The following is a 112534-nucleotide window of genomic DNA, read 5'->3' as shown; positions in this document are numbered from 1 at the left end:
CACGGCCGGCATCCGGCGGCGGGACCGCGAGCTGAAGGGCGCGGACTTCTACGCGGCGATGCGCACGCGGGCCGCGCTGGAGCGGGCGGAGGTCGCGGTCGTGCTGATCGACGCCTCCGAGGTGCTGACCGAGCAGGACCTGCGAATCCTCGGCCTGGTCATCGAGTCGGGCCGGGCCATGGTGGTCGCGTTCAACAAGTGGGACCTGGTCGACGAGGACCGGCGGTACTACCTGGAGAAGGAGATCGACCGGCAGCTCGTCCGCACGCCCTGGGCGCTGCGGGTGAACATCTCGGCGAAGACCGGCCGCCACGTCGAGAAGCTGGCCCCGGCCATCGAACGGGCCCTGGACTCGTGGGGCACGCGGGTGCCGACGGCCCGGCTCAACCAGTTCCTCACCGAGCTGCTGCAGGCCACTCCGCCGCCGGTGCGCGGCGGCCGGCAGCCGAAGATCCTGTTCGCCACCCAGGCGTCCACGGAGCCGCCGAAGTTCGTGCTGTTCACCTCGGCGTTCCTGGAGGAGACCTACCGCCGGTTCCTCGAGCGCCGCATCCGCGAGGAGTTCGGCTTCGCGGGCTCTCCGATCGAGGTGACGATGAAGATCCGCGAGAAGCGCAAGAAGAAGTAACCCGCGGCCGGCCCGGGGCGTCAGTCTCCGCCGCCGGTCCGGGCGGCGGCCGACAGCAGGGCGAGCGCCGCCTGGCGGGCCTGCTCGCCCGTGCCGGCCGTGCCGTGGTGCGCGGCGACGACGGTGGCGCCTTCGACCAGCATGAGCAACTGGCGTCCCAGGAGGGGCGGATCGGCGGCTCCGGCGCGCTCGGCGATGCCGGTCAGCAGGTCGAGGTATCGGTCGAGGTGGCGCGTGGTGACGGCGCGCACGGCCTCGACGTGATGCTGGGTCGCCGCGTTCACCATCGCGCAGCCGCGGAAGGCCGGGTCCTCGTACCACTCGCCCAGCGTGTCGAACACCGCGGCGAGCTGGTCGTGAGGGTCGTCCCCGGCCGCCGCGGCGGCCTCGGCCAGCCAGCGGCTCACCCGTTCGCTGCGGGCCCGGAGCATGGCCTCCACGAGGCCGTCCTTCGTGCCGAAGTGCCGATAGAGCGTCTCCTTCGACACCCCGACGAGGGCGCACAGCTCGGCGACGCCGACGCCGTCGAGCCCGCGCTCGTACAGCACGGTGGTGGCCGCCTCCAGGATGGCGGCGCGGGTGCGCTCCGGGTCGATCGTCGAGCCCTTGGGAACCGGCATACCCAGATGGTACCGATCGGTTCGATGCACTGCTACGCTCCGAGATCGTACCGATCGGTTCGATCTCTGGGAGTCCGTCATGTCCGACCTCCTCGCCATCGGCACCCCGGCCCGGCGCGGGACGTGGCCGGCGGCGCGGCTGGCTCTCGGCACCGCGTCGGCGCTCGGGCTGGCGCGTTTCGCGTACGGGCTGCTCCTTCCGGCGATGCGGGACGAACTGCACTGGTCCCTGGCCGAAGCAGGGGCGATGAGCGCCGCGAACGGGCTGGGCTATCTGCTCGGCGCGCTGGTGACCGCGGTCGTCGTACGCCGCCTGGGCACGGCGGTCACCTTCCGGTGGGGCATGGTCCTCACCGCGCTGGCGCTGGCGGTCACCGCGACGAGCGACGCCTATTCGGTGCTGCTGGCGGCGAGAGCCGCCGCCGGGGTGGCGGGCGCCGCGGTGTTCGTCACCGGCGGCGTCATCGCGTCGCGCCTCGCCGCCCGCGCCGCCTCCGGGACGCCCATCACCGTGTACTTCGCGGGCGCCGGGCTGGGCATCGTGGTCGCCGGCGCCGGCATCCCGCCGCTGGGCGACCACCTTCACCTGGCCTGGGCCGGCCTGGGCGTGGCCGCCGGGCTGGCGGCGCTGCTGAGCTGGACCGCCGCCCGGGCCGACGAGGAGGCGCAGGTGGGGGAGGAGGCGCAGGCGGGAGAGGAGGCGCAGGCGGGGGGAGAGGCGCAGGCCGCCACCGCCGGGCGGGTCCACGTGCGGCCACTGTGGGGGATCGCCCTGGCCTACCTGCTGTTCGCCGCCGGTTACATCACCTACATCACCTTCCTGTCCGCCTACCTGGCCGACCGGCACGCGCCGCTCGGGCAGGTGGTGCTCACCTGGACGGCGCTCGGCCTGGCCGTGGTGGCGGCGCCCGCGCTGTGGAGCCGTCCGACCGCGGAGTGGCCCGGCACCCGGGCCCTGGCCGTGCTGCTCGGTCTCCTGGGCGGTGGCGCGGCGCTGGCGATGGCGGCGCCCGCGCCGCCGGTCATCCTCGCCTCCGCGATCCTCTATGGGGCGACGTTCATGGGCGTGCCCGCCGCCGTCACCGCTCTCATCAAGGCGAACACCCCGCCCGCCGACTGGACGGCCACCCTGGCGGCGTTCACCACGATCTTCGCGGGCGGGCAGACCGCGGGCCCGTGGCTCGCCGGACTCGTCGCCGACCACACCTCGACCGCCGCCGCCCTGGCGTGGACCGCGATCCTGTGCGCCGCCGCGGCTGTGATCGCGGCGTTCGCGAATCCCTCCCGCCGGGCCGGAGCGGGTTCGGCCGAGAAGACACCCGACGCTGAAGCGTCCACGAGATGGTGAGGTCCAGCATGACCACGTTTGTCCTGATCCCCGGCATGTGCCACGGCGGCTGGTGTTTCCGCGAGCTGTGCGAGGGGCTGCGCCACCACGGGCACCGGGCCGTCGCGCCGACGTTGACCGGGCTCGCCGAACGCGCCCACCTGCTGGACGGCGCGGTGAACCTCGACACGCACATCCGGGACGTCACCGGGGTGCTGGAGGCCGAGGACGTCCGGGACGCCGTGCTGGTCGGCCACAGCTACGGGGGAATGGTGATCACCGGCGTCGCCGACCGCCTGCCCGGCCGGGTGGCCGGTCTGGTCTATCTGGACGCCGTCGTGCCGGGGGACGGCGACTCCTGCTGGAGCCTGGTCTCCGACCGGGAACGGCAGTGGTACGCCGACGTGGTGGAGACCGGCTACGCGACGCGACCGCTGCCGTTCTTCGACCCCCGGGCCACCCCCCACCCGATCGCCTCGCTGCTCCAGCCGCTCCGGCTGACCGGCGACCCCACGCGCATCGGGCGCCGAACTTACGTGTACGCGGCGGGCTGGCAGGGCGAGTCTCCCTTCACCCCGACGTACGAGCGGCTGCGCGAGGACCCCGCGTGGACGACGTACGCGCTGGACGGCGGGCACAACCTCATGCGCGACGCCCCGGAGGACCTGCTCAAGATCCTGGTCGAGGCCGCCGGAGCCCGTTGGTAGGGACTGCCCTACCCCCGGGACTGCCGCCCGCCGGATCGATCTGCGGCGGGCGGGTCAATAGCGTTGGGGACATGCGCCGATTCTTCTCCCGCCTCGGCGGCGACACGGTCTATATCCTCGTGGGGTTCCCCCTCGCGATCATCACGTTCTGCCTCACGGTGGCCGGCCTGTCGGCCGGTACCGGCCTGCTGGTGGTCTGGCTGGGCGTGCCCGTCCTCGCTCTCACCCTCCTCATCGCCCGGGGGATGGGCGACGTCGAACGGCTCCGCATGCGTGCGGTGCTGGGCAGGGACGTGCCCCGGCCGCGATATCCCACATCGCCGCCGGGGGCGGGCGTGTTCCGGAAGACCGTCACCCCGCTCGCCGGGGGCCAGCCCTGGCTCGACGTGCTGCACGCGCTGCTGGCCTTCCCGGTCGCGATCGTCGCGTTCTGCGTGACCGTCACCTGGTGGGCGCTGGCAATCGCCGGGCTGACCTATCCGCTGTACGGCTGGATCACCTCGAACATCCCCGGCAACACCGAGCTGCCCGAGCTCCTCGGCCTCGGCCAGGGTTACGTGATCAACAGTGTCTTCTACTGTGCGATCGGGGTGGTCGCCGCGATCACCCTCTATCCGGTCGTCCGCTCCTGCGCCTTGATCAAGGCGTCGCTGGGCCGGGCGCTGCTGACCGGCGTCGCCGAGCTGCAGGAGCGCATCGACGACCTCACCGAGGGCCGTCACGCCGCCGCCCACGCGGAGGCGAACGCGCTGCGCCGCCTGGAGCGCGACATCCACGACGGACCCCAGCAGCGCCTGGTCCATCTGGCGATGGAGCTGTCGCGGGCCCAGCGGGAACTGCGGAAGGACGCCACGGCCGCGCACGACACGATCGGCAAGGCCATCAGCGCCACCCGGGAGACCCTGGACGAGCTGCGGGCGCTGTCGCGCGGCATCGCCCCGCCGATCCTGGCCGACCGCGGCCTCGCGCCGGCGCTCGCCGCCCTGGCGGGCCGCTGCACGGTGCCCGTTGAGCTGGACGTCCAGACGGTCGAGCGGTATCCCGCGCTCATCGAGAACACGATTTACTTCGTGACCGCCGAGTCGCTCACCAACGTGGCCAAGCACAGCAGGGCGACGTCCTGCTCGGTCGGGCTGACCAGGATCGGCGACACGCTCATCCTCACGATCGGGGATGATGGGGTCGGCGGCGCACACGTCGCCAAGGGACACGGCCTGTCCGGCCTGGCCGACCGGCTGCGGGCCGTCGACGGCGAGTTGTCGGTGCGGTCGCCGGCGGGCGGGCCGACACTGATCACGGCGGAGGTTCCGTGCGCGTAGTGGTGGCCGACGACGCCGTCCTCATCCGGGAGGGGCTCGTCCGCCTGCTGGAGGAGTTCGGCTGCGAGGTCGTCGAGACCGTGGGCACGGGGGATGACCTGGTCAAGGCCGTCGTCGCCCACCGGCCCGACGTGTCGGTGGTCGACGTGCGGATGCCGCCGACGTTCACCGACGAGGGCCTGCGCGCCGCCGTCGAGGCGCGGGAGAAGGTGCCGGGCACGCCCGTGCTGATCCTTTCGCAGTACGTCGAGGTGTCGTACGCGGACGACCTGCTGGCCGACGCTCGCGGGGCGGTCGGCTACCTGCTGAAGGACCGCGTGGTCGACGTCGAGGAGTTCATGGACGGCCTGCGGCGGGTCGCCGCGGGGGGGACGGTCTTCGACCCCCAGGTCGTCGCCCAGCTGATGGTGCGGCGGCGGCGGGACGACCCGCTGGCGTCGCTGACGCCGCGTGAACGCGAGGTCCTGTCGCTGATGGCCGAGGGCAGGTCGAACCCCGCGATCGCCCGCCGCCTCGTCGTCACCGAGGGCGCGGTGGAAAAGCACATCCGCGGCATCTTCACCAAGCTCGGCCTGTACGCCGAGGACGGCGACCAGCACCGCCGCGTCCTCGCGGTGCTGGCCTACCTCCGCTCCTGACCGCACGGCCGTGCGGTGGTCACGCCGCCACGTGCGCGCCGGCGGACGCCGCGACCGGCACGCCCTTGACCAGGGCGCGGGCCCGCCGCACGACAACGACGGCCACGGCGAGGATCGCCACGCCGTCGAGGGCGTGGAAGCCCATGACGACCAGGCCGGCCGTGGTCGTCGCGGTGTCCGTCGTGCCGGCGAGCTCCGCCAGCGGGAAGATCACGAACAGCTGCACCGCCGCCAGCACGAACGGCAGGATCGACAGGCCCGCGACCTTGCCGCCCGCGCGGGCGGCCAGGGCCGTGATCGCGGTCAGTAGCGAGACGAGCGGGATCACCAGCGAGCCGTTCGTGACGTGGTGGTTGATGGCGGCGTCCGGATCGCCCGGCGCCGGGTGCGGGGCCTCGAACGCGCCGAACGTGGCGAGGTAGAACTGGGCGAGCACGACGACGAGCTGCAGAACGGCGAAGCCGAAGAACGCCTTACGCATACGGGGCCTCCTCAGTCGGAAAGGGGTGAGCCCCGGGGGTTCTGCGGGGCGGTGGCGAGAGCCGGAACGGTACGCCGCAATGGTGGACCGTCCGTGTCCCGGGCACCCGGGACATCCGCCCCCGCCCACCGGGAAGTTCGCCCACAGGAAGCCCGCGAGACCCGATCCGCCCTGTCAGGGGTGTCCGGCCTGCCGCTCCGCCAGAGGCGGCCTGTGGGTCCGCCGGTCGAACCCGCGCCCGCAGACGCGCGGGCGCGGGCCCGTCAGCGGACCCAGGGCGGCACGAGCCGGTCGGTCCCCTTGGGCGCGAGGTCGCAGGCGTCCGCGGCGGTCATTCCGCCGGGGTTGTAGACCTCGCAGCCGGCCGGCGCCGCCACGATGGCGCTGAAGCCGGACTCCGCGCCGGCGTGCACCCGGCGGCTCACGTCGGCGGGCATGACGACGGTGTCTCCGGCCTCGACGGCGACGGTCTCGCCGTCGAGTTCGACGGTCGCGCCGCCGGTGAGGAAGGTCCACACCTGCTCGCCGTCGCTGGCGTGGTGGGGACCGCTGTTTCCGGCCGGCATGTCCACCCGCCAGACGGCCTGGGTGGCGCCTCCCTGGGTGGGCGAGGCGAGGGTGGTCATGACGCCGTTGGGAGTGGTGTTCCTGCGGCTGTCGGCGGAACGGATGACAGGCATGCGTGACTCCTGGGTGAGAGGGCGGGCCGGGTGCCGGACGGGTCGCCGGGCCGGTCCGCGGGGGAAGGGTGAGAGAAGGTGGAGGGGCAGAGGTCAGGCGATCCAGGGCGGCACGCCGTGTACGGTGCCGTCGGGCAGGACGGCCCTGGCCCCGCCGGGGGCGGTGACGACGGCGGTGAAGCCCTCATCGGCGCCCGCCGTGACGCGCCGCGGGGTCGAGGGCGGCATGACCACGGTGTCGCCGGGTGCGACCGTGAACGTCTCGCCGCCGAGTTCGACGGTGGCGGTGCCGCCGAGGAACGTCCACACCTGCTCGGCGTCGAAGTCGTGCAGCGGCCCGCTCGTCGCGGGGGTCGCCTCGACGCGCCACACGGCCCGTGTGGCGCCGCCCAGGGTGGGCGAGGCGAAGGTGGTCATGACCCCGGCCGGAGTCTCGGATCTGCGGCATTGGGCATGGCGGATGACAGACATCGCCGGCGTCTCCTAAGATAGACAACGTCGTTGTCGGTAATAGTGAACCAGGTTGTCTATCCGTGTCAATCGACCCGCCCGGCTTCGAGCTGCCCCTGCGGCTCTTCCTCGGGTTTCGCGTTCTCATCGACGAACTGCACGCCGAGCTCGCCCGTCAGGGGCATCCGCACGCCCGTCCCATGCACGGATTCGTCATGCAGGCGATCGGCATAGAGGGCACGACCGCGGTGGAGCTGGGCCGCACGTTGGGCGTCAGCAAGCAGGCGGCGGGCAAGACCATCGAGACGCTCGAGCGCCTCGGCTACGTGGAGCGCGCCCGCGACCCCCGCGACACGCGCCGCAAGATCGTACGGCTCACGCCGTGGGGGGTGGACGTCCTGGCGCGCTCGGCCCGGATCTTCGACGACCTGCGGGCGCGCTGGGCCGCCGTCATCGGGGACGAGCGGCTCAGGGACCTGGAGGCCGACCTGCGGAAGGTGACGCCGCAGGACGTCTTCCGCCTCGACGTGCCCGGCTGGTTCGGCGCCTGACCCGGCAGGGGGGCGGGATCAGGCGCGGCGGCGGGGCAGGGCCAGGGACGCGGCCGCGCCGAGCACGCACAGACCGCACGTGATCAGGAAGATCTCGGTGTACTCCGCGTGCAGCGCCGCCTGGACCTTCGCCGTGTAGTCCGCGAGCCTGCGGGCGTACTCGGCCGCGTCCACCCCGAACGGCAGCGGCGTGTCCAGGTGCGCGGTGAGCGACTGGAACCGGTGGAAGCCCCAGGCCGACAGCGCGGCCACGCCCAGCAGCATGCCCATCATCCTGGCGACCACGACCGCCGCCGACGCCACGCCGTGCTGTGCCGCCGGGACCAGGCGCAGCACCGCCGACGAGGCCGGGGCGATCACCACCCCGAGGCCGAGGCCGGCCACCACGAGGTCGACGTCCATCCGCACGCCGGCCGAAGCCAGGTCGAGCGGCCACCGGGAGATAAGCCAGTAGCCCGCGGCGGCCACCGCCATCCCCGCCACGGCCACCGGGCGCTCGCCGAACCGCCGCACCAGGATCCCACCGAGGAACGCCGCGACCGCCAGCGCGGCGAGGAACCGGGTGAGCACCAGAGCGCCGCCCACCGCGTCCTTGCCGAGCAGCGTCTGCGCGGCGAGTTGCACGTCGACCAGCGTGACCAGCAGCGCCGCCCCGGCCAGCAGGCTCACCGCCAGCGTGGCGAGCAGCGGTGTCCTGGGCACGCCCGTCAGGTCGAGCAGGCGGACCGGGGAGCGGATCTCCCACAGCACGAACAGCACCGCCGCGACCGCCCCGGCCGCCACGCACGGCAGTCCCCAGGGCGGCAGCACGGCCGTGTCGGGGGAGGGGTTGTAGAGCCCGGCGACCAGCAGGCCGAGCGCCAGCGCGAGCAGGACGCCGCCGCCCGCGTCCACCTTCCCCGCGTCCGCCTTCTCCCCGTTCGCCCTGCCCGTGCTCGCCCCGCCGGAGGGCCGGCCGTACGGCTCGCGCCCGCCGGGGACGGCCGCCTGCACGGCGACGGCGGCCAGGAGCGCGAGCGGGAGGTTGACCCAGAAGATGCCGCGCCATCCGGCGAGCGCGGCCAGGCCCGCGCCGTACAGCGGGCCGAGCACGCTGCCGAGCTCCTGCGCGGCGCCGACCGCCCCGAGCGCCACCGGCCGGGTGCGCTCGTCCCACAGGTCGCCGATGAGGGCCATGGTGATCGGCAGCAGCGCGCCGCCCGCGACGCCCTGGAGCGTACGCCCCGCGACCAGGGCGGGGATACTCCCCGCCAGGGCGGTGACGAGGGAACCGGCGGCGAACCCGGCCAGGCAGGCGTGGATCAGCGCGCGCCTGCCATACCGGTCGGACAGGCGGCCGAGCAGCGGCATCGCCGCGACGTAGCCGAGCAGGAACCCGGTCACGACCGGGGTCGCCCGCTCCAGGTGGTTCAGCGGCACGCCGACGTCGACGGCGACGTCCACGAGCACGGTGACCACGACGTACGCGTCGAGCGCGGCGAGCAGCACGGCGGCGCCGCCGACGCCCAGGGCGAGACGCCGGTGCCGCGTTGCGGGCCGGTCGACCCCGGTCGACCGCGTCTGCCCGGCCGCGTCGGTGGCGTCGGTGGCGTCGGTCATGACGCGGGCGGGGCGATGGTCACGGGGGCGTCGTAGTCCCCGAGGGTCACGGCCACGGAGCCGCCGGTGAGCGGCAGGTCGAGTTTGAGCAGGCGGCTGGTGGCCTTGTCGATCCAGAGCGTGCCGGTGACCCCCTGCTGCACGCCGGGGACCAGCTTGGCCAGCACCTCCTGCGACAGCGCGGCCGTCACCCGGTAGGCGGCGGCGTCGCCGACCTTCTCCTCCGCCTGCGTCTGGACGTCCTTCGCGGTGGACAGCAGGTCGGGTACGCCGGTCAGCACGGCGGAGGGGTTGTAAAGGGCCATGAGCTGCTGCCGGGTCATCGTCTGGAAGCCGCCGGTGGGTCCCTTGAAGTAGACCTTGTCGCCGACGAGCACGAACTCGATCTCCTGCAGTCCCGCGATCTCGATCTGCAGGGTGCCCTTGGCGTCGCCCTCCCGGGTGAGGCTGCCCTCGGCGTGCCGGACCGGTACGGCGGGCTTGTCCTTGGTCTCGATCGTGAAGGCGACCGTCTTGACCGTCCGCATGGCCTCGGCCGAGCGCTTCAGCAACGCCGGACCGTCCGGCAGGGCCGTCTCGCTCTTCGCGCTGCAGGCGGTCACGAGCAGCAGGCCGGCCACGACGAGCCCGAGGATTGTTCGCACAGCCGGATCGTAGCGAGCGGGCGGGGCCGGCACGCGCTCCCCAGGGAATCGGTTTGGCGCGGCCTGTCGCGGGAAGTCGGGGCCGGTGCTCACCCCCCGCCGTCCCGCAGCCTCCTCACCGGGTGCCGCGGAGCGCCTGGAGACGATCGACGATCGGTGTGTAGATCTGCTCCAGAGCGGAGACCTGCTCGGGGGTCATCAGGTCGATGAAGTGCCGGCGGACGCTCGCCACGTGGTCCGGCGCCACCCGCTGGATCGTCTCCCAGCCCTGGTCGGTCAGCACGGCGAACGTGCCGCGCCGGTCGTCCTCGCAGTCCTGCCGGGTCACCAGGCCGGCGGCCTCCATCCGGGAGATCTGGTGGGACAGCCGGCTGCGCGACTGGATCGTGGCGTCGGCCAGCTCGCTCATGCGCATGCGGCGGCCGGGACTCTCCGAGAGGTTCACGAGGATCTCGTAGTCGTTCAGCGACAGCCCAATGGCCTGCAGCTCCCGGTCGAGCTGGTGGAAGAGCAGGCGGTGGGCGGCCAGATGGGCGCGCCAGGCGCGCTGCTCCTGCGGGGTGAGCCAGTGAGGGGCTTCCATGACGACCAGCATAAGATCACTTGAAGGAACGGAGCGGAATGCCTGACAGCGAGAACGGTGAGAGCCTCGGCACCGTGGTGGTCGCGGGCGCGGCCAACCTCGCCATCGCGCTGGCCAAGCTGGTTGCCGGCCTGATGAGCTCCTCCTCGGCGATGCTGTCGGAGGCCGCGCACTCGGCGGCCGACACGGCCACCGAGGTCGTGTTGTTCGCCGCGATCCGGCACGGCGAGCGCCCCGCCGACTCCCGCCATCCGCTCGGGCACGGACGGGCCGCCTACCTGTGGGCGATCGTGGCGGCCTGCTTCACGCTGGTCGTGGGGGCCGGGTTCTCGCTGACGCACGGCTGGCACACGATCACCGCGGGGGAGAGCCTGGGCGACATCCGCGTGTCGTATCTCGTGCTCGCGGTGTCCTTCGCGATCGAGTCGGTCTCCCTCTGGAAGGCCCTGCGGCAGCTTCGCGGCGAGGCCCGCCGCTGGCAGGTGAGCCCCGGGCGGCTGCTGCGGCGCACCTCCGACACCGTGCTCAAGGCCGTCGTGCTGGAGGACTCCGCCGCGCTGATCGGCATCGCGACGGCCGGCGTCGGCCTGCTGCTGTCGCAGCTCACCGGCTCGGCCGTGTGGGACGGCGTCGCGTCGATCGTCATCGGGCTGCTGCTGCTCGGCGTGGCGCTGACCCTGATCAGGACCAACGCCTCGCTGCTCATCGGCCAGGCGGCGCCGCGCGGGTTGCAGGAGGAGATCCGCGGCGAGCTGGCCGCCCATCCGGAGGTCGAGGCCGTCGTCGAGCTGGTCACGGTCATGATGGGCCCCGGCCAGGTCATGGTCGCGGCCAAGGTCGACTTCCGCGACGAGACCTCCGGGCAGCGGCTCGAGCTCGCCTCCGACCAGGTGGAGCGACGGCTCACCGAGCGGTTCCCGGAGATCCGGCAGGTCTTCCTCGACCCCACCCCGGGGCGGTCAGCCGCCAAGAAGGCGTAGTTTGGCGGGTTCGTCGGTGACCGCGGAGGCGATCACGGTGCCGGCCGTCCACTCGACGAAGTGACGGCCCCGCCATTCCAGCGGGATCGACAGCCCGTCCTCCAGCGGCAGGGCCGACAGGTCCGCCTCGCGCAGCCGGTCGAGCGTGAGCTCTCCCCGTTTGACCAGTGCCTCCTTGCGCACCCACTGCCTGATCAGCGCGCGGTTGTCGTCGCCGACCAGCTTCGCCTCCGCGGGGGTCAGCGCGAGCTCCACCAGCCTCTCGTCGGCCGGGCCGTTCGTGGCGTGCTCGGCGTCCACGCCCACCCGGCCGAACCCGGCGACCGCGCAGACGTAGCCCGAGGTGTGCGCGAGGCTGATCGACACCTCGGGGGCCTCGGCCAGCCAGGGCCGCCCGTGGGCCTGCCCGCAGCCCTCGCAGCGCTGCACCACGGTCAGCATGCAGGCGCGGGTGCCGAGCAGCTCCGCGGCGCAGTGCCGTACGAGCAGGTGGGCGGCGACGAAGTCGAGGCGGTCCCGCTTGCGGGTGAAACGCCCGGCGCGCTCGCGCTCGGCCTCGGTCAGTGTGCCGGCGACCATGTCCAGCACGCCGTCGGTGTGGCCGGCCACGGCCAGTGGGGGGCGCACGAGGCCACTGTAGGGGAGCGATGTGACGATCACGTGAACTGGGGTCCAGGACGTCACGGCCGGCGTTCCCGCGACCCACGGTTCCCCTGGTCTCGCCCCGGATAACGGCATGCGCGTCGATCGGCGCTTGTAGCATCACGCCCAGGGGCCGATTCCGAAGTCAGCGAACTTCCACCAGGGACGGGACGTTGAACACACAGCCCGAACGCTCCGCCGAGGTTCTGGTCCGTGATGTCGTACGGACGGTCGTGGCCGACTGCGCGCCGGAGGAAGCGGTCGTGGTCGAGGGGCTGCTGCGCTACAGCGACGCCGAGGTGCTGGCCCGGCTGCGCCGGCGCGGGCACGGGCGTGACCCGCTCGGCTTCGGACTTGCCGACGTCGTTCCGCTGGTGGCCCCGCTGCTGTGGTTGACGCTGGAAAGCGTCCGCCAGAAGCTGGCCGACGCAGCCGTCGACAGGGCGGCGCGCGGCTCGGCGTCACTGTGGCGGCGCATGCGGCGCCGCAAGGCGAAGCCCGGAACCATCCCTCCCCTCACGCGCGAGCAGCAGGCGATGGTCAGGCAGATGGTCCTCGACGCGGCCGCCGAGGCCGGGCTGTCGCCGATCCTGGCCAAGCGGATCGCCGACGGCGTCGTCGCCGGCCTGGCGCTGGCCGAGCCGGGCGAGTCCCACGGAGAAGCCGATGTGAGGGAGACGCCGTGACCACGGTCGAGCCTGTCCGGGCCAGGCTCGACGAACGGATACTCGGCGCCGGCACGAACTCCCGCTTCGCTCTGCTGCTGCTCCTGCTCGTGGCAGCCAGCGGTTACATGCTGGTGTCGACACTGACCGTGCTCCGCCTTGGCGGCTACCAAGGGTGTGCGCTGGCGGCCGGCGTCGACTGGGACTCCGCCCACGCGCTGGCGACGGCGACCCGTCTGACGGGGCAGGCGCTGGCGTTTCTCCCCTGCGTGGCCCGGCACGCGCCACCTCCGCCGTTGTGGCAGATCCTGGCCGCGCCCGCGGTGGTCGTCGCCGCGGCGGCGGCGGCCACAGTCCTGCTGCCGCTGTGGAAGCAGCGCCCCGGCCGCTGCATCCGTCTGAACCTCGTCCCCGGCGGCTCCGAGATCGCCGCGCGCGTCGAGGAACTGGCCGCGGGCCGCGTCGCGCGGGTGCCGGAACTGTTCTTCGCGCCGGCCGTGACCACCAGGAGCGCCACGGTGTTCGGGACCAACGGCCGCCCCCGGCTGCTTCTGCACGGCGGACTGGTCGCCTGCCGCACCACCGACCCGCGGACGTTCGACGCCGTCGTCCTGCACGAGCTCGGCCACGTCGCCAACCGGGATCTCACGATCACCTACGCCACCGTCGCCCTGTGGCGGACGTTCATCGTGCTGGTGATCATCCCGTACCTGCTGTGGTGGTCGGGACTGTGGCTGCTCGGCATCGCGGCCGGCGTCGGCCCGACGCTCACTGCCGTGATCACGCGCTATCTGGCCGTTCCCGTGGTCATCGCCATCGTGATGCACTTCGCCCGTGCGGACGTGCTGCGCAGCAGGGAGCTGTACGCCGACCTGACGGCCAGGCGGTGGGGCGCGCCGCTGGAGCACGTCTGGGCCGCGCGGCCCACGCCGGCCGGGCGCCGGGGTCCGCACCGGTGGGCGAGCGTCCTGCTGGACCAGGTGCGCACCCATCCGAGGTGGGAGATCCGCCGCGACGCCCTCGACGACCCGGCGCCGCTCTTCGCGGTGAGTTCGCTGTTGATGTTCCTGTCCGGCACCAGCGCCACGCTGATGAACTTCCACCTGATGGGGCACGTGGCGCCGCACGTCGCCGACCTGAGCGACTGGCTCGGGCAGGGCCTCGCCGCCGTCCCGGCCGCCGTGGTCGCGGCGGCCGCCACAGCGGTGCTGTGGCGGGCGGTGGTCCGCGCCGCCGTGCTGGGCCGACCGGCGCCCACCGGGGTGCGGGCCGGGGTGTGGCTGGGCCTGGGGTTGGCCACCGGATCGCTGGTCAGCGGCCAGGTCATCGGGAACCTGTGGCCGCCCGGCAGATGGTGGGTGCTGGCGCTGGTCGTAGGTGTCGCGGTCGCCTTGACGTGCTGGACCTGTCAGTGTGCTCGCCTGGCCGCCGCGTCCTGGCCGGGCCGTTCGCTGCGATGGCCGCTGACTCTGTGCCTGATCGCAGGCTGGCTGATCCTCGCGGCGTGGTTCGCCTGGTGGAACTACTACGGCGCGATGTACGCCAGCGGATTCTGGTACGACCCGGCGGGCCTGCGACGGACCATCGTCAACTGGTTCCCCGGTATGGGCACCGCCCACCCGGACACGACCGCCGTCATGGCCCCGACGATCACCGTGCTGCGATACGCGGCGTACCAGCCGCTCACGCCTGTCGCCGCCGTCGCGGCCTGGGGCACGCCCTTCGTCCTGTGGGCCGCGGGCGCCGCCGTACGCGGCCCCGGCTGGCTGCGCTCACCGGGCGACGCCGGCGGAGGCCGCGCGGCGGCGGATGCCACTGCTCCTGTGACATGGCGGGCGCCCGCGCTGCGGCAGGCCACCGCGCCCGCGCTGCTGGGAGCGGTCATCGCGACCGCCGGCGTCGCCGCCGTCCAGGCATGGCTGCACACCCTGCACGCGGCGCCGGGACAACGCGGCGGCATGTACGCCTTCAGTTACGCGATCTGGTCACTGTGGGCGATCGCCGCCGGCGCGCTCGTCGCCGCCCTGGTCGCGGCGGCCTCGGCCCGGTTCCGCCTGCCGGCCGCGCTCGTCGCCGCGGGGATCGGCGCGCTGCTCGGCCTGGGCGCCGCGACCGCGCTCATCTCCGTCGACGGATGCATCCAACCGCTGAACGTCCTCAACGACACCTGCTCCTGGCGTCCCGCCTGGCGGCAGTTGCAGGGCGGCAACACGTTCGGCCTCGTCGCGCACAGCACGCTGCTCATGGCCCCGGTCATCGCGGTGGCGGCCACGGCATCGGCGGCCCTGTTCCGTCTCGCCCGGCGGGCGATCCACGCGAAGGACGGCACCCCGGCGGTCCAGGCGGTCGCGACCACCGCGCGCCCCGGGGCCGGAGCACGGTACGCCGGAGCGGTGCTGACAGTGGCCGGCATGCCCGGTGTGGCCCTCGCGACCGCGGCCGTGCTGATGGCGGGCGACGCCGAAGCGCAGTTCGCGACAAAGGCGCAGGTGGTGACAGCCGACATGCAGACCGCCTTTCAGCAGACGGCGGGTCTGCCGGTCCTGCCGGTGTCGCGGGACATGCGACGGCGGCAGGTTCACGCCTGGTATCGGCTCGGTGGCCGATATCTCCTCGACCACGCCACTCGCAACGGCCGGTGGATCGTGACGCTGATCCATTCGGCGGTGCGCGACCGCCGGCTGGAGATCACCGCTGATCTCATGGCCAAGGTGCGGCCGGCGTGCCGGAACATGATGAACGTGGCCTCCTGGGAACCCGTCTACTTCCAGGTCCCCGACCCGGCCGCGCAGGCGTCCTGGCACCAGTTCGGACTGGACGTCCGGAGCGCGGGTCCGGCGTGCCTGCAGGCCGCCGACCGCACAGACGCCGACGCGTTCGGCACGTCCATGATCGGACTCCTGGCCGCGGCGGAGAAGGCCATCGACACCTCGATCCGGATCGAGGCGATCATCGACGACCCATCCGACCCCGTCTACAAGGGCGAGCCGGAAGAGCCGCCTCAGCCCCGTCTCTGAGCCGCGGCCGGCAACCCGCGGGACCGCGCACCGCCGGCCGGGTGATCGCCTGCCTGCGGCACCGGAAGGGGACGGTCACCCGGTCAGGGCGGCCATCCACGCCTCGATCTCGTCGGCGCGGCGGGGCAGCGCGGCCGACATCAGGCGGGCGCCGTCGGCCGTGACGACGAGGTCGTCCTCGATGCGGACGCCGATCCCGCGCAGCTCCGGCGGCAGCGTCAGGTCGTCGGGCTGGAGGTAGAGCCCCGGTTCGACGGTCAGCACCTGGCCCTCCTCAAGCACGCCGTCGAGGTAGGTCTCCGCCCGCGCCCGGGCGCAGTCGTGCACGTCGAGGCCCAGCATGTGGCCGCTGCTGCACAGGGTGTAGCGCCGGTGCAGGCCCGCGTCGGCCTGCGCCCGGGTCAGCAGGCCCCACTCGCGCAGCCCATCGGAGATCACCCGCATGGCGGTCTCGTGGAACTCGCGGAAGCGCACCCCCGGCCGCAGCACGGCGATGGCGGCCGTTTGCGCCTCGTAGACCAGGTCGTACACCTGTCGCTGCACCGGGCTGAACCGGCCCGACAGCGGCAGCGTGCGGGTGACGTCGGCCGTGTAGAGGTTGTCGCCCTCGACTCCGGCGTCCAGCAGCAGCATCTCGGCGGGGTCGAGCCGTCCGTCGTTGCGGATCCAGTGCAGGACGCACGCGTGCGCCCCGGAGGCCACGATCGACTGGTAGCCCACGGCGTTGCCCTCGAGCCGCGAGCGCAGGCCGAAGACGCCCTCGACGTACCGCTCGCCGCGCGGGTGCGCGAGGGCCGCGGGCAGCGCGCGCACGACGTCCTCGAACCCGCGCGCGGTCGCGTCCACCGCCTGCTGCAACTCCGCGATCTCCCACTCGTCCTTGACCAGCCGCAACTCCGACAGGACCGCGGCCAGTTCGGCGTCGCGGTCGTCGCCGGCGGGGGAGACGAGCGCGTCGACCGAGGCGTCCACCCCGCGCAGCACGCGCGCCGGTCCGCTCAGCGCGGCCGGCAGCGTGTCGATGTGCGCGCACTCGATCTGGTAGGCCGCCTCGGCCTCCGCGAGGTCGAAACGGCGGCCCACCCAGAACTCGCCGTACCGCCGGTCGCGGTAGAACTCCTGCGACTCGGCACGGGGCGGGCGGGGATGCAGGAACAGGCGGGCGTCGCCGGACGGCTCGATCACCAGGACGTCGTCGGGCTGCCGGCCGCCGGTCAGGTAGGCGAACGCGCTGTGCGTGCGGAACCGGTGGTCGTCGTCGTTGCTGCGGGCCTGCAGCGTGCCCGAGGGGATGACGAGCCGCTCGCCGGGCAGCCGTTCGGCGAGCCGCGCCCGCCGCTTGGCGGCGTACGCGGCGACCGGCAACGGCGCCACGTCCTCGTGCGTGTCGGCCCAGCCGCCGCGCATGAAGTCCGCGAGCGCGTCTGAGATCGGGAGATCGTGGCTCCCGGTGTTGAGCTTCTCGGCCATCCTCAGCCCCCAGCGTGCGGTGATATTTCGCCATCGTAGGGGTGGGGGCCCTTGACGAGGTAGGACGACCGCTGTTGCCTGGGGAAACAGGATTCGCCGCTCCGGCCGGCCGGCGGGAGCGGAAGCGGGGACATGTCCCCCGGGTGCCCCTGAGAGGCGGTGTCGATGCTCATCGGGACGATCTTGCAGAGTAAGGGAACAGGTGTGGCGACCGTTCCTCCGCACGCCACGGTGTCCGAGCTTCTCGCTCGGCTGGCCGAGCTCAACATCGGCGCGGTCGTGGTCTCCGAGGACGGGTTGTCCATCGCGGGCATCGTGTCGGAACGCGACGTCGTGCGGCGGCTCAACGAGCACGGCGTCGCGCTGCTCACCATGCCCGTATCGTCGATCATGACTGTGGAGGTGCGCACCTGCGGCCCGGACGCCAACGTCGACGACCTGCGCCGCACCATGACCAACCACCGGATCAGGCACGTGCCCGTGGTCCGCGACGGCCGGCTGGCCGGCATCGTCAGCATCGGCGACGTCGTCAAGAGCTCGATCCAGGAACTGGAGAGCGAACGGGAGGCCCTGGTCGACTACATCAACGGCTGACGCGAGGCCCCGCCGGCGTGGGGCGCGGTCACCCGCCTCGCCCCGCGTCCCGCGGCGAGCGGCGATTTAGACTCGCTTGCGTGAAGCTGAAGCTGGACCTCCACGACATCTACAACAAGGGCAGCGAGATCGACAAGGCGCTGCACGGCATCATCCAGGAGGCCGTACGCAAGAAGGCGACCCAGGTGGAGATCATCCCGGGCAAGGGGTCCGGCCAGCTCAAGAAGAAGGTGCTGCGCTTCCTGGAGCAGAAGGAGATCAAGGCGCTCTACCACCGGATCGACAAGGACTCCAAGAACCACGGCCGTCTGTTCGTCTACTTCCAGTGGAAGTAGAGGCACGCTCGCGTCCACCAGGGTAAACGTCACCTCGGTCTTCCCGAGGGCACAACCAGGGCACTCGACCCGGTTTGCCCTTGAGTGAAGAACGCGTCCATGGCCTTGCGCGCCCGGTCCGCTGCGTTCGGCATCAGGTGGGTGTACGTCCGGAGCGTGAAGCCGGGGTCGGCGTGACCGAGGTATTCGGCGACCGTGCGAATGTCGCCCCCGGCACCAAGGCGGGCCTAACCGGGCCGCACGCGCCGCCGTCACGGCACACCGCCGCCTCCCGCTGGCGCTCCGGCGGCCGGCCAAAAGGGCCGGACACCTCCATCGTCGACCTGCTGCCGCTCCGCAGTGGGTCGAGCGTACGAGGTGACCGAAGTGGGACGTGGAGTGCGCCGGGCGGCCGATTCACGCGTTCCCGGCTTCTGCCGCGGCCTGGTAGTCGTTGACCGCTTGACCCGGTATCCGGAACCAGCGGCGAACGCGAATGACAGGCAGTTGCCCGGAGTACACAAGTCGATAGATGGTCGCCTTTGACACCCGCATCGCAGCGGCCGTCTCGGAGACGGTGAGGAGCACTTGCGCCGATGGTGTCACCGGCGGACCTGATCTCGGCGCTAGCTCGGCCGGATAATATTCCGGACGCCCAACGATCCCTCCTCTCCTGACTCCCTGCAGCACGCCGACAAGCCCACCGACGGCTACGTATCCAGTCAGCAATCCGAGCCAACTCCACCAGGCATGCTGCTGATAAAGCCAGAGAGTCCCATAGCCGCCGGCCAGGGCGACTAATCCGCCGATCGCGAAAGATACCCAGTCACGATCAGGGTTCAAAAGGACACCGATCTCCCATTCAATGTGCTGCATCAGAAGGTGCTTGCCCGGGGAGCCATCAGGGAGATCCTTGGCGATACCGACGTCGTCCCGTAGATTCCTCCGCAGAGCCCCCTGCTCCCGAAGCAAACCCAGAGCGGCCGCAGCTAGCGTCGTAATAGGAGGGGCAAGCTGAAGTGCCCATTGCCACGACATAGAAGGCACCGTAGCGCGAAGACTCCGCTAGTAGGGCGATTGTGCGCGTCAGGGGACACCCGGGGAATTCATGGCTCAGAGTCGAGGCGACCACGATGAGCAGGGGAGTGCCGAAAGTCCCCTTACCATCTGGGGGCGACACGTGTGGGGACCACTTGGGGACCGTTCTCTATACACACAGCCAACGACCAGCATGCGAGCGAACTTCGCTACTACCCCTGGAGATGCCGGTGAGCTGCTAAAACGCCTACTCCAACGTCCAGGGGTCAAAGGGGGCTTCCACGATCGCTGTTGAGAAAGAACGGGAAGGCCCCGAGAGCGTGACCGCGCGGATGCTCGGAGGTCGCTCAGGTATTCGTGGAAGTAGTGGTGCCGGTTCTGGTCGAGGTTGAGCGGAGGTCCACTACGGCGGTCGATCACTTCCAGTGGAGGTAGGGGCCTCTCGCGTCGGCTATCTGTCTTTCGGCAAGCCGTGCAACTTGCTGAGAGCCGTTTTGCCGTCAGCAGGCGCGGCCGGTGCGAGCATCGCGAGAGGCAGAAGCGATCACCACAGCTGGGGGAAGAATGCTTCAAAAACTGATCGTGACAGTGGTCGTGACCGTAGCGGCATCACCAGCCGCCACGGCCAATGCCTGGGCAGGCGAGGTGTCGGCGGTTCCACCGGCACGGGCGGTCATCGCCACTCCGCCGGCAGGGCAGGCGCCCGGTGAGTGTGGTCCCGGATCGCCGTGTGCGGCAGTCGACTGTGGTCCGGGCCGCGTCTGCGTGCCCTCTCCCAAGCAGTGCTTCACCACACCGTGCCCGCAGTACGACTGCGTGCCCGCGTCCTCCATTCCCCGCTCGGATCGCCGGCCGCCTTACGCCGGCTCACACCCGGGCCGGTGGTGGCCCCGTGACCCCGAGCAGCGACCGGCCTACCGGCACCACCGGCAAACGGCGGACCGCTCAGAGAACTCGCCTGCCGGCACTCCTGGTGACCCGGCGCGGAACATCGGACTCGCAATCGACCTTCAGCTGTGAACCTGGCTCGTCGAGCCCGCTCTGCTACAACACGTAGCCGGCGATCATGTGGCTGAGGCGGATGACGTCGGAGTTGCCCTTGAATTCGAAGCGGACTTTGCCCAGGCCACTGAACCAGAGTTCCAGCTCGGCGTCGAGGTCGAAGGTCCCGGCGGTCTCGACTGACCATGCCTGGATCTTGCTGTAGGGCAGGGAGGAGAAGTCGCGCTTCTTGCCGGTGAGCCCCTGGACGTTGACCGCGATGATGCGCTTGTCGGTGAAGACCACGAAGTCCCGGACCGTTTTGTAGGAGGAGACGATCTGCTCGCCCTGGAGCAGGAGAGGAGCCACGGCCGGGCCGACCTCTTGCGGGTGGCACGGATTCAGCTTGAAGAGGGAGCCGTTGTTGAAGTCGATCATCTTACGAGGTTAGCTGCGGAAAAGGCGGTCTGCCGGTCACGATGGGACGTATCGGCCGGTGAGGAGGACGCGTGATCAGGTTCCGCTTCGTGCTGACACCCTTGGGCAGGGTTGTTCCATGGGGTCATGAGGATCGGACACTGCACTGGTTCGGACTGACCGATGGCTGGTATTGGATCGAGCTGGCCGATCACGAGTTGTTGCGCTACACGCCGGACACACCTGGGCAGCGCCCCTATGTCGACTACTACCTGGCTCGCCTGTGGGAAGACGTCATCGAGATGACATCGGCCGTCCTCGAACCGGTGCCGGCCGATCTCCTCGATTTCGTCGCCGGAGATCCCGACGCCTGGGGGCCCGTGAACGGTGACGCGGCGTCGACCGCCGCGGTTTGGTACGACGAACACACCGTGGATCTCGGCTACATCCGGTGCCCGCCCCGCATCAGGGCGTGGCGTACCGTCGGCGACGATCTCGACGTGGTGACGGTGACGTGGCGGCATGACGACGACGGCGATATCCGGTTCACAGCCCCCCCATCCGGCCAGGTCGTCATTCCATCTGACTCGTTCCTCGCCGCCGTCCGGCGATTCGACCATGAACTCATGACCGCCATGGGGCGGAGAATCAGGGCGTTGGAACGGACCGGGCCACCGGATGGCATTCAACTCGATCTGGAGCGATTACGCGCCGAGCACACCGCTCGAATGACATGGCTTGCGAGAGGCCTGCAGAATGTGCCGGAAACCGACTGGACGGCCGTCCGCGCCGGAGCAATAGAGCTTCGCCGTGGTTGACAGCGCTCACGAATTGATGCTCAGGCACGCCCCATGGCGAATACGTGTAGGACATCGGAGCCGCTGCCTTCGGGCAGGCCGGCCGACGGTGCGTGACGCCATGGCCCTGGCGGCGCCGGAACTCAAGCCGCTGATCGGACCGACGCGTGATCACGCCCACGTCGCGTGAGGAGATGACAGGATCACGGGTGGACGTCTCGACCCTTCAACAGGCGCTGGACACCGTGTTCGATCAGGCGCTGGTCTATCACGCGTACACGGACTACATGCGCGACTACGAGATGATCCTCTACCTCACGGCCGATCCCGTGACCGGAGTCGCGCCCATCTACCTCCGATACCTCTTCCGCTACTGCGTCGAGGTGCGCACATGCACCTCCGTGCGCAGGGATGTCTGGCGGGAATCCCTCGACGATCGGTTACTGGGCGACCCGGGCACCATCGACCAGGACGGATACGTCTGGGGCGTGAAGTCGACGCTGCGCCAGGTGGGTGAGTTCACCTGGCCGGGACTCTCGAACGGACCGCGGCGGTGGCCACCGCCGCGGTCGCGCCGACGACGTCGTGTCAGCCCGGTTCTCAGAGCCAGAAGGTGTCGTGGTGGAGGTAGAACTCCGCCTTCTCCTCTTCGCTCATGTCCGCGAGCGTGAGCAGCCCCTCGAAGTAGCCCTCTCGTGGCGCGCCGGGAGCGAAGTGCAGCAGCATCGACGCCGGCTCTCCCGACTCGTTCCGGAACGCGTGTACGCCGCCCTCCGGGACGTGCACGAAGTCACCGGGGCCGGTGTCGATCCAGCGCCGCCCGTCGTAGATCCGCACGCTGCCGGAGAGGATGTAGAACGACTCGGAGATCGACCGGTGGAAATGCGCCGCCGGGCCGCTGGGCTCCGGTCCCATGTCCCAGCGGTAGAGCCCGAACTGTCCATTGGTCGTCGCACCGGTCGCCAGGTAGTGCACCGTGGTTCCGCTCGGGTAGTCGAGCTCGGGCGTGGCATCCGGGCGCCGGTACGACGCCGTCGGCTCGCCCGTGTCACCGTGGTAGGCCGGCGGTGGATACGTCAATGGTCGTCCTCTCCTCGGATTCGAGTCGCTCGTCGGGTCGTGGACCGAGCCGTTCGACCTGGGCCCGGCGACACGAGCTGGTGAAGGTCAATCGTCGTCGCTCGTGGTGCGGGGTTCTTCGTACGCCTCCCTGCATCGCTCGGTGTCGCCGGGTGCGCACAGCAGCACTCGCAGACTGAAGTCGACAGTACGCTGACGGCCCGCCGAGGTGTAGGCGATGCGTACGCCGTCTGCCCCTGCGGTGGCGTCGCCGGTCTTCGCGTACTGCAGGGCGAGCTCGGTGTGGAGGGCGTTCTCCTCGCAGACAACGGTGACCGCGGGACTGCGGGCGGGGAAGCCGAGCTCGGTCAGCGGCTTCTCGGCGTTGCCGAGCATGGGGCCCGTGTGCGGCCGGGACGAGAACGCCTGCACCACGATGTCGTTGTACGGCTTGATCGGCTCGACCCTGGTGATCGTGACAGAACCGGGCCGGTCCAGGCACATGTTCCAGCCGCCCAGGGAGTAGGGCCGGTGGGCGACCGTGTCGTGCAGCATGACCTCCGCGTCGGGCCCGTCCCTGCCGGAGCCCCCGTTGACGATCAGGCGTGGGTCGAAAGCCCCGCAGCCCGAGGTCATGGCGGAAACCACGACCATCGGCAGGATCAGGCGGGTGAGGACACGCATGACGAGACTCGATACCCCCGGGCTCCCGCGGCACGCGCGCCGGGAGGGCGGTCATGGAGCGGGAGCCACCCGGGACGACCACATGCGGGCTTCCTCCTCGGACAGCACGCGGTCGAGGCTGATCGACGGCCGCATCATCGGATAGGTACGGCCGAGGTTCCACGTACGCCGGAACGACGGACTGTCGAGGACCACCACTCGATGCCCGTCGAGGAGCGGGATGTCGGCGGGGCGTCCGCTGTCGGGAATCCGCTCGCCCGCGCCGTCGAGCAGGTCGAACCGGGCCACGATCCGCCCCGCCTGCGATTGCGGGGGCCCGTCCACGGCCGCCGCGACCCAGGAGGGATGGGGGATGGTCACGGGCACGTGGTCACGCAGGATGTGCGCCAGCAGGGTGCAGAGCTGGAAGTTGTCCCCGATCCCGCGGATCGTGATCGCGTGCGCGCGTCCGGTCGGGCGGTGCAGGACGATCAGCGGCTCGTCGTCGAGTACGGCCAGGAGCCTCGGCAGGCACCACAGGTCGGGGCGGTCGTCCTCCACGGCGGCGACCGTCGCGGCGAGTCGCGGGCGCCGGGAGAGATCCGCGCGGATGGCCGCCGACTGCTGGAGCACGGTGGTCGCGGCCAAGCTCCAGTCCTCGGCGATCGACCAGCCCACCGCCAGGTCGAGGGCGCGAGCGAAAGGAAGGCGGCGGCCGAGCCCGAGCCGTCTGGGCAGGCCCAGGGGGCCGGAGAGCACGCGCGCCGCGCCGAGGACCGCCCGGTTCTCCAGGCCGGGTTCCGGGAGGCGCCTGTCGGTGACCGCGCGCCAGGCCCGGGCGAACTCGGCGGAGCGCTCCAGCGCGTCGCACAGTCCCGCGACCACGGGGTCGATCAGTGGGGTGGGATCGGCTCCGTTCTCGACCATCGCGCCGCCCATCACGGCGAGCCGCGCGCCGAGCCCGGGAGTCAGCCGGTCGAACAGGCCGCACAGGCGGACGAGGACGGCGTCCGCGGTGGCCGGGTCCGAGTCCTCTGTCCTCTCCCACAGGTCCTGTAGGGTCGCCAGGAAACCGGGGGCGTCCTGAGCCTCCGCGGCACGGTAGAGGTCGTCGCACCGTTGATCGATCATCCGGTCGAGCACCGCACGATGCTAGGACAGGGCGGAGCTCAGCGGTTGGCGAACACCGACATGTCGGAGATCGCGGGTTCCTCGCGGACGGCATCGACGCGTGGAGCGCTTCCAGCGCGAGGTTCGTCTCGGCGACCCGCGAGACGGCAGGCGAGGCACCGGCCGTGGCTCGTCATCGCGTCCTTCACCCGCCAGTCCCACTGCTCGGGGGGACGGGGGCCGCTGGGCTTGCCCCAGCCCGCCAGGTGCAGGACCCAGGTGGCCAGACCGCCCAGGACGATGACGCCGATGCCGAGCCAGACGCCGACGGACGAGGCGGCGCACATCGCCACGCCCACCGTGGTGCAGCCGCACAGCACGACGACGCAGCCGGTCCAGCCCGCGACCGTGTGTCCGAGATCGACGTCGTCGTGCATGCCGCTCATGATTCTCCTCGGTGGTGAGATAATTACCTCACGAACTAAACATCTTAGATTCTAAGGAGATTGAGGATGGACGGCAAGCCGCGCCCGGAGGCGACGCCCGAGCAGGCTCTCGCCGGCATGGATCAGTTGATCGCGCTCAGCCTGGTCGGGCAGCACGACATCGCCCAGCGGCTCGGGCTGAACGTCACCGACGTCACCTGCCTCGGCTTCATCCTGGCGGCGGGGGACGACCCGATCAGCGCGGGCGCGCTCGCCGAGCAGGCCGGCCTGACCACGGGTGCGGTGACCGGCGTGCTGAACCGGCTGGAGAAGGCCGGGTACGCGCACCGGCAGCCGGACCCCGAGGACCGCCGCCGCGTGCGCGTCGTCGCCGATCCGGCCGCGGCCGCCACCGCCGCGGCCGTCTACGAACCCTTCTACCGGCGGTTGAACGAGCTGTTCGCCGACTACACGCCCGCGGAGGTCGCCGTGCTGTCCGACTGGTTCACCCGCGCGGGCGACCTGATGCGGACCTACCTGGAGGAGATCCGGCGCGACCAGCTCGCCGCCATGCCCCGCGCCCGGCGCACGCGGAGCCGTTGAGGCCGCCGCGCCCTGCCCGCGTCAGTGCTCGTCGACGACCCGGCCGTTCAGAGCGGTGGCGTCCTTGGTCAGGGCCATGGTCAGCGGCGCCTCCGGGAAGGTGGGCAGGGCGGCGAGCGCGGCGCCCATCTGCTCGCCGCTCTCCCAATGCCAGGTGTCGGTGTAGGTGCCGTCCTCGAGCTGGACCAGCACGGTGCGGGTGAGGCCGGGGTGCCCCTCCCTGATGGTCGCGATCAGCGAGCTCCTGCGGGCCAGGAACTCCTCCAGGTCGGCCTCGGGGACGGAGTAGCGGTGCGAGCGTACGGCGGACATGTCGGTGTCTCCTTCTGTGCGTGAGGGGCGGGGGAGGGGGCTCACCAGCTGCCGGCGATCTGCCGGACCGGGGCGTTCAGGCGGTTGAAGAGGTTGGTGACGGCGGTCATCAGCAGGATCGAGGCCAGCTGCTTCTCGTCGAAGTGGTCGGCGGCGTTGTCCCAGACTTCGTCGGAGACGGCGTCGGCGCGGTCGGCCAGCCGGGTCGAAGCCTCCGCCAGCTCCAGTGCGGCGCGCTCGGCGTCGGTGTAGTAGGGGGTCTCGCGCCAGGCGGAGACCAGGCCGATGCGCTCGTCGCTCTCGCCGAGCTTGCGCAGACTCTTCAGGCCGGCGTCGACACAGTAGCTGCACCCGTTGATCTGGCTGACCCGCAGGTGGATCATCTCCATGAGCTCCTGGGGAAGACCCTGCGACTGGGCGGCCTTCATCAGCTCCATGATCGGCTTCATCGCCGCAGGGATGATCGTGGCGGGGTTCTTCATCCGGGCTTCCATCGTGTTCCCTCCATATCGGTTCCGGCGAGATCCGTCTCGGTTCGTGTGAGATCAGAGTGGCGGCCCGGATTGATACATTCGCTATGCGCGCACGATGTGATCGTGATGGGGGGACGATGCTGCGCTTCACCCTTCTCGGTCCCGTCCAGATGGTCGTCGACGGCGCGCCCCTGACCGGCATCGCCCCACGTCATCGGGCTGTCCTGGCCTACCTGTTGCTCAACGCCGGCCGGGTGATCGGCATCGAGCGGCTGATCGACGCGATGTGGGGCTACGACCGCCCCGACACCGCCCGGTCGCAGATCCACGCCTCGATCACCGCGATCCGCAAGGTCCTGCGCGGTGCTGGAGCCGTAGGGCTCCTGGAGACGCGTGCCGGCGGCTACATCGCGCGGCCGGAGCCCGGACAGGTCGACGCGCAGGAGTTCACCGAGCTCGTGGCCGCCGGCGAGCTGCGCAAGGCCCTGGACCTGTGGAGCGGCGAGGCGCTGGAGGACGTGCACGCGCACTACGTCACCGGCGTCAGGGAGCTCTGGAACGACCGGCGGCTGTCGGCGTACGAGCGCCTGGTGGAGGGCGAGCTCGCCGCGGGGCGACACGGCGATCTGCTCGACGAGCTCGCCGCCCAGGTGGCCGCCGACCCGCTGCGCGAGAAGCTCAACGGCCATCTCGTCCTGGCCCTGCACCGGGCGGGACGGCAGCCCGACGCCCTGGCCGCCGCGCGCGCCTACCGTACGGCTCTCGCGGACGAACAGGGCCTCGACCCCGGACACGCCTTCACCGAACTGGAGCGGGCGGTCCTGGCGGACGATCCGGCCCTACGCCAGGCCGGCCCGGCACCGGTGGTTCCCGCCCCGCCCTCCCGCTCCACCTTCCTGCCCTACGACATCCCCGATTTCTCCGGACGGACCGCCGAACTGGAGCGGCTCGCGGACGGGCATCACCACGAGCACGACGGGCCGGCGGTCGTCACGATCGACGGCATGGCCGGGATCGGCAAGACCGCTCTCGCCGTCCACGTGGCCCACCGGCTGGCCGCCCGCTATCCGGACGGCCGGCTCTTCATCGACCTGCGGGCCCACACGGCGGGCCGGGAGCCGATCGACGCCGCCGCGGCGCTGGAGACACTCCTCCGCCAGCTCGGGGTGCCCGCCGACCGCATCCCGGTCACCCCGGTCGAGCGGAGCGCCCTCTGGCGCACCGAGCTGGCCGATCGCCGGGTGCTCGCCGTACTGGACAACGCTCTCGACGCCGAGCACGTGCGCCCCCTGCTGCCGGGACGCTCCGGCACCCTCGTCCTGGTCACCAGCAGGCGGCGGCTCGTCGACCTGGATGGCGCCCAGGCGTTGTCGGTCGACGTGCTGGGCGAGGCGGACGCCGCCGAGCTGTTCGAGCGGATCGTGGGCGAACGCGCTCAACAGGAGCCGGACGCCGTCCGCGAGGTGCTGCGGCTGTGCGGGCACCTCCCGCTCGCCATCCGGATCTCCGCCGCCCGCCTCCAGCATCGCCCGCGCTGGACCGTGTCCTATCTGGCCGGGCGGCTGCGGGACCATCGCCGGCTCCTGGACGGGGTGTCGGCGGCCTTCGCCCTCTCCTACGAGCAACTCCACGAGGACGAGCAGCTCATGTTCCGCCTGCTCGGGCTGGTGCCGGGGCGCGACATCGACGTCTGCGGCGCGGCCGCGCTGGCCGGGATCTGCGAGGACGAGGCCGAGGAGCTGCTCGAAGGCCTCCTCGACGCCCACATGCTCCTGCAGCTCGAACCGGGCCGCTACACCTTCCACGACCTGCTCCGCGAGCACGCCCGCTCGCTCGCCGAGGACGACGGCGCCGTCATGCGGCTGCTCACCTACTATCTGCACCGCTCCCGCGCGGCGATGGACCGGCTCTTCCCGTACACGGTCGGCCAGCGGGAGGGCATTCCCCAGCCGGCCACCCCGATCGCGCCCATCCGCGACGCCGCGGAGGCCATCGCCTGGCTCGACGCCGAACGCTCCAACATCATCGCGACCGCCGTCCACGGACCCGAGATCTGCCTCGGCATGCTGGCCCTGGCGATGCGCCCCTACCTCGACCGGCACGCGCATCACGACGACGCGCTCACGCTGCACACCCTGGCGCTGCGGCGCAGCCGCGCGCTCGGCGATCCCGAGGTCCAGGCGCGAGCGCTCACCGACCTGGCGCGGACCCACTGGCGGCTCGGCGAGTACGAGCAGGCGGAGGAGCACGCCCACCAGGCCCTCGACGCGTGCGAGGAGGCCGGCGAACGGGCCCGGGCACTGCTCACCCTGGGCAACGTGGCTCTGCGCCACGGACGGGACACCCAGGCGGAGCACTACCTCAAGCAGGCGCTCGACCTCACCCGCATCGGCGCCGACACCTGGGGCGAGGCCAACGTGCTCGGCATCCTCGCCCTCCTCCTCGACCGGGCCGGCCGTCCTGAGGAGGCCCGGCGCCATCTCGACCTGGCGCTGGCACTCCACCGCAAGGTGGGCGACCCGGCGGGAGAGGCGGTGATCCTCGACCACCTCGGCGTCGTCCTCCGGCGCCAGGGCGAGCTCGCCCAGGCACGCATCCGCCACGAGCAGGCCGCGGCGGTCTACCGCACCCTCGGCAACACCGCCGACGAGGCGGCCGCGCTCAACGGGCTGGCCGAGGCGGCGGGCGACCCGGCTCGGGCGGTCGAGGAGCACACGGCCGCGCTCGCGCTCGCCGACCTCGCGCGCAACCGGCCGGAGCGGGCGCGTGCCCACGACGGGCTGGCGCGCGCCCACCTCGCGCTCGGACACGCGGAGCAGGCGTGTGCGCATGGGCGGCTGGCTCTCGGCCTCTACGGCGAGCTCGGTGTTCCGGAGGCCGAGAAGGTCCGCGACTTCCTGGAGAGCGCCGGAAAGTCCGAGAGGCAGGACCACTCCGCGCCCGTGGGGTCATGACCGCTCCGCCGCAGGACGGCTCCGGCCGCACCGGCCCGGACTCCCGCGCGTCCGTCAGCCGCCGAGCACCGCGCTGAGAGCCGTCAGCGCCTCGGCGGCGTCGTCGCCGGTGGCGCGCAGTGTCACGGTCTGCCCGCTCGTGGCGCCCAGGCCCATCAGCGACAGCACGCTGCGCACGTCGACCGAGCGGGAGCCGTACGAGAGGGTGACGGCCGAGGCGAAGGCGGCGGCGGTCTGGGCGAGCGCGCTCGCGGGGCGGGCGTGCAGGTCCTCGGTCAGGACGATCGCGCGCTCGCCCGCGCCGGCCTCGGGCTCAGAGTCTGCCGTGAGCCCGGGGGTTGCCGTGGGCTCAGAGCTTACGGACATGCCACGCCTCCTCGGCCGCCGCCAGCACACCGTCCAGCGAGGCCCCGCCGCCCGCCGCGACGACCGCGGAGATGGCGCCCTCCACGAACGGCACGTCGGCGATCACGACGTCACCCGGGGTCTGCAGCAGCCTGGCGGTGAGCACCGAGCTGCCGAGGTCGGGGATCAGCACGACGCCGTCCCCCCGGTCCACCTCCTCGATGGCGGCGGTCACCCGGTCGGGGCTGGTGCCGAGACCGCCGTCCTCGGTGCCTCCCGCCGCCGCCAGCGGCACCTGCGCGCCGCCGATCTGCCTGGCCAGCGCGGCCACCTCCGCGGCCAGGCCGCTGCTGTGTGAAATGAGTACGATGCCAACCATTCGTTATTCCTGAAGATCGTTCGGCATAATCGAAAAGTGATCCAGTCGGTGGAGCGCGCCGCGCTCATCCTGAAGGTCCTCGGGTCAGGCACCCCCCGGCTCGGGGTCACCGAGATCGCCGAGCGGGTCGGCCTGGCCAAGCCGACCGTGCACGGGCTGCTGCGCACGCTCGCCGCCTGCGAGCTGGTCGTGCAGGACTCCGACACCGGGAAGTACGCGCTCGGGCCCGCCGTGCTGCAACTCGGAAACGCCTATCTGGAGGGGTCGGAACTGCGGGCCAGGAGCCTGCTGTGGGCCGACTCCCTGGCCCAGCGCGTCAACGAGGCCGTCTGGATCGGCACCTTGTCGGGGAGCCGGGTGATCGTGCTCCATCACGTGTTCCGGCCCGACGACGTCGTGCAGATCCTGGAGGTGGGCGCGGCGATCCCGTGGCACGCCTGCGCGCTCGGCCACGCCATCGCCGCCCACGACCCGCGCGGGGGCGAGCTGCTGTCGGACGACCTCGCCCCGCTGACCGGGCTCACCAGGACCGGCCGCGACGACCTGGAACGGGCGCTCGCGGAGGTGCGCCGCCGGGGGTACGCGGTCGAGGACCAGGAGGCGGCGCTGGGGGACGCGGGCGTCGCCGCGCCCGTATTCTCCCGGGACGGCTCGGTGGCCGGCGCCGTCGCCGTGGTCGGGCCGGTCGAGCGGGTGCTGGACCCGGCACGGCGCGAGGACATCGCGCTGGCCGTGCGCGAGACCGCGCGGGCGCTCTCGCGCGACCTCGGCGCGCCCCGCTCCGCCGTGCCCGGCGGCCCGGCCGCCTGACCGGTCCCGGCTCCGCGCGGCCCGGCCGCGGCTCGCGGTCATCGGGAGGCGGCCGCCTTCAGCGCGCCGAACAGCAGGGCCGTCGAGGCGGCGCCGGGATCCTCGTGCCCGACGCTGCGCGGCCCCAGGTAGCTGGCCCGCCCCTTGCGCGCCTGCAACGGGACCGTCGCCCTGGCGCCCTGCTCGGCCGCGGCGGCCGCCGCCTCCAGCGCCTCCTCCGGCTTCAGCCCGTCCCGTACGGCCTGGGCCAGCGCCTGTGCGGCCGGGGCGAGGGCGTCGACCATGGTCTTGTCGCCCTCCGCCGCGGCGCCGAGGCGCTGGACGCCGGACAGGGCCGCGTTCAGGCCCGTGCTCAGCTCGGCCGGCGAGATCTCGGCGGCCTCGCCGAACGCCTTGCCCATCTCGCGGAAGGCGGTGCCGTACAGGGGGCCCGAGGCGCCGCCGACCTTGCGGATGAGCGTGGAGCCGACGAGGACGAGGAGCGCGCCCGGGGTCTGCGGGGAGGCGCCGGCCAGCGCCTCCCGCGCGGCGGTGAACCCGCGGTCGAGGTTGGCGCCGTGGTCGGCGTCGCCGATCGCGGCGTCCAGTTGGGTGAGGTGGTCGCGCTGCGCCCGCACGGCGGCGGCGATCTCCTCGATCCAGGCGGCGAAGAACTGGGTGTTCACGAGGGGACTCCAGAGGTTCGGATGGCGGTCAGCGGCCCCAGCGCAGCGCGGGTGTCTCCACCGGCGCGTCCCAGAGCCGGGTGAGCTCGCCGGTCAGCGAGCACGTCGTCACCGAGAAGCCTTGCATGTCGAGGCTGGTCACGTAGTTGCCGACCAGGCTGCGCACGGCCGTCGCGCCCTTCTCCCGCAGGTATGCCTCCACCTCGGCGAAGACGATGTACAGCTCGATGAGCGGTGTTCCGCCCATGCCGTTGACCATGACGAGCGTCTCGCCGGACAGCGGCAGGTCGGCGTCGATCGCGTCCATGGCGGTGCGGACGATCTCGCGGGCCTCGCGCATCGGGGCCCGGGTCCGCCCGGGCTCGCCGTGGATGCCGATGCCGAGCTCGATCTCCGTGTCGCCCAGCTCGAAGGTGGGCTTGCCCGCGGCCGGGACCGTGCAGGGCGTCAGCGCCACCCCGAACGAGCGGCTGCGCTCGTTGACCTCCCGGGCGACCCGCGCCACCTCGGCCAGGGGCGCTCCGGTCTCGGCCAGCGCGCCGGCGATCTTCTCGACGAACAGCGTGGCCCCGGTGCCCCGGCGGCCCGCGGTGAACAGGGAGTCCTGCACCGCCACGTCGTCGTTGACGAGCACGGTCGCCACCTCGACGCCCTCGTCGCCGCTGAGCTCGGCGGCCATCTGGAAGTTCAGCACGTCGCCCGTGTAGTTCTTCACGATGTGCAGCACGCCTGCGCCGCCGTCCACGCCCTTGGTCGCCTCGATGAGCTGGTCGGGGACGGGGGAGGTGAAGACCTCTCCGGGACAGGCCGCGTCGAGCATGCCGTGGCCGACGAACCCGCCGTGCAGCGGCTCGTGTCCTGAACCGCCGCCGGAGACCAGGCCGACCTTGCCCGGCCGGGGGGCGCCGGCGCGGAAGACGACCTTGTTCTCGAGGTCGACGCGGAGCGAGGGGTGCGCCGCGGCGATGCCGCGCAGCGCGTCGGTGACGACGGAATCGACACTGTTGATGAGCTTTTTCATGATGCGGTCCCTACTGCCGTGGTCGTGCTCTCCAGCTTCGTCCTTCCTCGCGAGGCCGCAAGCGCCGTGTAGGCGAGTGCCCCGAGCAGCCCGCCCGCGAACTCCCCGATGAAGTAGGCCGGCAGCTGGCCCCAGCTCACCGCGCCGCCCCAGGCGGCGTTCACGAGGAACGGGCCCGCGTAGCGGGCCGGATTGATCGCGGCCCCGGTCACCGGGCCCACGATCACGATGATCGCGAAGACGATCGAGCCGATCGCCATAGGCGCCCATCCGGCGGCGGCCCGCCGGTCGAGCACGCCGAAGACGACGAAGACCAGGATGAACGTGCCGATCGCCTCGATCAGCGTGCCGCGGGCGAAGCCGACCTCGGCGGCGTACGCGGTCACGCCGCCGCCGGCGGCCCCGGCGGCGGCCGGGCCGAGCGTCGCGAAGATCCCGAGTGCGCCGGCGACCGCCCCGGCGACCTGCGCCGCGACGTAGCCCGGCACCTCACGCCAGGGGAAGCGGCCGGTCGCGGCGAGGGCGACCGTGACCGCCGGGTTGATGTGGGCGCCGGAGATGTGCCCGATGGCGTAGACGGTGCCCACGATGACCAGCATGAACGCGAAGCTGATCATCCCGAGCTGGGCCATGGAGAAGGGCGCGTGGGAGCCGGTGGCGATGACCCCGGTGGCCGCGGCGGAGCCGGCGCCGACGTACACGAGGAAGGCGGTGCCGAGCAGTTCTGACAGGAGCTTCTGGAACGAGGAGGGGGGTGAGTCGTTCATGAGACCGTCCAGAGTTTGAACATCGTTCGATAATGTCGAACGCGGTTTCATAGAAGTTAAATCTGGAGGCCACCCGCGTCAAGGGCCGCGGGGCTGTGGAGGCTCAGCGGGTGAGGGAGCGCGGCGCCCGTGCGACCCGGCGGTAGCCGCCTCGGGCCCGGATCGCGAGATGCGCGCCGAGGGCGACGGCCGGACAGCACAGCACGACCGCCAGCAGCACGGCGGTGCCGTAGTCGTCGGGCTGCCCGGCGCTCCAGCCCCGGAACGGCAGGTAGATCGCGGCGAAGGTCAGCGGCGCCGCGACGATCGAGCTCAGTCCCCGCATACGGGAGTACGCGGCGATGGCGGCCAGTGCGACGCACCCGCCCACTACGAGGAGCGCGCCCAGGACCGTGAGCGGCAGCCCGTAGATGCCCGGCGGGCCCTTCACCGTCATGTAGAGGCCCACCCAGGTGAGGAACCCGGCGGCCGAGAAGCCGAGCGGCGACCTCCGCAGGCACCCGGCGAACGCCAGCGCGGCCAGCAGCACGGTCAGCGCGGTGAGGTAGGCCGTCCCCGTCTCCGCCTCGATGCGCTCGCCCGCGTTGAAGAGGGGTGCGGCCGACTGCTCGGACAGGTCGTCGTATCCCCGGAAGCCGAGCCGGTGCCATCGTCCGCTGACGTCGCGCAGCGCCACGCCGTCGCGGCCGTTCGCCACGGCGACGAGGTGTCCCCGGGGCGCCGGCAGGACCGCCACGGCCGTGGACGCCGCGGTGTCGGAGCGAAGAGGGCTGCTCTCGTATCGGCTCCGGTACAGGTAGTGCTGCCGGCCCGGTGAGACCTCCCAGGCCGTCGCCCAGGTGCGCCCTCCGTCGTCGGACTGCTCGACCTTGAGCAGAGGCGGGGCCACTCGGTAACAGCGCCTCGGCTCGCCGGGCACACAGGCTGTCGTCCGCGACGATCTCTCGGACGGCGGGCTGGTCCAGCGATGCCACGACCGGCCCTGGTCGCTCGTGGCAAGCCCGTCCAGGCCGTGGCCGAGGTACACGACGATCACGGCGTCGTGCGCCTCCACGTGCACGGCGGACGGAAAGGTCGGAGCCGCAGCGGTCGCGGTGACCGCGAAAACCGCCGCGGGCAGGGCGACCAGCAGCCGGGCGCGGCGTGCGGAACGGCCGGGGCGGGAGGATGGCCGCACGGCGTGCCGCCGGACGATCCAGGCGAGGCCGAGGGCGGGAAGGACGAGCAAATCGGTCGGGTCCGCGACGACGCCGGCGGAGGGGGTGAACAACGCCCAGGCGTCGGCGGCCACGCGCGCTCCGATCGGCGTGGTCTTCACGAGGGCGAAGACCGCGCCGGTCAGCGCGATCGCCGTCAGGGCGGCCCGCCTGTCCGCCTCCCCGCACTCCACTGCGGCGCTCCGCGAGGCGCCGCCACCAGCGCGAGCGACGGCGCGCCGTACGGCGAGGGTCGCGGCGAACGCCAGCAGCGGCGGGGCGACCAGCATCCCCGCGACGTCGCTCAGCTTGCCGGTGACCATGCCCGGCCATAGGCGCTTGAGCAGGTGGTCGTTGACGAGGAGCACGGCGATCGCGGCGAGTGTCACGGGATGGCCGAGCCAGGCCACGGCGGTTCCAGTGCCCCGAGAGCTCACCGCCACCTCGTCTCCTCCGTCTGGCTTCGCCTACGTGGTTTGGACGATCATCGTCGTCGTACGGTTCACCCGCGTCCGATATGGCGTTCCGGGGGGCGGGTGTAGGAGGATCACAGGGGCCTGACTGTTGGGGAGGCGTTGATGTCGGTGTTGCGGGATCTGGTGGACGGCATCCGGGGCGGGGGGATCGAGGTGCTCGACCTCACCGCGCCGCTGAGCGACACGACGCCGATCCTGCTGCTGCCCGAGCCGTTCGGGCAGACGGTGCCGTTCTCGATGCAGGAGATCAGCCGGTACGACGACCGCGGCCCGGCCTGGTACTGGAACAACTTCACCACGGGCGAGCACACCGGCACGCACTTCGACGCGCCCGTCCACTGGGTGACCGGGCGCGACGGCGAGGACGTGTCGCAGGTGGCTCCCGCCAAGCTGATCGCCCCCGCCGTGGTGCTCGACTTCAGCGCACAGTCGGCCGCCGACCCCGACTTCCTGCTGGAGGTCGACCACGTCAAGGCGTGGGAGGCCGAGCACGGGCCGCTGCCCGACGGCGGCTGGTTGCTCTACCGCACCGGCTGGGACGCGCGCGCCCACGACCAGGCGGAGTTCCTGAACGCCGACGAGACGGGGCCGCACACGCCGGGCATGTCGCCCGCCTGCGCCCGCTACCTCGCCGAGGAGACGCCGATCACCGGCATCGGGACGGAGACCGTCGGCACCGACGCGGGCGCGGCCCACTCCTTCGACCCCGCCTTCCCCTGCCACTCCTACCTTCTGGGCGCCGGGAAGTACGGCCTGACCCAGTTGCGCAACCTCGACCGGCTGCCGACGACCGGCGCGGTGGTGATCGCGGGCCCGCTGCCGATCGTCGGCGGCTCGGGCAGCCCGGTCCGCGTGCTCGCGCTGGTGGAGCGGTGAACGTCGCGGAGGCCGTCGGCGCGGCCCTCGCCGCCCTCGGCGTACGGGCGGCCTTCGGCGTCGTCGGCAGCGGCAACTTCCACGTCACCAACGCCCTCGTCGAGCACGGCGTGCGGTACGTCGCGGCGCGGCACGAGGGCGGGGCCGCCACGATGGCCGACGCCTACGCCCGGATGAGCGGCACGGTCGCCGTGCTCACCGTCCATCAGGGGCCCGGCCTGACCAACGCGCTGACCGGCGTCACCGAGGCGGCCAAGAGCCGCACCCCGCTGCTCGTGCTCGCCCCGGAGGTGACCTCGCCCACCTCCAACTTCCGCATCGACCAGACCGCGCTCGCCGAGGCCGTGGGCGCACACTGCGCCAGGGTCGGGTCGGCCGCCACGGTCGTGGACGACACCGTGATGGCCTTCCTCGCCGCCCTGCTCGGGCGCCGTACGGTGGTGCTCAACCTGCCCCTGGACGTGCAGGCCGAGACGCTGCCCGACGAGGCCGCCGAGGCCGTACGCGAACTGCTGGCCGGCCGGGGCGGCGCGCACCGCGACGTGGCGAGCCGGGTGCCGGCGGCGTGGGGGCTGACGTTCCCCATCGAGTCAGAGGACGACGAGGAGCCGGAGGGGCTCACGGCGGAGCCGTCCGACGAGCTGACGCGGTTCGCGCGGATGCTGGCGGAGGCGGAGCGGCCGGTCTTCGTGGCCGGACGGGGAGCCCGCGGCGCGCGGCGGGAGCTGGAGGCCCTCGGCGAGCGGGTGGGGGCGCTGTTCGCCACCTCGGCGGTCGCCAAGGGCCACTTCCACGGCAGCCCCTGGGACCTCGACGTGAGCGGCGGCTTCGCCACCCCGCTCGCGGCCGAGCTGATCCGCGGCGCCGACCTCGTCGTCGGCTGGGGCTGCTCGTTCACCATGTGGACCACCCGGCACGGCGCGCTGATCGGGCCGGAGACCAGGGTCGTCCAGGTGGACCTCGACCCCGACGCGCTCGGCGTGCACCGCGAGATCGGCCTCGGCGTGGTCGGCGACGTACGCGAGACCGCGCGGGCGGTCGCCGCCCTGCTCGGCGAACCGGGGGCGGGGAGCGAGACGGGGACGCGCGGCTACCGTGCTCCGGAGATCGCCGAGCGCATCGCCCGCGAGGGGCGCTGGCGCGACGTGCCGTACGAGGACCTGAGCGCGGAGGGGCGGATCGACCCCCGCACGCTGACGATCGGGCTCGACGACCTGCTCCCGCAGGAGCGGCTGGTGGCCGTCGACTCGGGGAACTTCATGGGATATCCGTCGATGTTCCTCACGGTCCCTGACGGCGGCGCGTTCTGCTTCACCCAGGCGTACCAGTCGATCGGGCTCGGCCTGGCCACCGCGATCGGCGCGGCCGTCGCGCGGCCCGACCGGCTCGCCGTCGCCGCCCTCGGCGACGGCGGGGCCCTGATGGGCGTCGCCGAACTGGAGACGGTCGTACGGCTCGGCCTGCCGATGGTGGTCGTGGTCTACGACGACGACGGGTACGGCGCGGAGGTCCACCATTTCGGCCCGCACGGGTTCCCGCTCGGCGCGGTCACCTTCCCGCCCGCCGACATCGCGGGGATCGCGCGGGGCTTCGGCTTCGAGGCGGTGACCGTACGGCGGGAGGAGGACCTGTCGGGGGTCGCCGAGTGGCTGAAGGGGCCGCGCGACAAACCCCTGCTCGTCCACGCCAAGGTCACCGCCGACCGCCCGTCGTGGTGGCTGGAGGAGGCCTTCCGCGGCCACTGACCGCGGTCGCACTCGAGTCCGGCGGTACGACGGCCCGGTTCGTGTTCGGTAAGGCTGTGGTCAGTCTTCATCAAACGGGCGGGAGTGACACACGTGCGGGTGCTGCCTCGGGGTACCAAGCCCCAAAGCGGCCGAGACAGGGTTACATCGGTCGCGAGCCGCGCAGGGCCTCGCCCCTGACCGGCGGCACATCCGGCTGCCCGCGGACCGCGTGAGGCGCGTGGCGAGCGCCCGTCCGCACACGACCTCCCCGCCGAGCCGGGGCGACGAAGGGCAGGCCGAGCCGAGAGAAAGGTACGCCGAAATGTCTTCGAGCGCAGAGCAGACCTTCGTCACGCGCGGCGGCCAGGCCGCGCCGATCGCCGACGAGACCTCGGTGCGCGACCTCTGGTCGCGGCTCAGCGTCTCACTGGAGCGCGACCACGCGCTGCGGGCGCGCTTCGCGACGGACCCCATGGCGGTCCTGTCGGAGCAGGGCCTGTCCCGGGATCTCCAGGAGGAGACGACCGACGACACGGACGGAAGCAAGACCAGGTCAGGATACGGCTGCACCTACCGTCGCTGTCCTGACTAGGACACGCGCGGCGAGAGGTCGCCGATGGACAGGTCATCGCCCGCCGAGCGGTTCCACGCTCGGTACGCGCTGGCTCTCCAGGCGTTCGCCGCCGGACTGCCGGGGGACTGGTCGACCCGGGTCCACCGGGACGGCCCGGTCTCCTGGCGGACGTGCGAGCCCCCGAAGCGGCTGCCGCGCCAGGGGTGGAAGCTCCACGTCTCCGCCTCGGCGGCGGACGCCCTGGACCTGCTGGACGTCGTGCTCCCCGCGCTGGTCGGCGCCGGAGCGGCGTTCAAGCTGCCGGAGGACGTGCCGTCGATCCTCCGGATCAACGCCGGGCTCGCCGGCCGCGCGCAGGTCGGGAAGATCATCACGGTGTATCCGGCGTCCGATGACGCGCTGGCCGAGCTGATCGACCGCCTCGACGCGATGTGGCGTCCCGCGCGGGCGCCCGCCGTACCGTCCGACCTGCCGGTCGGCTCGATCAGCGAGGCCCTGTTCATCCGGTACGGCGAGTTCGAGCCGGGGGAGGTGGTGGTCGACTCCGACGGAGTCCCCCGTGCGGCGCTCCGCGCGCCCGACGGAACCCTGCATCCGGACAGGCGTGACATCCGGGGCCGCCAGCCGGACTGGGCCATCCCTCCCGTGCCGCCGGCCGACCGGCCCGTGACCACCGGCCCCGACGGCCCGATCGAGATCGACGGCGTCGCCTATCTTCCGCTGAAGCTGCTGGGGGCGGACGCCCGCGGGTTCGTGGCCCTGTGCGTACGGCCCGCCGACCAGCGGCTCGTGGTCGTCCGGCACAGACGGCGGGGTGTCGAGGGCGACGAATTCGGCGACGACGTGGTGACCAGGCTGGAGAACGAGAGGCGGGTGCTCGACCGGCTGCGTGGCTCGGGCCTCGTCCCCGAACCGCTTGCGTACGACCCGTCGGCCGGCTGTCTCGTCGTCTCCGACGAGGGAGGCGGCAGGCCGGAACGGCTTCCCGCTCAGGAGCGTCTCGATCTCATGCCGGCACTCGCCGCGGCCGTGGCCCGGTTGCACGCGAGGGGCGTCGTACACCGGGACCTGAAACTGTCCAACGTGCGGGTGGGGCCGCGCGGCCTACGCCTCGTCGATCTCGAACTGGCGGCGCCGGTCGGGACGAGGCGCCCGGTGCCGTGCGGCACCGACGGGCACATGCCGCCGGAAGGTCTCCACGCGGCGGCGGCACCGCCGTACGACGTCTACGGCCTCGGCTCCTGCCTGGCCCACGCCGTCCTGGGGCACTGCCCCGGTCTCCTGCCGGAGCCGGGCAACGCGGGCCGTCAGATCGGCCTGCTCCTGTGGCACGGGCAGCGGGCGGCCGCCGCCGTCGTGCGCGCGTGCCATCACCCCGATCCCGCGCGGCGGCCGGCCGCGGACCGGATCGCCGAACGGCTGAGAGAGGTCCTGCCCGCCATGCGTGCCGAGCGCGCGGCCGGCCCCGGCGCCTACGGCTCACCGGACCCGCGCTGGGCACGCCGTGCCGCCATGAGTGCCGGCCTGGCCGCCCGGCGCTTCACGGCGTCCCGTCGCGACGCCCACCGCCGGCCCGACGACTGCGTGGAATACGAGTGTGAGGGCCTGCACTCGGGCGCCGCCGGGGTCGTCGTCGCGCTGGCGACGCTGGACACCGCCCTGGGAACCCGGCAGTTCACCGGCGACGTCGCGGACGCGGCCACATGGCTCGCCGAGCGTCCGCCGTCCCCCGTGCACGGGCTTTTCACCGGCGACGCCGGTGTGGCGGTGGCGCTGGCCCTGGCAGGGGCACGGCTGGGCCGGACGGACCTGGTCGTCGCCGCGCGACGGCGCTTCGAGCACGCGGCGGCGAGCCAGGCCTGCGGCTACGACCTGTTCTCCGGAGCGGCGGGGATCGTGTTCGCGGGCTGTCTGCTCGACGCCGCCTTGGGCGCCGAATGGGCTCGTGAGCTGGCCGGACGACAGGTCGAAAGGATCGTCGAAGCCGCCCGGCAGGCAGGCGGACTGACCGGCTGGCCGTCCGACCCGGATCCGTCCGGTCCGGTGTATCTCGGTGCCGCCCACGGCACGGCCGGCGTGGCGGCGGCCCTCGCGACCTGGGGCAGGTCCACGGGCCGTACGGGCGTGGCGGCGTTCGCCGACGACGCTTTGCGCGGCATCGCCACCCACGGGCTGACGGAGGACGGGTCCACCATCCTCGCCACGACGGCCGGCGAGCATCGTGTGGCGGAGCACTGGTGCCACGGGGTGACGGGCTTCCTGTGGTGCCTGCTGCACGCGCGCACGCGGGACGCCGAGGTCCGGGAGGCGGCCGTCGCCGCGTTCGACCAGGCCACTCCGTTCCTGGACAACCCGACCATGTGCCACGGGCTGTCGGGCGTGCTGGAGACGTGGCGGATGCTGCAGGCCCTGCCCGGGCATCGCGACCGGGCACGCCGCCGCGTCGCCCACCTGACCGGAACGCTCCGGCTGCTGCGGCACTCCCAGGACGGCGACACGGTGTGGTCGTCAGACAGGCCGTCGGTCGTCACCCCCGACCTGTGGGTGGGATTTCTGGGCCCGGCCGTCCAACTGGCCCTCGCCGCCGCCGGATCGGCCGACTCGCTGCTCTCCCCGCGTTGGGTGCGGCGCTGCGCCCGGCCCGCGCGCTGAGGACTCCGGACGGCGGCCGGAAGTTACGGACGGGTAGGTTACGGTTTCAGCATGGCTGAGATCGTGTACCCGCCGGTCCTGCGGACCGCGCTGACCGCCTTCAAACTGCTCGACCTGAGGATCCGCATGGAGGGCACGGAGCGGATACCCCGTAGCGGCGGCGCGGTCCTGGTGAGCAACCACGTCAGCTACCTCGACTTCATCTTCGCCGGGTTCGCCGCCTATCCCGCCGGGCGGCTGGTCCGGTTCATGGCGAAGAAGGAGGTTTTCGACCATCCCGTGTCGGGCCCGCTGATGCGCGGCATGCACCACATCCCGGTGGACCGGTCGGCCGGGGCGGGAGCCTACGACGCCGCCGTACGGGCCCTCAAGGACGGTGAGATCATCGGCAACTTCGCCGAGGCGACGATCAGCAGGTCGTTCACGGTCAAGGAGATCAAGAGCGGCCCGATCCGGATGGCGGTCGATGCCGGGGTGCCCGTGATCCCGGCCGCTCTGTGGGGCGGCCAGCGGCTGTGGACCAAGGGCCGGCCGCGCAAGCTGCTGCAGCGGCACGTCCCGATCACGATCCTGGTCGGCGAGCCGATGCTTCCGGGCCCGGACGACGACATCGCCACGCTGACCGGCGACCTTCGGCGGCGGATGGCGGACCTGCTCGACGAGGCCCAGCGGACCTACCCCGACCAGCGGCGGGGCGTGTGGTGGCAGCCGGCCCACCTCGGCGGCACCGCGCCCACTCCGGAGGAGGCGGCCGCGCTGGACGCCGCCTCCCGGCCCCGCCGCGAGTAGGGCTCAGGACGTCTGTCCGGTTCCGCAACACGGCCGTTACGCCGGAGGGTTGACCGGCGGTCAAGGGGCGGGGATAACTGAGCCGTAGCTGAGCCTGGGGGGACTCGCAACCCGTACCTTGGAGCCGTGGATGAGCATCGTGCCCCCGCCCCCGCTGGTCGGACGCGCCACTGAGCTGCGGACTCTCATCGACGCGGTGACCCGCCCGCCGGCGGTCGCGTTGGTGGAGGGCGAGGCGGGCATCGGCAAGACCCGGCTCGTCCGCGCCGCGCTCGACCGCCTGCCGTCCGGCGACCGGGCCGTCCTCCTCGGCTACTGCCACCAGATCCGCGAGCCCTTCCCGTACGGGCCGGTCTTCGAGGCGCTGCGGGACATCAGGGGACGGCTTCCGGCGGCACACCGGCTCAACCCGGTCACCGGCGCGCTCCGCGCCCACCTTCCCGAACTGGCCGGCGCGCTGCCGCCGTCGCCGCAGCCCCTGGACGACCCGCGGGCCGAACGCCATCGGGTCTTCCGCGCGATACGCGCCCTGCTGGCGGCCGTCGGACCGGCCGTGCTCGTCGTCGAGGACCTGCACTGGGCCGACGACGGCACGCTCGATCTGCTGCGCTTCCTGACGGGGCAGCCGCCGCAGGGGCTGGCGGTGGTCGCGACGTGCCGCCGGGACGGCGTCGCCGGTCCGCCGCTCGGCCGGGCCTACCGGCACCAGCCGGACACGGCCAACGTGGTCGTGCGGCTGGCGCCGCTGGACGCGTCCGGCGTGGCCAGCCTGGCCGGTGCGCTGCTGGAGCGGTCCGACCTGTCTCCCGGGTTCGTCACGCGGCTGCACGAGCGCACGGCGGGCATCCCGTTCGTGGTGGAGGAGCTGGTCCGATCCCTGCCCGCCTCGCTGCCCGGCGCGGACGGCCAGGACGCGCTCGACCGTGCCGTCGACCGTGCCGGCGCACCGCTGCTGCTGCGCGAGGCGATGGCCGAGCGGATGGCCGGTCTGTCCCCGGCGGCGGCCGGAGCGGTCAGGGCGGCGGCGGTGCTGCGGCTTCCCGCGGGTGAGGAGCTGATCACCGCGGTCGGCGGCGATCCGGCCACGTCGAGTTCCGCCGGGCAGGGCGCCGCCGCAGAACCGGGTTTCGCCGGGCTGGGCTCCGTCGCTTTGGGCTCCGTCGCTTTGGGCTCCGTCGGTTTGGGCTCCGTCGGGCTGGCTGAGGCGCTGCGTGCCGGGGTCCTGCACGAGCACCCCGGCGGCCGGTACGGCTTCCGCCACGCGCTGGCCCAGCAGGCCGTCTACGACGTCATCCCCGGGCCCGAACGCCGGTCGGCGCACGTCCGGGCGATGGCCGCGCTCGCCGCGACGGACGCGCCGCCGCTGGTGCAGCTGGCCTTCCACGCCCGGCAGGCCGGGGACACCGACGCCTGGGTGCGCCACGGGACCGCCGCCGCCCAGCAGGCCGCCGCGCTGGGCGACACCGCCCTGGCCGTGGAGGTGGTCGAGGGCATGCTCGACGACCCCGACCTGCCGGTGCGCGACCGGGGCCCGCTGGTGCTGATGCTGAGCCGCTTCGCGGCGACGGGCCTGTCGCACCAGCGGGTGGTGCGGCTGCTGCGCCAGGTGCTGCGGGGCGACTTCCTCTCCAGGGACGTGCGGGGCGAGGTGCGGCTCAACCTCGGCGTCGTCCTGTCCAACCAGGCGGGCGACGCCGCCGCGGGGCGGCCGGAGATCATGGCCGCCCTCGCCGAGCTGAACGACCGGCCGACGCTGGCCGCCCGCGGCTGGGCCAGCATGGCGATGCCCGAGTGGGGCGCCGAGTCGCTGGCGGAGCACGCGGAGTGGATGGCCCGCGCCGAGGCGCTCGTCGCCACCGCCGACAACCCGGAGCTGTCGGCCGCGGTCCTGGCCAACCGGGCCTCCTTCGAGATGACGACCGGCTCTCCCGGCGCGTTCGACGTCGCCGCGAGGCTTCCGGCCGAGGACCCGCGCACGGGGGTCCGGCGGGAGGTCGCCCGGGCGTACTGCAACCTCCACGATTCCGCGACGACCGTGGGGCTCTACGCGGCGGCCGAGCGGTTCGCCCGGGAAGGGCGGCGGCTCGCCCTGGAGACCGGCGCGCAGTATCCGGCCTTTCTCCTCGACGCCTCCGCGATCCGCAGGGAGTGGCTCACCGGACGGTGGGACGGGCTGCGCGACCGGGCGGCGTCCCTGGGGGAGTCGGCCACGGAGACGCCGCTGATCGCGGTGGACCTGTGGCTGGTGCTCGGGCTGCTCGCCCTGGCGACGGGCGAATGGGAGGAGGCGGTCAGGCAGTTCCACCGCGCGGGGCTGGACGCGCCGGAGGCCCGCAACGTCCCGGTCGTGACGGCCGCCGCCGGGGGGCTCGTCGATCTGCACCTCGCCCGGGGAGCGGGGGACGAGGCCGTCGCGGAGGCCGAGCGGGCGGTCGCCCGGCTGCGCCGCAAGGGCGTGTGGGTGTGGGGCGCGGGCCTGGTCCCGTCGGCCGTCGCCGCGTTCGCCAGGGCCGGGCGCGTGGAGAAGGCGGCGGAGCTGGTGGACGAGTACGCCGCCGGGATCGCGGGCCGGGTGGCGCCCGCCGCGCACGCCGCGCTCGACGCCGCCCGCGGCGCGCTCGCCGCCGCCGAACCGCGGCACGCCGACGCCGCCGCCTTCTTCGCGCGGGCCCGCGAGGCGTACGCCGCCCTGCCCCAGCCCTACGCGGCGGCGCGGTCGGCCGAGGGCGAGGCGCGGTCCCGGCTCGCGCTCGGAGACGGCGTCGCGGCGGCGGGCTACCGGGAGGCCGCGGAGTCGTACGCCCGGCTCGGCGCCACGCACGACGCCGCCCGGTGCAGGCGGGTGCTGCGCGACATCGGAGTGGACGTCCCGCTCCCGCGCGGCGGGCGGCGGGGCGCCGGCACGCTGTCGCAGCGGGAGCGGGAGGTCGCCCGGCTCGTCGCGCTCGGCCGGACCAACCGCGAGATCGCCGACGTGCTCTTCCTGTCCACGCGCACGGTCGAGACCCACGTCGCCACCGTGCTGCGCAAGCTCGGCGTACGGTCGCGGACCCAGATCGCACCGCCCGCCTGACCGGCCCCGGGACGCGGAGACCCCCGGGACCGTGCGGTCCCGGGGGCTGCGCCGCCGTCACTCAGAGCGTGATGCTCCACGAGTCGAGGTAGCCGGTGTCGTAGTAGTACTGGTCGCGGACCTCAAGGGTCCAGGTGCCCGCGGCCGTCTGGGTGACCGGGACGGAGTAGGTCCTGGTGCCGAAGGAGGAGCAACTGGAGCCGCCGCTGGACTTGACCGTGTACCAGGTGCCGTTCGGGCCCTGGAGCCTGATCCGCAGGTCCTCGGCGCAGGTGTGCGAGATCGTGATGCTCAGCTGCACCGGGGAGGCCGCCGTCCCCGTGGCGGTCGAGGTGATCGGGCTGGTGATCGTGGTCAGGTCGTTGATCGTGTAGTCGGTGCCGTTGGTGAACGTGCGCCCGCCCGAGGTGCCCGACACCGTCAGCGTGTACGACGCGGTGTGGCTGCCCGAGGAGCCGCTGCCGGCGACGGTGACGGTGTACGTCCCCGAGGGCGTGGACGCGCTGGTGGAGATGGTCAGGGTGGAGGAGCCGCCCGAGGTCACCGAGGAGGGGCTGAAGCTCGCGCTCGCCCCGGACGGGAGCCCGGAGGCGCTGAGGCTCACCGTCTGCGCGCTACCCGAGGTGGTCGACGTCGCGACCGTGGCGGTGGCCGACTGGCCGGGCGTCACCGTGCTCCCGGTGGGGCTGAGCGACAGCGAGAAGTCGTTGCCCGACGAGCTGCAGCTCGCCTCGCCCGACTGCGCCGGCACGCCGACCGCGTTCCAGGCCGCCTTGGTGGCCGCGCACTCGGCGCTGCTCGCGCCGTACAACTCGACCGCCGCCGCCAGCGACGCGGTCCTGACGTTGACGTACTTCCAGGTCGAGGTCTTACGCTGCAGCGCGCCCATGTAGATCTTGCCGGCCTTCTGGATGCCGACGCCGCTCACCGAGGAGGGACCGCCCGAGCAGATCGGGCTGTCCGGCTTGCCACCGCCCGGCGAGGAGCCCTCGGCGAGCAGGTAGAACCAGTGGTTGAGCGGGCCGGCCGCGGAGTGGACCTCGGTGCTCGGGATCGAGGAGGAATAGCAGTTGGGGTCGCCGGCGAGGGACGGGTTGTACATGTAGCGGATCGGCCCGTCGCCGACGAGGTTGACCTCCTCGCCCACCTGGTAGTCCGGCGGGTCGTTCGGGTTGTTGGCGTACGCCTCGGTGAGCGCGCCGAAGATGTCGCCGTTGCCCTCGTTGATGCCGCCGTTCTCGTTGCCGGAGCCGGCGCCGCCGGGGGTTGTCTGGAAGATGGCGTGACCGAACTCGTGCGCCACGACGTCGATCGGCGTGGCCTGGCGGGCGTTGTCCTGCGAGTGGCCGAAGTTGGTGTAGCTGCCGTTCCAGTACGCGTTGACGTCGGCCAGGCCCACGCGCGCGGGGAAGCCGCCGCCGCTGCCGTTGATGCCGTTGCGGCCGAGCCAGTCGCGCAGCATGTCCCATTCGCGCTGCACGCTGTAGAGCGCGTCGACGCAGGCGGTCTCCAGGTTGGTCCCGCCGCCGTTGCCCCAGGAGTCGTCGGTGCCGGTGTAGGCCGAGCCGTTCTGCCCGCCGCACTTGATGCCGCTGCGGGTGGAGTCGGTCATCGAGTACGAGGTGCCGGAGCCGCTCGTGTTGATGGTGACCGTGCCGTAGTAGTAGCCGTTGCCCGTGCCCGCCTTCACCTGGTCGTAGGAGTCGGCGATCTCACCGGTGGTCGCGTCGACGAAGACGTGCTGGATGCTCGGCCTGCCGTCGGCGATGCCGGAGACCAGCGCCTCCCACGCCAGGCGCGGCTTGCCGCCCCAGGCCAGGACCACCAGGCGCGGGGCCGCGGTGTCGTCGACCCGCGACAACACGGTCTTCGCCGTCGAGGTGGCGGTCTCCGCGGTGACCGTCGGCGAGGTCGGCACGCCCAGGGGAAGGGCGCCGGACGCCGCCTCGGTGTCGCGTACGCGCCCGTTCGCGTCCGTGACCACGACCGCGTCGCCGCCCACGATGGGCAGCCCCTTGTACGCGCGCTCGTAGGTGACGTAGTACATGCCGCCGCCCGGCGTGACGGCGGTGCGCCGGTAGGTCTCGTTGGGGGACACGCGCAGGTCGTCCAGGCCGCTCGCGACGGCCTGGTCGGCGGAGGCCGCGGCCCGCTGCGCCGGGTCGTCGGCGAGGGACCTGACCGCGCTCTCGCTGCCGGGCGGGGGCTTGGCCGCGGCGACGGTGGGGGGTACCACCACGCTCGTCACGGCCAGCGCGCCGGCCGCCGCGAGCAGTGCTGTGCGCCTCATGGGCGTCTTCCTTTCTCTGCCTCCCACATGGCGTCCGCCTTGTGGGCGGGCGCCGGCGGTCGCGCCTCCGGGAGACCAGCCCGGGCGGCGGACACAGTGGGATTTGGGGGGTGATGAGAGAAATGGATGTTGCTTTCCGCTGTGGCGGGCACGAGCGGAGACGTCTCTCCCATGGCGGAGACGGCTGGGAGAAAAGAGGGGAGTTCTACGTCACGGGACTCCTCGTTTCGCCGACCCGGCCGGGGAAACCGGCCCGTGCGCGACGTTAGAACCATGGTCCGGACGCGAACATCCGTAGCGATATCCGTACATCTACGGAAAAGCGACGGCCTTAGTGCGTAGGGCGTAAGAAGACGGCCACCACGTGGGGGAGGGGAGACGAGGCGAAGGGGCGAGGAGCGCTAGGTTCGACGCCATGGAAAGGATGACCGAGGCGGAGTGGCGCGAGTTCGCCATGAGCGGCACCAGGACCGGCAAACTCGCCATCACCAGGGCCGACGGGCGGCCGCACGTGACGCCGATCTGGTTCGCCCTCGACGGGGACGACGTGGTGTTCACCACCCACGAGAGCGGAGTGAAGGCCAAGGCGCTGCGCCGCGATCCCCGGGCGACCCTGTGCGTCGACGACCAGGCCCCGCCGTACTCGTATGTGATGGTCGAAGGAGAGGCGACCCTGTCGGACGACCTCGCCGAGGTGCGCCACTGGGCGACGGTGCTCGGCGGCCGCTACATGGGGGAGGACCGGGCCGAGGAGTACGGCCGGCGCAACGGCGTCGCGGGGGAGTTCCTCGTGCGGCTGCGCGTCGGCAAGGTCGTCGCCTTCAAGGACGTCGCCGGCTGACCGCCCGCGACGACGGCGTGCGCCATAGGGGATTGCCGACCGCCCCGCCGCGATCGTGCGCGGCGGGGGCGGGGCAGTGAGCGGGACCCGGCCGCGCGTCGGCGGCGGTCAGCGGCGCACCGGCCGGATGCGCCTACTCGTCCTTCTCGGACGTGTCGCCCTTGCCGGGTTCGGCCATGCGGCGGTGCATGGCGGCCTTGGCCGTGTCCGGGGTGAGCCGGCCCGCCACGCTCTGGACCTTGTTCATGAGGGACCCGGCGACGACCTTGTCGTCGCCCTTCATCAGCGCGTCGAAGCCCTGCCGGGCGACCTCGGCCGGGTCGTCCTTCTTGCCCGAGCCCACCCGCGTGTCCTCCATGCCGGCCCGCTCGAAGAACTCGGTGTCCGTCGGGCCCGGCAGGAGCGAGGTGACGGTGACTCCGGAGTCCTTCAGCTCGCCCCGCAGGGCCTCGGCGAACGAGTGGAGGAACGCCTTGCTCGCGGCGTACGCGGCCTCGAAAGGCCCGGGCGTGAGCGCGGCGACCGACGACGTGAAAAGGATCTTCCCCTTGCCGCAGGCGGTCATGGCGGCGACGGCGCGCTTGGCCAGGTGCACCGAGGACGTGACATTGAGCTCGACGAGCTTCAGCTCGGCCTCCAGGGAGGTCTCGCGAAAGGCGCCGCCCACCCCGACGCCCGCGTTGACCGCCACGGCGTCGACGGGCCGCCCGGCCGCGACGGTCGCGGTCCACAGCCGCTCGACCTCGTCGTAGTGGGTGAGGTCGGCGCGTACCGGTATGACCTGCCCGCCGTACTCCTTCAGCGACTCGGCGGCGGTGTCGAGCTCCGCGTCCTCCGCCGTGACCACCACGTCGAAGCCGTGCTGGGCGAACTGCCTGGCGAGCTCATACCCGATGCCGCTGGAGGCGCCGGTCACGAGGGCCAGCGGCCGTTCCTTCGTCGTCATCTCTCCTCCTTCTCGTCGTGTCGTCCGTCCGCCCCGCGCATGGCGCGGACCGCGAGCGCCAGCGTGGCGCCGTACGCCACGTGCGCCGCGGCCATGACGACCGGGCGGCCGCGCTCGGGGTCGCGCGAGGCGGGCGGCAGGATGTTCAGTGCGGGCACCCAGCCCTCATAGGCGCCGAGCCAGATCAGCAGGGCGTAGCCCACCCCGAGGGGGACGCCGGCCCCGCGCCCGCGGGTGAGCAGCGCGAACGCCGCGCCGCAGCCGGCGCCGAACCCCAGGTGCGCGGCGGCGCCGAGGACGCTCTCGCCGGGTTTGGGCCGGTGCCGCCGGCCCGGCAGAGCCGCCCTCACGATGTGCCTGGGCGGCTGGCCCGGCATCAGGCCGCTCTTCTGCCCGGCGAGCATCACCGCGCTCATCGTGAGGGTGGACAGCGCTCCGGCGGCCGCGCCGCGTACGAGTTGGCGGATCAAGGATCTCCTCCAGGAGGCTTCTACAGACGCCGGGAGAGCTTCTCGGCGAGTCCCGCGGGGTCGGCGACCGTCACGGTCAGGCCGGGGTGACGCAGCAGCCCGAGCGGCTCGCCGCCCCGGATCGGCTCATGGAACCGCACGCACAGCCCTTTGCGGGCGTTGGTGGCGAACGTGAGGCCGCGGTCGGCGAGCGACACGTGGACCCCGATCGCCCGGAACGGGGAGTAGGGGCCGGTCGTCTCGACGCCGGAGACGTTGGCCAGCGGGGTCTCGATCACCCAGGGCCCGAAGCGGACCCGCAGCGTGCCGGGGCCGACCAGGGCCCCGGCGGTGTCCGGGCGGATGCCCAGGACGGACAGCAGGGGGGCGAATCGGGGGTCGAAGTCGAACGCGAAGCGTTCCGGCTTGCCCGCGGTGGTGTCGTCGGTCATCGCTACCCCTCCCGGCACCTCGGTCGTCGATGGCCCGGCCGGCGGGTCTGGGCGCGGAGGTGCGGCGCCTCGCCCCCGGTCGCGGCGGCTCCGTCTCCGGCGACGTCCCGCCGGGACAGAGCGCGTAAATGCCGCCATACCCCCTCGGTCGGGATCAAACAGGGCCTTCGCGCCGCGAAGCCCCGGCCGGGGGATGACCGGGGCTCCGGCGACCGCCTGCCGTACGGCGGCGGACGGACGTCAGTCCGTGCTGATGGCGCCCACGAGGTCGCCCACCGGACGGTCGGGCAGGGCGCGGGCCACGTCGGCCAGCGCGACGATCCCCACCAGCTTGTGGCCGTCGATGACGGGCAGGCGGCGGACCTTGTGCGTGGCCATCGTGCTCAGGATCTCGGCCGCGTCGTCGTCGGCGCCGATCGTGACGGCCTCGCCCTGGGCGAGCTCACCGGCCTGGCACGACTTGGGGTCCTTGCCCTGGGCCAGCACCTTCACGACGATGTCGCGGTCGGTCAGCACGCCCTTGAGCCGGTCGTCGGCGCCGCAGATCGGCAGCGAGCCCACGCCGAGGCGCGCCATCTTCTGCGCGGCGTCGAGGACGGTCTCGTCCGCGTTCACACACTCGGCCCGGGGGGTCATGATGTCGCGAGCGGTCGTCATGCCTTCTCCTTTCTTTCGCGTGCGGTACGCGCGGCCGGGGGATCGGCCGCGGGAAGGGACCAGGTTCACACCCTGGCGCCCACGCCCGCCGCCTACCCCCGGCGGCGCGGAGTACACGGTTCCCCCGAACTCACCTGATCGCGCCGCGCGACGCTTCTTCCGGCGGAAGACCCGCCCCCGATGGGACGGGGGACGGCGACTGGTGATTTCCCCGATGCCGTGACCGGTCCTGATCGCGAGACTCCTGTCATCCCCCACGGCAAGGAGATCTCATGCGTAGGATCGTCGGCCCCCTCATCGGCATCCTGGCCCTCCTCGGCTTCTTCGCCCCCGCCGCCCCCGCGCAGGCGGCCACGCACAACCCCGTCGTCTTCGTCCACGGTTACACGGGAAACAGCACCAACTTCGCCACCCTGCAGGCGTACCTGGTGGCCAACGGCTGGTCCGCCGGCCGGCTGTACGGCTACAACTACAACTGGGCCGGGTCGAACGTGATCAGCGCCCAGGGCCTGGCCGCTTTCGTCAACCAGATCAAGGCCAGCACGGGAGCGTCCAAGGTCGACATCGTCAACCACTCGATGGGCGGCCTGGTGACGCGGTACTACCTGCAGAAGCTCGGTGGAGCGGCCAACGTCGACCACGTCGCCTCGCTGGCCGGCGCCAACCACGGCACGACCTACGCCAGTGCCTGCACCATCAACATCTCGTGCATCGAGATGCTGCCCGGCTCGGCGTACATCGTCTCGCTGAGCGGCGACGAGACGCCCGGGTCGGCGAAGTACGGCACCTGGGTGTCGCCCTGTGACGGCATCATCATCCCCTACACCAGCACCCGGCTGTCCGGGGCGGACAACCACACCCTCGCCTGCGTCGACCACCTGTCGATCCTGAGCAACATCCAGGCGATGTCCGGCATCCGCGACCTGCTCAACAGCTGATCGCCCCCGTTCCCGGCCGGGCGGCCCGGTGGCCGCCCGGCCGCGCGTCCCCCGGTTGTAACGGCCCTGCCACGATGGCGGGGAAATCGCCGTTCTCGTGCCGTTTCGGAGGCACCCTGGGGTCAGGCAGGAACGGGGAGCCGGAAAGCGGGGGCGGGATGGCGTGGGCAGCCCGGGCGGCCGCTGTCGTCATGGCCGTGGTGTCTCCGGTGCTCGTGGCCGCGGCGATGCTGATCTCCGCGGGGATTCCGGCGGAGTGGCGGCTGCCGGTGATGAACACGCCGCTGTCGGCGGCGGGGGTGACCTTCCCGGCGGTCGGCGCGTTCCTCGTCGCGCACCGGCCCCGGTTCAGGCCGGCATGGCTGATGTGCGCGGGCGGGCTCGGCGGCGCCGTCTACGATTTCTGCCAGGCGACGATGCTGGCGTCCGCGGCGCGCGGGGATCTCACGTCGGCGGGGTTCCTGAGGTTGGCGGCGTATGCCGGCTGGGCGGTGAGCGGGCTCCTGCTGGAGATGCTGCTGCCGCTGTACTCCCCGGACGGCAGGCTGCCCTCGCCGCGCTGGCGGGCGGTGGTGCTGCTGGGTGCGGCGTCCATCGCGACCGAGACGGCGCGCCAGTTCGTGCGGCCGGACCCACCGGCCGAGGGCTACCCGTTCCCCGCCGTCATCCCCAACCCGCTGCAGATCCCCGCCCTGACGCCGTACATCCCGGCGGCGGGGGCGCTGGCCTGGACGGGGATCCTGGTCACGCTGCCGCTGGCGGCGCTTTCGCTGCTGCTGCGCCTGCGCCGGGCCGACCCGGTGGGCAGGCGGCAGATCGGCTGGCCGCTGTTCGCGTTCGCCGGGTACATCGCGTTCATGCTCGTGGGCATAGCCGCGCCGGAGCTGACCTGGCTGTCGATCGTGTGGGCGGCGCTCATCCCCGTCCTGATGGTGTTCTCGGTGATGCGATACCGGTTGTACGGCATCGACACCGTCATCAGCCGGACCTTCGTCGCCGCGGGGCTGCTGGCCGTGGTCGGCGGGGTCTACTTCGGCGCGGCCGCGCTGTCGAGCCTGATGGTGTCCGGGTACGACCAGGTCGCCGGGCTCGCGTCCGCCCTGCTCACAGGCGCGTTCTTCCAGCCGCTGCGCCGGGTGCTGCAGCGTGCCGTCGACCGCCTGCTCTACGGCCCGGTGGGCGACCCGCGCGTGCTCGCCGAGCGGCTGGTCCAGGAGGTGCGCCGGGGTGATCCCGCGCAGGCGCTCGCGCCGGTGATCGGCGTACTGCGCGAGGGCCTGGCGGTGCAGGGGATCGCGGTGGAGGTGACCGGCGGCGAGCCGGGGCACCAGGTGGTGAGCACGGTCAGCGGGCAGGTCGGCGACTCCCCGCGTGAGGTGCCGTTGATCTGGCACGGCGAGCGGGTGGGGCGGCTGCTGGTCGGCCCGCCCGCCCCGCGACGCTTCCCCGCCGCACACGACGAACGGGTGCTGGACACGCTGGTCCCGTACGCGGCCGACGTGGCCCACGCGGTGCGGATGGCGGCCGACCTGCAGCGTTCCCGGGAGCGCATCCTGGCCGCCCGGGAGGAGGAGCGGCGGCGGCTGCGCCGCGACCTGCACGACGGCCTCGGCCAGACGCTCGGCGAGCCGGCCATGACCGTCACCATGGCCCGCCTCAGCCTGAAGACCTCCCCCAAGGCGGCGGACGGGCTGCTGCGCGACTTGCGCTCCGGCATGGACGCGGTGACGGGCGACCTCCGGCAGCTCGTGTACGGCCTGCGCCCGCCCGTCCTGGACGATCTGGGCCTGGCCGCCGCCGTAGAGGCGCTGGCCGGGCCGGATGATCCAGAAGGCCCCGCCACGGCGGTGAGCGCCGAGGGCGACCTGGCCGACCTGCCCGCCGCCGTCGAGGTGGCCGTCTACCGGATCGCGCAGGAGGCGCTGACCAACGTCCGGCGCCACGCGCGGGCCACCCGTGTCCGGGTCGAGCTGCGCCGCGAGCCCGAGGTCCTGCGCCTGCTGATCGAAGACGACGGCGTGGGCCTGCCGCCGGAGCGCCGCTCGGGCGTCGGCCTGACCTCCATGCGCGAGCGCACGGCGGAGCTGGGCGGGACCTGCCTCGTCACCGGCGAGCCGGGGTCGGGCACCACGGTGGAGGTCACGCTCCCCGTCCCCGCGGCCGGCGCGGCGTCTGGACACGAGCCGGTGGCGCTCTCACCGACGCACCAGGCCGGCTGAGCCATACGCCACCTTCGTCCCTGTGGTTCACTGTGGATCATGCGAGGGACACGGGTGCGGGACGCGCGGGCCGCGGCGGCCCGATGGGTCGACCGCGAGGCCGCCTCCGCCGCGAACTTCGCCGGGGCCTATCTGACCGGGTCGGCGGCCTGGGCCGATCCCGACGCGATGCTGCCGCCCACGTCGGATGTCGACGTGGCGGTCGTGGTCACCGATCCCGTCCCGCCGCCCAAGCTCGGCAAGGTCCCCTGGGAAGGCGTGCTCGTCGAGGTCACGTACGTGTCCTGGGACGGGCTCGCCTCGGCGCACGACGTGCTGGCCTCCTGCCACCTGGCCGGCGCCTTCCGCACCGACACCGTGATCGCCGACCCCACCGGCCGGCTGGCCCGGCTCCAGGCCGCCGTCGCGGCGGGCTTCGCCGAACGGCGCTGGGTCCGTCTGCGGTGCGAGGACGCCGAACGCCGCATCACCGGCGGGCTGGCGGCGCTCGATCCCCGCAAACCGTTCCACGACCAGGTCACCGCCTGGCTGTTCCCGGCCGGCATCACGACCCATGTGCTCCTCGCCGCCGGGCTGCGCAACCCCACCGTACGGCTGCGCTACCCGGCCGTCCGCGAACTCCTGCGCGCGTACGGCCGGACGGACGTCTACGAGGAACTGCTCGGCCTGCTCGGCTGCGCGCACCTGACCCGCGAGCGGGTCACCGCCCACCTCGCCACGATGACGAGGGCCTTCGACGCGGCGGCGGCCGCGGCCCGCACGCCGTTCCCCTTCTCCGCCGACGTCACCGCGGCGGCCCGGCCGGTGGCGGTGGACGGCAGCGCCGACCTCGTCGAGCGGGGACTGCACCGCGAGGCCGTCTTCTGGATCGCCGCGACGTACGCCCGGTGCCTGAAGATCCTCGCCGCGGACGCGCCGGGGGAGACGGGCCACCTCGCCGGGTTCGCGGACCTGGCGGCCGACCTGGGCGCCGGGTCGCCGGACGACCTGCGGCACAGGGCGAGCGAGGTGAGCGCGTACCTGCCCCGCCTGCGCGCGGTCGCCGAGGAGATCATCGACGCGAACCCCGAGATCCGGAACGGGTCAGCTCCCGGCGGGTGAGGGGCTCGGCGAGACGGCCGGCGAGGAGCTGGGCGAAAGGGCCGGCGACGGGCTCGGCGACGCGCCCGGCCAGGGGGAGTAGGTGCTCCTCCACGCTCCGGGCGGCAGGACCGGGACGTCGACCCGGGCCGCCCCCGCGTTCTGGAACCGGAACGTCACGGGGATCGTGCCACCGCTGCCCAGCGGGCGGGTGAGGCCGGCGAGCAGCACCTGGGGGAGGGCCGTCCCGCCGACGTACTTCCCGCCGGGGACCTCCAGGCCGCCGGCGGGCAGGCGGGCCTCCCGGAACACGCCCCCGGTGTCCACCGACACCAGACGGTCGGTGCGGCCGCTCTCGTTGAGCAGCATTATGTACATCGGCATGTCGGTCCCCGGCGGGGCGGGCTGCTGCGAGCCGATGATGAAGGCGTTGCGGAGCAGCAGACCGGGCAGGTTCACGTTCGCCCCCTCGTTCTGGGGCATCGTCTGGGTGTAGTAGTCCTGCTTGATGTCGCCGCAGGCGGCGGTGACGGCCGCGGCCGCGACGCATAGAGCCGCCAGGATCCCGCGCATGTCGACCTCGGCTCGCTCGGAGGCGTCTTTCGAGGCTGGGTACCCCCTATGTCGGTTGTTTAGCACCGGAAAATTATGCGAGCCTCGGGACGAGGAGGAATCCCCGAGAAAGTGAAGGAAACGCATGCAGCTGATCTCCCCGGAGAAGGCCGGGTTCGCGCCGGACCTGCCCCTCCGGCTGGACGCCCTCGTACGGCGGGGCGGCGCTCCGGCCCTGCACGGCGTCGTGGTGGCCCGGCACGGCCGCGTCGTCCTCGAGTGGTACGGCGGCGGCGAAGACTACGTGCTGAACACTCCGCTCGGCCACGTGGACTTCGGGCCGGACACGCTCCACGACCTGCGCTCGGTCACCAAGAGCCTGGTGGCGCTGCTGTACGGCCTGGCGCTGGAGTCCGGCCAGGCGCCGGACCCCGGCGAGACGATCCTGTCGGTCTTCCCCGAGTACGCCGACCTGGCGGCCGATCCCCGCCGGGCCGGGCTGACGATCGGCCACGCGCTGACGATGACGATGGGCCTGGAGTGGGACGAGAGCGCGCCCTACACCAGCCCGGCGAACAGCGAGATCGCGATGGAGCTGGCGCCGGACCGCTGCCGCTACGTGCTGGAGTGCCCGTTCGTGGAGGAGCCGGGCGAGCGGTGGCGCTACAGCGGCGGTGCCGCGGCCCTCGTCGGCGCGATCGTGGAGAAGGGCACGGGCCTGCGCCTTCAGGAGTTCGCCCGCACCGCGCTGTTCGAGCCGCTCGGCGCCGGGGCCTTCGAATGGTCGGTCGGCTCCGACGGGAGCGCTCTGGCCGCCTCCGGCCTGCGTCTGACGCCGCGCGGCCTCGCCCGGATCGGGCAGGCGGTGCTGGAGCGGGAGGTCGCCCCCGGCTGGATCGGGGAGATGCTGCGCCCGCGTGTGCCCGCCTGGGAGGGCGTCTCCTACGGGTACATGTGGTACGCGGGCCCGGACGGCCGGGCGTCGGCCATGGGCAACGGCGGCCAACGGCTTTTCCTGCTGCCCGATCTCGGCCTCGTCGTGGCCGTCACCGCCGGCGACTACAACGGGGCGGGCCAGGACACGGCGCCGAGGGCGGTCCTGGAGGACGTCGTCCTGCCCGCGATCACGTGAGGAGACGCCGCATGATTTTCATCACCGCCAGGTTCCGGGTGCTGCCGCAGTACGCCGACCAGTGGCCGGAGATCACCCGTGAGTTCACCGAGGCGACCCGCGCCGAGCCGGGCTGCCTGTGGTTCGACTGGTCGCGCGGCCTCGACGACCCGGCCGAGTACGTCCTCGTCGAGGCGTTCCGGGACGACGAGGCCGGTGCGGCACACGTCGGGTCGGAGCACTTCCGGACGGCCCGGCGGACGCTGCCGCCCCACCTCGCCGAGACCCCGAGAATCGTCAACGTCACGGTCCCGCAGGACGACTGGTCCCTCCTCGGCGAGATGGCCGTCCCCGCCGAGGACTGAGACGGACTCAGACGCGCGGGCCAGGGCGTCCAGGACGCTGTCGGAGACTCCGGACAGGTCGCCGCGTTCCACGCGGGAGTAGTACTCCACGCTGATCCCGGCCAGCTGGGCGACCTCGGCGCGGCGCAGACCGGGGACCCGGCGGGTGCTGTAGGAGGGCAGCCCGGCCTGCTGCGGGCCTATCCTGGCCCGGCGGGAGGTCAGGAACTCACGGATCTCGGTGCGGCTGTCCACGTCTTCAGGCTAGGTAACCTTCCCCATTGCAGGGATGCCCTGCCAGTACACCTTTCACCGGTGCCTTCCTCCCCCTCCGGCCGGCGCTTTGGATGGGTGGCGGCCACCTCGCCCAGCCAAGTGAGCACAGCCCACTGAGCACCGGCCCAGTGAGCATTTGGGGGGGCGGGCCCTTACCTGAGGAGCAATCATCATGCGTGTTCATGCCTACGCCGCGCCGGCCGCCGCCGAGCCGCTGGCCCCCACGATCATCGAACGGCGTGACGTCGGCCCCAACGACGTGCTCATCGAGGTCGAGTACGCCGGCATCTGCCACTCCGACATCCACACCGTCAACGGCGACTGGGGACCCCAGCCCTATCCGTTGGTCCCCGGCCACGAGATCGTCGGCATCGTCACCGAGGTCGGCGCCGCCGTCACCCGGCACCAGGTGGGTGACCGGGTCGGAGTGGGCTGCATGGTCAACGCCTGCGGTGAGTGCGCCAACTGCCGCAACGGCGACGAGCAGTACTGCCTGGACGGGATGGTGCCCACCTATGGCGGCGTGGACCGGGACGGCACCGTCACCCAAGGCGGCTACTCCACCCACGTCGTCGTCGACGCCGGCTTCGTCCTGTCGGTGCCCGAGGGCATCGACCCGGCGGCCGCGGCGCCGCTGCTGTGCGCCGGTATCACCACCTACTCGCCGCTGCGCCGCTGGGGGGCCGGTCCGGGCAAGAAGGTCGCCGTCGTCGGCCTCGGCGGGCTCGGGCACATGGCCGTCAAGATCGCCCACGCCATGGGCGCCGAGGTCACCGTGCTCTCGCAGTCCTTGAAGAAGCAGGAGGACGGCCTGCGGCTCGGCGCCGACCACTACCACGCCACCGGCGACCCCGACACGTTCGAGCGGCTCGCCGGCCGGTTCGACCTGATCGTGAACACGGTCAGCGCCCGCATCGACCTCGACGCCTACCTCGGCCTGCTCGCCGTCGACGGCACCCTGGTCAACGTCGGCGCCCCCGCCGAGCCGTTGAGCCTCAACGTGTTCTCCCTCATCGGTGCTCGACGCTCCTACGCCGGGTCGATGATCGGCGGCATCGCCGAGACGCAGGAGATGCTGAACTTCTGCGCTGAGCACCGCATCGGCGCCGACGTCGAGCTGATCTCGGCGGACCAGATCAACGAGGCCTACCGGCGTGTCCTGGCCTCCGACGTCCGCTACCGGTTCGTCATCGACACCGCCACCCTCGGCTGACACGCACCGCGACCGGCCCGCACGCTGTCCGCCCGACGCGACCGCGCCTTGCCGAGACGAGCGGTGCCGGGAGGCGTCGAAGCGTCAGTGACGGTGGGGAACCTTGACGACGACGGTGTCCTCGGGGGCGATGGGACGCCCGTCGGCGGCCTGGATCCGCAGAGGGGCCAGCGGCCGGGCGGACAGCCGGTCCACCAGTTCGGAATGCGGCTCGTCCTCGGCGAAGAAGTGGCCCTCACCCCACTGCCTGAGTGCGACGATCACCGGGAAGAGCCCCCGGCCCTTGGGGGTCAGGACGTACTCCTGGTAGGCGCTTCCGTCGGAGGCCGGCACGACCTCGAAGACGCCGCCGGCGACGAGGGCGCGCAGCCGCGCGGCGAGGATGTTCTTCGCGACGCCGAGACTGCGCTGGAACTCGCCGAAGCGACGATGTCCGTCGAAGGCGTCGCGCACGATCAGCAGTGACCACCAGTCGCCGATGGCGTCCACCGAGCGCGCCACGGGGCAGTCGCTGTCGTCGAAACGGGTCCGTCTCACCACGGTCGTCCCTCTTTCCCGTAGCCCCCTTGGTTGCAACATGCTACCAGCTACCCGTAGTCTCACGCCTGGTAGCAACTTGAAACCAGGAGGGGTAATGGCCACGTGCGAGACCACGGACGGGCACGAGACGCACGCCGGGAACGCGAGCCCCGCACCACGCGGAACCACGGTGCTGTTCGCCCTGGCCGCCGGTACGGCCGTGGCGAACGTCTACTTCGCGCAGCCGCTGCTGGCCACCCTCGCCCAGGACTTCGGGATCGGGCAGGCGGCGGCCGGCGCCATGGTCACGGCCACCCAGCTCGGCTACGGACTGGGCCTGTTCCTGCTGGTGCCTCTCGGCGACGTGCTCGACCGGAGAAAACTGGTGACCACGCAGTCGCTGCTGCTGGCCGCGGCGCTCGCGGCCCTGGGCGCCGCCGCGCACGCGCCCCTGCTGTTCGCCTCCGCCGCCGCGGTCGGCTTCCTGGCCGTCGTCACCCAGTCCCTGGTCGCCTACGCCGCCGCGCTGAGCACGCAGGCCCGCCGAGGCCGCGTGGTGGGCCAGGTCACGAGCGGCATCGTGCTCGGGATCCTGCTCGCCCGCACCGTTTCCGGGCTGCTGGCCGACCTGGCCGGCTGGCGCGCCGTCTACCTCGCCTCGGCCGCGGCGATGCTGCTCCTCACTCTCGCCCTGCGGCGCGTCCTGCCGCGCCGGCCCACGACGCCGCCCCGCATGCCCTATCGCCGGCTGCTGGGTTCCACCGTCGCGCTGTTCGCCGCGGAACCCCTCCTGCGCACCCGGGGCGTGCTCGCCCTGCTCGTCTTCGCGTCCTTCAGCACGCTGTGGAGCTGCGTGGCCCTGCCGCTCAGCGCTCCACCGCTGTCCCTGACCCACACCGCCATCGGCGCCTTCGGTCTCGCCGGCGCCGCCGGCGCCGCGGCCGCCGCACCGGCCGGGCGGCTGCACGACCGCGGCCTCGGCGAGCGGACCACCGGGGGAGCCCTGCTCCTGCTCGCGGTCTCCTGGATCCCCCTGGCCCTCACCCAGCGGTCCCTGTGGGCTCTCGCGCTCGGCGCGGTCCTGCTCGACCTGGCGGTGCAGGCCGTCCACGTCACCAGCCAGAGCATGATCTACGCCCACCGCCCCGATGCGGGCAGCCGGGTCATCGGCGGCTACATGATGTTCTACTCGGCCGGAAGCGCGGCCGGGGCGCTGGCCTCCACCACCGTGTACAGCGTCGCGGGCTGGGGCGCCGTCTGCCTGCTCGGCGCGGCTTTCAGCCTGGCGGCCCTCGCCGTCTGGGGACTGTCCGCACGCTCGTCCCGCCCCGCGACGCGCGGATGCCCTCGGAACCCCGCATCGGGTTCCGAGGGCATCGCGATCCGTCAGTAGCCGAGGTCGCCGAGGTCGGGCTGCTGCCAGCCGCCCTGCGGCACGTCGCCCTTGTACGGCCCGCTCACGACCGGGGGCACGAAGGTCTCCTTGATCGTGCGGGCGTTGACCCAGCGGATCAGGTTGAAGATCGAGCCGGCCTTGTCGTTGGTGCCCGAGGCGCGGGCCCCCCCGAACGGCTGCTGCCCGACGACCGCGCCGGTGGGCTTGTCGTTGACGTAGAAGTTGCCCGCAGCGAAGCGCAGCCGCTCGGTGGCGTCGTCGATCGCGTACCGGTCCCGCGCGATGACCGACCCGGTCAGCGCGTACGGCGCGACGCTCTCCATCTGGTCCAGCACGGCGTCGTACGCGGTGTCGTCGTAGACGTGGACGGCGAGGATCGGGCCGAAGTACTCCTTCGAGAAGACCTCGTCCGTGGGATCGGCGCACTCCAGCACGGTCGGCCGGACGAAGTAGCCGGCCGAGTCGTCGTAGGAGCCGGTGAGCACCTCGATCGAGTCCGCCGACCGCGCCCGGTCGATCGCCTCCCTGTGCTTCGCGAAGGCCCGAGCGTCGATCACCGCGCCCATGAACGTCGACAGGTCGCCCGACACGTCGCCCACGGTGAGCGACTCGGCCGCCGAGACGAAGTCGTCGCGCATCCGGGTCCACAGCGAGCGCGGCACGTACGCCCGGGAGGCCGCCGAGCACTTCTGGCCCTGGTATTCGAACGCGCCCCGCAGCAGCGCGGTCGCCAGCACACCGGTCTCCGCGGACGGGTGGGCCAGGATGAAGTCCTTGCCGCCGGTCTCGCCGACGAGCCGCGGGTAGCCCCGGTAGCCCGCGATGTTCTCGCCAACGGTGCGCCACAGGTGCTGGAACGTGGCCGTCGAGCCGGTGAAGTGGATCCCGGCCAGCTCGGGGTGGGGCAGGGCGACCTCGGAGACGCCGGCGCCGTTGCCGGTGACCATGTTGATCACGCCGGGCGGCAGCCCGGCCGCCTCCAGCAGCCGCATGGTGAAGTGCGCCGAGAACTGCTGCGTCGGCGACGGCTTCCACACCACGACGTTGCCCATCAGCGCCGCCGCCGCCGGCAGGTTGGCCGCGATGGAGGTGAAGTTGAACGGCGTGATCGCCAGGACGAAGCCCTCCAGCGGCCGATACTCCATGCGGTTCCACACGCCCGGCGCCGACTGCGGCTGCTCGGCGAGGAGCCGCCGGGCGTAGGCGACGTTGAACCGGAAGAAGTCGATCAGCTCGCACGCGGCGTCGATCTCGGCCTGCTGCGCCGACTTCGACTGGCCGAGGATGGTGGCCGCGTTGAGCGTGGCCCGCCACGGGCCGCTGAGCAGCTCGGCGGCCCTGAGGAACACCGCGGCGCGCTCCTCGAACGGCAGGGCCCGCCAGCGCGGCGCTGCCTCCAGCGCCGCGTCCACCGCCGCCCGCACGTCGGCCGCGGTGGCGTCGGCCGTACGGCCGAGCACGGCGGCGTGGTTGTGCGGCTGCACGACGTCGATCGGGGCGCCGCCGGCCATGCGCCGCTCGCCGCCGATCGTCATCGTCAGGTCGAGGGACGCCCCCGACAGCTCCTTGATCCGGGTCTCCAGGGCCGCGCGCTCGGCGCTGCCCGGTCCGTACGCGTGCACCGGCTCGTTCGCCGGCACCGGGACGTCGGTGATCGCATCCATCATTTACCCCTCAGAGCGCGAAGGAAGAAGGCGACGTTGGCCGGGCGCTCGGCGAGGCGGCGCATGAAGTAGCCGTACCAGTCGTCGCCGTAGGGGACGTAGACCCGCACCCGCGACCCGGCCGCGGCCAGCGCCGCCTGCCTGTCGGCCCGGATGCCGTAGAGCATCTGGAACTCGTAGTCGTCCGGGCCGCGCCCGGCGCTCACCGCGAGCGACTCGGCGATCGCGATCAGCCGGTCGTCGTGCGTGGCCACCATGGGATAGCCCGTGCCCGACATGAGCGCCCGCAGGCACCGCACGTACGCGCGGTCGACCTCGGCCTTGCTCTGCCAGGCCACCGAGGCGGGCTCGGCGTAGGCGCCCTTGACCAGCCGCACCCGCGACCCCGCGAGATCGCGGCAGTCGGCCTCGCTGCGGAACAGGTAGGCCTGGATCGCCACGCCCGTCTCGGGGAAGTCCTCCCGGAGCACGCGCAGCACGCCGAGCGTCGCGTCGACGGTGGTGTGGTCCTCCATGTCCAGGGTGACGGTGGAACCGCACTCCCGCGCCGCCGCGCAGATCTGCCGCGCGTTCTCCAGGGCCATGCCGGGGTCGAGGGCCTGGCCGACGGCCGACAGCTTGACCGACACCTCGGCCCGGGCGCCGAGGCCGAGCGGCCGCAGCTCCTCCAGCAGCGAGACGTACGCCTTGGCGGCGGCGACGGCGGTTCCGGGGTCCCGGACCTCCTCGCCCAGATGGTCGATGGTGACGGACAGCCCCGAGCCGGTCAGGCGGCGCGTCGCGGCGACGGCGTCCGTGGTGGACTCCCCGGCCACGAAGCGGTCGACGACCTTGCGCGTGAGCGGGAGCCCCGACACGGCCCGGCGGGCGAGCGGGCTGCGTGAGCCCGCGAGAAGCAGGGAACCGAGCATGGCCTCAGGCTAAATCCGCACGTCACGGAAGTTCCACGGACATCCGCCACAGCATTTTTCGACAAATGCACAAGAATGTCAGCATGCAAGACATCGTCGATGAGATCTCCCGGCTGCTCGACGCCTCCGTGACGCTGGAGGACCGCTCGTTCAACCTGCTGGCGTACGGCGCGCAGAGCGGGGACATCGACCGCGTGCGGCAGGAGTCGATCCTGCGCAGGCACGCGTCCGACGAGGTGCGGGCCCACTTCGAGGCGTACGGCATCGCCACCGCGACGGGCCCGGTGCGCATCCCCGGGCTGCCCGGCCTGCTCGGCCGCGTGTGCGTGCCGCTGCGGCACGGCGGGGTGACCTACGGTTACCTGTGGGCGCTCGAATCCGGGGCGCTCACCGACGAGCGCCTGGCCGCCGTCGCCCCGCTGGTCGGCCGGGCGGCCGCGCTGCTGGCCACGCAGGCCCGCGGGCGGCACGCCCCGCTGCGCCAGTTCTTCTCGGCCGACCCCGCGGTCCGCGCCACCGCCGGGGTGGACGTCGAGGGACCCGTGACGGCGGTGGCCGTGCGGACGCCCGCGGAGGTCCCCGGACCGCCGCGCACGCTGCCACGCGGCGTGCTGGCCGACCCGGACGTGGCCGGCACGGCCGTGGACGCGCCGCTGCTCGCGGTGCTGGCGCCCGCCGCGCAGGCCGCGCACGTCGCGCGCCTCCTGCACGGCCTGTACGGCATGGCCGCCGGAGTCGGGGGCCCGCGTGACGACCCGGGGGAGGCGTGGCAGAGCTGGCGGGAGGCGCTGCTGGCGCTGCGGGTGGCCGAGCACGTCGAGCGGCACGCCCCGGTCGCCGACTGGAGCGCGCTCGGCGTCTACCGGCTGCTGGCCCGGCTGTCCCCGCGCGACCTGGCCGACCTCGCCGCCGAGTCGGCCGCCCTCACGCCCAGGATCGCGGCGAGCGTGGAGGCCTACCTCGACCACGCCGGGCAGGTCCAGGAGACGGCGGCGGCGCTGGGCGTGCACAGGCAGACGCTGTACTACCGCCTGGGCAAGGCCGGGCACCTCACGGGGCTCGACCTCGCCGACGGGGAGGACCGCCTGCTGCTCCACCTGTCGCTGAAGGCGGCGGCCCTGCTCCCGCCCCACCCGTGAAGGGGGCTACCCGATCCTGGTCATGTTCGACTCGTAGCCTCCGCCGCCGGGGTAGTTCCAGCGGCCGGTCATGGCGTCGCCGTCGGCGGTGAAGGTGCCCCGGAAGTACGCCGGAGACCCCTTCTCGCCGAACCAGATGGTCAGCGTGTCGCCGTCGAGTTCGTAGACGTAGTCGAGGGTGTCGCCCCCGCTGCCGTAGTAACGCGACTTGATGTCCTCACTCGGCTTGTCGGTCCCGTAGGACCTCTCACGGCCGATGACCTCGAGGCCGACGATCGGCTGGCCGTCCTGCTCCATCCGGATGTCCTGGATGAGGAAGAATCCCCCCTCCATCCAGCGGTAGGTGACCGTGCCCTCCGCGCCGCCGGTCACGCGCCATGAGCCGACCAGCCGGTCCAGCGCCCTGACCTGCTCGTCCGGCTGCGTCGTCTCGATGATGTCCGGCATGGTGTTCCCCTTCTCCGTCGGTGGCGTTCTGCGATACCGCTCGTACGACGGCGCGGGCCGGGAAAGGGAATCGGTCCGCGCGGTCATTCCGCATCACGATGCGGTAACGGCCTGTTCGGCGGAGAGCGGCAGGCCGAACAGGGGCAGCAGCTCGGGGCCGAAAGTGGTGATCTCCGTGATGAGGCCGTCCTCGGCGCACAACACGTCGATGTTGACCGCGGTGTAGGAGGTCTCACCGGGCCGCCGCACGTAGTTCGCCACCGCGGGCTGCCGGTTCACCGCGAGCGGGACGCAGTGCCACTCGCCCCAGCGCTCCTCGCCCTCCAGGACCGGGCGCCACATGTCGAGCACGGCCGCCCGCCCGTCGTACACCAGGGCGGCGGGCGGCATGGCCTGCAGGACGTCCTCGCGCAGCAGCGCCGCCAGCGCCGCCAGGTCGGCGTTCCTGGAGGCGGTGACGTAGCGCTCCAGCAGGTCGAGCTCGTCGCGGCTGGGCCGGGTGGCCGCGGACCAGTCCGCCCGACGCCTGGGCAGCCGCCCGCGCAGCGTCGCGCGGGCGCGCTGCAACGCGCTCTTGACCGAGGCGACGCTCATCTCCAGCGCCTCGGCGGTCTCGGTCACCGGCCGGCCGACGACGTCGCGAAGGATCAGTACGGCCCGCTGACGCGGCGGGAGGTGCTGGATCGCCGCCAGGAACGCCAGCTCGACGGTCTCCCGGGCGATGGCCACCGCGTCCGGCGCACCCTCGTCCGGCGCCGCCAGATCAAGCAGCTCGTCCGGATAGGGCTGGAGCCAGGGGACGTCGGCCGCGGCCGGACGCCCCGGGCTCTCCGAGACGTCCGCCGCCACCATCTCGCGGGCGCGGGCCGGGCCGGACAGAGCGTCCAGGCAGGCGTTCGTGGCGATCCGGTACAGCCACGCCCGGAACGTCGAGCGTCCCTCGAAGCTCTCCCGCGCCCGCCAGGCCCGCAGCAGCGTCTCCTGCACCAGGTCTTCTGCGTCGGTGAACGACCCGAGCATTCGATAGCAGTGCACCCGCAGCTCGTGCCGGTGACGCGCGGCGAGCTCGCCGAACACGGCCTCGTCACCCGCCCGGACCGCCTCCGCCGCGGGCTCGGCCCTGGAATCCGCCGTGGGTTCCGCCGTGGGTTCCGTCGAGGGATCGGCTGGGGGTTCCCCGGCCGTGCCATGCCGTTCGCTCACACCCGCCCCGCGTCTCCGTCACGCATCCGAGATCATCCGGTAAGGCTACCGGTCCGGAGCCCGGTAGACCCGCACCCAGTCGACGTACACCGAGCCGCCGGAGGCGTCGTTGCGCAACACCAGGCCCATCTGGGATCGGGGGACGTACGGGCCGGTGTAGTTCCACACCTGCCTGCCGTCGAACCAGAAGGTCACCCGGCCGGGCAGCCAGTCGACGGTGACCGTGTGCCACTGGGTGAAGTCGGCCGCCATCGCGGCCTGGGCCAGTTCCCGGCCCTGCCGGACGGACAGCTCCACGCGCCGCCCGCCCGCGATCCCCGCCACGCCGATCGCCGCGTCCTCCGTCGCCGCGCCGTCCGTCTCGCCGAACTGCGCGATGTCGTCCTGCGGCCCGGCGTATTCCGAATCGTCGCGCCACGAGTCGTCGTATCGCGATCCGTCGTATCGGGAGCCGTCGCGCCGCGAGTCCGCGTCCTGGGCGGCGCCCGACTGGGCGGACCGCAGCAGCGCGACGGGAAGCGCGCCCCCCTCGGCCCGCAGGCGGACCTCCCAGCGGCCGTACCGCTGGACCGACGTTCCGGACAGGTCCACGTCGCCGCCGCCCCCGGCGAGGCGCAGCGCCCGCCCGCCGAAGTCCTCGGCCAGGGCCGGGTCGCCCCAGCCGCCCGCGGAGGCGCCGGACGAGCGGGGCGGTGTAGCGGACGGCGTACGCGACGGCGGGGAGGATTCCCGCGCGGCACCGTTCGCGCCTCCGGGGATCGCCCGGGCGGGCACGCGGTCCGCCCGGGGCACGTCTTCCGGTTCGATGGCGTCCACCACGACCGGCCGGTCGGCGGTGCGCGCGGGCCGCGCGAGCCGCATCGGCGGTTCGGTCTCGGTTCCGGTCGTGGGCGCGGGTGTCGCCTGCGGGCCGGACGAGAGGCCGGGAGACGGAAGGGGGGAGGGGTGCGGCGTCGGGGCCGCGGGGACGTCGCCGATCTTCTCCGCGACCGTGGTGTCGCCGATCTTCTCAGCGGCCTCGTCGCCGTTCCGGCCGGCGTCCTCGCCGGCGGGTGCGGCGGCAGCGGTGGCGGTCTGCGTCGCGCTCAGCCCCGCCGCGTTCGCGTTGCCCGGCAGCGCGCCGGGCGAACCGGGGGAGGACGCCGACCCTTGTGCGGTGGACTCGCTCCCGGCGTTGAACACCTTCGTGGAGTCCCCGCTTGAACAGGCCGTGGCGGCGGCGATGAGCATCGCCGCCGCCACCGCTAAACCAGGCCCATGACGTGACATGAGCCGAGTTAATCACATGATTTCACTCAGATAACGGCCTAAATCCGGTAATATCGCTTGCCTTTACGCGCACGTCTTCTCGTAAACGCGGAGCAGTTCCATGCTGATTCGCTCGACCGAATAGCGGGAACGGGCGCGGTCGGCGGCCGCGTAGCCGATGGCCGTGCGCAGGGTGGCGTCGCCGAGCAGGCGGCGGATCCGGTGGGCGATCTCCAGCGGGCGGTCGGGCCGGGTCAGGAATCCGGTCACGCCGTCCACCACCGAGTCGAGGTGCGCCCCGGCGGCCGAGGCGATGACCGGAATGCCGCAGGCCATGGCCTCCAGCGCGGCCGTGCCCGTGGGGACGGTCGGCGGCAGCGACAGCACCAGGTCGGCGCTGCGCATGAGCTTGGGCATCGCGGTGTGCGGGACCATGCCGAGCATCTCCACGCGGTCCGCCACGCCGTGCTCCCCGGCGAGGGCGCGCAGTCGCTCGACGCTCTGGTCGTCGCCGCCCGCGATCACGAGCTCGGCCTCCGGTACGGCCCGCAGGGCGTGCACGGCCCAGTCGGCGCCCACGTGCCCCACGTGGAGGAGGCGGGGCCGCTCGCCCCTCGGGAAGGCCGGGCCCTGACGGCGGAAGCGCTCGATGTCCACGCCGTGCGGGACGACCGAGATGTTGCGGCGCGGCACGCCCATCCGGATCAGCTCGGACTCCTCGTCGGCGCAGGCGGCGATGACCGCCCTGGCCCGGCGGCCGATCGCGCACTCGAGCCGCCGCACCGGCGCGGCGCTCCGGGCGTCGTCGTAGTGACTGTGGAAGGTCTGGGTGACCGGCACGCCCAGGCCCTCGGACCCGGCGATGGCGGCCAGGCCGCTGGACCACGAGTAGGCGTGGATGATGTCCGGGCGGTGCTCCCGCCACCTGCGCCGCAGGCCGTCGCTGAAGTCCGAGATGTAGGGGAGGAGGTCGCTTTCCGACAGCTCCATGTCGGGTCCGGCGGGCACGTGCTCGACGCCGTCCCCCTGGACCTTCGAGCGGGTGTAGACGGTCACCCGGTGGCCCCGCCCCAGCTCACGGGCGATGGCGGGAGTGTCGGGAGTCAGCTCGTGCGCGGAGACGATCGCGATATCCATGGCACACCTCAAGACAGGAAGGCGTCTGAAAGGGTGTGCCTGCGTCCTAGGCACGATCGATGTAGATGATGTTTACCTTACTCTGATTCGCGCTAAACGCCTAATCGGGAAAAATCATGCCGACTCCTGCAGCCGCGCCGTGGCCGCCTGCAGTCTGATCCGGCAGCCGCCCTCCTCCTGCCGGATGTCCAGGTAGTCGCAGATCTGGCGGGCCACCCACAGGCCGTCCCCAGGCCGCTCGTCCGGGCCCGGAGGAGTGAAACCGGCGAGCGGATCACACTCCGTCTCCCGGCCGGCCCACAGGTCGCACACCAGCGCCCCGAACGTCTCCCACATCCGGGCGATCAGCGGCAGGCCCAGGTAGCGGGCCGCCTCGTGCACGGCCACGCACAGCATCGCGGCCCTGTCCTCCGCCAGGCCGTGGGACCGGGCCTGCTCGCCGGCGAAGTGCCGCACGCGCCGCAGGTGACCGATCGTCGCGACCGCCGCGTCTCGGGGAATCTCCGGCAGCGGCTCGCGGTCGCACTCGCCGATGAAGCGCGCCGGGTCGGCGTACGTGGGGGAGGGCCGCCGCTCCCGGCCGCCGACGCTGATCGAGGGGTGGGTACGCAGCGCGTCCTCGACGAGGCCGGGACCGGCCGTCCTGGTGTCGTACGGGCAGATCATCCACACGCCCGTGCCGGCCAGGATGACGTTGAGCCCCGACTCCATCCGCTTCCAGGTCACGACGTCGCGGGCCGAGCGGCCCGCCCACACCGGTTCGGCCAGAACGCGGACCCGCCCGCGGGCCGCGTTGCGCTCCCAGTAGCGCAGGAACGCGGCCGCCCGCTGCGCGGTGCGGCGGCCGAAGTACGCGCTCTCGGCGTAGTCGACGCGCCGGGCGTCCTGGCCGAGCGCGGCGCCGAGGAGATCGAGGTTTCCCGCGGTCGTGGTGACCATCACCGGCTCGCCCTTGTGCAGCCCGTCCCGGACGAACGGCACGGCCATCCCGAGGAACTCGTCGTCGGAGCCGTACAGACCGGCTTCGTGGATGAACTCAGTCATGCGACCGCCCCCACGTATCGCATTCACCTCAGTCCACCACGTCGCCGAGGCGGCGGCAAATCCCGTCAGCGGGATCGGCGCAGCGTGAGGACGGTGATCTCGTCGACCGCGTGGCTGCCGCAGAAGGCCCGGTGGTCCTCCTCGATGGCCTTGACGACGGCGCCCGGGGGCTGCCCGGCGCAGCGGGCGAGGGCCTCGGTGAGCCGCTGCTCGCCGTAGTTGTCCCCGGCGGGGCTCTGCGAGCCCACCAGGCCGTCGCTGTAGAGGACGAGCGTCTCCCCGGCCGACAGCGTGAGCTCCTCCGTCGCGGGGACCGAGCCCTCCTCGAAGCCCAGCGGGACGCCGCCGCCCTCGGAGAACCGGACGCCGCCGCCCGGCTGGATCAGCGCCGTGGGGTGGTGCCCCGCGGAGGCGAGCCGCACCTTGCGACCCCGGACGAAGCCCGCGGCGGCCATCACGAAAAGGCCCGTGTTCTGCGCGACGAGGGCGTCGCTGACCTTGCGCAGCGCCTGCCCCGGGTCGTCCTCCCACACGCTCAGCACGCGCAGGCCGTTGCGGACCATGGCGGTGACGGCGGCCGCCTCCTCGCCGCGCCCCGCCGCGCTGCCGATCACGAAGCCCCATCCGTTCTTGACGGGGAACACGTCGTAGAACTCGCCGCCGATGGCGCGCATGCCGGAGCCGGGGTGATAGGCGGCGGCGATCTCGAAGCCGGGGATCTCGGGGAGCGTGCGGGGGAGCACGCCGGTCTGCAGGGTGTCGGCGGCCTGCGCCCGTCGCTGGAACCCCTGCTGGGCGCGCATCGCCAGGCCGAGGTGCAGGCCGATCTCCTCCAGCAGGCCCAGGTCGGCCAGGCCGAACGGCGGCCGGTCGCGCAGCCGCACCAGCGTGAGCACGCCGCGCGCCTCGTCGTCGGCGCGGATCGGCACGCTGAGCAGCGAGCCCGCGCGCATCGCCTGGAGCACGTCGCCGCCGAGCAGGGAGTCGTCGGTCAGCATCTCGTGGACGACGCCGCTCTGCGTGGTCATCACCTGCTCCACGACCGGAGCCAGCGCGGGCGGGGCCTCCTCGACCGTCCGCTGCAGCCGCCCGACCGGCTGGTCGCTCGGCCCGATGACGATCGACCGGGCCAGGCCGCCGTCCCTGGCGACGTCCGCGATCACCCAGTCGGCCGTCTCCGCCGCCAGCAGGCGGGCCGCCCGCAGCAGGGCGACGGGCTCGCGCAGGCTCTCCTCGTCCAGCAGCAGCCCGGTCAGCCGCGACAGCAGCTCGTGCCGCCTGGCCGCCGCCAGGACCGCCGCGTCGTCGGGCACGCCCGCCTGTACGGCCGGCTCGGGCAGCTGGACCTCGGTGGGCAGCACGACCCCGGCGATCATCTCCTGCGGCTCGCCCGGCATGCGCAGGCGGCTCAGCACCAGCCGTACGGTGTGGGCGCGGCCCTGGTGGGCCAGCCGGGTCTGGAACGAGGCGCTGTCGTCGCCGTGGAGGACGGCGGCGAACCGCTGCCGGAACGCGGCCCGGGCGGTCACGTCGACGAGCAGGGGGAAGGCGCGGCCGAGGAGGTAGCCGGCCGGGCTGCCGAGCAGGCGCGTGGTCTCGTTGTTGATACGGCGCACCGTGCCGCCCGTGTCCATGATGATCACTGGGATCGGCAGCGCGCGGAAAACCTGGCGCAGCAGCTTCTGCTCGCGCTGGCTGCCGCCGTCCCTGCGCCTGCGGTTGCGCGCCAGCTCGCTCAGGGCCTTGCGGACCAGTTCCTCGGCGGCGTCCAGCTCCCGTAGCATCGCACCCGGATCGGGATCTTCCCGTAGGGTGGCGATGCGGTCGGCGAGCCCGCTCAACGCGCGCTCGAGCTCGGCGGTGTCGGGCAAGCTGCCCCCCTCTCTCGACGTAGACGCTACGCCAAACCCCGGGTCTAATCGATCCAGCCTGGATTAACCCGAAAACTATGGGAATGGTCTTTCTACCATGGAGACGACATCCATTCTCGCGCGTGACCTCGCGGCGCTGGGCCGTGTGACAGAGGGCACGTCGGCCGAGAGCGTTCTGCGCGGCATCACCGAGGCGGTCGCGCGCGGCGTCCCCGGCTGCGCCGGCGGCACCGCCGAGCTGTGGATGGAGGAGCGCGTGTTGCTGGCCGCCTCCCACAGCGAGCTCACCGTGCTGATCGACCGCGAGCGCGACCTGCGCGAGGGCCCGTCGAGGGAGGCGCTGTCCACCGGGCGCCCGATGGCGATTCCGGACGTGATGCGCGAGTCCCGCTGGTCCCGCTACGCCGCCACCGCCGTGCGGCACGGGGTGCGCTCGGTCCTCGTCGTGCCGATCGCCGTGGAAGGCGCCGTCGTGATCATCGGCCTGTACGGCGTGCGCCCCGGTGTGTTCAGCTCCGGCGGCACGCTCATGGCCCTGCTGCGCGAGCAGGTCACCGTGGCGCTGGCCAACATCTGGGAGTTCGACGACGTCCTGACCGGCGCGGCACAGATGCAGGAGGCCCTGGCGGGCCGGTCGGTGATCGACCAGGCCAAGGGCATCATCATGTCGAAGAGCGGCTGCTCCGCCGAGGAGGCGTTCGAGGAGCTCAGGCGGGTGTCGCAGCACCATCAGGTCAAGGTGGCCGACCTGGCCAAGCTCCTGGTGACCGAGCACCAGCAGAAGCACGGGGGAGCCGCCCCGGCCTGAAAGGGGCCGTACGCGCGGGCGGCGGCCGGCGCGGAATGGCAGCGGAGGGTGGAGGCGGAGAGTGGCAGCGCGGGGTGGCGGCGGGGCGCGGCGAGGTCTACGCGGCGAACGCGGCCAGGGCCTCGTCGAGGGTGTCGAACAGGGGCAGCCGTTCCGACAGGCCGGTGACCCACATGACCTTGGAGTTCGGGTATTGCACGGAGATCAGCGCGAAGTTGGCGCCGGCCGTGGTCGAGCGCTGCCAGTGATGCACGATCAGGCCCAGCGCCCGGGAGTCCATGAACGTCACGCCGCCCAGGTCAAGGATCATGCCGGGGCCGTGGTCGTCCGCCGCGGCGTCCAGATAGTCCGAGAACTGCTCACGTGTCGTGGCGTCGAGGACACCGTTCACATGGATCACCACGATGTCCCCCGACATGCTGGACGTCAGGGACAGCAGTCCGTTGTTAGACACCTCGCGCCTCCTCTGCGGCAACATTACTGGTGCCGAAGGGGTGGTGATACTCCTGATTTTGGGGCAATATACTGAAGCAGAGGTCCAGCAGAGGGCCTCGTCTCGATACTGTAGCGAGGCGTGCCTTCTGCGTGGTCACCCCAGCGCGTAGGCGCCCTCGCGAGAAAATACGAGGGGACTGCGCAGATGGCTGCCGAGGTCCGTGCAGAGACCGTCAGCAATCCGACCGCCGAAGAGCTCCTGGCCGAGCTGGCCGAGGACGGACTGTCCGAGGAGCGGCGGGAACGCCTCCGTGAGAAGATCGTAGAAATGCACCGTCCGATGGCGAGGGACATCGCCCGGCGGTACCTCAACCGTGGCGAGCCGATGGAAGACCTCCTCCAGGCCGCGTACGTCGGCCTCATGAAGGCCATCAACGGCTTCGACCCCACCCTGGGCCACAGCTTCCGCGGATACGCCATGGTCACCATGACGGGCGAGGTCAAGCGGCACTTCCGGGACCGCACCTGGGCCGTCCGGGTGCCCCGCCTCTACCAGGAGCGCCGGGCCGAGCTCAACCGGCACGTCGCCGACATGACCCAGGAGCTGGGCCGGTTCCCCACCGTCGCCGAGCTCGCCAAGAAGATGGGTCTGTCCGAGGAGGACATGCTCCTCACCATGGACGCCTCCGCGGCGTACAGCACCCTCTCCCTGGACGCGCCGATCGGGGCCGACGACGATGCCGCCGCCCTCGGCGACGTGATCCCCGAAGAGGACGACGCGCTCGACACCCTGGTGGACGCCGAGGCTCTGAAGCCTCTCATCGACCTCCTCCCCGAGCGGGAGAAGAACATCCTCCTGCTGCGCTTCTACGGCAACATGACGCAGGCCGAGATCGCGGCGGAGTTCGGCATATCGCAGATGCACGTCTCACGGATCCTCCGCAAGACCCTCGACCAGCTCCGGGCGGAGCTCGTCGCGGGATGAGAGGATGCGGCGATGCCCGGGACACCGTCTGTGCCAAGGCGGTGTCCCGGGGTATCTTCGTCCTGCCCACAGCCCATAGATCCTGAGACGGCCAAATTTCCGGCGGGAGGCGTGTACCGGGTGAAAGATGACGGCGTTCCCGCGCACGTCACCAGAGCGGCGAGGGAGCGTGCCTTCTCCTTAGCCGATCTGCCCGATCTGCGGGAGTTCGCCGCCGCCGAGGCGCTGCGTCGCGACATGCGGGAGGACGCGATCGGCGACTTCCTCGTCGCGCTCAACGAGGTCGCCACCAACGCGGTCACCCACGGGTCGACGAAGGCGCGGCTGGGCATCTGGCGTGAGGGGCCGGCCCTGGTGGTCGCCGTGCACGACGACGGCCGGGAGTGGCGTCTTGAGGGCGAGCCGGGCCACGACCCGCCTCCGGAGGACGCGACCAGCGGCATGGGGCTCTGGGTCGCGCGCATGTTGAGCAACGACCTCCAGGTCACCACCGGTCCCAGGGGGACCACGGTGACGATGCGTTTCCTCCTTGAGTAGGGGTAGGGGACAGCCATGGCTGTCCCACGGATTCTGATCGTCGGCGGCGGATACGTCGGCATGTACACAGCACTCCGCCTGCAACGCAGGCTCCGCCGCGGCGAGGCACTCGTGACCGTCGCGGACCTCGACTCCTACATGACCTACCAGCCCTTCCTGCCGGAGGCGGCGGCCGGGAACATCGAGGCGCGGCACGTCGTCGTCCCGCTCAGGCGGGTGCTGAACAAGTGCCAGATCCTCAGCGGGCGGGTCACCCAGGTGCGGCTGGGCGACCGCAAGGCGGAGTTCACCCCGCACGAGGGGCCCGACCTCACCATCGACTACGACTACCTGGTCGTCGCGCCGGGCTCGATCTCACGGCTGCTTCCGGTGCCCGGCCTGGCCGAGTACGGCATCGGCTTCAAGACCATCGAAGAGGCCATCGCCCTGCGCAACCACGTGCTCGGCCGCCTCGACATCGCCGCGTCCACGCCGGACCCGGAGGTTCGCCGCAAGGCCCTCACCTTCGTCTTCGTCGGCGGCGGCTACGCCGGCGTGGAGGCCCTGGCCGAGCTGGAGGACATGGCGGCGGGCGCGCTCAAGTATTTCGCCGGGCTGCGTCGCGAGGACATGCGCTGGATGCTCGTCGAGGCCACCGACCGCATCCTGCCCGAGGTGGGCCCCGACATGGGCAAGTGGACGGCCCTGCAGCTGCGCGAGCGGGGCATCGAGATCCGCATGGGCACGCTGCTGAAGTCCGCGGAGGGCTGCCGCATCGTGCTGAGCGACGGCGAGGAGTTCGAGGCCGACACCCTCGTCTGGACGGCGGGCGTCAAGCCCAACCCGCTGGTCGGCGCGGGCGACCTGCCGCTGGACAAGAGGGGCAGGATCAGGGTCGATCCCTACCTGCGCGTGCACGGCACCGACTTCGCCTTCGCCGCGGGCGACTCCGCCGCCGTCCCCGACCTCACCCGGCCGGGCGAGTTCTGCCCGCCCAACGCCCAGCACGCCGTGCGGCAGGCCAAGACGCTGGCCGACAACCTGCTCGCGGCGCTGCGGGGGGAGGCCCAGCGGCCGTACCGGCACAAGTACGCGGGATCGGTGGCGAGCCTGGGACTCTACAAGGGGGTCGCGCAGATCTACGGCCGGGAGCTTCGCGGCTTCCCCGCCTGGTTGATGCACCGCACCTATCACCTGACGCGGATGCCGACCTTCAACAAGAAGACCCGGATCCTCATGGACTGGACGCTCGGGCTGTTCTTCCCCCGGGAGATCGTCTCCCTGGGGGCCATCGAGGAGCCGCGCAAGGAGTTCACCCTGTCCGCCCGCTCGTGACCCGCTGTGAGGGAGCGCCGCGTGACCCGAGGCCACGCGGCACTCCTCAGCCCACTTCCGTGGGGGTGTCGTCGCCGGCCAGGGCACCGGCGAATTGGGCCGAGTAGAGCCGGTGGTAGGCGCCTCGGGTGGCGAGCAGTTCGTCGTGGGTGCCGTGCTCGACGATGCTCCCGGCCTCCATCACCAGGATGAGGTCGGCGTCGCGGATGGTGGACAGCCGGTGGGCGATGACGAAGCTGGTCCTGTCGCTGCGCAGCGCGGCCATCGCGTGCTGCACCAGGACCTCGGTGCGGGTGTCGACCGAGCTGGTCGCCTCGTCCAGGATGAGCAGGGACGGGTTGGCGAGGAAGGCGCGGGCGATGGTCAGCAGCTGCTTCTCGCCGGCGCTGATGTTGCCGCCCTCCTCGTCGATCACGGTGTCGTACCCGTCCGGAAGGGTGCGGACGAACCGGTCGACGTACGTCGCCCGTGCCGCCGCCTGGATCTCCTCCTCGGTGGCCCTGGGGTTGCCGTAGGCGATGTTGTCGCGGATCGTCCCGCCGAACAGCCAGGTGTCCTGGAGCACCATGCCGATCTGGGAGCGCAGGTCCTCGCGGCGCATCGCCGTGATGTCGACGCCGTCGAGGGTGATGCGGCCCGCGTCCAGCTCGTAGAAGCGCATGATCAGGTTGACCAGCGTGGTCTTCCCCGCGCCGGTCGGGCCGACGATCGCGATCGTGTGCCCGGGTTCGGCCACCAGAGACAGGTCCTCGATGAGGGGCTGCTCGGGGTCGTACCTGAAGGACACGTGCTCGAACTCGACGCGCCCCCGCCGGGCGGCGGGCAGCACCGGGTCGGCGGGGTCGGGCATCTGCTCCTCGGCGTCCAGCAGCTCGAAGACCCGCTCGGCTGAGGCCACCCCCGACTGCAGCAGGTTGGCCATCGAGGCGACCTGGGTCAGCGGCTGGGTGAACTGCCGGGAGTACTGGATGAACGCCTGGACGTCGCCCAGGCTCATCGACCCGTTGGCCACCCGTACGGCGCCGACGACCGCGATGGCGACGTAGTTGAGGTTCCCGATGAACATCATCGCCGGCATGATGATCCCGGAGATGAACTGCGCGCCGAAGCTCGCCTTGTACAGAGCCTCGTTCCGCTCCCGGAACACCTGCTCGACCTCCGGGCCCCGCCCGAAGACCTTCACGAGCTCGTGACCGGTGAACGCCTCCTCGATGTGGGCGTTCAGCGTGCCGGTGTGGGCCCACTGGGCGACGAACTGCTTCTGTGAGCGCTTGGCGATCTGCCCGGTGACGATCATCGTGACCGGGATCGTCACCAGCGCGATCACCGCGAGCAGCGGCGAGATCACGAACATCATGACCAGCACGCCGATCACGGTGAGCAGCGAGCTCAGCAGCTGGCTCAGCGTCTGCTGCAGGGTCTGGGACACGTTGTCGATGTCGTTGGTGACCCGGCTGAGCAGCTCGCCGCGCGGCTGGCCGTCGAAGAACTTCAGCGGGAGCCGGTGCAGTTTGTCCTCGACGTCGGCCCGGAGGCGGAACACCGTGCGCTGCGTCACGTCGTTGAGCAGCCGGCCCTGCAGCCACATGAACAGCGACGCCGCGACATACAGCCCCAGCACCCAGGCCAGGACCGTGGCCAGCGCGCCGAAGTCGATGCCGTGACCGGGAACGACGTCCATCCCTGAGAGCATGTCGGCGAAGTCGCCGTGGCCCGAGGCGCGCAGGCCCTGCACGGCCTGCTCCTTGGTCGTTCCCGCGGGCAGCCGCCCGCCGATCACGCCACTGAAGATCACGTCGGTCGCGCGGCCGAGCAGCTTCGGCCCGATGACGGAGAACACCACGCTGATCACGGCGAGGCCGATCACGGCCAGGATCCTCGGCCGTTCCGGGCTCAACCGGCGCAGTAGCCGCCGGACGGAGGGGCCGAAGTTCATCGACTTCTCCGCCGGCATCTGCCCGCCGCCGAAGGGCCCGAAACCGCCGCCTCCGGCGGGCCGCGGTCGCGCCGGTGCTGTGGGCCGTGCCGTGGGCCGGTCGCTCATACCGCACTCCCCGCGGTCAGTTGGGACTCGACGATCTCGACGTACGTCGGGCAGGTGCCGAGCAGCTCGTCATGGGTGCCGATGCCGACGACGACGCCGTCGTCCAGGACGACGATCTGGTCGGCGTCGGCGATGGTGGAGACGCGCTGGGCGACGATCACCACGGCGGCGTCGGCCGTGTACGGGCGCAGCGCGGCGCGCAGCCTGGCGTCGGTGGTGAGGTCGAGTGCCGAGAACGAGTCGTCGAACAGATAGATCTCGGGTTTGGCGACCAGCGCGCGGGCGATGGACAGGCGCTGGCGCTGCCCGCCGGACACGTTGGTGCCGCCCTGGGAGATCGGCGCCTGCAGGCCCTCGGGCATCGCCTCGACGAAGTCGCGGGCCTGGGCGATCTCCAGCGCCTCCCACAGCTCCTCGTCGGTGGCGGCCGGGTTGCCGTACCGCAGATTGCTCGCCACGGTGCCGGTGAACAGATACGGCTTCTGCGGCACCAGGCCGATGCGCGTCCAGAGCATCTGGGGGTCGAGGTCGCGTACGTCGGCACCGTCGATCAGCACGGCGCCGGACGTCGCGTCGAACAGCCGGGGCACCAGGGAGACCAGGGTCGTCTTCCCCGACCCGGTGCTGCCGATGACCGCGGTGGTCTGTCCCGCGGCCACGCGGAGGGAGACACCGGACAACACCGGCGCCTCCGCGCCCGGATAGCGGAACTCGACGTCACGCAGCTCCAGCTCGGCCCGGCGGTCCACCTGCCGTACGGGCTGCTCGGGCGGGCGCACCGACGACTCGGTGTCCAGCACCTCGGCGATGCGCTCCGCGCAGACCGCGGCGCGCGGGATCATGATCGAGATGAAGGTGGCCATCATCATCGACATGAGGATCTGCATCAGGTACATGAGGAACGCCGTGAGGGCGCCCACCTGCATCTCACCGCTGTCCACCCGGGCGGCGCCGAACCACAGCACGGCGACGCTGGAGGCGTTGAGGATCAGCATCACGGTGGGGAAGATGAGCGCGGTCAGCCGCCCGACGCGCAGCGCCGTCCCGGTCAGCTCGTCGTTCGCCTGCGCGAACCGGCGGGTCTCCTCACGCTCCCGGACGAAGGCCCGCACCACGCGGATGCCGGAAAGCTGCTCGCGGAGCACCTGGTTCACCACGTCGATGCGGGTCTGCATGGCGCGGAACTGCGGGACCATGCGGAAGACGATCAGCCCGATCGAGACCAGCAGCACCGGGACGCAGACCAGCATGAGCCACGACAGCCCGACGTCCTGACGCAGGGCCATGATGATGCCGCCGACCCCCATGATGGGCGCCGCGACCAGCATCGTGCAGGTCATCACCACGAGCATCTGGATCTGCTGCACGTCGTTGGTGTTGCGGGTGATCAGCGACGGAGCCCCGAACTCGGCGACCTCCCGCTGGGAGAACCCGCTCACGCGGTGGAAGACCGCCGACCGGACGTCCCGGCCGAACCCCGCCGCCACCCGGGCACCGTGATAGACCGCCGCGATCGAGCAGGCGATCTGCACGAGGGACACGGTCAGCATCCAGCCGCCGGTGGTCAGGATGTAGCCGGTGTCGCCGGTGGCCACCCCCTGGTCGATGATGTCGGCGTTCAGGCTGGGCAGGTACAGGGAGGCGATGGTGCCGACGAGCTGGAACAGCACCACCGCCGTGAGCGCGGGCGAGTAGGGCCGCAGATACGTGCGGAGCAGGCGGCTCAGCACGGCCGGGGTCCAGGGGAGCGTCGCGGGGAGGGCAAAATCATGCGGAACACGCTATATGAGCAGCTAGCTCACTCACCCGTGATTTTCAGCAGGAGCGAACAGGGCACCGGCGTCCGCCCTCCTGCGCGGGTGGCAGGGCCGTACGCGGGCCGTCAGGCGGGGGCGTACGCGGGCCGTCAGGCCGGGGCGGGGGCGCGGCCGGATGCGTGCTCGGGATCGATCCCGCCGATGGCGGGATCGGAGGCGTGGCCGGGGGTGAGGTCGCGCGTGAGGTCCGGGGTGAGGTCGGCAAGGGCGACGACGCCGACCGGGCGGCCGTCCACGACCACCGGAAGCTGGTGCACGTCCTTCTCGCGCATCAGCCGCGCCGCCTCGGCCACGTCCTGGTCGGGGCCGACGGTCACCACGTCGCAGGTGCACAGTGTCGCCAGCGGGGTGGTGGCGAGGTCCCTGCCCTCCGCGACCGCGCGTACGACGATGTCCCGGTCGGTCACCAGCCCGCACAGCCGGCCGTCGCCGATCACCAGCACGTCGCCGATCCCGCGGTCGCGCATCAGCTTGGCGGCCTTGACCACCGGGGCCTCCTCCGGCAGCGTGACCGGATCGCGCGTCATGACCTCTTCCACCTTGTGGGGCATCTCGGTCTCCTGAGGGGGCCGGTGGGGCGGATTCTTGCGGTTATACGGTTTATACGGTTATACGGTTATACGGTTCTGCGGTCTCGCGGGAGGTGTGCTCCCACGAGACCGCTTCGCGTTTTCAGGAATGGTGTTTTCCGGGGGAGACGTTCGGGTCGCGGGGTCAGCGACGGACGCGTCCGCCGCGCCAGCCGCCGCGCCAGGAGTTCACCCCGGCGGTGCCGACGCCGGCCTGGTGCAGAGACAGCAGGCACAGACCGAGGGCGAGCAGCGCGGTCAGGCCGATGCCGATGCTCGCGTTGAGAAGGTCGAGGAGGAAGGCGATCCCGAAGACGACCGCCGCGGCGATGGCGAGCATTGTTACCTCACTTCCGGGTCAGGTGGGCCAGTAACGCGTGGTACTCGTGCAGGGCCAGGCGCAGCGCCTCGGTGTCGCCCCGCTCGTTGTCCTTCCACTGGTCGAGCAGCGCCTGCCGGCGGCTGGTGAGGGCCGACAGGGCCTCCTCCACGAGCGCGTCCGCCTGCTCGACCGACTGACGGGGATCGTCGACGAAGCCCGTCTTGATCTCGCGCCACCGGCTGTCCAGCGCCTCGTCCAGGACGGACGCCGCGCCGGAGGCGGCGGTGGTGGTCGAAACGGGGTAGGCCACCGGGCCGTCGACGGTGGCGCCGGTAGCGGCGGCCGTAGTGGCGTCGCCGGCGGTCGCGCGGTCCTCGGCATATCCGGTGCCGTCCGTCTCAGCGTCGCGGTGCGCGTCGTCGTCGTAGGTGTCGTACGCGCCGGTCGTGGCGTCGCCGGACGGACCCGCCTGGGTGCCGGGCTCGGTGTAGTCGTCCGTACGGCCGCCCGCGACGAGGCGGTCGCCCTCGGCCGTGTGCCTGCCTCCGGTCTGGGGCGACGTGAGGACGTCGTCGCCCGCCTGGCCGTAGGGCTGGCGGAAGCGGGAGCCGTCGCCGTCCGCGTCGGTCGTCCCGTCCGTCTGCGCGTCACCGCCGGTTTCCGGTGTCGTGTCCCGCGGGTACGCGCGGTCGCCGGCGTCGCGTGCCGTGCCGTCCGCGTAGCCGGCGGTGTACGCGTCGCTGGGGGAGTAGACCGGACCGGGACCCTCGTGCTCGTCCCGCCCGGCGTCCGCGACAGCCCTCTCTCTGCGTGCCTCCTCCTCGAGGGGCTCGGGGGTCTCGGGAGTCGGCTGCTCGGCGACGTTGTCGCGCTCGTCGTACCTGTTCGTCCGCATGGTCATCGCCCCGCCTTCCGTACGTGCGCGTGGTGGCCGGTCATGGAGGCGCCGTCGTAGCCGTCGGTGGTGTACGCGGCACCGTTGACGTGGTCGTGCAGAGCAACGTCGGCGCCGTCGCCGAGAAGCTCCTGGAACAGCGCGCGGTAGTGGACCATCGCCTGGCGGAGTTCCTCCGTGGTGGCCTCCTGCCGGGCGGCGCGGCTGCTGATGTCGTGGGCATTGCGGTAGTGGTCGAGCGTGGCGGCGTGGGCCACCGACAGGTCGCTCAGACGCTGCTCGAACTCGTCCGTGGGATAGCCGCGCTCGGCCATCACCGCGGTGACCAGCGCGTCCGCCTCGGTCACGGCGAAGCCGGGAGCGTCTACAAAGCGCTCCTGCACCTCGGCCCACTTCCTCGCGTATTGTTCCCGGGTCTGCGGGTCGAGCGGGCGGATGTCCAGCTTGGCGTGGCGCTCCTCGCGGGCGAGCAGTTCCTGCTCGGCCTCTTTACGGCTGTCGCTCTCCCGCACCGTCCGTTCGTACTCGGGCCCGAAACGGTCCTGCAGGTGGCGCCGGCGGTTGCGTGCCGACACAAGGTAGCCGACTGCCAGGATCACCAGCACGGCGACGATCACGACGGCCACCCATGCTACGGCGGTCATATCTGCCTCCAGGGGTGAGTGCGTTGTTCATCCGCACTGCCCGGGAATGCGGCCTTCACGCCTTGCGTAATCGCGGATTCTGCGGGTAAAGGGCGGTTGACCAGCAGAGGAGGTAGCCATGGGCTTCGGGGCCAGTCTCGCCTTCATCGCGGTCGGCGCGGTTCTCGCGTTCGCCGTCAAATGGGACGTTCCTGGAATCGACCTTCAAATGATCGGCTGGATTCTCATGGCCGTGGGGGTCGTCGGCATGGTGTTGACCGGTCGCTACACCCGGCGCCCGCGGACCGAGGAGACGGTGGAGACCATCGAGCCGGACACGATGTACACCGTGGACCCGGCGGCCGAGCCGCACGTCCACATTCATGAGACCGAGTCGCACACCGCCGTCCACCCGGGCGAGCGCCACGTGCACGTACGCGAGGAGACCACGCCCCTGCCGCGCGACGGTGTGTGAGCCGTACGGTCAGGGACCGGTGCCCGCCGCGTCCGTGGTTTCGCGGGCCTCGGCGAGGACCCGGGCGACGTGTGAGTCGTCCCCGGCGGGCACCTCGTGGAAGCCCCGCTCGGGGTCGTAGGCGATGTCGAGCCCGTTGTCGACCAGCCGGCTTGCCCACCGCAGGGCGGTATTGAGCCTGTCCTTGGGAATCCGGCGGCCCTGAGCCGCGGCGGAGAGGTTCCGCAGGTTGGTGGCGGGGCCGCTCTGGCTGTGCTCGCGCCGGAGTTTCCACGGCAGGGCACGGCTGTGGTCCGTCATCGGCTTGGACAGGCCGGCGGCTCGCTTCGCCTGCAGGATGCCCGACTCGGTGACACCGAAGTGCTCGGCGAGACGGGCGTTGGCCCACCCCTCGGCGGCCAGCCGGACGAGTTCTTCCTGGTCGATGCGCGCCTTCCTCCCCATGATCGCCAGCCTAGGCCCACTGGCGCGGTTCGTGTACGCACGAGGGCGGAAACTGCGCTAAGGTTTGGGTGTGCCCGGGGAGACCAGGGCAACGGGACGTAGCGCAGTTTGGCAGCGCACTTGACTGGGGGTCAAGGGGTCGTGGGTTCAAATCCCGCCGTCCCGACACTGTTCTAGCAGGTCAGAGCCACAGTTCCCAAGATCGGGGATTGTGGCTTTTCTGTTGTGTCACCCAGGTGTCATCAAGAGTGGCACTCCCGGACCATGCCGCCCGGTGACAGATGTATGTCCAGCGTGTCACCGCATATGCCGGTCCTCTGGCCGGGGGAGCGCCTTGTGTTCAAACGGAGTGGAGATCTACACCGTAAAGGACGCCGCTTCTGAGCAGCGCACCTTGATCGACAACGCATCCTCTGTGGGGCCATCGCAGACGCCCATGGCGACCGTGGCGACCTTCCTGGCTACGGCTTGGTGACCGTCGTTCGCCACACTGGCGCCGAGTAGCGCGGAAAGCTACGAGCCGCGAGGGGGAGCAGTGCGTTGTCACCTGTAGTGAGCATCGGTAGATTCCGATCATGTCCGACGCCGACTTCACTCCGCTGCGTGTCACCCAACTGGCGTACGGGCGTGACATCGACTTGGCGATCCGGGAGTGGGCACGGGCCAACGGACACCCGGTCAGCGAGCGCGGCCGAATCGGGCACGGGGTCATCGAGGCATTCTTCGCCGCCAACCCTGACGCGTATGAGCGAGCTGAAAAGACCGAGGCGGTCCATGCCACCGCCCGCACGCCCGGTGCCTCACCGGAAGACTATGCGTGGCAGGACGAGGGCCCGCTGGGACCGATCTACACGATCACGCTCGTCAGGGGAGTGGAGGAGCGCGAGGTGCTCCGGCGCCTGGGCGTCGCCCTGGAACACATCCGCCTGATCGACGTGGATGAGTACCCCGATTCCAGCCGCACCGAGATCGTCGTGGCACGGCGGGAGGGAGACTGGACCATCGTGATCGAGGAGTGCGGCCGGCGCGGAGTGCAACGCGAGGTCATCGGTGAGCTGTCCCGCGATGGCGGCGAGGCCGTCGCGGTGGTGCGACACGATTACGCCGCCCGTCACGACTTCGCCTACGCCCTCGACGGTGAGCTCGTTACCGGTTTCGATCCGAGCCGGCCCGGAACCCGGTGGGGCACCGCACCCGACCGGCTCAACCGGCATCTTCGCGAGCTCGGCATCGACCCGGCCTCCGACGACTGGATCGACAACGCCATCCAGGCCGTTCTGGCGCTCGCCGGCCGAATCTCCGGCGTCATGGTCACACCCGCGCACGCCGAACGTCCCGTTCTCGGTGCCGCGATCCCCCGTTGAATCCGGCTCTGGCGCTCTGACGCCCAGCGCGGGGCCACTTCGGGTGCGTCGGTGGCGGACCGGCTGGTCCGAATCGGCGCAGAGGTTGGATGGTCAATTGCGAGTTCTCCGGGCCGGATTTGACGCCGGACGATAGTCGGAGGTGCTTCCACTGGCATGGGGTCGGGTACAGAAGGCATCGAATTCTCCCTTATCGGGTTTTTAGTCCTGTCCGTAATTGTGGTTCAAGTTGATAACGAGGTGATTGCTCGAACAGTGGGGCAAAGGCGTTCGGGGCTAGTGTTCACTGGTGCTTCTTGATCGCATCCACACGGCTTCTCGGTCTGCTGATCGTGCATGTGATCGGAAGAGGTGAACGCGTGGGATTCTTCGACCGTTTTCGGAGTGAGCCGGGCCGGCGCCGAGCGGCCGCGGCGCATCACCCGTCCGGGCATGATGGTAGACAGGTTCAAGCTCCCCGCCCCGCAGTCCCTGCTCGAACGGGATATCCGCAGCAGTCCCCTCCGCCGCCTACTGCTGGACCTTGGCTGCCACCAGGCTTCGGGGTCAGCGTTGCGGGGCTGAACATCGTCGGCGGCCTGCTGTATGTGGGCGCCGGTCTACCGTCAGCGTCGGGACAGACGGTCGAACCCGCGTTGATCGACCCTCGACTGCCGGTCGACCTGCGCCGTCCGGATTGGACGGGGCAGGGCTTGCGCTACTGGCCCTCGTATGCGTCGATTTCGCCGGACTCGCGTGCCGCCTATTTGTCCTGGCTCGCTGATGGACGACGTTATCCGCATGTACCCATCGGCTATGTGTTCCTGTACTTCTATGGCCTGGAACGACGGGCCCTGCACGACCTACGCCTGGATCGTTCCACCGCCGGGCATGAGCTATCGATCATCCAGGCCGAGGTCCGCCGGCTTCTCCGGATCTACGGCGAGAACTCCTCCTTCCGTAGCTATGCCGGTGAGTTCGACCAAGTCCTCGACCTGCTGATCCTGGCGGGCCAGGACACGCGGCCCAGCGCCGGGCATCCCCCTGAGCCTTCTCGTGAGGTGACGCCGCTCCGGCTGAGGGTGGGATTGGGGGAGTTTTCGGCGGAGGGGCGACCAGTCCCCGCCGAATGGGCGTTGGCCTGGATCCGTTCCCACCCCGACTACTACCCGCGTACTCCGGCAACGCGTTGCGCCGCTCAGTTCGATGCGCTGTTCCGGTCGCGGTACGCCGCGCGCCATCGAGCGGGGCTGGTGGTCCGGCCCGGACGCAAGGAAGTCTCCCTGGATTATCGGCCCGCCAGTGCCGGCTTCGGCGGGTATCCCCGGCTGACACTCCACGGCATCCCGGACGTGCTGACGCTGGCCGCGCCGACACGCAAGCTCGTGGCGTTGGCTGACGAGTGCACCACCGACTTGGATGCCTACAGCCGTTTCGTCGGACGCTTCCCGGACCGGCAGACGAGTGTGCAGGCGCAAGCACTGCTTCCAGCGGAGTTGCTGGACCTCGAGTCGGGAGGCGCGGGCCGCGCCGTGACGTGGGCGCGGAACCGTCTCGGCGCGCAGGAGACCGCTCTCGTGCCGGCGGAGGAGTTCGCCGCACTGCTGGGCGCGCCTACGGCCAAGCCGGCGAAGAAAGACGTCGTCGCTCTGGCACAACTGCTGGCCGGCGTGGGGATCGGAGTCGAGCCTGATCCGCGGATGGGGGGTCCGGTCCTGTCGAGCGGTCCCATGGTGCTTTTCGCCGCTCCGGGCGGTCCCACCGCGGCGTCCTCAGACGCCTACCGCGCCGCGACGATCCTGCTCCATCTGGCGGCGGCCGTGAGCGCCGCCGACGGGGAGACCTCGGAGGCGGAGCAGCGTCATCTCGGCGATCATCTCGAACGGGCCCTGCACCTGACGCAGGACGAACGCCGGCGCCTGCACGCGCACCTGCGCTGGCTCATCGCCACCGACGTCAAGCTCACCGGCCTGACCCGGCGCCTGGCGGAGATCGACGAGGAACAGCGGGCCTACGTGGCGGAGTTCCTCACCGGGGTGGCCGCCGCCGACGGTCACATTTCTCCTGAAGAGGTCAAGACCCTCAGCCGTATCTACCGTCTGCTCGGACTCGACCCCGCCACGGTGAAGTCCGTCCTGCCTGCCGCCGCTCACCCCACTCCAGCGGCCGGTCCAGTGGTCGTCCGCCAGGCCGAGCCGGAACCCGGCTTTGCGATTCCCCGCCCTGCCGACGTGCCAACCGCTCCCGTCGCCGTGCACCTCGACCACGGTGTCATCGCCGCCAAGCTTGAGGAGACGGCCAGGGTAGGGGCGTTGCTGGGCTCGATCTTCGTTGAAGAGGAACCGGCGCACGTGCCCTCGCCGCCTCCGGCCGCTGATCCGGTCGCCGGACTGGACGGCCCTCATTCCGGCCTCGTACGCGGCCTCCCCGACGTGGATCAGTTGTCTCGGGGGGAGTTCGAGGACCTCGTGGCGAAATGGAACCTGCTCCCCGATGGAGCACTCGATCGCATAAACGAAGCCGCCTACGAGATGGGCGGTGAGCCGTTGTTCGAAGGAGACGACCCGATCTGGGTCAATCGACATCTGCTGGGAGAGATGCTCACGTGACCACGACGACCCCGATCCGCCCCCGCGAGCGTGATGCCCTCCTCCAGTCGCTGCGAGCAGGCGTAGTCCCTCGGGTCGGCCAGCGGCATGTGCAGGTGGGCCGCGCCCCCGAGGTCCAGGCCCTGGTGACCGACATCGATCGAATCGCCGGTGGTGGTTCGGCCGTGCGTTTCGTCATCGGCGACTTCGGCGCGGGCAAGACCTTCTTCCTGCACCTGGTGCGGTCCATCGCCCTGGAGAAGAAACTGGTCACCCTTCACGCCGATCTCAACCCCGACCGCCGCCTGCACTCCACCGGCGGCCAGGCGCGCAGCCTCTATGCCGAGCTGATGCGCAACATGGCCACCAGAGCCAAGCCCGACGGTGGGGCACTTCCCGCGGTCGTCGAGAGGTTCGTCTCCACGGCACTGGCCGAGGCCCAGCAGGTCGGCGCCAACCCCGGGCAGGTCATCCGTACGCGCCTGGCCTACCTGGCCGAGATGACCGGAGGGTACGACTTCGCCGAGGTCGTCGGCGCCTACTGGCGCGGGCACGACACCGGTGACGAGCAACTGAAGGCCGCCGCTGTGCGCTGGCTGCGCGCCGAATACTCCACCAAGACCGAGGCCAGGTCCGCGCTCGGCGTCCGGACGATCATCGATGACGCGACCTTCCACGACCACCTCAAGCTGATGAGCCGGTTCGTGCGCCTGGCTGGATACGACGGCATGCTGGTGTGCCTGGATGAGATGGTCAACCTCTACAAGCTGGCCTCCACGCAGGCCCGCAACGCCAACTACGAGCAGATCCTGCGCATCCTCAACGACACACTGCAGGGCACGGCCGCGCACCTGGGCTTCGTGTTCGGCGGCACCCCCGAGTTCCTCACCGACTCCCGCCGCGGGCTCTACAGCTATGCCGCACTCCAGTCGCGACTGGCGGAGAACTCTTTCGCCAGGGACGGGCTGGTGGACTACTCCGGGCCGGTGCTCCGTCTCACCGCCCTGACTCCGGAGGACCTCTACGTCCTGCTCACTAAGATCCGGCACGTCTACGCCTTGGGCGACCCGTCCCGTTACCTCGTCGCGGACGACGCGCTGCCGGCGTTCATGCACCACTGCTCCAGCCGCGTCGGTGACGCCTACTTCCGCACGCCGCGAACGACGATCAAAGCCTTCTGCGACCTGCTGGCCGTACTGGAGCAGAATCCCGGAGCGGACTGGCGGCGGATTCTCCCCTCGGTCGAGCTGGACCAGGAGAGCAACCCAGATCTGGCCCCGCTCGAAGAAGACGAGGATCCCGCCCTGCGGGCATCGGTGACCCAGCCAGGAGCTTTCGATGACGACGACCTCGCCTCCTTCCGGCTCTAGCGCCTTCCGGCTGCTGCACCCCAAGGTGCAACGGTGGATCTGGCAGCAGGACTGGCCCGAGCTTCGCCCTGCCCAGGAGGCGGCGGCCGCTCCCGTGCTCGCGGGTGAGACAGACGTGCTCATCGCCGCGGCAACCGCCTCGGGGAAGACCGAGGCCGCGTTCCTGCCCATCTGCTCGGCGCTGACCGCGGATCGACCGCGGACCGGTGGGTTCGCCGCGGTGTACATCAGTCCGCTCAAGGCGTTGATCAACGACCAGTACGGCAGGCTCGACGAGCTGTGCGAACACCTGGACATCCCGGTGGCCCGCTGGCATGGCGACGTCGGTGCCAGTGGCAAAAGCAAGCTCCTCGAGCGGCCGCGGGGCATCCTCCTGATCACCCCTGAATCGCTGGAGGCGATGTTCGTCCTTCGCGGGTGGAAGATGCGCGACCTGGCCGGTGCTCTGCGCTACGTCGTCATCGACGAGATGCACTCCTTCATGGGAGCCGAGCGCGGGGCACAACTGCAATCCCTCATGCACCGGCTCGACCTGGCCGCGCGGCGCCGCGTCCCACGGGTCGGGTTGTCGGCCACGCTCGGAGACATGCGCGCGGCGGCGGATTTCCTCCGGCCCGGCAGCGGGGACAAGGTCACCGTGATCGTGTCGGACGCCGACAGCCAAGAGCTTCAGTTGCAGGTGCGCGGCTACGTCGAAACGCGGCCCAACCTCTCTGCCCTGGACAGAACCGCCGATGAGGACGCGGAGCAACAGACGGGCGAGGAGGACTCAGGGGACCGGATCGCCATCGCCGATCACCTGTTCACGACCCTGCGCGGCTCCCACAACCTGATCTTCGCGAATTCCCGGGGCGCTGTGGAAGAGTACACCGACCTGCTCAGCCGTCGATGCGACCAGGCGGGCGTGCCGAACGAGTTCGTCCCGCACCACGGAAACCTCTCCAAGGACATCCGCGAGCATGCCGAGTCCCGCCTCAAGGACCGTGCCCGGCCGGTCACCGCCGTCTGCACCTCCACCTTGGAAATGGGGATCGACATCGGATCGGTCTCGTCGGTCGCCCAGGTCGGAGCGCCCCCCGGGGTCGCCGCCCTGCGTCAGCGCCTCGGACGTTCCGGGCGACGAGGAGGGCCGGCGATCCTGCGGGTCTACATCCGCGAGCGTGAGCTGTCACCAACGCTGCACCCAGCCGAGGAACTTCGCGCACAGTTCGTGCAGACCATCGCGACGATCGAGCTTCTGCTACAGCGCTGGTACGAACCCCCACACGGAACGGCGCTGCATCTGTCCACCCTGGTGCAGCAGACTCTCTCGCTGATCGCCCAACACGGCGGCATCACCCCGAACGACGCCTACCGAACTCTCTGCGTCCAGGGGCCGTTCCGGCTGGTCGACGCGGCGACCTTTGCGGCGCTGCTGCGCGACCTCGGCGAAGCGACGCTCATCCGACAGGAGACCGACGGCCTCCTTCTCCACGGTGACGCGGGGGAGATGCTCGTCAACCACTACACCTTCTACGCCGCCTTCGCGGCTCCCACCGAATACCGCATCGTGCATAGGGGACGGGCTCTCGGAAGCCTGCCCATCGAACAGTCACTCCCCGAAGGCGCTCTGCTGATTTTCGCGGGCCGGCGTTGGCGAATCGTCGCCATCGACGCGCGGGCGAAGGTCATCGAGGTCGCGCGAGCATCAGGCGGCCGCCCGCCACGCTTCACGGGAGCAGGCCCGGAGGTACACGACCGCATTCGGACCGAGATGCGGCGCGTTTACGAGGACACCGCTGTTCCGACCTATCTGGATGCGACCGCTCAGCGCCTTTTAGAGCAGGGCCGCGCCGCCTACCGCCGCTTCGGCCTGGAAGCCAGGCCTATCGTGGGCTACGGGAACGACACTCTGCTCTTCCCGTTCTGCGGTGACGCGATCATGACGACGATCGCGCTTACCCTGCATAGCAGGGGGGTCACTGTGGAACGACAGGGTCTGGCACTGGCGCTGTCCGAAATAACGCCGCAGATCACCGCCGACCTACTGAGAGAACTGAGCGAATCCGAGCTACCCGCAGCGACCGAGCTCGCTCGGCTAATTCCTGACAAGAGGATCGACAAGTACGACGAATCGATCGGCGAGGAACTCTTAGCCCGGTCTTTCGCCGCCCGTCGGCTTGATGTTCCCGGTGCTCGAAACGTGATCAGTCGTTTCGCTGAGCAGGCCGCCCTCGCTCGTTTCGCGTGATTTCAAACTGCCTTGGTTGGCGGGTGCACGCGGCGGCCGGTAGGGCCGTCGTCACCGAGAGGGCCAGGCTGCCGCGGCCGTCGCCTAGCACCGGCACCAGCGTACTTAGATCCTGGGATTTCCGGGGATGCCAGTGGGCTTGGTTGCTGAGAGGTGCAAACAGTCGAAGGCCCCGCCCGTGGGGTGTCGGTGCCGAGATCGGTAAACGCTGGAATGTTGGGTCTGATCCGCAGCGATGTCCTGGTGACCGCTCCAGCCGAACGCAGCCCGTAGATGGCAGGATTATGGTCGACCTCGGCTTCACCGGTTTCAGTCGTCCGGCCAACGACCACCAATTCCTGTCGGTGAGCGACGGGGACAGGCCGAGCGTTGCGATGGCAGCGGCAGTATGTCGTCACCGCAGCCGCCACAGCGGCGTCGGAAGAAGAATTCTTCCGGTCGTTGAAAGCCGTAGGCGTGCTGGTGCGGCAGCGGATGAGTCAGCGCAATCCCGGCGACGTGACGGGGTACGCGGTGGCGCTGCCGGAGCATCGCAAGCACACCGGTTCTGGGGCCGGATGCAGACCGAACTGCTCAATCGGCGGCGGTGGAACACCCGCATCGAGTTGGCGAACGCGATCTTCGAGTATCTGGAGATCTTCCACAACGGCCAACGACGTCACAGCGCCCTGGGGATGCAGCACCCCGGTCGAATACGAGATGCTCTACGCAAACATGCAGCTGGCATGACGGCCAACCACGCCGACTCCACCGAACCCGAGGTACATCAGAGCCTCCATCAGACCCGGAGCGCTTCAGCCGGCCATCGCGGTCGGCGAGTGACCAGAGCGCGGGTGCTCGGGCCCTCGAGTGCCCGCGCGTGCTTTTCCTCGGCACAGTAAACGGACATTAGGGGCGAAATACCGTGTAGTTTCGTGATGGCCGGGGTAGCGGGAGACGGATGGAGGTGGTGGCCACCAACACACCGATCTCCTAGGAGGACCCGTGACCGTCGACGACATCATCCGCGAGGCCCTGTCCAGCGTGGACTTCCCCGCGGACAAACAGTCGCTCGTCCAGCAGGCGGCCGACGCCGGCGCTTCCGAACAGGCGCTGCGGCTGCTGCGGGCATTACCGCTCGGCACATACGCCAACAAGGCGGAGGTGCTGCGATCCGTCCCCCGGGATCCCGACGAGGAAGAGGGACTCTCGCCGGCCGAACTCGCGCGCAGGGCCCGAGAACGCACCGGCGAGGGCCGGGGACGGGTGGCCGAGCACCTGCGGCAGCCCAAATCGTGACCGACCGAGGGCAGCCGGGGCACGTCAGCGGATGTGTTTCATTTACCGGCGAGCGCCAGGTAGCGGTCGTCGGGGGGCCGTAAGTGATGTCCCGCTGAGTGGTGTAACTCGCAGCTGATCATGTGGGGGTCGGCGAGTTGTGGGCCGGACTGCGGAAAAGGGCGAAGGGTGTCGATGATCCGTTTGTGACGACAGACATCAACACACCCGCCCGCCGGCACCGCTCGACATCGTCCGTCCACGCCCGGGGCAGGTACAACTCCCGATCGATGAACCCGTGCCCGGCGCAGCAGAGCCCAGACCCGCCGCCGCGGCTCTACCCGGGCAAATTTGCCGCCGATTCGGTCGGTGAGCTCATCGAACATCACCTGCCACTGCGAGGCCGTTACGCTGACGCCTGCGGCCACCGCACGATCTTTGATTGTCAGCACAACACTCGATGATCGCGTGGCCGTCCGCATCTCTACACCCGCCCGCGCACAAGATCGCGATCTCCGGTTGGAGTATCGGGGGCCTCCGTCGACGATCCCGCACCTGCGAGCGGAACTGGAGCAGCGCCGGGCCTGGCCGCGTCATAGTCACAGGCGGTGTGCGCCAGGGGTTCGGCCAGATCGTCTGCGGGTGGGTCGGCTACGTGCTCGCGGTCGCCGCAAGCCACCGGGTGGCCACCGGCGCGGGTGTCTGCCGGGCCGATCAGGTGATTTTTCGGTGGCGCCACGGTCCTGGCAGCGGTTGTCGGCCGGACAGGGCGCCAAGGGGTACCGCTACTACGACTGGGCGTTCGTCGAGATCGACGCCGACCGCCCGGGCCGTCGTTGGTTGTTTCTGTGCCGGGTGGCTGAACGAGAGGGCGTGTCCCTCGACCAGCGCGGGAACATGCCGCCGTGTTCGCCACGTTGCGCGAGGCCATTGCGGACAAGGAGTTCTTCGACATCGCCGTCCAGTTGCCGGACCAGTACAGGCCCTGATTCCGCGTCCGTGAGCGGGGGGCGGGCGGACTCGCCGCTCACGTGTTCCATGAGCTCCGGCAGTTCTCGGAACCGCGTGAGTAGCAGGTCGCCTCTTCCGCGGAGGTTCTGACACGTCACAGGCCCGGGTCCGGTCACGGCGATCGACTCAGGTCGTCGTGACCACGATTCCGCCCTCCGTACGCAGGGAGTCCGGCCGGGGCGAGAAGGTGTGGGGGACGGCATGCTGGCACAGCCGCCTGCGGCACCGCTTGGGCCGCAGGGTGCCGGAGGTCTCCGTGGACCTGCGAAACGTTTCGGAACGGGCGCGGCAGGCGTTGCACATCGCGATGGTCGCCCCGCCGTGGTACGACATCCCGCCGAAGGGGTACGGCGGCATCGAGTCGATGACGGCGGATCTCGTCCGCGGGCTGCTCGCCCGCGGACACCGGGTGACCGTGATCGGCGCGGGCGACGGAGGCGATCGGCGCACCTACAACGAGCCGCCGTCGGCCAGGATCGGAGAGGCGTTTCCGGAAGTCGTGCACGCCGCCAGGGCGGAGCACTTCCTGTGCGGACTGGCGCCCGACGTGGTCCACGACCATTCGCTCGCCGGGCCGTTGTGCGCGCCGGCACGTACGGCTCCCACCGTGGTCACCTGTCATGGCGACGTCCGGGGCGAACTCGGCGCCTACTACCGGGCCCTCGGCACCGCCGTCAACCTCGTCGCCATCTCCTGGTCGCAGCGGGCGAGCGCACCCGACCTCACTTGGGTCGCGCAGGTGCACAATTCCGTGGACTTCGCCACGTTCCCGTTCCGTGCGAGCAAGGAGGAATGGGTCCTGTGGTTGGGCCGACTGCATCCCGACAAGGGCGCCCACCTGGCCATCGAGGCTGCCTGGGCGGCCGGCCGGTCCATCGTCCTCGCGGGCAAGCAGACGGAAAGAGCCGAACAGGCGTACTTCCGGGAGTACGTCATGCCGCTGCTCGGCCAGGCGGCGCAGTACATAGGCGAGGCTGACGCCGCGCTGAAGCGTGACCTGCTGTCCCGAGCCCGTTGCCTGGTGTTCCCGGTGCAGTGGGAGGAGCCGTTCGGCATGGTCATGATCGAGGCTATGGCCTGCGGCACACCGGTGGTGGGACTCAGCAGGGGTGCGGTTCCCGAGGTCGTCCTGGATGGCGTGACGGGCAGTGTCCGTCACGAGGTCGGGCAGCTCCCGATCGCCATCGAGGAGGCCGGACGGCTGGAGCCGGCGGCCGTGCGCGCCTACGCGCTGCAACGCTTCGACGGTCCGGTGATGACCGAGCGAACCCGTATACCAGCAGGTCTTCGCGCGGATACATGACCCGGGCCGTCCGGCGGGACGGGAAGGGTGAATTTCGGGGAGCCACAACGCCTGACCAGTACGGAGTTGCTTCGCCCCTGGCGCTCCCCCTGGGCGACTTGCTACTGCTCATGGGAGGCAGATCAGGGTCGGGAAGGGTGGTGCGAGGGAACGGCAGGCGGGATCCTGGCATGGGAGACGAAAATCCCGTCGGGTGTTCCACAAGCCGACGGGGGGACACGCGTCATAGGGATTGTTCTCGCTGGTACAGCCCTGTTACCGCCAACGTCGAAGGTGGCGTGGATTCCGGTTCTCCCGCTCCCGCCGATGCATATCAGCGGCGTAGCGAGTCGTCTTCACGAGCTGGAATAGCCGAGGGGGTTGGTCCCGTGAGCGTCCCGAGAACAGCAGGGCCCCACAAGGTGGTGCTGGCCACCTACAGCAGCTACGACGCTGCCCAGCACGCCGTGGACGTCCTGGCCCGCCACGACTTCCCGATCGCACACGTCACCATCGTGGGCTGCGATCTGCGGTGGGAGGAGAAGGTGCTCGGACGATGGGGCCTCGGCAGAGCACTCGTCACCGGCGCGGGTACCGGTGGCTGGATCGGTCTTCTCATCGGCTTGATATTCGCGATCTTCAGCCCGTGGGCCGGATGGGCCATCGGCTCCTCGATCGTGCTCGGGCTGATCTTCGGCCTCGTCTGGGGTGCGATCAGTCACGTGGTGCAGCACCGGGCGTTCGCCTCGATGCCTGCGGTCGTCGCCGACCACTACGACATCCTCGTCGCCCCGGAGTTCGCCGACGAGGCCCGGCGCGTGCTCACGCATGCTCGTGAGGCCGCTGCGCTCAGGTGAGCGCCAGGAGGGGGATGAGGACATGGCCAAGGCGGTGGGCATCGACCTCGGCACGACGAACTCGGTCATCGCGACCACCGAGGACGCGCATCCGACGGTCGTCCCGAACGCCGAGGGGTCGCGCACGACTCCCTCGGCGGTGGCCTTTACGGACCAGGGCGAGGTGCTGGTGGGCCAGATGGCCAGACGCCAGGCGATCCTCAACCCGAAGGGCACGATCTATTCGGCCAAGCGCTTCATCGGGCGCAAGTTCGACGAGGTGCAGAGCGAGATCAAGGCGGTCTCGTTCGACGTCGTGCCGGGCTCGGACGGCGCCGTGCGGTTCAAGGTGCGCGACAAGCTGTACGCGCCGGAGGAGATCTCCGCCTTCGTGCTGCGCAAACTGGCCTCGGACGCCGGGAAGTTCCTGGGGGAGAAGGTCAACGAGGCCGTCGTCACGGTGCCCGCGTACTTCAACGACGCGCAGCGGCAGGCCACCAAGGACGCCGGCAAGATCGCCGGTCTGGAGGTCCTGCGGATCATCAACGAGCCGACCGCGGCCGCCCTGGCATACGGCCTGGACAAGAAGGGCAACGAGACCGTTCTCGTGTTCGACCTGGGCGGGGGCACGTTCGACGTCAGCGTCCTCGACATCGGCGAGGGCGTCATCGAGGTCCGCGCCACCTCGGGCGACACTCACCTGGGCGGCGACGACTTCGACCGGCGCATCGTCGACCACCTGGCCGACGAGTTCCACAAGCAGCAGGGCATCGACCTGCGGCGCGATCCGCAGGCCCTCCAGCGGCTGTTCGAAGCCGCGGAGAAGGCCAAGGTGGAGCTGTCGGCGGTCACCCAGACACAGGTCAGCCTGCCGTTCATCACGGCCGACGCGACCGGCCCCAAACACCTGAACACGACGCTCATGCGCTCGACCTTCGAGCAGATCACCCACGACCTGCTCGAACGCTGCCGGGGTCCGGTGGAGCAGGCCATGGCCGACGCGAAGCTGACGACGAACGACCTCGACGAGGTGATCCTCGTCGGCGGCTCCACCCGCATGCCGGCCGTGCAGCAACTCGTGCGGCGGCTGACGGGCAAGGACCCGAACATGACGGTCAACCCGGACGAGGTCGTGGCCGTCGGCGCGGCCGTCCAGGCGGCCATCATCAAGGGCGAGCTGAAGGACGTCGTGCTGCTGGACGTCACGCCGCTGTCGCTCGGCGTCGAGACGCTCGGCGGCGTGATGACGAAGATCATCGAGCGGAACACCACGATCCCGGCCCGCCGCACGGAGACGTTCAGCACCGCTGAGGACAACCAGTCGGCCGTGGACATCGTCATCCTGCAGGGCGAGCGCGAGCGCGCCGCGGACAACCGGGTGCTCGGCCGGTTCCGGCTGGAGAACATCCGGCCTGCCCCGCGCGGGGTGCCGCAGATCGAGGTCACCTTCGACATCGACGCCAACGGCATATTGAACGTCTCCGCCAAGGACAAGGACACCGGCGCCGAGCAGCGCATCACGATCAGCGAGAGCTCCAACCTGGACAAGAGCGAGATCGACCGGATGATCGCCGATGCGGAGCGGCACCGCAACGAGGACGCGCAGCTTCGTGCCGCGACCGACGCCCGTAACGAGCTGGACTCTGCCGCCTACCAGGTCGAGCGCCGGCTGTCGGAGCTGGGCGACACGGTCCCGGTGCACGAGAAGGCACGGGCCGAGCAGCTGATCATGGAAGCGCGTCAGGCGATCAAGGAGGAGGTGCCCGTCGACCGGCTGCGCGGCCTGACCGCGGAGCTGCAGCAGATCTACCACGGCCTCGGCGTGGCGGCGTCCGCCGCCCAGGCCCAGACCCAGGGGCCGACTCAGGCCGGGCCCGGCCAGGCCGCCGCCGGCCCCTCGGACGAGGACGTCATCGACGCCGAGTTCACCAGCTCTGATTAGCCCGTGACATGACATGACCGAGCGGAATGAGACACCACCTCCGGAGCCCCGGCAGGCCGTCGAGGAACCCGTTGCGGAGAAGCTCGCCGAGTTGGAGGACCGGTGGCTGCGGGCCGTCGCCGACCTCGACAACCTCCGCAAGCGTGTCGCGCGCGACATGGACCGGCAGCGGATCGAGGAGCGTACGCGTGTCGCGGCCGAGTGGCTGCCGGTGATCGACAACCTCGAACTCGCGCTGAGGCACGCGGGCGCCGACGCCGATGCGGTGATCGAGGGGGTCCGGGCCGTCCGCGACCAGGCGGTCGGCGTGCTCGCGCGCCTCGGCTTCCCGCGCAGGGACGACGTGGGCACGCGGTTCGACCCCGCCAGGCACGAGGCGGTCAGCACGGTCGCCGTCCCGGACGCCGACCCCGGCACCGTCGTCGAGGTCGTACGGCCCGGCTACGGCGACGGCGCGCTGCAACTACGCCCGGCCTCCGTCGTCGTCTCCACGAAAGCCGACGAGTGATGGCGGAGCGCGACTTCTACGAGATCCTGGGCGTGCCGAGAACGGCGGATCAGGACGAGATCCAGCGGGCCTACCGGAAGCTGGCCCGCACCTACCATCCCGACGTCAACAAGGCCCCGGACGCCGAGGACCGCTTCAAGGAGGTCTCGGAGGCGTACGAGGTGCTGTCGGACCCCGGGACGCGGCGGCGGTACGACGCGTTCGGGCCGGACTTCCGCCGGGTGCCCGAGGGCGTGGACCCGTCGGCGTACGCGCGCGCCCGCGCCGGAGCGGGAGCCGGCGCGGGACCGGGCTGGGCGGGGCCGGGGCCCGCCTGGGCGCGCGGACCCGGCGGGGAGGAGATCCACTTCACCACCGGCGAGGGGTTCGAGGGCATCGACCTCGAAGACCTGCTCGGTGGCGTCTTCGGCAGGCGCAGGCGCGGCGCGACCGGCCGCGGCTGGGGCCCGGTGCCCGGCGCCGACCAGGAGGCCGAGCTGCCGCTCACGGTGGAGGAGGCCTACCGTGGCGGCCAGCGGAGCATCACGATCCCCGGCCCGGGAGGCGGGCGGACCCTCCAGGTGAACATTCCCCCCGGGGTGACCGACGGCCAGCGGATCCGGCTCGCGGGCCAGGGCGGCGCGGGCAGCGACGGCGCCAGTGCGGGCGACCTCTACCTGATCGCGCGGATCGCCGACCACCCCCGCTACCGCCTGGAGGGGCGCGACATCCACGTCCGCCTCCCGCTGACGCCGTCGGAGGCCGCGCTGGGGGCGACCGTCGCGGTCGACACGCCCGGCGGGGAGGCGAAGGTCAAGGTGCCGCCGGGTACCTCGTCCGGGCGCCGCCTGCGCCTGCGCGGACAGGGCATGCCGAACCCGCGCGGCCGGCCCGGAGACCTGCTGGCCGAGGCCCGGATCATGGTGCCGCCCACGCTCGGCGACGAGGAGCGCCGCCTGTACGAGCAACTGGCCAGGATCTCGGCGTTCAACCCGAGGAGCCCGTCATGACCTATCCGCTCGTCCGGCTCGCCCAGGTGGACGTCGGGCACCTGGACCTGGAGTCCTTCTCCCGGGCCACGGGGCTGCACCCGGAACTGGTGCGTCGCCTGGTGGCGCTCGGGCTGATCGAGGCCTGGACCGGCTTCTCGGGCGGCCTGTGCTTCCCGCCCGCCCAGGTCGCCGCCGTGGGGCGCCTTCAGCGCCTGCACGCGGGGCTCGCCGTCAACTACGCCTCCCTCGGCCTCGTGACGGACCTCCTGGACCGCATCGCGGAGCTGGAGGCGGCTCTGCGCACCCATACGAGATGGACCGGAGACAGATCGTGGACCTGAACCGCCTGACGCAGAAGTCGCAGGAGGCCCTGCACGACGCCCAGACCGCGGCGATCCGCTTCGGACACACCGAGGTCGACGGGGAGCACCTGCTGTTGGCGCTGGTCCGGCAGCCCGACGGGCTCGTCCCGCGCCTGCTGTCCGCCGCCGGGGCCGACCCGGACAAGCTCCGGCTCGAACTGGAGCACGAGCTGGAGCGGCGGCCCCGCGTCACCGGTCCCGGCGCCGCCCCCGGCCAGGTCTATGTCACCCAACGGCTGTCGCGGCTGTTCGATGCCGCCGAGCGGGAGGCCGGCCGGCTGAAGGACGAGTACGTGTCGGTCGAGCACCTGCTGATGGCGCTGCTGGACGAGGGCGTCGACAGCGCGGCGGGCCGGCTGCTCAAGGGACACGGGCTGACCCGTGAGCGCTTCCTGCAGGTCCTGACGCAGGCACGCGGGAATCAGCGGGTGACCTCCGCCAATCCGGAGGTCGCCTACGAGGCGCTGGAGAAGTATGGGCGCGACCTCGTCGCCGCGGCGCGGGCGGACAAGCTCGACCCGGTCATCGGGCGGGACGGCGAGATCCGCCGGGTCGTCCAGATCCTGTCTCGCAAGAGCAAGAACAACCCGGTCCTGATCGGCGACCCAGGCGTGGGCAAGACGGCGATCGTGGAGGGCCTCGCGCAGCGCATCGCGCGCGGCGACGTACCGGAGGGCCTGAAGGACAAGACGATCTTCAGCCTGGACATGGGCGCGCTCGTCGCGGGGGCGAAGTACCGCGGCGAGTTCGAGGAGCGCCTGAAGGCCGTGCTCACCGAGGTGACGGCGTCCGAGGGACGCATCCTGCTGTTCGTCGACGAGGTGCACACGGTGGTCGGCGCGGGTGCCGCCGAGGGGGCGATGGACGCCGGCAACATGCTGAAGCCGATGCTGGCCCGCGGCGAGCTGCACATGATCGGCGCGACGACCGTGACGGAGTATCGCAAGCACATCGAGAAGGACGCTGCGCTGGAGCGCCGCTTCCAGCCCGTCTTCGTCGACGAGCCGTCGGTCGAGGATTCCATCTCCATCCTGCGCGGGCTGCGCGAGCGGCTCGAGGTCTTCCACGGCGTGAAGATCCAGGACGGCGCGATCGTCGCCGCGGTTGTGCTGAGCCACCGCTACATCTCCGACCGCTTCCTCCCTGACAAGGCGATCGACCTGGTCGACGAGGCGTGCGCCATGCTCCGTACGGAGATCGACTCCATGCCTGCGGAGCTGGACGAGCTGACCCGCCGGGTGACGCGGCTGGAGATTGAGGAGGCGGCGCTCTCCAAGGAGGACGACCCGGCGAGCCGGGAGCGCCTGGAGACGCTACGCAAGGAGCTGGCCGACCTGCGGGCCGAGGCCGACGCCATGCGGGCCCAGTGGGAGGCCGAGCGGCACGCCCTGCGCAAGGTGCAGCAGCTGCGCGAGGAGATCGAGAGCGTACGCCGGGAGGCCGAGCAGGCCGAGCGCATGTACGACCTGAACCGCGCGGCCGAGCTGCGACACGGCAGGCTTCCCGAACTGGAGCGCAGGCTGCGTGCTGCGGAGGAACAGCTGGAGAGCAAGCAGGGCGGGCGCCGGCTGCTGCGCGAGGTGGTGACCGAGGAGGAGATCGCCGGCATCGTGTCGCGGTGGACCGGCATCCCGATCAGCCGCCTGCAGGAGGGCGAGCGGGAGAAGCTGCTACGGCTCGACGAGATTCTGCACCAGCGGGTGATCGGCCAGGACGAGGCCGTGCGGGCGGTCGCCGACGCCATCATCCGGGCGCGCTCGGGGATCAAGGACCCCCGCCGCCCGATCGGGTCGTTCATCTTCCTCGGGCCGACCGGAGTCGGCAAGACCGAGCTGGCCAAGACGCTGGCCGAGGCATTGTTCGACACCGAGGAGAACATCGTCCGCGTCGACATGAGCGAATACCAGGAGCGCCACACCGTCAGCCGCCTCGTCGGCGCCCCGCCCGGGTACGTCGGCTACGAGGAGGGCGGCCAGCTCACCGAGGCCGTGCGGCGCAAGCCCTACTCCGTGGTGCTCTTCGACGAGATCGAGAAGGCACACACGGACGTGTTCAACACCCTGCTGCAGGTGCTGGACGACGGGCGGCTCACCGACGCCCAGGGGCGCACGGTCGACTTCCGCAACACCGTGATCATCATGACGTCCAACATCGGCTCGCACTACCTCAGCGAGAAGGCGGCGCCGTCAGGCGAGATCGACCCGGAGGTGCGCGAGATGGTCATGGCGGAGCTGCGCGCCCGCTTCCGCCCCGAGTTCCTCAACCGCATCGACGACATCGTGCTGTTCAAGCCGCTCACCGAGGCCGAGATCGAGCAGATCGTCACGCTGATGTTCAACGACATCAGAGCGCGGCTCGCCGAGCGCAGGATGACGCTCGAGATCAGCCCGGAGGCGGTCCGCCACATCGCCGAGCGCGGGTTCGACCCGATCTACGGAGCCCGTCCGCTGCGCCGCTACATCGCCCGCGAGGTGGAGACCCGGGTCGCGCGGGCGCTGGTCGCCGGCGACGTCAGGGACGGCGCGACCATCCGGGTGGTTCTGTCCGGCGGCGAGCTCGTCGTCACCTACGACAACCCGGAGGGCTGACCGATGCCGCCGAAGGTCGCGGAGTCGAGCGTCGTCCGGTGCCCGCACTGCGGCCGCAACAACCGCGTGCCCCGGGCGGGTGCCGGGGTCCCGCGCTGCGGCGAGTGCCGCGAGTCGCTGCCCTGGGTGGTGGACGCGGGGGACGAGGACTTCGCCGAGGTCGCCGAGGCGGCGCGGATACCGGTCGTCGTCGATTTCTGGGCGTCCTGGTGTGGGCCCTGCCGCATGGTGAGCCCGGCGCTCCAGCAGGTCGCCACCGAGCTGGCCGGGCGGATCAAGTTGGTGAAGGTGAACATCGACGAGGCGCCCGAGACGTCGCGGCGCTTCGACGTGCGAGCCGTGCCGACGCTCGTCGTCCTGCGCCTCGGGCGGGTCGTGGCCCAGCGGGCCGGTGCGGCGCCGGCGCCCGTGCTGCGGGAGTGGGTCGGCGATGCGCTGGCCGGATGAGCTCACCGAGTCGCCCGATCTGCAGGGCGCCTACCCCCGGCTGAGCGATGCGCAGATACGGACGCTGGCCGCCCACGGCGAGCGTCGCCCGGCTCACCGGGACGACGTGCTGTTCACGGAGGGCGACCCGTGCGCCGCCTTCTTCATCGTGCTGAGCGGCAGGGTGGCGATCGTGAAGGGGTACGGAGTCGACGATCAGGCGATCAGGGTCCACGGCGCGGGCCGGTTCCTGGGCGAGCTCAACGTGCTCACCGGCCAGGCCAGCTTCATAACCGCCGTGGTGGCGGAGGACGGCGAGGTGCTCGCCGTACCCGTGGACGAGCTCCGCCGGCTGGTCGCCGGCGACGAGATCCTGGGCGACCTCGTCCTGCGCGCCTACCTCATCCGCCGCTCGATGCTCATAGGACTGGGGGCCGGTTTCCGGATCGTGGGCTCCCACTACTCGCCGGACTGCCAGCGGTTGCGGGAGTTCGCGGCGCGCAACCGGCTGCCGCACCAGTGGATCGACCTGGAACAGGACGCCGAGGTCGAGCGCTTCCTGCGGCGGATGGGCGTCACCCCGGCGGAGACGCCGGTCGTGATCTGGCGCGGCGAGTTGGTGCTGCGCAACCCCACCAACGCGGAGCTGGCCAGGGCCATCGGCCTCCCGGCGCCGAGCACGCGGGAGGCGGTGTGCGACCTGCTCATCGTCGGAGCCGGGCCGGCTGGCCTGGCCGCCGCGGTCTACGGAGCCTCCGAAGGGCTCGGCACGGTTGTCCTCGACAGTGTCGCCCTGGGCGGCCAGGCGGGCACCTCGTCGCGGATCGAGAACTACCTTGGCTTTCCCGCCGGGATCTCTGGTGGCGAGCTGGCCGAGCGGGCGATGATCCAGGCGCGCAAGTTCGGCGCGGAGCTCTGCGTCCCGGCGGAGGCGTGCACGCTGCGAGAGCACGAAGGCCATCACCTCGTCACCCTGAAGGAGGGCACGACAGTTCACGCACGCACGCTGCTCATCGTGACAGGCGTCCGCTACCGGAGGCTCGTCGTGCCCGACCTGGAGAGGTTTGAGGCGACCAGCGTCTACTACGCAGCCACCGCGTTCGAGGCACAGATGTGCAGCCGGGATCCGGTCGTCGTCGTGGGCGGCGGTAACTCGGCTGGCCAGGCCGCGCTGTTCCTCGCCCACCACGTCGTCTCTGTCCGCCTGCTCGTACGCGACGGCGAGCTGACCAGGAACATGTCCCGCTACCTGGCGGTCGAGATCGAACAACACCCCGGCATTCAGGTGTTGCTGAACACCCAGGTCCGGCGGCTGGTCGGGCGGGAGACGCTCGAAGCGGTCGTCGGGCACAACGTCACCGGGGAGCGGTTCACCGTCGAGGCCCGCGCGATGTTCGTCTTCATCGGTGCGGAGCCGTACACCCGGTGGCTGGCCAACGAGGTCGCGCTCGACTCCCGGGGATACATCCTGACCGGGCTGGACGCCGCTCGTTCAGGCAGGAAGGGCGTGCCGGACTCGACCGGTCGGCCGTTCTCGCTGGAGACCAGCAGAGCGGGTGTGTTCGCGGCCGGGGACGTGCGGAACGGATCGACCAAACGGGTCGCGTCGGCCGTCGGCGAGGGCGCGATGGCCGTGCGCCTCGTGCACGAGCACCTTCAGCTGAGGGGCTGAGCCGCCCACGCGGGAAGGAAGGGGACTGGCGATGGCAGAAGTGATGGCGGTGCCGAGGTTCGAACGGTTCTTCAGGACGGTGGCGGGCCTCGACGTCGACAAGGAGGATCTCCGGCGCTACAGCGACTTCGTGAACCAGAAGCTGTACGACCTGCTGGTGATTGGCCAGGCCCACGCGAAGGCGAACGTCCGGGACGTCGTCGAGACCTGGGACCTGCCCGTCACCAAGGGCCTCCAGGAGAGCATCCACCGGTTCCGCGACCTCGACGAGGACATCGAGCTGAAGCCCATCCTGGAGCAGCTCGCGGCGTTGCCTCCGCTCGACCTGTCCATCGGCGAGGAGGTGAGGGAACGGCTGCCCGAGATCGTCGGCGGGCTGTCGCTGGCGCTGGCGCGCACGTTCACCATCCTCGATCCCGGCCTGAAGAATCCGAGGACCGAGCAGTGGGAACGCGTGATCCGCCTTTTCGAGCTGCTGCTCTAGAAGCGAGGACATCATGAAGGCAGTCGTATACGAAGGACCCCGGCAGGTCGGCGTCAAGAACGTGCCGGACGCGCGGATAGAGATGCCCGCCGACGTCCTGGTCCGTGTCACCACAACCAACATCTGCGGCTCCGACCTGCACATGTACGAAGGCCGGACCGACCTGGAGCCGGGCCGTGTCCTCGGCCACGAGAACCTCGGCGAGGTGGTCGAGGTGGGGCCGGGAGTAGTACGCGTCCGCGTCGGCGACATGGTCTGCGTGCCGTTCAACGTCGCGTGCGGCTTCTGCGCCAACTGCGAGAGAGGCCTTACCGCCTTCTGCCTCACCACCAACCCGGAGCCGGGGGTGGACGGGGCCGCTTACGGCTTCGCGGACATGGGCCCGTACAACGGCGGCCAGGCCGAGCTGCTGCGCGTGCCGTTCGGCGACTTCAACTGCCTGGTCCTGCCGGACGACGCGCGGGAGAGGCAGACCGACTACGTCATGCTGGCCGACATCTGGCCCACCGGTTGGCACGCGACCCAGCTCGCCTGTGTGCAGGCCGGCGACTCGGTCGTGATCTACGGGGCAGGGCCGGTCGGCCTGATGGCCGCCTACTCCGCGACGTTCAAGAGCGCGGGCATGGTGATGGTCGTGGACCGCCACCCGGACCGGCTGGCCAAGGCCGAGGAGATCGGGGCGATCCCGATCGACGACTCCAAGACGTCGCCGGTCGACCAGGTCATGGAGCTCACGCATGGCAGGGGCGCCGACCGGGGCTGCGAGTGCGTGGGCTTCCAGGCACACGACCCCCAGGGACACGAGCATCCCAACATGACGCTGAACAACCTCGTCAAGTCGGTGAGGTTCGCCGGGACGATCGGGGTCGTGGGCGTGTTCATCCCCATGGATCCCGGCAGCCCCGACGACCTCTACAAGCAGGGCGAGATCGCCTTCGACTACGGGATGTTCTGGTTCAAGGGCCAGACCATGGGCAACGGTCAGTGCAACGTCAAGAACTACAACCGGCAGCTCTGCACCCTCATCCACGAGGGGAAGGCCCGGCCGTCGTGGGTCGTCTCACACGAGCTGGATCTGGACGACGCGCCCGGCGGCTACGAGCACTTCGACCAGCGGGATGCCGGATGGACCAAGGTTGTCCTGCATCCCGCCGGCATCGGCTGACCCTCTCGTGGCGGCCGCGGGCCTCGCGGTCCGACCGCTCAGGCAGTGAGGGGACGCGCCATGCGCATGCCGGACGCCCGCTGGCTCAAGCAAAGGCTGCACGACGCCTTCAACAGGCACGATCTGGACGAGGTGATCCAGTGTCACAGTCAGGACGCGGTCCTGGTGACCCCGGCGGGCGTCGCGTAGGGGCACGAGCAGATCGCCTCCTACTACGAAGACCTGTTCAGGGGCTTCCCCGACATGCGCATGACGGTCTGGCACACCGTCCTGTGCACCGATCCGGCGGTGACCGAATGGCTGCTCACCGGCACCCACACCGGGCCCTTCCTACTGCCCGGGGGCCAGGTACTGGAACGAACCGGCCGCCATGTCGCCATCCGGGGGACCAGCACCTGAAGCCGAACACGATGCAATGTGGACCGCCTTCGAGGCGCGCTTCGTCTTCAAGCCGAGTACGAGCATGTATCCGGGGATCGTCGAACCATCCGACTCGGTCACCTGGCATCTGGCCGCCGTCAGTGGGCGGGAGGATCCCATGGTGGATGAGATCCAGGCCGTCATCGAGCGCGCTTTGCTCGCCTGCGCGCGACCGGGCGAACCGCTCTACTGGCTCGATTGGAACCACCAGGGTTACCGCTTCGATCCCCATAGGGTCGCACGCCCTGGCGGGCCCCGCTGGCCCGGTCTCGCTTACCCCGACGGTGACTATTACCTCTATCTCACCTCTGATCTTCGTCTGGGCACCTTCGGGCATCCCTGGGAGGATTCCCTATGCGTCTTCGGCAGTGATCTGCTGGCCGAGGTGGAGGACGAGCTCACCGAGCTCTTGGGCACGGCCTTACGGCGTGGTGGTCGCAACATCGGAAACATATGGACCTTCTAGTCCATTGGTCCTGGTAGCAGCGAACGGGTTCGGGGACGGATGGGTTGCCTGTCAGCCGAATCCCTCGGATCGCCGGTCCTCACTGCTGGCCCTGACCGACGACGGCCTGCGACTGGCGGACGCGGCAGAAAGGACCTTTACCGAGCGGCTGGCCGAGCTGATCGCAGATACGCTCCAGACGTCCCCCCATGACGGCCGCCGCGCAGACCCTCTCAGAGCTGCGCACCGTCCTGGAACGCGACCAGATCGGCATGCCCACAGGCTGATGCGTTTTCGCGACCCGGCCGGAACGGCAACGGTCAGGCATGGTCAGCGCATCAACGTCGGCAGCCACACCCCGGTAGCACCATCACCGTCAGTCACCGGGGGCGGAGCTGCTTTCCATCTGGCAGCACCGGGGTCGGGGAACCCAGGAACAGCCATTGGCGCTACCCATCAGTAACCGGGCCGGGCCCGACAGATCTCGCGTTCTGTCGGGTCAGGCGCTACTTGGCGGCTCAGGACACGTTCGGGAGCGGGGGCCGAGACGACTACGGGCCGTTGCACGGACTGACGGGCGACTGGTAATCGTCACGGTCGAGCATGTGACGAAAACTCACCACCACCCACTGTGGGCTCAGCGCGGAAGCGGCGAATTCCTGAGACTGACCGGGCCGCCACAACGTCACGGTGGCCGACTGCCCCGTCATCACTCACCGCTTCCCTGTCACCGAGGCCCCGGAGCGTTCCGCCACCGAATATCGTGGCGGCGCGGTGATCACCTTGGGGCGGCGTCCTGGGCCGCCGCCGGGGATGGCGGGCCGTGCGTGGTCCCGGTCGATGCGTGCGAGGGGCTCACACCGCTCCTGGACCTGCTGGCGGTGATCATCACCAGGGGAGCACACCGGCGCGGTCGGTGACCGTGCCGGTGGGCGTGTCAGGCCCCAGGGTGGCGATGCGCACCGCGGCCTCGGCGCCCTCCTCGACGCTGTGCCCGAGGCGGCCGGTGAACTCGGTCGCGGTCTGGCCCGGGTCCACCGCGTTGAAGCGGACGTCGGGGATCGCCTTGGCGTACTGCATGGTCAGCATGGTGACCGCGCTCTTCGACGAGCTGTAGGCGGGCAGCGGATACTGCGACTCGACGCGCTCGGGGTCGTGGGTCAGCGTGAACGACCCCAGGCCGCTGGTGATGTTGATGACGGATGGAACGCTCCCCGCGCGCAGGAGCGGCAGGAACGCGTGCGTGACCCGTACGAGGCCGAAGACGTTGGTCTCGTAGACATGGCGGACCTGGTCGGCCGTCATTTCCTCGGGTGCGGTGACCTCACCGAGGATTCCGGCGTTGTTGATGAGGACGTCCAGGTGGCCCATCCGCGCGCGCAGCGTTTCGACCGCCGCGTTGACCGACGCGTCGTCGGTCACGTCCAGCTGGACGAATTCGGCGCCGAGCCGGTCGGCGGCCTCGCGGCCGTTCTCGGCGTCTCGGGCTCCGATCCAGACGGTCTGGCCCGCCTGGACGAGCCGGCGCGCCGCCTCGTGGCCGAGGCCCCTGTTGCCGCCGGTGATCAATGTGGTCGTCATGGTCTTTCTCTCCGTAGCGTGCGGGGGTCGTGTCTAGTGGGCGGGTCGGAAGGGGCGCAGCAGGCGGATGCCGTCCTCGATGGAGCCTTCGGTCAGCTCGAGCATCTGCGGGACGAGTTCCTGCATTCGGGGCGCGGCGAGATGGGCCTCGAGATGGGCGCGGCTCTCCCAGCGTTCGTAGATGACGAACGAGCCGGGCCGGCCCTCGACCTCGTGGGCCTCGTAGTCGATGTTGCCCGGGTCGTTGCGCGAGGGGGTGACGGCCGCGGTGATGAACGCCTTGAGGTCGGCCTCCCTACCCGCTTTCGCCTTGGCGTCCCAGATGACGGTCACGTAGCCGTTGGGGGTCGCGGTCATGGTGATTCCTTTCCGAGCGGTGTCGGCTCTGAATGCCGTGTCAGCTCTCGATGAAGGCGAGGAGGTCGGCGTTGATGGTCTCGGCGTTCACGGTGCACATGCCGTGCGACAGGCCCGGATAGACCTTCAGGGTCGCGTTCTCGACCAACGTGACCGACAGCTCGGCGGAGTCGGCGATCGGCACGATCTGATCGTCGTCACCGTGCAGGATGAGCGTGGGCACGTCGATCGCCTGGAGGTCCTCGGTGAAGTCGGTCTCCGAGAACGCCTTGATCCCCTCGTAGTGCGCCTGCGCGCTGCCGGCCATCCCCTGGCGCCACCAGTTCCAGATGACGCCCTGGGACGCGTCCGCGCCCGGGCGGTTGAACCCGTAGAACGGCCCCGAGGCGAGGTCGAGGTAGAACTGGGAGCGGTCGGTGGCCACGCCCTCGCGGAAGCCGTCGAAGACCTCGATCGGCAGCCCTCCCGGGTTCGATTCCGTCTGGACCATGAGCGGCGGGACCGCTCCGATGAGGACGGCCTTGGCGACTCGACCGGCACCGTGCCTCGCGACGTACCGGGCGACCTCTCCCCCGCCGGTGGAGTGGCCGACGTGGACGACGTCGTGCAGGTCGAGGTGCGCCACGACGGCGGCGGCGTCCGCCGCGTAGTGGTCCATGTCGTGCCCCTCACCGACCTGGGCGGAACGTCCGTGCCCACGGCGATCGTGGGCGATGACGCGGTAGCCCTGCCGGACGAGGAACAGCAGCTGGGCGTCCCAGTCGTCCGAGCTCAGCGGCCAGCCGTGGTGGAACATGACCGGCCGGCCCGAGCCCCAGTCCTTGTAGAAGATCTCGGCTCCCTCGCCGGTGGTGACGGACGGCATGGTGTGCTCCTCGCGGTCTCGCCCGAGTGCCGGGCGGCTTGATGTACCTACGAGGGTGGCTCAGCGCGGTCTCCGACAGCCTCCGTCAGCTGACTGCCATGTGATCGCCGGATGCTTACGTCAGGGCCGTGGCAGTACCGCGACCCGGCCGGTGGACCTTACGGCCGTGCGGTCGGGGGCTCCGGGGGCAGCGCCTCGAGAGCGTCGCGGAGCGCGGCACGTGACGTGATTCCCAGCTTGGGGAACAGGCGGTACAGGTGTGACGAGACGGTTCGTGGCGAGAGGAACAGCCGCGACGCGATCTCCGGGTTCGACAGCCCTGTCGCCGCGAGCCTGGCGACCTCCAGCTCCTGCGGGGTGAGGGTCGCGCCGGCCTTGCTCCGGGCGGTCCGCGTCATCCCGGTGGCTCGAAGCTCCGCCGCGGCCCGGGCCTCCCACGAACGGGCCCCGAGCTGCTCGAAGCGGCTGCGGGCCGCGGTCAGCTGCACGCGGGCGTCGCGGTTGAGTCCTTGACGGCGCAACCTCTCGCCGTACGCCAGGTGAGCACGGCCGACCTCGAAGGGCCACTGCTCGATGCCCGGCACCGCGAGTGCCTCCTCGAAGCGCTGAGCCATGACCTCGGGAGCCGACGTCATCGCCGCGACCGTGGCCGAGCTCAGCGCGAACCGCGACGAGAGGCGGGCGACGCCGGCGCTGCGCATTGCGTCCGCGTGCCGTCGCGCCTCGTCGAGGCGCCCGGAGCGCAGGGCCGCCTCGACGAGATCCGGTGCGGACCACACGGCCTCCGGGTTGAAGGGCGGCAGCACACCCGCGGTGCAGATCGCCGTGGCGTGCCGGAAGGCCGTCTCGAAGTCGGCGGCCCCGAGGGCCGCCCGCGCCGCCGCCTGGTGGGCGCAGTTCTCCATCCGTCGCAGGCCCCGGGGCCCCGACCAGCTCCAGATCTTCTCGCAGTGGTCACGGCACACGTCGAGGTCGCCGCGCTGGGCCGCGACCATCGCGGCGACGTAGTGCCCCACCTGGCCGAACAGGTCGTACGCCGTCTCCTCGCACAGCGCGATGAGTTCGGCTGCGGCGTCCGCCGACGACGGCCACCGGCCGACGTCGAGGTCGTCCAGCGCGACGAAGATCAGGCCCGGCATGCTCGCTCCGACCACGCCGCCGTCGCGGCCGTCGCCGATGACGCGGGACACGGCCTCGCGACAGCCGGGGAGGCGATCGAGGTACGAGGCGGCCAGCGCGGTGCGGATGACCACGTCGGCGTCGGTCTGGTCCTTGAGCTGCGCGATCTCGTCGTCCAGGCGGCGCAGCAGATCGTCGGTGACGGCGCCGGGGTCGTGGTGGATCCGCGCCAGCGACACCGCGGCGGCGGGCGGCGCGTCGGGGAACCGCGCGAGCAGGTCGACCAGCGGCCGCCAGTGCTCCGGCCGGCCCGAGTACTCGCTGGCGAGCGTCAGGGTGAACAGCGCGGTCTCCAGCTCGCCGCGTGGCAGGCCGGACGGGATCGGAGCCTGTTCGATCGCCTTCATCAGGATGGCGTGGGCGGTGTCCGCGTCACCCTCCGTGACGAGCACGAGAAAGCCGGCGGTTGCGGCCGCCGCGAGCGACCGAGCCGCCGGGTCGCCCTGCACCTCGCGCATGATCTCGTGCGAGATCTCCAGGTGGCCCGCGAGCCAGGCGGCGACGTAGGCGGCCTGCGACAGGCGGCGTCTCCGGGCCGCCTGGTCGGGACTCAGCTCGGCCGCACGCCGCAGCCTCGCGATGGCACCGGCGGCGTCGCCGCGTCGCAGGCTGCTCTGGGCCGCCGACTCGATGACGGTGGCGACCGTCTCGTCGGGCGCCGTCGTGGCTCTCGCGAGGTGATCACCGCGGCGTTCGGGCTGGTCGACCAGCGCGTCGGCCAGCCGGCGGTGGGCGCTGCGCCGCTGCTCGCCGGTAGAGCCGTCGACCACCGCGGACCTGACCAGCGGATGCCGGAAGCGCACGACGCGGCCGTTCTCCGCGACCTTGACCAGGTGGTCGCGCTCAGCGGGAGCGAGTCCGTCGAGCCCACCCGGCCCGCCGGCCGCCTCGAGAACGCCGATGTCGCCTGAGCCCTCGAGAGCCGCGAACAGGAGCAGATCGCGCGTTCGCCGCGGTAGTCGCTCGACGCGGGCGGCGTACAGAGCACGGACGTCTCGCGCCGGGCCGCTCGCCCACCCCGCACCTGCGCCGTGGGGATCACCGGACACCGTGGTGGATCCGGCGAACTCGAGCAGGGCGAGGGGGTTCCCCTGTGCCTCTCTCGCCACTGTCCGGAGGACCCGGCGAGGGAGGTGAGTGAAGCGCCGGGACAGCAGTCGCAGTGCGTCCGCGTCGTTGAGCGGCGCGACTTGGAGCTCCGCCAGGCCGGTGGGCTGGAACGACGCGCCGGATTCCGCTCGCCGGGAGGCGAGCAGCCCGATGCGGTGACCGTCTAGTCTTCTGGCGACGAAACCCACCGCGGATCGGCTCGCGTCGTCGATGACATGAAGATCGTCGACGACGAGGAGCAGCGGCCGCTCCTTCGCGGCCTCGGCGAACAGCGACAGTGCGGCGTTCAGGACGGCGATCCGGCTCGGCGCGAGGCCGGCACCGAGACCGAGCGCGACTTCGAGGGCCTCTCTCATGGGACGCGGCAGACGACCGAGCTCGGGCGACAGCGAGACGATGAGCTGGTGGAGCCCCGCGAAGCTGATGTCCGTCTCGTACTCGACGCCGCTGCCGCGGACGACCCGGAACCCCTTCGCGACCGCCAGCTCGGCGGTCGCGTCCAGGAGCGCCGTCTTGCCCACCCCCGGATCACCGGTGAGCAGGATGGCGGCTCCGTCCGTCCCGGCCGTGTCCAGGAACGTCACGAGCTCGGCGAGCTCGCGGTCTCGACCGACCAGTCCGGTCGGATCGACGCCTACGCCTGCCACTACCGCCGCCCGCCTCCCGCTGCGTCCCTTGTCCTGCCGCGCTGAGCAGTCGAACGACCGGCCGCGCACCTGAGCAGGGATTATCTCACCATGCCCACCACCCGGACGCGCGCGGCAACGTCGGCTCGGTGGTTGCGCCACCGCGCACAGAGCACCGGCAAGCCGGCCGTTGGCGCTCTCACGCGCCATGTCCGGGGCCTCGGCCACCGCGACGAAACGGGCCCGCTGATGGGGTGCCGGGTCATGCCCTCGATCACCTTGTCGGTGATGGTGGAGATGGTTTGCTTGGACACCTCCGCCCCGTAGACCTCGGCCAGGTGCGCGGTCTGCTCGTCCTCTCGCAGGTAGCGGGGCGCATCAGAAGGGGGCACCGTCGGTCGTCTGACCGGCGGTGCGCCCTTCCTTTTTGATTTGTTCGGCGCCGAGCCGTCAATCCTGCACTGCCTAGCTGTTGGCGTCCGGCAGTTCCGCCTCCAGCCGGTCCAGGAACCGGCTGATGATCTCCGCGATGAGGTACCGGACGAGACCGTGCCGGGCGTGCTCGCGCAGGTCGCCCTCGAGGTCGGTCATCGCTTCCTTCACCGCAGGGTGCACGGTCGTCGATCGGGACGGCGCCTCGATGCCATCGCTGGCCTGCCGGCGGGCCCGTGCCCACTCGACGCATACATCAAGGTCCGCCGGCGTCATCACCGCCAGGGCGGAGTTCCACACGTGGTTCGTGCCGAGCCCCCGCCTTCTCAGCATCTTGCGGAGTCGGTTCATCGCCCGCACCGACCGCCGGTGCAGGTCCTCCGGGAGACGGATGGAGAACTTAGCCCACCGCTCGTCCCCCTCGGAAGCGAGGAGATACGACGCGGCAACCGCACGACCCGCCTGCCCGAGAGTCACTCCCGAAGACACGGACGCGGGCACCCGCGGCAACTCCAGAATGGCGCGCGCCGACGGCATGCGGGAGACGGCACCGCGAGACACCGGGCGGGTACGAGGCCTTTCCGCCTCTTCCCGCTCGGGCTCGGGCTTCTCCTGTTCGTAGTCCTCATCATGCTCGGGACCCGCATCGCCAAGCTCTTGCGCCGGAGCTGTGACAGCGGGACGTTCCTCTGGGAGCGGTGGGCGCTCCTGCAGCGGCGGGTCTGCCTGGACGGGGGCAGGGGTGGACGCAGTCTCCGGGGCGGGCGCCGGCATGGGTACGGCCGTCGCGGTGGTCTGTTCGGCTGGAGGTTCCTCGACGGCGGGCGTGGTCAAGTGCAGCGGCTAGTCAGTGCTGAGGGGAGGGGGCACATCGGGCCGGCATCGCCGATGCGCCGCCGAGTGTGATGGTGAACTCGTCGAGCATCCCCGCGCGGGGTGGCAGGTGGCGTGATCATCGGCAGATCACGTGGACTCGGATGGCTGGCCTTTCTTGGCGGCTAGCTTTGGGACGGAGAATTCATCGTAGGTGCGGGGACTGATGGGCGGGAGATTCCGTTGGTGCGTTGGCTTGATACGTGAGGTGTCGAAGCCCTCGGGCCATTTGGTCTTCTCGTCGAAGACCACTCGTTTCAGCGAGGCGCCTGTAAGGTCGGCGCCGGTGAGCGTGGCCTCGCGAAGGTCGGTGTAGTCCATGCGAGCGCCGCGTAAGTTGGCATTCCGCAGGTCGGCCCTGGTCAGATCTGTTCCGCGGAGGTCAACGCCCTCCGCGATGACCCCGGTCAGGACGGCGTCGCGTAAGTCGGACTGGTAGAGAACGGCGTCAATGAGGTTCGTCCTAGTCAGTCTTACTCCGGTGAGATCCGCTCGGGTCAGATCGGCTCCGATGAGGGAAGCCTCCGTCAGGTCGCTGAAGTGGAGATCCGCGTCCCGGAGCCGAACGGAGGCGAGGTTGGCCTTGGGAAGGACCAGGCGGTCGAGAAAGAGCACCTGACCTCGGATCGGGGCCCGGCGGCCGAGCACAGTCAGCGCTGCGTGGATGTCGGGGGCGCGGAGCGAAAGGTTGACGTCGTTGCCAGGCGGTCTGCTGGCCTGCCGCGCGTGCCCGGCACCTCGTTGAGGATCGCGGCTGCGGTTGCCGACGAACGAGGACAGGATTTCCGAGATGGACCGGCGATCAGCTGAGGAGGAGCGGGAGATGCGTTCGAGAGCGTAGATACCGCCGAGGCGGACGTCCAGGTTCGGATCGCCCAGGTGGGTGATAGCAGCGGCAAAGGACTCGGTGGCCTGCCCGTGACGGCTGAGCTGTAGTTGACGCCAGGTCAGATAGGCGCCGATCAGCAGTACCAATCCACCGACTCCTTGGAGCAGGGCGATTCGGATGCCGTTCACTGCGGCGGCGTAGTCGTCCGGTGGCTTGGCGGTGCCCAGGTCCCATGCGAGGACATACCGGGGAAGGAACAGGGCGCAGACCAGTGTGATGAGTCCTAAGAGCGCAGTGAAGACGAGAGGCGCGGATATCCAATATCGCCATGGGGCGAGTCCCCGTGCGATCTTGTCTGTTCGCACAGGGTGGCCGGGGAGACGAGGTATGTGATCTTCGAAGCGGCTCATGGGCACCTGAGGGATCGACAATGGGAGCGGGGGTTCCACTGTCTCGCGAGCGCAGTTACATGGCCA

At 71.3% G+C, this 112534-nt stretch carries 109 protein-coding genes, 1 tRNA gene and 2 pseudogenes (1 of these 112 running past the window's edge); 58 read left to right on the top strand and 54 right to left on the bottom strand.

Going from position 1 to position 112534, the window contains the following annotated elements:
• Nucleotides 1-628 carry the 3' end of a ribosome biogenesis GTPase Der gene (gene der / locus FH610_RS11360; protein ID WP_205825697.1) on the top strand. Its footprint begins 791 nt before the window's first position, so the window shows 628 of its 1419 coding nt (coding positions 792-1419); its start codon lies off the left edge, out of view; the stop codon is at nucleotides 626-628.
• Nucleotides 629-648: 20 nt separating this feature from the next.
• Here the strand turns inward: der and FH610_RS11355 are convergent, their stop codons facing one another.
• Nucleotides 649-1248, bottom strand: coding sequence for a TetR/AcrR family transcriptional regulator (locus FH610_RS11355; RefSeq protein ID WP_139574287.1), 600 nt, complete (start codon nucleotides 1246-1248; stop codon nucleotides 649-651).
• A 79-nt stretch (nucleotides 1249-1327) separates the two neighbouring features.
• Between FH610_RS11355 and FH610_RS11350 the strand changes: the two genes are divergently transcribed.
• The 4 genes from FH610_RS11350 to FH610_RS11335 all read left to right on the top strand — a co-directional run bounded on the left by FH610_RS11350 (nucleotide 1328) and on the right by FH610_RS11335 (nucleotide 5239).
• Nucleotides 1328-2596, top strand: a complete 1269-nt coding sequence (locus FH610_RS11350) for a YbfB/YjiJ family MFS transporter (RefSeq protein WP_139574286.1) — start codon at nucleotides 1328-1330, stop codon at nucleotides 2594-2596.
• Between the two features lie 8 nt (nucleotides 2597-2604).
• Entirely contained in the window at nucleotides 2605-3282 is a 678-nt protein-coding gene (locus FH610_RS11345) for an alpha/beta fold hydrolase (RefSeq protein WP_139574285.1), read from the top strand.
• Nucleotides 3283-3353: 71 nt separating this feature from the next.
• Nucleotides 3354-4601 (top strand): sensor histidine kinase, encoded by a 1248-nt coding sequence (locus FH610_RS11340; protein WP_139574284.1) that lies wholly within the window; start codon nucleotides 3354-3356, stop codon nucleotides 4599-4601.
• Nucleotides 4592-5239 (top strand): response regulator, encoded by a 648-nt coding sequence (locus tag FH610_RS11335; RefSeq protein ID WP_139574283.1) that lies wholly within the window; start codon nucleotides 4592-4594, stop codon nucleotides 5237-5239. Before FH610_RS11340 ends, FH610_RS11335 begins: the two co-directional genes overlap by 10 nt.
• Nucleotides 5240-5258: 19 nt before the next feature.
• Here the strand turns inward: FH610_RS11335 and FH610_RS11330 are convergent, their stop codons facing one another.
• From FH610_RS11330 to FH610_RS11320, 3 genes are all read right to left on the bottom strand, one after another.
• Entirely contained in the window at nucleotides 5259-5720 is a 462-nt protein-coding gene (locus FH610_RS11330) for a DUF6220 domain-containing protein (protein WP_139574282.1), read from the bottom strand.
• Between the two features lie 263 nt (nucleotides 5721-5983).
• Complete coding sequence (locus tag FH610_RS11325) at nucleotides 5984-6400, bottom strand: cupin domain-containing protein (RefSeq protein WP_139574281.1); 417 nt, start codon at nucleotides 6398-6400, stop codon at nucleotides 5984-5986.
• 93 nt (nucleotides 6401-6493) lie between these two features.
• A complete protein-coding gene (locus tag FH610_RS11320) occupies nucleotides 6494-6871 on the bottom strand; it encodes a cupin domain-containing protein (RefSeq protein WP_139574280.1) in 378 nt (125 codons plus the stop codon).
• Nucleotides 6872-6933: 62 nt separating this feature from the next.
• On the opposite strand from FH610_RS11320, the gene FH610_RS11315 reads away from it, so the two are divergent.
• Complete coding sequence (locus FH610_RS11315) at nucleotides 6934-7401, top strand: MarR family winged helix-turn-helix transcriptional regulator (protein ID WP_139574279.1); 468 nt, start codon at nucleotides 6934-6936, stop codon at nucleotides 7399-7401.
• 18 nt (nucleotides 7402-7419) lie between these two features.
• Here the strand turns inward: FH610_RS11315 and FH610_RS11310 are convergent, their stop codons facing one another.
• The 3 genes from FH610_RS11310 to FH610_RS11300 all read right to left on the bottom strand — a co-directional run bounded on the left by FH610_RS11310 (nucleotide 7420) and on the right by FH610_RS11300 (nucleotide 10227).
• Nucleotides 7420-9000 carry an MFS transporter gene (locus tag FH610_RS11310; protein WP_139574278.1) on the bottom strand — a complete coding sequence of 527 codons (1581 nt, stop codon included), beginning with the start codon at nucleotides 8998-9000 and terminating at the stop codon, nucleotides 7420-7422.
• A complete protein-coding gene (locus tag FH610_RS11305; RefSeq protein WP_139574277.1) occupies nucleotides 8997-9644 on the bottom strand; it encodes an LppX_LprAFG lipoprotein in 648 nt (215 codons plus the stop codon). The genes FH610_RS11310 and FH610_RS11305 overlap by 4 nt, the downstream gene beginning before the upstream one ends.
• A 115-nt stretch (nucleotides 9645-9759) precedes the next feature.
• Nucleotides 9760-10227, bottom strand: coding sequence for a MarR family winged helix-turn-helix transcriptional regulator (locus FH610_RS11300; protein ID WP_167538710.1), 468 nt, complete (start codon nucleotides 10225-10227; stop codon nucleotides 9760-9762).
• Nucleotides 10228-10265: 38 nt separating this feature from the next.
• On the opposite strand from FH610_RS11300, the gene FH610_RS11295 reads away from it, so the two are divergent.
• Nucleotides 10266-11207 (top strand): cation diffusion facilitator family transporter, encoded by a 942-nt coding sequence (locus FH610_RS11295; RefSeq protein ID WP_139574275.1) that lies wholly within the window; start codon nucleotides 10266-10268, stop codon nucleotides 11205-11207.
• On the opposite strand, the gene FH610_RS11290 is transcribed toward FH610_RS11295, so the two are convergent.
• The gene (locus tag FH610_RS11290) at nucleotides 11187-11834 is read right to left on the bottom strand and encodes a 4'-phosphopantetheinyl transferase family protein (protein ID WP_139574274.1); all 648 of its coding nucleotides are present in this window, start codon (nucleotides 11832-11834) and stop codon (nucleotides 11187-11189) included. The two genes, FH610_RS11295 and FH610_RS11290, sit on opposite strands and share 21 nt — an antisense overlap.
• A 188-nt stretch (nucleotides 11835-12022) precedes the next feature.
• Here FH610_RS11290 and FH610_RS11285 point away from each other — a divergent pair, with 188 nt between their 5' ends.
• Nucleotides 12023-12535 carry a hypothetical protein gene (locus FH610_RS11285; protein WP_205825695.1) on the top strand — a complete coding sequence of 171 codons (513 nt, stop codon included), beginning with the start codon at nucleotides 12023-12025 and terminating at the stop codon, nucleotides 12533-12535.
• Nucleotides 12532-15531 carry a M48 family metalloprotease gene (locus FH610_RS11280; protein ID WP_139574273.1) on the top strand — a complete coding sequence of 1000 codons (3000 nt, stop codon included), beginning with the start codon at nucleotides 12532-12534 and terminating at the stop codon, nucleotides 15529-15531. The genes FH610_RS11285 and FH610_RS11280 overlap by 4 nt, the downstream gene beginning before the upstream one ends.
• A 75-nt stretch (nucleotides 15532-15606) precedes the next feature.
• Here FH610_RS11280 and FH610_RS11275 read toward each other — a convergent pair whose 3' ends face one another.
• Entirely contained in the window at nucleotides 15607-17001 is a 1395-nt protein-coding gene (locus FH610_RS11275) for an aminopeptidase P family protein (RefSeq protein ID WP_139574272.1), read from the bottom strand.
• A 165-nt stretch (nucleotides 17002-17166) separates the two neighbouring features.
• Here FH610_RS11275 and FH610_RS11270 point away from each other — a divergent pair, with 165 nt between their 5' ends.
• Complete coding sequence (locus tag FH610_RS11270) at nucleotides 17167-17595, top strand: CBS domain-containing protein (protein ID WP_139574271.1); 429 nt, start codon at nucleotides 17167-17169, stop codon at nucleotides 17593-17595.
• Nucleotides 17596-17675: 80 nt separating this feature from the next.
• Nucleotides 17676-17930 carry a Smr/MutS family protein gene (locus FH610_RS11265; RefSeq protein WP_030509549.1) on the top strand — a complete coding sequence of 85 codons (255 nt, stop codon included), beginning with the start codon at nucleotides 17676-17678 and terminating at the stop codon, nucleotides 17928-17930.
• Nucleotides 17931-18326: 396 nt separating this feature from the next.
• On the opposite strand, the gene FH610_RS45625 is transcribed toward FH610_RS11265, so the two are convergent.
• On the bottom strand, nucleotides 18327-18785 hold the full coding sequence (locus tag FH610_RS45625) for a helix-turn-helix domain-containing protein (RefSeq protein WP_139574270.1): 459 nt from the start codon (nucleotides 18783-18785) through the stop codon (nucleotides 18327-18329).
• A gap of 1206 nt (nucleotides 18786-19991) precedes the next feature.
• Entirely contained in the window at nucleotides 19992-20366 is a 375-nt protein-coding gene (locus tag FH610_RS11255) for a PH domain-containing protein (protein WP_139574269.1), read from the bottom strand.
• A 71-nt stretch (nucleotides 20367-20437) separates the two neighbouring features.
• On the opposite strand from FH610_RS11255, the gene FH610_RS11250 reads away from it, so the two are divergent.
• Nucleotides 20438-21163: a DUF5984 family protein gene (locus FH610_RS11250; RefSeq protein ID WP_139574268.1), complete on the top strand. Its 726-nt coding sequence runs from the start codon at nucleotides 20438-20440 to the stop codon at nucleotides 21161-21163.
• 173 nt (nucleotides 21164-21336) lie between these two features.
• Nucleotides 21337-21813 carry a YxiG-like protein gene (locus FH610_RS45620; protein WP_420813680.1) on the top strand — a complete coding sequence of 159 codons (477 nt, stop codon included), beginning with the start codon at nucleotides 21337-21339 and terminating at the stop codon, nucleotides 21811-21813.
• On the opposite strand, the gene FH610_RS11245 is transcribed toward FH610_RS45620, so the two are convergent.
• The 4 genes from FH610_RS11245 to FH610_RS11230 all read right to left on the bottom strand — a co-directional run bounded on the left by FH610_RS11245 (nucleotide 21743) and on the right by FH610_RS11230 (nucleotide 24420).
• Nucleotides 21743-22222: a cupin domain-containing protein gene (locus tag FH610_RS11245; RefSeq protein ID WP_139574267.1), complete on the bottom strand. Its 480-nt coding sequence runs from the start codon at nucleotides 22220-22222 to the stop codon at nucleotides 21743-21745. The genes FH610_RS45620 and FH610_RS11245 overlap by 71 nt on opposite strands.
• An 87-nt stretch (nucleotides 22223-22309) precedes the next feature.
• Nucleotides 22310-22885, bottom strand: a complete 576-nt coding sequence (locus tag FH610_RS11240; protein ID WP_139574266.1) for a hypothetical protein — start codon at nucleotides 22883-22885, stop codon at nucleotides 22310-22312.
• 51 nt (nucleotides 22886-22936) lie between these two features.
• Entirely contained in the window at nucleotides 22937-24007 is a 1071-nt protein-coding gene (locus FH610_RS11235; RefSeq protein WP_139574265.1) for a hypothetical protein, read from the bottom strand.
• A 26-nt stretch (nucleotides 24008-24033) separates the two neighbouring features.
• Nucleotides 24034-24420, bottom strand: a complete 387-nt coding sequence (locus FH610_RS11230) for an HGxxPAAW family protein (protein ID WP_205825694.1) — start codon at nucleotides 24418-24420, stop codon at nucleotides 24034-24036.
• 66 nt (nucleotides 24421-24486) lie between these two features.
• Here FH610_RS11230 and FH610_RS11225 point away from each other — a divergent pair, with 66 nt between their 5' ends.
• On the top strand, nucleotides 24487-25002 hold the full coding sequence (locus tag FH610_RS11225) for a MarR family transcriptional regulator (RefSeq protein ID WP_139574264.1): 516 nt from the start codon (nucleotides 24487-24489) through the stop codon (nucleotides 25000-25002).
• Between the two features lie 21 nt (nucleotides 25003-25023).
• Here FH610_RS11225 and FH610_RS11220 read toward each other — a convergent pair whose 3' ends face one another.
• Nucleotides 25024-25314: a hypothetical protein gene (locus FH610_RS11220; RefSeq protein ID WP_139574263.1), complete on the bottom strand. Its 291-nt coding sequence runs from the start codon at nucleotides 25312-25314 to the stop codon at nucleotides 25024-25026.
• Between the two features lie 41 nt (nucleotides 25315-25355).
• A complete protein-coding gene (locus tag FH610_RS11215; protein ID WP_139574262.1) occupies nucleotides 25356-25808 on the bottom strand; it encodes a carboxymuconolactone decarboxylase family protein in 453 nt (150 codons plus the stop codon).
• Nucleotides 25809-25924: 116 nt separating this feature from the next.
• On the opposite strand from FH610_RS11215, the gene FH610_RS11210 reads away from it, so the two are divergent.
• Complete coding sequence (locus FH610_RS11210; protein ID WP_205825693.1) at nucleotides 25925-28741, top strand: AfsR/SARP family transcriptional regulator; 2817 nt, start codon at nucleotides 25925-25927, stop codon at nucleotides 28739-28741.
• A 54-nt stretch (nucleotides 28742-28795) separates the two neighbouring features.
• On the opposite strand, the gene FH610_RS11205 is transcribed toward FH610_RS11210, so the two are convergent.
• Complete coding sequence (locus FH610_RS11205; RefSeq protein WP_139574261.1) at nucleotides 28796-29107, bottom strand: HPr family phosphocarrier protein; 312 nt, start codon at nucleotides 29105-29107, stop codon at nucleotides 28796-28798.
• The gene (dhaM, locus tag FH610_RS11200) at nucleotides 29091-29465 is read right to left on the bottom strand and encodes a dihydroxyacetone kinase phosphoryl donor subunit DhaM (protein ID WP_139574260.1); all 375 of its coding nucleotides are present in this window, start codon (nucleotides 29463-29465) and stop codon (nucleotides 29091-29093) included. The genes FH610_RS11205 and dhaM overlap by 17 nt, the downstream gene beginning before the upstream one ends.
• Nucleotides 29466-29501: 36 nt before the next feature.
• On the opposite strand from dhaM, the gene FH610_RS11195 reads away from it, so the two are divergent.
• Nucleotides 29502-30275 (top strand): IclR family transcriptional regulator, encoded by a 774-nt coding sequence (locus FH610_RS11195; RefSeq protein ID WP_139574259.1) that lies wholly within the window; start codon nucleotides 29502-29504, stop codon nucleotides 30273-30275.
• Between the two features lie 38 nt (nucleotides 30276-30313).
• Here the strand turns inward: FH610_RS11195 and dhaL are convergent, their stop codons facing one another.
• The 4 genes from dhaL to FH610_RS11175 all read right to left on the bottom strand — a co-directional run bounded on the left by dhaL (nucleotide 30314) and on the right by FH610_RS11175 (nucleotide 34367).
• Complete coding sequence (gene dhaL / locus FH610_RS11190) at nucleotides 30314-30940, bottom strand: dihydroxyacetone kinase subunit DhaL (RefSeq protein WP_139574258.1); 627 nt, start codon at nucleotides 30938-30940, stop codon at nucleotides 30314-30316.
• A 28-nt stretch (nucleotides 30941-30968) separates the two neighbouring features.
• Nucleotides 30969-31961, bottom strand: a complete 993-nt coding sequence (dhaK, locus tag FH610_RS11185) for a dihydroxyacetone kinase subunit DhaK (RefSeq protein WP_139574257.1) — start codon at nucleotides 31959-31961, stop codon at nucleotides 30969-30971.
• Nucleotides 31958-32728 (bottom strand): MIP/aquaporin family protein, encoded by a 771-nt coding sequence (locus FH610_RS11180; protein ID WP_139574256.1) that lies wholly within the window; start codon nucleotides 32726-32728, stop codon nucleotides 31958-31960. The genes dhaK and FH610_RS11180 overlap by 4 nt, the downstream gene beginning before the upstream one ends.
• A 103-nt stretch (nucleotides 32729-32831) precedes the next feature.
• The gene (locus tag FH610_RS11175; RefSeq protein WP_139574255.1) at nucleotides 32832-34367 is read right to left on the bottom strand and encodes a hypothetical protein; all 1536 of its coding nucleotides are present in this window, start codon (nucleotides 34365-34367) and stop codon (nucleotides 32832-32834) included.
• A 135-nt stretch (nucleotides 34368-34502) separates the two neighbouring features.
• On the opposite strand from FH610_RS11175, the gene FH610_RS11170 reads away from it, so the two are divergent.
• The 6 genes from FH610_RS11170 (at nucleotide 34503) to FH610_RS11145 (ending at nucleotide 44091) form a co-directional block, all read left to right on the top strand.
• Nucleotides 34503-35276, top strand: a complete 774-nt coding sequence (locus FH610_RS11170; protein WP_139574254.1) for a cyclase family protein — start codon at nucleotides 34503-34505, stop codon at nucleotides 35274-35276.
• Nucleotides 35273-37021, top strand: a complete 1749-nt coding sequence (locus FH610_RS11165; protein ID WP_139574253.1) for a thiamine pyrophosphate-binding protein — start codon at nucleotides 35273-35275, stop codon at nucleotides 37019-37021. Before FH610_RS11170 ends, FH610_RS11165 begins: the two co-directional genes overlap by 4 nt.
• Nucleotides 37022-37325: 304 nt before the next feature.
• Nucleotides 37326-37595 (top strand): hypothetical protein, encoded by a 270-nt coding sequence (locus FH610_RS11160; RefSeq protein WP_139574252.1) that lies wholly within the window; start codon nucleotides 37326-37328, stop codon nucleotides 37593-37595.
• A 24-nt stretch (nucleotides 37596-37619) separates the two neighbouring features.
• Nucleotides 37620-40229: a class III lanthionine synthetase LanKC N-terminal domain-containing protein gene (locus FH610_RS11155; RefSeq protein WP_139574251.1), complete on the top strand. Its 2610-nt coding sequence runs from the start codon at nucleotides 37620-37622 to the stop codon at nucleotides 40227-40229.
• Nucleotides 40230-40280: 51 nt separating this feature from the next.
• Nucleotides 40281-41018, top strand: coding sequence for a lysophospholipid acyltransferase family protein (locus FH610_RS11150; RefSeq protein WP_139574250.1), 738 nt, complete (start codon nucleotides 40281-40283; stop codon nucleotides 41016-41018).
• A gap of 130 nt (nucleotides 41019-41148) precedes the next feature.
• Nucleotides 41149-44091 carry a helix-turn-helix transcriptional regulator gene (locus FH610_RS11145; RefSeq protein ID WP_139574249.1) on the top strand — a complete coding sequence of 981 codons (2943 nt, stop codon included), beginning with the start codon at nucleotides 41149-41151 and terminating at the stop codon, nucleotides 44089-44091.
• Nucleotides 44092-44152: 61 nt separating this feature from the next.
• Here FH610_RS11145 and FH610_RS11140 read toward each other — a convergent pair whose 3' ends face one another.
• Nucleotides 44153-46381 (bottom strand): M4 family metallopeptidase, encoded by a 2229-nt coding sequence (locus FH610_RS11140; RefSeq protein ID WP_139574248.1) that lies wholly within the window; start codon nucleotides 46379-46381, stop codon nucleotides 44153-44155.
• Between the two features lie 415 nt (nucleotides 46382-46796).
• Between FH610_RS11140 and FH610_RS11135 the strand changes: the two genes are divergently transcribed.
• Nucleotides 46797-47222, top strand: coding sequence for a PPOX class F420-dependent oxidoreductase (locus tag FH610_RS11135; RefSeq protein WP_139574247.1), 426 nt, complete (start codon nucleotides 46797-46799; stop codon nucleotides 47220-47222).
• A gap of 133 nt (nucleotides 47223-47355) precedes the next feature.
• Here FH610_RS11135 and FH610_RS11130 read toward each other — a convergent pair whose 3' ends face one another.
• From FH610_RS11130 to FH610_RS11115, 4 genes are all read right to left on the bottom strand, one after another.
• Nucleotides 47356-48168, bottom strand: a complete 813-nt coding sequence (locus FH610_RS11130; RefSeq protein ID WP_139574246.1) for an SDR family NAD(P)-dependent oxidoreductase — start codon at nucleotides 48166-48168, stop codon at nucleotides 47356-47358.
• Nucleotides 48165-48638, bottom strand: coding sequence for a DUF6789 family protein (locus FH610_RS11125; RefSeq protein ID WP_139574245.1), 474 nt, complete (start codon nucleotides 48636-48638; stop codon nucleotides 48165-48167). Before FH610_RS11125 ends, FH610_RS11130 begins: the two co-directional genes overlap by 4 nt.
• A 20-nt stretch (nucleotides 48639-48658) precedes the next feature.
• Nucleotides 48659-49069 carry a hypothetical protein gene (locus FH610_RS11120; RefSeq protein ID WP_139574244.1) on the bottom strand — a complete coding sequence of 137 codons (411 nt, stop codon included), beginning with the start codon at nucleotides 49067-49069 and terminating at the stop codon, nucleotides 48659-48661.
• A gap of 240 nt (nucleotides 49070-49309) precedes the next feature.
• The gene (locus FH610_RS11115; RefSeq protein ID WP_139574243.1) at nucleotides 49310-49726 is read right to left on the bottom strand and encodes a CBS domain-containing protein; all 417 of its coding nucleotides are present in this window, start codon (nucleotides 49724-49726) and stop codon (nucleotides 49310-49312) included.
• A 272-nt stretch (nucleotides 49727-49998) separates the two neighbouring features.
• Between FH610_RS11115 and FH610_RS11110 the strand changes: the two genes are divergently transcribed.
• The 3 genes from FH610_RS11110 to FH610_RS11100 all read left to right on the top strand — a co-directional run bounded on the left by FH610_RS11110 (nucleotide 49999) and on the right by FH610_RS11100 (nucleotide 53984).
• Nucleotides 49999-50664 (top strand): esterase/lipase family protein, encoded by a 666-nt coding sequence (locus FH610_RS11110; protein ID WP_139574242.1) that lies wholly within the window; start codon nucleotides 49999-50001, stop codon nucleotides 50662-50664.
• Between the two features lie 158 nt (nucleotides 50665-50822).
• Nucleotides 50823-52883 carry a sensor histidine kinase gene (locus tag FH610_RS11105; protein ID WP_139574241.1) on the top strand — a complete coding sequence of 687 codons (2061 nt, stop codon included), beginning with the start codon at nucleotides 50823-50825 and terminating at the stop codon, nucleotides 52881-52883.
• 39 nt (nucleotides 52884-52922) lie between these two features.
• Nucleotides 52923-53984 carry a hypothetical protein gene (locus tag FH610_RS11100; RefSeq protein ID WP_139574240.1) on the top strand — a complete coding sequence of 354 codons (1062 nt, stop codon included), beginning with the start codon at nucleotides 52923-52925 and terminating at the stop codon, nucleotides 53982-53984.
• Here FH610_RS11100 and FH610_RS11095 read toward each other — a convergent pair.
• Nucleotides 53967-54536 carry a copper chaperone PCu(A)C domain-containing protein gene (locus FH610_RS11095; protein ID WP_139574239.1) on the bottom strand — a complete coding sequence of 190 codons (570 nt, stop codon included), beginning with the start codon at nucleotides 54534-54536 and terminating at the stop codon, nucleotides 53967-53969. The two genes, FH610_RS11100 and FH610_RS11095, sit on opposite strands and share 18 nt — an antisense overlap.
• Nucleotides 54537-54660: 124 nt before the next feature.
• Between FH610_RS11095 and FH610_RS11090 the strand changes: the two genes are divergently transcribed.
• Nucleotides 54661-55647: a serine hydrolase domain-containing protein gene (locus FH610_RS11090; RefSeq protein ID WP_139574238.1), complete on the top strand. Its 987-nt coding sequence runs from the start codon at nucleotides 54661-54663 to the stop codon at nucleotides 55645-55647.
• 11 nt (nucleotides 55648-55658) lie between these two features.
• Nucleotides 55659-55991 (top strand): putative quinol monooxygenase, encoded by a 333-nt coding sequence (locus tag FH610_RS11085; RefSeq protein ID WP_139574237.1) that lies wholly within the window; start codon nucleotides 55659-55661, stop codon nucleotides 55989-55991.
• 24 nt (nucleotides 55992-56015) lie between these two features.
• On the opposite strand, the pseudogene FH610_RS11080 reads toward FH610_RS11085, so the two are convergent.
• Nucleotides 56016-56225, bottom strand: a pseudogene (locus tag FH610_RS11080) (helix-turn-helix domain-containing protein); the annotation flags it as partial.
• A gap of 190 nt (nucleotides 56226-56415) precedes the next feature.
• On the opposite strand from FH610_RS11080, the gene FH610_RS11075 reads away from it, so the two are divergent.
• On the top strand, nucleotides 56416-57459 hold the full coding sequence (locus FH610_RS11075) for an NAD(P)-dependent alcohol dehydrogenase (protein ID WP_276607659.1): 1044 nt from the start codon (nucleotides 56416-56418) through the stop codon (nucleotides 57457-57459).
• An 84-nt stretch (nucleotides 57460-57543) separates the two neighbouring features.
• Here FH610_RS11075 and FH610_RS11070 read toward each other — a convergent pair whose 3' ends face one another.
• Nucleotides 57544-57996, bottom strand: coding sequence for a winged helix-turn-helix transcriptional regulator (locus tag FH610_RS11070; protein WP_240808895.1), 453 nt, complete (start codon nucleotides 57994-57996; stop codon nucleotides 57544-57546).
• A 97-nt stretch (nucleotides 57997-58093) separates the two neighbouring features.
• Between FH610_RS11070 and FH610_RS11065 the strand changes: the two genes are divergently transcribed.
• Nucleotides 58094-59371 (top strand): MFS transporter, encoded by a 1278-nt coding sequence (locus FH610_RS11065; RefSeq protein ID WP_139574234.1) that lies wholly within the window; start codon nucleotides 58094-58096, stop codon nucleotides 59369-59371.
• Here FH610_RS11065 and pruA read toward each other — a convergent pair.
• Nucleotides 59365-61038, bottom strand: a complete 1674-nt coding sequence (gene pruA, locus FH610_RS11060; protein ID WP_139574527.1) for an L-glutamate gamma-semialdehyde dehydrogenase — start codon at nucleotides 61036-61038, stop codon at nucleotides 59365-59367. The two genes, FH610_RS11065 and pruA, sit on opposite strands and share 7 nt — an antisense overlap.
• Nucleotides 61038-61949 (bottom strand): proline dehydrogenase family protein, encoded by a 912-nt coding sequence (locus tag FH610_RS11055; protein WP_139574233.1) that lies wholly within the window; start codon nucleotides 61947-61949, stop codon nucleotides 61038-61040. Before FH610_RS11055 ends, pruA begins: the two co-directional genes overlap by 1 nt.
• An 83-nt stretch (nucleotides 61950-62032) precedes the next feature.
• Between FH610_RS11055 and FH610_RS11050 the strand changes: the two genes are divergently transcribed.
• Complete coding sequence (locus FH610_RS11050) at nucleotides 62033-63088, top strand: PucR family transcriptional regulator (protein ID WP_240808894.1); 1056 nt, start codon at nucleotides 62033-62035, stop codon at nucleotides 63086-63088.
• A 6-nt stretch (nucleotides 63089-63094) separates the two neighbouring features.
• On the opposite strand, the gene FH610_RS11045 is transcribed toward FH610_RS11050, so the two are convergent.
• From FH610_RS11045 to FH610_RS11015, 6 genes are all read right to left on the bottom strand, one after another.
• Nucleotides 63095-63535, bottom strand: coding sequence for a hypothetical protein (locus FH610_RS11045; protein ID WP_139574231.1), 441 nt, complete (start codon nucleotides 63533-63535; stop codon nucleotides 63095-63097).
• A 93-nt stretch (nucleotides 63536-63628) separates the two neighbouring features.
• Nucleotides 63629-64738 carry an RNA polymerase subunit sigma-70 gene (locus tag FH610_RS11040; protein WP_139574230.1) on the bottom strand — a complete coding sequence of 370 codons (1110 nt, stop codon included), beginning with the start codon at nucleotides 64736-64738 and terminating at the stop codon, nucleotides 63629-63631.
• A 45-nt stretch (nucleotides 64739-64783) separates the two neighbouring features.
• Entirely contained in the window at nucleotides 64784-65980 is a 1197-nt protein-coding gene (locus FH610_RS11035; RefSeq protein ID WP_161627979.1) for a hypothetical protein, read from the bottom strand.
• Between the two features lie 90 nt (nucleotides 65981-66070).
• A complete protein-coding gene (locus FH610_RS11025; protein ID WP_139574227.1) occupies nucleotides 66071-67123 on the bottom strand; it encodes a glycosyltransferase in 1053 nt (350 codons plus the stop codon).
• A gap of 114 nt (nucleotides 67124-67237) precedes the next feature.
• Complete coding sequence (locus FH610_RS11020; protein ID WP_139574226.1) at nucleotides 67238-68167, bottom strand: sensor histidine kinase; 930 nt, start codon at nucleotides 68165-68167, stop codon at nucleotides 67238-67240.
• Between the two features lie 65 nt (nucleotides 68168-68232).
• Nucleotides 68233-70038: a SpoIIE family protein phosphatase gene (locus FH610_RS11015; protein WP_240808893.1), complete on the bottom strand. Its 1806-nt coding sequence runs from the start codon at nucleotides 70036-70038 to the stop codon at nucleotides 68233-68235.
• 97 nt (nucleotides 70039-70135) lie between these two features.
• Between FH610_RS11015 and FH610_RS11010 the strand changes: the two genes are divergently transcribed.
• The gene (locus tag FH610_RS11010; RefSeq protein ID WP_139574225.1) at nucleotides 70136-70846 is read left to right on the top strand and encodes a GAF and ANTAR domain-containing protein; all 711 of its coding nucleotides are present in this window, start codon (nucleotides 70136-70138) and stop codon (nucleotides 70844-70846) included.
• Between the two features lie 97 nt (nucleotides 70847-70943).
• Here FH610_RS11010 and FH610_RS11005 read toward each other — a convergent pair whose 3' ends face one another.
• Entirely contained in the window at nucleotides 70944-71300 is a 357-nt protein-coding gene (locus FH610_RS11005) for an STAS domain-containing protein (RefSeq protein ID WP_240808892.1), read from the bottom strand.
• A 186-nt stretch (nucleotides 71301-71486) separates the two neighbouring features.
• Here FH610_RS11005 and FH610_RS11000 point away from each other — a divergent pair, with 186 nt between their 5' ends.
• The 3 genes from FH610_RS11000 to FH610_RS10990 all read left to right on the top strand — a co-directional run bounded on the left by FH610_RS11000 (nucleotide 71487) and on the right by FH610_RS10990 (nucleotide 74117).
• Complete coding sequence (locus FH610_RS11000) at nucleotides 71487-72266, top strand: SigB/SigF/SigG family RNA polymerase sigma factor (protein ID WP_139574223.1); 780 nt, start codon at nucleotides 71487-71489, stop codon at nucleotides 72264-72266.
• Between the two features lie 120 nt (nucleotides 72267-72386).
• Nucleotides 72387-72803: an ATP-binding protein gene (locus FH610_RS10995; RefSeq protein WP_161627978.1), complete on the top strand. Its 417-nt coding sequence runs from the start codon at nucleotides 72387-72389 to the stop codon at nucleotides 72801-72803.
• Between the two features lie 15 nt (nucleotides 72804-72818).
• Complete coding sequence (locus tag FH610_RS10990) at nucleotides 72819-74117, top strand: NAD(P)/FAD-dependent oxidoreductase (RefSeq protein WP_139574221.1); 1299 nt, start codon at nucleotides 72819-72821, stop codon at nucleotides 74115-74117.
• 46 nt (nucleotides 74118-74163) lie between these two features.
• Here the strand turns inward: FH610_RS10990 and FH610_RS10985 are convergent, their stop codons facing one another.
• From FH610_RS10985 to FH610_RS10960, 6 genes are all read right to left on the bottom strand, one after another.
• The gene (locus FH610_RS10985; protein ID WP_139574220.1) at nucleotides 74164-76161 is read right to left on the bottom strand and encodes an ABC transporter ATP-binding protein; all 1998 of its coding nucleotides are present in this window, start codon (nucleotides 76159-76161) and stop codon (nucleotides 74164-74166) included.
• Nucleotides 76158-77891, bottom strand: a complete 1734-nt coding sequence (locus FH610_RS10980) for an ABC transporter ATP-binding protein (RefSeq protein ID WP_139574219.1) — start codon at nucleotides 77889-77891, stop codon at nucleotides 76158-76160. Before FH610_RS10980 ends, FH610_RS10985 begins: the two co-directional genes overlap by 4 nt.
• 176 nt (nucleotides 77892-78067) lie before the next feature.
• Nucleotides 78068-78529 carry a CBS domain-containing protein gene (locus tag FH610_RS45155; protein ID WP_139574218.1) on the bottom strand — a complete coding sequence of 154 codons (462 nt, stop codon included), beginning with the start codon at nucleotides 78527-78529 and terminating at the stop codon, nucleotides 78068-78070.
• Nucleotides 78530-78692: 163 nt separating this feature from the next.
• Nucleotides 78693-78887 (bottom strand): hypothetical protein, encoded by a 195-nt coding sequence (locus FH610_RS10970; RefSeq protein WP_030509495.1) that lies wholly within the window; start codon nucleotides 78885-78887, stop codon nucleotides 78693-78695.
• Between the two features lie 7 nt (nucleotides 78888-78894).
• Complete coding sequence (locus tag FH610_RS10965) at nucleotides 78895-79770, bottom strand: hypothetical protein (protein WP_139574217.1); 876 nt, start codon at nucleotides 79768-79770, stop codon at nucleotides 78895-78897.
• A complete protein-coding gene (locus FH610_RS10960; RefSeq protein WP_240808891.1) occupies nucleotides 79767-80408 on the bottom strand; it encodes a hypothetical protein in 642 nt (213 codons plus the stop codon). Before FH610_RS10960 ends, FH610_RS10965 begins: the two co-directional genes overlap by 4 nt.
• Nucleotides 80409-80526: 118 nt before the next feature.
• On the opposite strand from FH610_RS10960, the gene FH610_RS10955 reads away from it, so the two are divergent.
• Nucleotides 80527-80862, top strand: a complete 336-nt coding sequence (locus tag FH610_RS10955) for a DUF6458 family protein (protein ID WP_139574216.1) — start codon at nucleotides 80527-80529, stop codon at nucleotides 80860-80862.
• Between the two features lie 9 nt (nucleotides 80863-80871).
• On the opposite strand, the gene FH610_RS10950 is transcribed toward FH610_RS10955, so the two are convergent.
• A complete protein-coding gene (locus tag FH610_RS10950; protein ID WP_139574215.1) occupies nucleotides 80872-81306 on the bottom strand; it encodes a hypothetical protein in 435 nt (144 codons plus the stop codon).
• A gap of 92 nt (nucleotides 81307-81398) precedes the next feature.
• On the opposite strand from FH610_RS10950, the gene FH610_RS10945 reads away from it, so the two are divergent.
• From FH610_RS10945 to FH610_RS10850, 22 genes and pseudogenes are all read left to right on the top strand, one after another.
• Nucleotides 81399-81472 (top strand) — tRNA-Pro (locus FH610_RS10945).
• Between the two features lie 472 nt (nucleotides 81473-81944).
• Nucleotides 81945-82670, top strand: a complete 726-nt coding sequence (locus tag FH610_RS10940; protein ID WP_276607653.1) for a DUF6461 domain-containing protein — start codon at nucleotides 81945-81947, stop codon at nucleotides 82668-82670.
• A gap of 332 nt (nucleotides 82671-83002) precedes the next feature.
• Complete coding sequence (locus FH610_RS10935; RefSeq protein WP_338104536.1) at nucleotides 83003-85258, top strand: tellurite resistance TerB family protein; 2256 nt, start codon at nucleotides 83003-83005, stop codon at nucleotides 85256-85258.
• On the top strand, nucleotides 85255-86607 hold the full coding sequence (locus FH610_RS10930) for an ATP-binding protein (RefSeq protein ID WP_139574212.1): 1353 nt from the start codon (nucleotides 85255-85257) through the stop codon (nucleotides 86605-86607). Before FH610_RS10935 ends, FH610_RS10930 begins: the two co-directional genes overlap by 4 nt.
• Entirely contained in the window at nucleotides 86576-88837 is a 2262-nt protein-coding gene (locus FH610_RS10925) for a DEAD/DEAH box helicase (RefSeq protein WP_139574211.1), read from the top strand. The genes FH610_RS10930 and FH610_RS10925 overlap by 32 nt, the downstream gene beginning before the upstream one ends.
• Before the next feature lie 284 nt (nucleotides 88838-89121).
• Nucleotides 89122-89718 carry an IS3 family transposase gene (locus FH610_RS45615; RefSeq protein ID WP_420813676.1) on the top strand — a complete coding sequence of 199 codons (597 nt, stop codon included), beginning with the start codon at nucleotides 89122-89124 and terminating at the stop codon, nucleotides 89716-89718.
• A gap of 103 nt (nucleotides 89719-89821) precedes the next feature.
• A complete protein-coding gene (locus FH610_RS10915) occupies nucleotides 89822-90115 on the top strand; it encodes a DUF2795 domain-containing protein (protein WP_139574210.1) in 294 nt (97 codons plus the stop codon).
• 625 nt (nucleotides 90116-90740) lie between these two features.
• A pseudogene (locus FH610_RS45610) lies at nucleotides 90741-90949 on the top strand (IS701 family transposase); the annotation flags it as partial.
• Nucleotides 90950-91241: 292 nt separating this feature from the next.
• Entirely contained in the window at nucleotides 91242-92408 is a 1167-nt protein-coding gene (locus FH610_RS10910; protein ID WP_240808889.1) for a glycosyltransferase family 4 protein, read from the top strand.
• Between the two features lie 368 nt (nucleotides 92409-92776).
• On the top strand, nucleotides 92777-93244 hold the full coding sequence (locus FH610_RS10905) for a general stress protein (protein ID WP_139574209.1): 468 nt from the start codon (nucleotides 92777-92779) through the stop codon (nucleotides 93242-93244).
• A gap of 22 nt (nucleotides 93245-93266) precedes the next feature.
• On the top strand, nucleotides 93267-95165 hold the full coding sequence (gene dnaK, locus FH610_RS10900) for a molecular chaperone DnaK (RefSeq protein ID WP_139574208.1): 1899 nt from the start codon (nucleotides 93267-93269) through the stop codon (nucleotides 95163-95165).
• A gap of 13 nt (nucleotides 95166-95178) precedes the next feature.
• Entirely contained in the window at nucleotides 95179-95673 is a 495-nt protein-coding gene (locus FH610_RS10895; RefSeq protein WP_079314185.1) for a nucleotide exchange factor GrpE, read from the top strand.
• A complete protein-coding gene (locus FH610_RS10890; protein ID WP_139574207.1) occupies nucleotides 95673-96662 on the top strand; it encodes a DnaJ C-terminal domain-containing protein in 990 nt (329 codons plus the stop codon). The genes FH610_RS10895 and FH610_RS10890 overlap by 1 nt, the downstream gene beginning before the upstream one ends.
• Complete coding sequence (locus FH610_RS10885) at nucleotides 96659-96985, top strand: chaperone modulator CbpM (RefSeq protein ID WP_079314187.1); 327 nt, start codon at nucleotides 96659-96661, stop codon at nucleotides 96983-96985. The genes FH610_RS10890 and FH610_RS10885 overlap by 4 nt, the downstream gene beginning before the upstream one ends.
• Nucleotides 96976-99594 carry an ATP-dependent chaperone ClpB gene (clpB, locus tag FH610_RS10880; RefSeq protein ID WP_139574206.1) on the top strand — a complete coding sequence of 873 codons (2619 nt, stop codon included), beginning with the start codon at nucleotides 96976-96978 and terminating at the stop codon, nucleotides 99592-99594. The genes FH610_RS10885 and clpB overlap by 10 nt, the downstream gene beginning before the upstream one ends.
• Nucleotides 99595-99597: 3 nt before the next feature.
• Nucleotides 99598-100041, top strand: a complete 444-nt coding sequence (trxA, locus tag FH610_RS10875; protein ID WP_139574205.1) for a thioredoxin — start codon at nucleotides 99598-99600, stop codon at nucleotides 100039-100041.
• Complete coding sequence (locus tag FH610_RS10870) at nucleotides 100025-101692, top strand: FAD-dependent oxidoreductase (protein ID WP_139574204.1); 1668 nt, start codon at nucleotides 100025-100027, stop codon at nucleotides 101690-101692. Before trxA ends, FH610_RS10870 begins: the two co-directional genes overlap by 17 nt.
• Nucleotides 101693-101723: 31 nt before the next feature.
• Nucleotides 101724-102176, top strand: a complete 453-nt coding sequence (locus FH610_RS10865) for a DUF1931 family protein (RefSeq protein WP_139574203.1) — start codon at nucleotides 101724-101726, stop codon at nucleotides 102174-102176.
• Nucleotides 102177-102189: 13 nt separating this feature from the next.
• A complete protein-coding gene (locus tag FH610_RS10860) occupies nucleotides 102190-103341 on the top strand; it encodes a glutathione-independent formaldehyde dehydrogenase (protein ID WP_139574202.1) in 1152 nt (383 codons plus the stop codon).
• Nucleotides 103342-103401: 60 nt separating this feature from the next.
• Nucleotides 103402-103530 (top strand): nuclear transport factor 2 family protein, encoded by a 129-nt coding sequence (locus FH610_RS45150; protein WP_205825691.1) that lies wholly within the window; start codon nucleotides 103402-103404, stop codon nucleotides 103528-103530.
• Nucleotides 103531-103542: 12 nt separating this feature from the next.
• Nucleotides 103543-103740, top strand: a complete 198-nt coding sequence (locus tag FH610_RS10855) for an ester cyclase (RefSeq protein ID WP_139574524.1) — start codon at nucleotides 103543-103545, stop codon at nucleotides 103738-103740.
• Nucleotides 103712-104227, top strand: a complete 516-nt coding sequence (locus FH610_RS10850) for a DUF2716 domain-containing protein (RefSeq protein WP_139574201.1) — start codon at nucleotides 103712-103714, stop codon at nucleotides 104225-104227. The genes FH610_RS10855 and FH610_RS10850 overlap by 29 nt, the downstream gene beginning before the upstream one ends.
• Nucleotides 104228-104306: 79 nt before the next feature.
• Here the strand turns inward: FH610_RS10850 and FH610_RS10845 are convergent, their stop codons facing one another.
• From FH610_RS10845 to FH610_RS10810, 7 genes are all read right to left on the bottom strand, one after another.
• A complete protein-coding gene (locus tag FH610_RS10845; RefSeq protein WP_139574200.1) occupies nucleotides 104307-104561 on the bottom strand; it encodes a hypothetical protein in 255 nt (84 codons plus the stop codon).
• A 533-nt stretch (nucleotides 104562-105094) separates the two neighbouring features.
• The gene (locus FH610_RS10840; protein WP_139574199.1) at nucleotides 105095-105787 is read right to left on the bottom strand and encodes an SDR family NAD(P)-dependent oxidoreductase; all 693 of its coding nucleotides are present in this window, start codon (nucleotides 105785-105787) and stop codon (nucleotides 105095-105097) included.
• A gap of 33 nt (nucleotides 105788-105820) precedes the next feature.
• On the bottom strand, nucleotides 105821-106144 hold the full coding sequence (locus tag FH610_RS10835; protein ID WP_139574198.1) for a putative quinol monooxygenase: 324 nt from the start codon (nucleotides 106142-106144) through the stop codon (nucleotides 105821-105823).
• Nucleotides 106145-106184: 40 nt separating this feature from the next.
• Nucleotides 106185-107009 (bottom strand): alpha/beta fold hydrolase, encoded by an 825-nt coding sequence (locus tag FH610_RS10830; protein ID WP_139574197.1) that lies wholly within the window; start codon nucleotides 107007-107009, stop codon nucleotides 106185-106187.
• Between the two features lie 158 nt (nucleotides 107010-107167).
• A complete protein-coding gene (locus tag FH610_RS10825; protein ID WP_139574196.1) occupies nucleotides 107168-109945 on the bottom strand; it encodes a helix-turn-helix transcriptional regulator in 2778 nt (925 codons plus the stop codon).
• Between the two features lie 444 nt (nucleotides 109946-110389).
• Nucleotides 110390-110707 (bottom strand): hypothetical protein, encoded by a 318-nt coding sequence (locus tag FH610_RS10815; RefSeq protein WP_139574194.1) that lies wholly within the window; start codon nucleotides 110705-110707, stop codon nucleotides 110390-110392.
• A gap of 612 nt (nucleotides 110708-111319) precedes the next feature.
• Complete coding sequence (locus tag FH610_RS10810) at nucleotides 111320-112204, bottom strand: pentapeptide repeat-containing protein (protein WP_161627976.1); 885 nt, start codon at nucleotides 112202-112204, stop codon at nucleotides 111320-111322.
• Nucleotides 112205-112534 lie beyond the last annotated feature (330 nt).

This window comes from Microbispora catharanthi (assembly GCF_006334915.2).
GTDB lineage: Bacteria > Actinomycetota > Actinomycetes > Streptosporangiales > Streptosporangiaceae > Microbispora > Microbispora catharanthi.
The sequence above is the reverse complement of the archived record's forward strand: the minus strand, read 5'-3'. Positions and strand labels throughout refer to the sequence as shown.

Bases quoted from the DNA above. Each gene is read 5' to 3' on its own strand.
- FH610_RS11300 (WP_167538710.1), bottom strand. From the start codon at position 10,227: ATGGAAGCCCCTCACTGGCTCACCCCGCAGGAGCAGCGCGCCTGGCGC.
- FH610_RS11100 (WP_139574240.1), top strand. From the start codon at position 52,923: ATGCGAGGGACACGGGTGCGGGACGCGCGGGCCGCGGCGGCCCGATGG.
- FH610_RS11345 (WP_139574285.1), top strand. From the start codon at position 2,605: ATGACCACGTTTGTCCTGATCCCCGGCATGTGCCACGGCGGCTGGTGT.
- FH610_RS10865 (WP_139574203.1), top strand. From the start codon at position 101,724: ATGGCAGAAGTGATGGCGGTGCCGAGGTTCGAACGGTTCTTCAGGACG.
- FH610_RS11275 (WP_139574272.1), bottom strand. From the start codon at position 17,001: ATGGCCGAGAAGCTCAACACCGGGAGCCACGATCTCCCGATCTCAGAC.
- FH610_RS11095 (WP_139574239.1), bottom strand. From the start codon at position 54,536: ATGCGCGGGATCCTGGCGGCTCTATGCGTCGCGGCCGCGGCCGTCACC.
- trxA (WP_139574205.1), top strand. From the start codon at position 99,598: ATGCCGCCGAAGGTCGCGGAGTCGAGCGTCGTCCGGTGCCCGCACTGC.
- FH610_RS11310 (WP_139574278.1), bottom strand. From the start codon at position 9,000: ATGACCGACGCCACCGACGCCACCGACGCGGCCGGGCAGACGCGGTCG.
- FH610_RS11160 (WP_139574252.1), top strand. From the start codon at position 37,326: ATGTCTTCGAGCGCAGAGCAGACCTTCGTCACGCGCGGCGGCCAGGCC.
- FH610_RS10925 (WP_139574211.1), top strand. From the start codon at position 86,576: ATGACGACGACCTCGCCTCCTTCCGGCTCTAGCGCCTTCCGGCTGCTG.
- FH610_RS11135 (WP_139574247.1), top strand. From the start codon at position 46,797: ATGGAAAGGATGACCGAGGCGGAGTGGCGCGAGTTCGCCATGAGCGGC.
- FH610_RS10830 (WP_139574197.1), bottom strand. From the start codon at position 107,009: ATGCCGTCCGTCACCACCGGCGAGGGAGCCGAGATCTTCTACAAGGAC.
- FH610_RS11225 (WP_139574264.1), top strand. From the start codon at position 24,487: ATGGACGGCAAGCCGCGCCCGGAGGCGACGCCCGAGCAGGCTCTCGCC.
- FH610_RS11210 (WP_205825693.1), top strand. From the start codon at position 25,925: ATGCTGCGCTTCACCCTTCTCGGTCCCGTCCAGATGGTCGTCGACGGC.
- FH610_RS11045 (WP_139574231.1), bottom strand. From the start codon at position 63,535: ATGCCGGACATCATCGAGACGACGCAGCCGGACGAGCAGGTCAGGGCG.
- FH610_RS10840 (WP_139574199.1), bottom strand. From the start codon at position 105,787: ATGACGACCACATTGATCACCGGCGGCAACAGGGGCCTCGGCCACGAG.
- FH610_RS10895 (WP_079314185.1), top strand. From the start codon at position 95,179: ATGACCGAGCGGAATGAGACACCACCTCCGGAGCCCCGGCAGGCCGTC.
- FH610_RS10970 (WP_030509495.1), bottom strand. From the start codon at position 78,887: ATGCTCGCCATCGCCGCGGCGGTCGTCTTCGGGATCGCCTTCCTCCTC.
- FH610_RS11090 (WP_139574238.1), top strand. From the start codon at position 54,661: ATGCAGCTGATCTCCCCGGAGAAGGCCGGGTTCGCGCCGGACCTGCCC.
- FH610_RS11110 (WP_139574242.1), top strand. From the start codon at position 49,999: ATGCGTAGGATCGTCGGCCCCCTCATCGGCATCCTGGCCCTCCTCGGC.
- FH610_RS10815 (WP_139574194.1), bottom strand. From the start codon at position 110,707: ATGAACCGACTCCGCAAGATGCTGAGAAGGCGGGGGCTCGGCACGAAC.
- FH610_RS10960 (WP_240808891.1), bottom strand. From the start codon at position 80,408: ATGACCGCCGTAGCATGGGTGGCCGTCGTGATCGTCGCCGTGCTGGTG.
- FH610_RS11295 (WP_139574275.1), top strand. From the start codon at position 10,266: ATGCCTGACAGCGAGAACGGTGAGAGCCTCGGCACCGTGGTGGTCGCG.
- FH610_RS10860 (WP_139574202.1), top strand. From the start codon at position 102,190: ATGAAGGCAGTCGTATACGAAGGACCCCGGCAGGTCGGCGTCAAGAAC.
- FH610_RS11085 (WP_139574237.1), top strand. From the start codon at position 55,659: ATGATTTTCATCACCGCCAGGTTCCGGGTGCTGCCGCAGTACGCCGAC.
- FH610_RS11130 (WP_139574246.1), bottom strand. From the start codon at position 48,168: ATGACGACGAAGGAACGGCCGCTGGCCCTCGTGACCGGCGCCTCCAGC.
- FH610_RS11220 (WP_139574263.1), bottom strand. From the start codon at position 25,314: ATGTCCGCCGTACGCTCGCACCGCTACTCCGTCCCCGAGGCCGACCTG.
- FH610_RS11320 (WP_139574280.1), bottom strand. From the start codon at position 6,871: ATGTCTGTCATCCGCCATGCCCAATGCCGCAGATCCGAGACTCCGGCC.
- FH610_RS11180 (WP_139574256.1), bottom strand. From the start codon at position 32,728: ATGAACGACTCACCCCCCTCCTCGTTCCAGAAGCTCCTGTCAGAACTG.
- FH610_RS11065 (WP_139574234.1), top strand. From the start codon at position 58,094: ATGGCCACGTGCGAGACCACGGACGGGCACGAGACGCACGCCGGGAAC.
- FH610_RS11230 (WP_205825694.1), bottom strand. From the start codon at position 24,420: ATGAGCGGCATGCACGACGACGTCGATCTCGGACACACGGTCGCGGGC.
- FH610_RS11155 (WP_139574251.1), top strand. From the start codon at position 37,620: ATGGACAGGTCATCGCCCGCCGAGCGGTTCCACGCTCGGTACGCGCTG.
- FH610_RS11010 (WP_139574225.1), top strand. From the start codon at position 70,136: ATGGAGACGACATCCATTCTCGCGCGTGACCTCGCGGCGCTGGGCCGT.
- FH610_RS11020 (WP_139574226.1), bottom strand. From the start codon at position 68,167: ATGACTGAGTTCATCCACGAAGCCGGTCTGTACGGCTCCGACGACGAG.
- FH610_RS11145 (WP_139574249.1), top strand. From the start codon at position 41,149: ATGAGCATCGTGCCCCCGCCCCCGCTGGTCGGACGCGCCACTGAGCTG.
- FH610_RS11115 (WP_139574243.1), bottom strand. From the start codon at position 49,726: ATGACGACCGCTCGCGACATCATGACCCCCCGGGCCGAGTGTGTGAAC.
- FH610_RS10955 (WP_139574216.1), top strand. From the start codon at position 80,527: ATGGGCTTCGGGGCCAGTCTCGCCTTCATCGCGGTCGGCGCGGTTCTC.
- FH610_RS11270 (WP_139574271.1), top strand. From the start codon at position 17,167: ATGCTCATCGGGACGATCTTGCAGAGTAAGGGAACAGGTGTGGCGACC.
- FH610_RS11140 (WP_139574248.1), bottom strand. From the start codon at position 46,381: ATGAGGCGCACAGCACTGCTCGCGGCGGCCGGCGCGCTGGCCGTGACG.
- FH610_RS10950 (WP_139574215.1), bottom strand. From the start codon at position 81,306: ATGGGGAGGAAGGCGCGCATCGACCAGGAAGAACTCGTCCGGCTGGCC.
- FH610_RS11255 (WP_139574269.1), bottom strand. From the start codon at position 20,366: ATGATCGACTTCAACAACGGCTCCCTCTTCAAGCTGAATCCGTGCCAC.
- FH610_RS10850 (WP_139574201.1), top strand. From the start codon at position 103,712: ATGTCGCCATCCGGGGGACCAGCACCTGAAGCCGAACACGATGCAATG.
- dhaK (WP_139574257.1), bottom strand. From the start codon at position 31,961: ATGAAAAAGCTCATCAACAGTGTCGATTCCGTCGTCACCGACGCGCTG.
- FH610_RS11355 (WP_139574287.1), bottom strand. From the start codon at position 1,248: ATGCCGGTTCCCAAGGGCTCGACGATCGACCCGGAGCGCACCCGCGCC.
- FH610_RS11025 (WP_139574227.1), bottom strand. From the start codon at position 67,123: ATGGATATCGCGATCGTCTCCGCGCACGAGCTGACTCCCGACACTCCC.
- FH610_RS10965 (WP_139574217.1), bottom strand. From the start codon at position 79,770: ATGACCATGCGGACGAACAGGTACGACGAGCGCGACAACGTCGCCGAG.
- FH610_RS11205 (WP_139574261.1), bottom strand. From the start codon at position 29,107: ATGTCCGTAAGCTCTGAGCCCACGGCAACCCCCGGGCTCACGGCAGAC.
- FH610_RS11330 (WP_139574282.1), bottom strand. From the start codon at position 5,720: ATGCGTAAGGCGTTCTTCGGCTTCGCCGTTCTGCAGCTCGTCGTCGTG.
- FH610_RS11120 (WP_139574244.1), bottom strand. From the start codon at position 49,069: ATGACCGACGACACCACCGCGGGCAAGCCGGAACGCTTCGCGTTCGAC.
- FH610_RS45155 (WP_139574218.1), bottom strand. From the start codon at position 78,529: ATGCCCCACAAGGTGGAAGAGGTCATGACGCGCGATCCGGTCACGCTG.
- dnaK (WP_139574208.1), top strand. From the start codon at position 93,267: ATGGCCAAGGCGGTGGGCATCGACCTCGGCACGACGAACTCGGTCATC.
- FH610_RS11325 (WP_139574281.1), bottom strand. From the start codon at position 6,400: ATGCCTGTCATCCGTTCCGCCGACAGCCGCAGGAACACCACTCCCAAC.
- FH610_RS11240 (WP_139574266.1), bottom strand. From the start codon at position 22,885: ATGCGTGTCCTCACCCGCCTGATCCTGCCGATGGTCGTGGTTTCCGCC.
- pruA (WP_139574527.1), bottom strand. From the start codon at position 61,038: ATGGATGCGATCACCGACGTCCCGGTGCCGGCGAACGAGCCGGTGCAC.
- FH610_RS11150 (WP_139574250.1), top strand. From the start codon at position 40,281: ATGGCTGAGATCGTGTACCCGCCGGTCCTGCGGACCGCGCTGACCGCC.
- FH610_RS10885 (WP_079314187.1), top strand. From the start codon at position 96,659: ATGACCTATCCGCTCGTCCGGCTCGCCCAGGTGGACGTCGGGCACCTG.
- FH610_RS11055 (WP_139574233.1), bottom strand. From the start codon at position 61,949: ATGCTCGGTTCCCTGCTTCTCGCGGGCTCACGCAGCCCGCTCGCCCGC.
- FH610_RS11215 (WP_139574262.1), bottom strand. From the start codon at position 25,808: ATGGAAGCCCGGATGAAGAACCCCGCCACGATCATCCCTGCGGCGATG.
- FH610_RS11050 (WP_240808894.1), top strand. From the start codon at position 62,033: ATGCAAGACATCGTCGATGAGATCTCCCGGCTGCTCGACGCCTCCGTG.
- FH610_RS11350 (WP_139574286.1), top strand. From the start codon at position 1,328: ATGTCCGACCTCCTCGCCATCGGCACCCCGGCCCGGCGCGGGACGTGG.
- FH610_RS45615 (WP_420813676.1), top strand. From the start codon at position 89,122: ATGGTCGACCTCGGCTTCACCGGTTTCAGTCGTCCGGCCAACGACCAC.
- FH610_RS10890 (WP_139574207.1), top strand. From the start codon at position 95,673: ATGGCGGAGCGCGACTTCTACGAGATCCTGGGCGTGCCGAGAACGGCG.
- FH610_RS45620 (WP_420813680.1), top strand. From the start codon at position 21,337: ATGACAGGATCACGGGTGGACGTCTCGACCCTTCAACAGGCGCTGGAC.
- FH610_RS45625 (WP_139574270.1), bottom strand. From the start codon at position 18,785: ATGCAGCACATTGAATGGGAGATCGGTGTCCTTTTGAACCCTGATCGT.
- FH610_RS11170 (WP_139574254.1), top strand. From the start codon at position 34,503: ATGTCGGTGTTGCGGGATCTGGTGGACGGCATCCGGGGCGGGGGGATC.
- FH610_RS11105 (WP_139574241.1), top strand. From the start codon at position 50,823: ATGGCGTGGGCAGCCCGGGCGGCCGCTGTCGTCATGGCCGTGGTGTCT.
- FH610_RS10990 (WP_139574221.1), top strand. From the start codon at position 72,819: ATGGCTGTCCCACGGATTCTGATCGTCGGCGGCGGATACGTCGGCATG.
- FH610_RS10985 (WP_139574220.1), bottom strand. From the start codon at position 76,161: ATGAGCGACCGGCCCACGGCACGGCCCACAGCACCGGCGCGACCGCGG.
- FH610_RS11340 (WP_139574284.1), top strand. From the start codon at position 3,354: ATGCGCCGATTCTTCTCCCGCCTCGGCGGCGACACGGTCTATATCCTC.
- FH610_RS45150 (WP_205825691.1), top strand. From the start codon at position 103,402: ATGCGCATGCCGGACGCCCGCTGGCTCAAGCAAAGGCTGCACGACGCC.
- FH610_RS10835 (WP_139574198.1), bottom strand. From the start codon at position 106,144: ATGACCGCGACCCCCAACGGCTACGTGACCGTCATCTGGGACGCCAAG.
- dhaM (WP_139574260.1), bottom strand. From the start codon at position 29,465: ATGGTTGGCATCGTACTCATTTCACACAGCAGCGGCCTGGCCGCGGAG.
- FH610_RS11000 (WP_139574223.1), top strand. From the start codon at position 71,487: ATGGCTGCCGAGGTCCGTGCAGAGACCGTCAGCAATCCGACCGCCGAA.
- FH610_RS10870 (WP_139574204.1), top strand. From the start codon at position 100,025: ATGCGCTGGCCGGATGAGCTCACCGAGTCGCCCGATCTGCAGGGCGCC.